The organism is Cyanobacterium sp. HL-69 (assembly GCA_002813895.1).
Classification (GTDB): domain Bacteria; phylum Cyanobacteriota; class Cyanobacteriia; order Cyanobacteriales; family Cyanobacteriaceae; genus Cyanobacterium.
Genome location: CP024912.1, coordinates 288,358 through 403,700 on the forward strand (window position 1 = coordinate 288,358; position 115,343 = coordinate 403,700).

General features: G+C 38.1%; 98 protein-coding genes, 5 tRNA genes, 1 other RNA gene and 1 other annotated feature (1 of these 105 running past the window's edge). Of the genes, 48 read left to right on the forward strand and 56 right to left on the reverse strand.

The window, feature by feature from the left end; translation table 11 throughout:
• A protein-coding gene (locus tag AA637_RS01350; protein ID WP_446683564.1) for a DUF2062 domain-containing protein crosses the window boundary here: on the reverse strand, positions 1–410 show its 5' portion. 157 nt of this gene lie to the left of the window's left edge; only the first 410 of its 567 coding nucleotides appear in the window; its start codon is at positions 408–410; its stop codon lies beyond the left edge, outside the window.
• 187 nt (positions 411–597) lie between these two features.
• On the opposite strand from AA637_RS01350, the gene dndC reads away from it, so the two are divergent.
• Positions 598–2,151 (forward strand): DNA phosphorothioation system sulfurtransferase DndC, encoded by a 1,554-nt coding sequence (gene dndC / locus AA637_RS01355; protein WP_446683565.1) that lies wholly within the window; start codon positions 598–600, stop codon positions 2,149–2,151.
• Between the two features lie 4 nt (positions 2,152–2,155).
• On the opposite strand, the gene AA637_RS01360 is transcribed toward dndC, so the two are convergent.
• The 4 genes from AA637_RS01360 to crtB all read right to left on the reverse strand — a co-directional run bounded on the left by AA637_RS01360 (position 2,156) and on the right by crtB (position 7,604).
• On the reverse strand, positions 2,156–4,411 hold the full coding sequence (locus AA637_RS01360; protein WP_446683566.1) for a GumC family protein: 2,256 nt from the start codon (positions 4,409–4,411) through the stop codon (positions 2,156–2,158).
• 29 nt (positions 4,412–4,440) lie between these two features.
• Positions 4,441–5,601, reverse strand: a complete 1,161-nt coding sequence (locus AA637_RS01365; RefSeq protein ID WP_446683567.1) for a polysaccharide biosynthesis/export family protein — start codon at positions 5,599–5,601, stop codon at positions 4,441–4,443.
• A gap of 108 nt (positions 5,602–5,709) precedes the next feature.
• Positions 5,710–6,609, reverse strand: coding sequence for a cyanoexosortase B system-associated protein (locus tag AA637_RS01370; RefSeq protein ID WP_446683568.1), 900 nt, complete (start codon positions 6,607–6,609; stop codon positions 5,710–5,712).
• A gap of 68 nt (positions 6,610–6,677) precedes the next feature.
• Positions 6,678–7,604, reverse strand: coding sequence for a cyanoexosortase B (gene crtB / locus AA637_RS01375; RefSeq protein ID WP_446683569.1), 927 nt, complete (start codon positions 7,602–7,604; stop codon positions 6,678–6,680).
• 360 nt (positions 7,605–7,964) lie between these two features.
• Here crtB and AA637_RS01380 point away from each other — a divergent pair, with 360 nt between their 5' ends.
• The 3 genes from AA637_RS01380 (at position 7,965) to AA637_RS01390 (ending at position 11,751) form a co-directional block, all read left to right on the forward strand.
• On the forward strand, positions 7,965–8,987 hold the full coding sequence (locus AA637_RS01380; protein WP_446683570.1) for an ABC transporter permease: 1,023 nt from the start codon (positions 7,965–7,967) through the stop codon (positions 8,985–8,987).
• Positions 8,988–9,031: 44 nt separating this feature from the next.
• Positions 9,032–9,547 (forward strand): hypothetical protein, encoded by a 516-nt coding sequence (locus AA637_RS01385; RefSeq protein ID WP_446683571.1) that lies wholly within the window; start codon positions 9,032–9,034, stop codon positions 9,545–9,547.
• A 62-nt stretch (positions 9,548–9,609) separates the two neighbouring features.
• Positions 9,610–11,751: a Tex family protein gene (locus tag AA637_RS01390; RefSeq protein WP_446683572.1), complete on the forward strand. Its 2,142-nt coding sequence runs from the start codon at positions 9,610–9,612 to the stop codon at positions 11,749–11,751.
• A 95-nt stretch (positions 11,752–11,846) separates the two neighbouring features.
• Here AA637_RS01390 and rsmA read toward each other — a convergent pair whose 3' ends face one another.
• Positions 11,847–12,665: a 16S rRNA (adenine(1518)-N(6)/adenine(1519)-N(6))-dimethyltransferase RsmA gene (gene rsmA, locus AA637_RS01395; RefSeq protein ID WP_446683573.1), complete on the reverse strand. Its 819-nt coding sequence runs from the start codon at positions 12,663–12,665 to the stop codon at positions 11,847–11,849.
• A 164-nt stretch (positions 12,666–12,829) separates the two neighbouring features.
• Complete coding sequence (locus tag AA637_RS01400) at positions 12,830–14,737, reverse strand: cation:proton antiporter (protein WP_446683574.1); 1,908 nt, start codon at positions 14,735–14,737, stop codon at positions 12,830–12,832.
• A gap of 233 nt (positions 14,738–14,970) precedes the next feature.
• On the opposite strand from AA637_RS01400, the gene AA637_RS01405 reads away from it, so the two are divergent.
• Positions 14,971–15,660, forward strand: a complete 690-nt coding sequence (locus AA637_RS01405) for an N-acetylmannosamine-6-phosphate 2-epimerase (RefSeq protein ID WP_446683575.1) — start codon at positions 14,971–14,973, stop codon at positions 15,658–15,660.
• Between the two features lie 27 nt (positions 15,661–15,687).
• On the opposite strand, the gene AA637_RS01410 is transcribed toward AA637_RS01405, so the two are convergent.
• Positions 15,688–16,074, reverse strand: coding sequence for a c-type cytochrome (locus AA637_RS01410; protein ID WP_069789238.1), 387 nt, complete (start codon positions 16,072–16,074; stop codon positions 15,688–15,690).
• 222 nt (positions 16,075–16,296) lie between these two features.
• Between AA637_RS01410 and AA637_RS01415 the strand changes: the two genes are divergently transcribed.
• Positions 16,297–17,364 (forward strand): glycosyltransferase family 4 protein, encoded by a 1,068-nt coding sequence (locus tag AA637_RS01415; protein WP_446683576.1) that lies wholly within the window; start codon positions 16,297–16,299, stop codon positions 17,362–17,364.
• A 58-nt stretch (positions 17,365–17,422) separates the two neighbouring features.
• Positions 17,423–17,920 (forward strand): hypothetical protein, encoded by a 498-nt coding sequence (locus AA637_RS01420; RefSeq protein ID WP_446683577.1) that lies wholly within the window; start codon positions 17,423–17,425, stop codon positions 17,918–17,920.
• A gap of 53 nt (positions 17,921–17,973) precedes the next feature.
• Here AA637_RS01420 and miaB read toward each other — a convergent pair whose 3' ends face one another.
• The gene (gene miaB / locus AA637_RS01425) at positions 17,974–19,329 is read right to left on the reverse strand and encodes a tRNA (N6-isopentenyl adenosine(37)-C2)-methylthiotransferase MiaB (protein WP_446683578.1); all 1,356 of its coding nucleotides are present in this window, start codon (positions 19,327–19,329) and stop codon (positions 17,974–17,976) included.
• Positions 19,330–19,837: 508 nt separating this feature from the next.
• Here miaB and AA637_RS01430 point away from each other — a divergent pair.
• The 5 genes from AA637_RS01430 to AA637_RS01450 all read left to right on the forward strand — a co-directional run bounded on the left by AA637_RS01430 (position 19,838) and on the right by AA637_RS01450 (position 24,212).
• A complete protein-coding gene (locus AA637_RS01430; RefSeq protein ID WP_446683579.1) occupies positions 19,838–20,632 on the forward strand; it encodes a transporter substrate-binding domain-containing protein in 795 nt (264 codons plus the stop codon).
• Between the two features lie 57 nt (positions 20,633–20,689).
• Positions 20,690–22,402: a sensor domain-containing protein gene (locus AA637_RS01435; protein ID WP_446684511.1), complete on the forward strand. Its 1,713-nt coding sequence runs from the start codon at positions 20,690–20,692 to the stop codon at positions 22,400–22,402.
• A 117-nt stretch (positions 22,403–22,519) separates the two neighbouring features.
• Positions 22,520–23,284 (forward strand): uroporphyrinogen-III C-methyltransferase, encoded by a 765-nt coding sequence (cobA, locus tag AA637_RS01440; protein WP_446683580.1) that lies wholly within the window; start codon positions 22,520–22,522, stop codon positions 23,282–23,284.
• Positions 23,275–23,511 (forward strand): hypothetical protein, encoded by a 237-nt coding sequence (locus AA637_RS01445; protein ID WP_446683581.1) that lies wholly within the window; start codon positions 23,275–23,277, stop codon positions 23,509–23,511. Before cobA ends, AA637_RS01445 begins: the two co-directional genes overlap by 10 nt.
• A gap of 200 nt (positions 23,512–23,711) precedes the next feature.
• Positions 23,712–24,212: a DUF427 domain-containing protein gene (locus AA637_RS01450; protein WP_446683582.1), complete on the forward strand. Its 501-nt coding sequence runs from the start codon at positions 23,712–23,714 to the stop codon at positions 24,210–24,212.
• Positions 24,213–24,336: 124 nt separating this feature from the next.
• Here the strand turns inward: AA637_RS01450 and crtH are convergent, their stop codons facing one another.
• Positions 24,337–25,827: a carotenoid isomerase gene (gene crtH, locus AA637_RS01455; RefSeq protein ID WP_446683583.1), complete on the reverse strand. Its 1,491-nt coding sequence runs from the start codon at positions 25,825–25,827 to the stop codon at positions 24,337–24,339.
• Positions 25,828–26,221: 394 nt separating this feature from the next.
• Here crtH and AA637_RS01460 point away from each other — a divergent pair, with 394 nt between their 5' ends.
• Positions 26,222–27,175, forward strand: a complete 954-nt coding sequence (locus tag AA637_RS01460) for a PhoH family protein (protein WP_446683584.1) — start codon at positions 26,222–26,224, stop codon at positions 27,173–27,175.
• A 33-nt stretch (positions 27,176–27,208) separates the two neighbouring features.
• On the opposite strand, the gene AA637_RS01465 is transcribed toward AA637_RS01460, so the two are convergent.
• From AA637_RS01465 to AA637_RS01475, 3 genes are all read right to left on the reverse strand, one after another.
• A complete protein-coding gene (locus tag AA637_RS01465; protein ID WP_446683585.1) occupies positions 27,209–27,832 on the reverse strand; it encodes a WcaF family extracellular polysaccharide biosynthesis acetyltransferase in 624 nt (207 codons plus the stop codon).
• A gap of 67 nt (positions 27,833–27,899) precedes the next feature.
• Entirely contained in the window at positions 27,900–29,120 is a 1,221-nt protein-coding gene (locus AA637_RS01470) for a DUF790 family protein (protein ID WP_446683586.1), read from the reverse strand.
• A gap of 348 nt (positions 29,121–29,468) precedes the next feature.
• Positions 29,469–29,542 (reverse strand) — tRNA-Val (locus tag AA637_RS01475).
• 145 nt (positions 29,543–29,687) lie between these two features.
• Here AA637_RS01475 and AA637_RS01480 point away from each other — a divergent pair.
• The 4 genes from AA637_RS01480 (at position 29,688) to AA637_RS01495 (ending at position 33,441) form a co-directional block, all read left to right on the forward strand.
• The gene (locus tag AA637_RS01480; protein WP_069789247.1) at positions 29,688–30,191 is read left to right on the forward strand and encodes a DNA recombination-mediator protein A; all 504 of its coding nucleotides are present in this window, start codon (positions 29,688–29,690) and stop codon (positions 30,189–30,191) included.
• 145 nt (positions 30,192–30,336) lie between these two features.
• Positions 30,337–30,912: an RdgB/HAM1 family non-canonical purine NTP pyrophosphatase gene (gene rdgB / locus AA637_RS01485; protein WP_446683587.1), complete on the forward strand. Its 576-nt coding sequence runs from the start codon at positions 30,337–30,339 to the stop codon at positions 30,910–30,912.
• Between the two features lie 313 nt (positions 30,913–31,225).
• Complete coding sequence (locus AA637_RS01490) at positions 31,226–32,326, forward strand: hybrid sensor histidine kinase/response regulator (protein WP_069789249.1); 1,101 nt, start codon at positions 31,226–31,228, stop codon at positions 32,324–32,326.
• A complete protein-coding gene (locus AA637_RS01495; RefSeq protein WP_446683588.1) occupies positions 32,323–33,441 on the forward strand; it encodes an FAD-dependent oxidoreductase in 1,119 nt (372 codons plus the stop codon). The genes AA637_RS01490 and AA637_RS01495 overlap by 4 nt, the downstream gene beginning before the upstream one ends.
• Before the next feature lie 104 nt (positions 33,442–33,545).
• Here the strand turns inward: AA637_RS01495 and murG are convergent, their stop codons facing one another.
• Complete coding sequence (gene murG, locus AA637_RS01500; protein WP_446683589.1) at positions 33,546–34,616, reverse strand: undecaprenyldiphospho-muramoylpentapeptide beta-N-acetylglucosaminyltransferase; 1,071 nt, start codon at positions 34,614–34,616, stop codon at positions 33,546–33,548.
• Between the two features lie 209 nt (positions 34,617–34,825).
• Here murG and AA637_RS01505 point away from each other — a divergent pair, with 209 nt between their 5' ends.
• Complete coding sequence (locus AA637_RS01505) at positions 34,826–35,659, forward strand: inositol monophosphatase family protein (RefSeq protein ID WP_446683590.1); 834 nt, start codon at positions 34,826–34,828, stop codon at positions 35,657–35,659.
• Positions 35,660–35,679: 20 nt separating this feature from the next.
• Here AA637_RS01505 and AA637_RS01510 read toward each other — a convergent pair whose 3' ends face one another.
• The 3 genes from AA637_RS01510 to AA637_RS01520 all read right to left on the reverse strand — a co-directional run bounded on the left by AA637_RS01510 (position 35,680) and on the right by AA637_RS01520 (position 38,031).
• On the reverse strand, positions 35,680–35,979 hold the full coding sequence (locus tag AA637_RS01510) for a DUF3493 domain-containing protein (RefSeq protein WP_446683591.1): 300 nt from the start codon (positions 35,977–35,979) through the stop codon (positions 35,680–35,682).
• Positions 35,980–36,001: 22 nt separating this feature from the next.
• Positions 36,002–36,379 (reverse strand): DUF2358 domain-containing protein, encoded by a 378-nt coding sequence (locus tag AA637_RS01515; RefSeq protein WP_446683592.1) that lies wholly within the window; start codon positions 36,377–36,379, stop codon positions 36,002–36,004.
• Between the two features lie 119 nt (positions 36,380–36,498).
• Positions 36,499–38,031, reverse strand: coding sequence for a serine/threonine protein kinase (locus AA637_RS01520; protein ID WP_446683593.1), 1,533 nt, complete (start codon positions 38,029–38,031; stop codon positions 36,499–36,501).
• 199 nt (positions 38,032–38,230) lie between these two features.
• Here AA637_RS01520 and AA637_RS01525 point away from each other — a divergent pair, with 199 nt between their 5' ends.
• Positions 38,231–38,401 carry a hypothetical protein gene (locus AA637_RS01525; protein WP_201150014.1) on the forward strand — a complete coding sequence of 57 codons (171 nt, stop codon included), beginning with the start codon at positions 38,231–38,233 and terminating at the stop codon, positions 38,399–38,401.
• Between the two features lie 42 nt (positions 38,402–38,443).
• Here the strand turns inward: AA637_RS01525 and nth are convergent, their stop codons facing one another.
• A complete protein-coding gene (gene nth / locus AA637_RS01530; RefSeq protein WP_446683594.1) occupies positions 38,444–39,100 on the reverse strand; it encodes an endonuclease III in 657 nt (218 codons plus the stop codon).
• 315 nt (positions 39,101–39,415) lie between these two features.
• Complete coding sequence (gene ftsH3, locus AA637_RS01535) at positions 39,416–41,263, reverse strand: ATP-dependent zinc metalloprotease FtsH3 (RefSeq protein WP_069789257.1); 1,848 nt, start codon at positions 41,261–41,263, stop codon at positions 39,416–39,418.
• 298 nt (positions 41,264–41,561) lie between these two features.
• On the opposite strand from ftsH3, the gene ssrA reads away from it, so the two are divergent.
• Both ssrA and AA637_RS01545 read left to right on the forward strand, forming a co-directional pair.
• Positions 41,562–41,953, forward strand: a transfer-messenger RNA (tmRNA) gene (ssrA, locus tag AA637_RS01540).
• Positions 41,954–42,497: 544 nt separating this feature from the next.
• Positions 42,498–44,753, forward strand: coding sequence for a glycoside hydrolase (locus tag AA637_RS01545; protein ID WP_446683595.1), 2,256 nt, complete (start codon positions 42,498–42,500; stop codon positions 44,751–44,753).
• Positions 44,754–45,053: 300 nt separating this feature from the next.
• Here AA637_RS01545 and AA637_RS01550 read toward each other — a convergent pair whose 3' ends face one another.
• From AA637_RS01550 to AA637_RS01560, 3 genes are all read right to left on the reverse strand, one after another.
• Positions 45,054–45,776 (reverse strand): biliverdin-producing heme oxygenase, encoded by a 723-nt coding sequence (locus AA637_RS01550; protein ID WP_446683596.1) that lies wholly within the window; start codon positions 45,774–45,776, stop codon positions 45,054–45,056.
• A 250-nt stretch (positions 45,777–46,026) separates the two neighbouring features.
• Positions 46,027–46,992, reverse strand: a complete 966-nt coding sequence (locus AA637_RS01555; protein ID WP_446683597.1) for an aldo/keto reductase — start codon at positions 46,990–46,992, stop codon at positions 46,027–46,029.
• A gap of 59 nt (positions 46,993–47,051) precedes the next feature.
• A complete protein-coding gene (locus AA637_RS01560) occupies positions 47,052–47,690 on the reverse strand; it encodes a GNAT family N-acetyltransferase (protein WP_446683598.1) in 639 nt (212 codons plus the stop codon).
• A gap of 131 nt (positions 47,691–47,821) precedes the next feature.
• Between AA637_RS01560 and AA637_RS01565 the strand changes: the two genes are divergently transcribed.
• From AA637_RS01565 to ndhM, 7 genes are all read left to right on the forward strand, one after another.
• Positions 47,822–49,270 carry a class I SAM-dependent methyltransferase gene (locus tag AA637_RS01565; RefSeq protein WP_446683599.1) on the forward strand — a complete coding sequence of 483 codons (1,449 nt, stop codon included), beginning with the start codon at positions 47,822–47,824 and terminating at the stop codon, positions 49,268–49,270.
• A gap of 275 nt (positions 49,271–49,545) precedes the next feature.
• Entirely contained in the window at positions 49,546–50,010 is a 465-nt protein-coding gene (gene rimP, locus AA637_RS01570; protein WP_446683600.1) for a ribosome maturation factor RimP, read from the forward strand.
• Between the two features lie 48 nt (positions 50,011–50,058).
• On the forward strand, positions 50,059–51,279 hold the full coding sequence (nusA, locus tag AA637_RS01575) for a transcription termination factor NusA (RefSeq protein WP_446683601.1): 1,221 nt from the start codon (positions 50,059–50,061) through the stop codon (positions 51,277–51,279).
• A 113-nt stretch (positions 51,280–51,392) separates the two neighbouring features.
• Positions 51,393–51,638 (forward strand): YlxR family protein, encoded by a 246-nt coding sequence (locus AA637_RS01580; protein ID WP_446683602.1) that lies wholly within the window; start codon positions 51,393–51,395, stop codon positions 51,636–51,638.
• Positions 51,639–51,811: 173 nt separating this feature from the next.
• On the forward strand, positions 51,812–54,862 hold the full coding sequence (gene infB, locus AA637_RS01585; RefSeq protein ID WP_446683603.1) for a translation initiation factor IF-2: 3,051 nt from the start codon (positions 51,812–51,814) through the stop codon (positions 54,860–54,862).
• Positions 54,863–54,933: 71 nt separating this feature from the next.
• Positions 54,934–55,116 carry a hypothetical protein gene (locus tag AA637_RS01590; RefSeq protein ID WP_446683604.1) on the forward strand — a complete coding sequence of 61 codons (183 nt, stop codon included), beginning with the start codon at positions 54,934–54,936 and terminating at the stop codon, positions 55,114–55,116.
• Between the two features lie 92 nt (positions 55,117–55,208).
• The gene (gene ndhM / locus AA637_RS01595) at positions 55,209–55,571 is read left to right on the forward strand and encodes an NAD(P)H-quinone oxidoreductase subunit M (protein ID WP_069789265.1); all 363 of its coding nucleotides are present in this window, start codon (positions 55,209–55,211) and stop codon (positions 55,569–55,571) included.
• Positions 55,572–55,756: 185 nt separating this feature from the next.
• On the opposite strand, the gene rplL is transcribed toward ndhM, so the two are convergent.
• From rplL to AA637_RS01610, 3 genes are all read right to left on the reverse strand, one after another.
• On the reverse strand, positions 55,757–56,137 hold the full coding sequence (rplL, locus tag AA637_RS01600; protein WP_069789266.1) for a 50S ribosomal protein L7/L12: 381 nt from the start codon (positions 56,135–56,137) through the stop codon (positions 55,757–55,759).
• Between the two features lie 60 nt (positions 56,138–56,197).
• Entirely contained in the window at positions 56,198–56,734 is a 537-nt protein-coding gene (rplJ, locus tag AA637_RS01605) for a 50S ribosomal protein L10 (RefSeq protein ID WP_446684512.1), read from the reverse strand.
• A 77-nt stretch (positions 56,735–56,811) separates the two neighbouring features.
• Positions 56,812–56,998: a sequence feature (ribosomal protein L10 leader region), on the reverse strand.
• A gap of 106 nt (positions 56,999–57,104) precedes the next feature.
• Positions 57,105–61,139, reverse strand: a complete 4,035-nt coding sequence (locus tag AA637_RS01610; protein ID WP_446683605.1) for a PAS domain-containing protein — start codon at positions 61,137–61,139, stop codon at positions 57,105–57,107.
• A gap of 225 nt (positions 61,140–61,364) precedes the next feature.
• Between AA637_RS01610 and AA637_RS01615 the strand changes: the two genes are divergently transcribed.
• Complete coding sequence (locus AA637_RS01615) at positions 61,365–61,790, forward strand: GtrA family protein (protein WP_069789268.1); 426 nt, start codon at positions 61,365–61,367, stop codon at positions 61,788–61,790.
• Between the two features lie 3 nt (positions 61,791–61,793).
• Here the strand turns inward: AA637_RS01615 and AA637_RS01620 are convergent, their stop codons facing one another.
• The 5 genes from AA637_RS01620 to AA637_RS01640 all read right to left on the reverse strand — a co-directional run bounded on the left by AA637_RS01620 (position 61,794) and on the right by AA637_RS01640 (position 68,282).
• The gene (locus AA637_RS01620) at positions 61,794–62,561 is read right to left on the reverse strand and encodes an SDR family oxidoreductase (RefSeq protein ID WP_446683606.1); all 768 of its coding nucleotides are present in this window, start codon (positions 62,559–62,561) and stop codon (positions 61,794–61,796) included.
• 202 nt (positions 62,562–62,763) lie between these two features.
• Positions 62,764–63,759, reverse strand: coding sequence for a nitrate ABC transporter ATP-binding protein (locus tag AA637_RS01625; protein WP_446683607.1), 996 nt, complete (start codon positions 63,757–63,759; stop codon positions 62,764–62,766).
• A 120-nt stretch (positions 63,760–63,879) separates the two neighbouring features.
• Entirely contained in the window at positions 63,880–65,880 is a 2,001-nt protein-coding gene (locus AA637_RS01630; RefSeq protein ID WP_446683608.1) for a nitrate ABC transporter ATP-binding protein, read from the reverse strand.
• A gap of 153 nt (positions 65,881–66,033) precedes the next feature.
• Positions 66,034–66,873 (reverse strand): nitrate ABC transporter permease, encoded by an 840-nt coding sequence (gene ntrB / locus AA637_RS01635; RefSeq protein WP_069789272.1) that lies wholly within the window; start codon positions 66,871–66,873, stop codon positions 66,034–66,036.
• A 104-nt stretch (positions 66,874–66,977) separates the two neighbouring features.
• Positions 66,978–68,282, reverse strand: coding sequence for a CmpA/NrtA family ABC transporter substrate-binding protein (locus tag AA637_RS01640; RefSeq protein ID WP_446683609.1), 1,305 nt, complete (start codon positions 68,280–68,282; stop codon positions 66,978–66,980).
• 455 nt (positions 68,283–68,737) lie between these two features.
• Here AA637_RS01640 and sppA point away from each other — a divergent pair, with 455 nt between their 5' ends.
• The 3 genes from sppA to AA637_RS01655 all read left to right on the forward strand — a co-directional run bounded on the left by sppA (position 68,738) and on the right by AA637_RS01655 (position 70,698).
• Positions 68,738–69,559: a signal peptide peptidase SppA gene (gene sppA / locus AA637_RS01645; protein ID WP_446683610.1), complete on the forward strand. Its 822-nt coding sequence runs from the start codon at positions 68,738–68,740 to the stop codon at positions 69,557–69,559.
• Between the two features lie 35 nt (positions 69,560–69,594).
• The gene (aroH, locus tag AA637_RS01650) at positions 69,595–69,990 is read left to right on the forward strand and encodes a chorismate mutase (RefSeq protein ID WP_069789275.1); all 396 of its coding nucleotides are present in this window, start codon (positions 69,595–69,597) and stop codon (positions 69,988–69,990) included.
• Between the two features lie 99 nt (positions 69,991–70,089).
• Positions 70,090–70,698, forward strand: coding sequence for a LysE family translocator (locus tag AA637_RS01655; protein ID WP_446683611.1), 609 nt, complete (start codon positions 70,090–70,092; stop codon positions 70,696–70,698).
• A gap of 230 nt (positions 70,699–70,928) precedes the next feature.
• Here AA637_RS01655 and AA637_RS01660 read toward each other — a convergent pair whose 3' ends face one another.
• The 4 genes from AA637_RS01660 to AA637_RS01675 all read right to left on the reverse strand — a co-directional run bounded on the left by AA637_RS01660 (position 70,929) and on the right by AA637_RS01675 (position 75,939).
• Positions 70,929–72,851 (reverse strand): ribonuclease J, encoded by a 1,923-nt coding sequence (locus tag AA637_RS01660; RefSeq protein WP_446683612.1) that lies wholly within the window; start codon positions 72,849–72,851, stop codon positions 70,929–70,931.
• A 365-nt stretch (positions 72,852–73,216) separates the two neighbouring features.
• Positions 73,217–74,116, reverse strand: coding sequence for a 4-hydroxy-tetrahydrodipicolinate synthase (dapA, locus tag AA637_RS01665; RefSeq protein WP_446683613.1), 900 nt, complete (start codon positions 74,114–74,116; stop codon positions 73,217–73,219).
• 176 nt (positions 74,117–74,292) lie between these two features.
• Entirely contained in the window at positions 74,293–74,979 is a 687-nt protein-coding gene (locus tag AA637_RS01670; protein WP_446683614.1) for a type 1 glutamine amidotransferase domain-containing protein, read from the reverse strand.
• A gap of 84 nt (positions 74,980–75,063) precedes the next feature.
• A complete protein-coding gene (locus tag AA637_RS01675) occupies positions 75,064–75,939 on the reverse strand; it encodes a dienelactone hydrolase family protein (protein ID WP_446683615.1) in 876 nt (291 codons plus the stop codon).
• 176 nt (positions 75,940–76,115) lie between these two features.
• On the opposite strand from AA637_RS01675, the gene AA637_RS01680 reads away from it, so the two are divergent.
• Positions 76,116–77,411, forward strand: a complete 1,296-nt coding sequence (locus AA637_RS01680) for a hypothetical protein (protein WP_446683616.1) — start codon at positions 76,116–76,118, stop codon at positions 77,409–77,411.
• A 129-nt stretch (positions 77,412–77,540) separates the two neighbouring features.
• Here the strand turns inward: AA637_RS01680 and glmU are convergent, their stop codons facing one another.
• The 4 genes from glmU to AA637_RS01700 all read right to left on the reverse strand — a co-directional run bounded on the left by glmU (position 77,541) and on the right by AA637_RS01700 (position 80,228).
• Positions 77,541–78,893, reverse strand: a complete 1,353-nt coding sequence (gene glmU, locus AA637_RS01685) for a bifunctional UDP-N-acetylglucosamine diphosphorylase/glucosamine-1-phosphate N-acetyltransferase GlmU (RefSeq protein ID WP_446683617.1) — start codon at positions 78,891–78,893, stop codon at positions 77,541–77,543.
• Between the two features lie 137 nt (positions 78,894–79,030).
• Complete coding sequence (gene tilS / locus AA637_RS01690) at positions 79,031–80,035, reverse strand: tRNA lysidine(34) synthetase TilS (protein WP_446683618.1); 1,005 nt, start codon at positions 80,033–80,035, stop codon at positions 79,031–79,033.
• A gap of 36 nt (positions 80,036–80,071) precedes the next feature.
• Positions 80,072–80,143 (reverse strand) — tRNA-Thr (locus AA637_RS01695).
• Between the two features lie 3 nt (positions 80,144–80,146).
• Positions 80,147–80,228: transfer RNA gene (locus AA637_RS01700), tRNA-Tyr, on the reverse strand.
• Positions 80,229–80,610: 382 nt separating this feature from the next.
• Here AA637_RS01700 and AA637_RS01705 point away from each other — a divergent pair.
• Positions 80,611–81,687, forward strand: coding sequence for a glycosyltransferase family 4 protein (locus AA637_RS01705; RefSeq protein ID WP_069789283.1), 1,077 nt, complete (start codon positions 80,611–80,613; stop codon positions 81,685–81,687).
• Positions 81,688–81,776: 89 nt separating this feature from the next.
• On the opposite strand, the gene AA637_RS01710 is transcribed toward AA637_RS01705, so the two are convergent.
• Positions 81,777–82,826, reverse strand: coding sequence for a 30S ribosomal protein S1 (locus tag AA637_RS01710; RefSeq protein ID WP_446683619.1), 1,050 nt, complete (start codon positions 82,824–82,826; stop codon positions 81,777–81,779).
• Positions 82,827–83,452: 626 nt separating this feature from the next.
• Here AA637_RS01710 and AA637_RS01715 point away from each other — a divergent pair.
• A complete protein-coding gene (locus tag AA637_RS01715) occupies positions 83,453–84,853 on the forward strand; it encodes a protein adenylyltransferase SelO (protein WP_446683620.1) in 1,401 nt (466 codons plus the stop codon).
• A gap of 108 nt (positions 84,854–84,961) precedes the next feature.
• Here the strand turns inward: AA637_RS01715 and AA637_RS01720 are convergent, their stop codons facing one another.
• From AA637_RS01720 to AA637_RS01730, 3 genes are all read right to left on the reverse strand, one after another.
• On the reverse strand, positions 84,962–86,413 hold the full coding sequence (locus AA637_RS01720) for a DEAD/DEAH box helicase (RefSeq protein ID WP_446683621.1): 1,452 nt from the start codon (positions 86,411–86,413) through the stop codon (positions 84,962–84,964).
• A gap of 238 nt (positions 86,414–86,651) precedes the next feature.
• Complete coding sequence (rimO, locus tag AA637_RS01725) at positions 86,652–87,974, reverse strand: 30S ribosomal protein S12 methylthiotransferase RimO (RefSeq protein ID WP_446683622.1); 1,323 nt, start codon at positions 87,972–87,974, stop codon at positions 86,652–86,654.
• A 192-nt stretch (positions 87,975–88,166) separates the two neighbouring features.
• Positions 88,167–89,762 (reverse strand): peptide chain release factor 3, encoded by a 1,596-nt coding sequence (locus AA637_RS01730; protein WP_069791498.1) that lies wholly within the window; start codon positions 89,760–89,762, stop codon positions 88,167–88,169.
• A gap of 497 nt (positions 89,763–90,259) precedes the next feature.
• Between AA637_RS01730 and AA637_RS01735 the strand changes: the two genes are divergently transcribed.
• The 3 genes from AA637_RS01735 (at position 90,260) to AA637_RS01745 (ending at position 91,664) form a co-directional block, all read left to right on the forward strand.
• Entirely contained in the window at positions 90,260–90,829 is a 570-nt protein-coding gene (locus AA637_RS01735; protein ID WP_446683623.1) for a DUF2854 domain-containing protein, read from the forward strand.
• 15 nt (positions 90,830–90,844) lie between these two features.
• Entirely contained in the window at positions 90,845–91,489 is a 645-nt protein-coding gene (locus AA637_RS01740; protein WP_446683624.1) for a response regulator transcription factor, read from the forward strand.
• Positions 91,490–91,591: 102 nt separating this feature from the next.
• Positions 91,592–91,664, forward strand: a tRNA-Thr gene (locus tag AA637_RS01745).
• 19 nt (positions 91,665–91,683) lie between these two features.
• Here the strand turns inward: AA637_RS01745 and AA637_RS01750 are convergent.
• The 3 genes from AA637_RS01750 to AA637_RS01760 all read right to left on the reverse strand — a co-directional run bounded on the left by AA637_RS01750 (position 91,684) and on the right by AA637_RS01760 (position 94,016).
• Positions 91,684–93,072 carry a TldD/PmbA family protein gene (locus AA637_RS01750; protein ID WP_446683625.1) on the reverse strand — a complete coding sequence of 463 codons (1,389 nt, stop codon included), beginning with the start codon at positions 93,070–93,072 and terminating at the stop codon, positions 91,684–91,686.
• A 71-nt stretch (positions 93,073–93,143) separates the two neighbouring features.
• Positions 93,144–93,629, reverse strand: coding sequence for a thermonuclease family protein (locus AA637_RS01755; protein ID WP_446683626.1), 486 nt, complete (start codon positions 93,627–93,629; stop codon positions 93,144–93,146).
• Positions 93,630–93,650: 21 nt separating this feature from the next.
• On the reverse strand, positions 93,651–94,016 hold the full coding sequence (locus tag AA637_RS01760; protein ID WP_446683627.1) for a 2Fe-2S iron-sulfur cluster-binding protein: 366 nt from the start codon (positions 94,014–94,016) through the stop codon (positions 93,651–93,653).
• Between the two features lie 94 nt (positions 94,017–94,110).
• On the opposite strand from AA637_RS01760, the gene AA637_RS01765 reads away from it, so the two are divergent.
• A complete protein-coding gene (locus tag AA637_RS01765; RefSeq protein ID WP_446683628.1) occupies positions 94,111–95,028 on the forward strand; it encodes a cation diffusion facilitator family transporter in 918 nt (305 codons plus the stop codon).
• A gap of 123 nt (positions 95,029–95,151) precedes the next feature.
• Positions 95,152–99,300 carry a PAS domain S-box protein gene (locus AA637_RS01770; protein ID WP_446683629.1) on the forward strand — a complete coding sequence of 1,383 codons (4,149 nt, stop codon included), beginning with the start codon at positions 95,152–95,154 and terminating at the stop codon, positions 99,298–99,300.
• A 59-nt stretch (positions 99,301–99,359) separates the two neighbouring features.
• Here the strand turns inward: AA637_RS01770 and dcm are convergent, their stop codons facing one another.
• Both dcm and AA637_RS01780 read right to left on the reverse strand, forming a co-directional pair.
• Positions 99,360–100,376 (reverse strand): DNA (cytosine-5-)-methyltransferase, encoded by a 1,017-nt coding sequence (gene dcm / locus AA637_RS01775; RefSeq protein WP_446683630.1) that lies wholly within the window; start codon positions 100,374–100,376, stop codon positions 99,360–99,362.
• A 153-nt stretch (positions 100,377–100,529) separates the two neighbouring features.
• On the reverse strand, positions 100,530–100,955 hold the full coding sequence (locus tag AA637_RS01780) for a YraN family protein (protein ID WP_446683631.1): 426 nt from the start codon (positions 100,953–100,955) through the stop codon (positions 100,530–100,532).
• An 88-nt stretch (positions 100,956–101,043) separates the two neighbouring features.
• Between AA637_RS01780 and petN the strand changes: the two genes are divergently transcribed.
• From petN to AA637_RS01800, 4 genes are all read left to right on the forward strand, one after another.
• Entirely contained in the window at positions 101,044–101,133 is a 90-nt protein-coding gene (gene petN, locus AA637_RS01785) for a cytochrome b6-f complex subunit PetN (protein ID WP_015222656.1), read from the forward strand.
• 3 nt (positions 101,134–101,136) lie between these two features.
• Positions 101,137–101,274: a hypothetical protein gene (locus AA637_RS01790; RefSeq protein ID WP_201150088.1), complete on the forward strand. Its 138-nt coding sequence runs from the start codon at positions 101,137–101,139 to the stop codon at positions 101,272–101,274.
• Between the two features lie 136 nt (positions 101,275–101,410).
• Positions 101,411–102,814 carry an efflux RND transporter periplasmic adaptor subunit gene (locus AA637_RS01795; protein ID WP_446683632.1) on the forward strand — a complete coding sequence of 468 codons (1,404 nt, stop codon included), beginning with the start codon at positions 101,411–101,413 and terminating at the stop codon, positions 102,812–102,814.
• Between the two features lie 43 nt (positions 102,815–102,857).
• On the forward strand, positions 102,858–103,406 hold the full coding sequence (locus AA637_RS01800; protein WP_446683633.1) for a hypothetical protein: 549 nt from the start codon (positions 102,858–102,860) through the stop codon (positions 103,404–103,406).
• Positions 103,407–103,669: 263 nt separating this feature from the next.
• Here the strand turns inward: AA637_RS01800 and AA637_RS01805 are convergent.
• Positions 103,670–103,743: transfer RNA gene (locus AA637_RS01805), tRNA-Arg, on the reverse strand.
• A 42-nt stretch (positions 103,744–103,785) separates the two neighbouring features.
• Between AA637_RS01805 and moaC the strand changes: the two genes are divergently transcribed.
• Entirely contained in the window at positions 103,786–104,259 is a 474-nt protein-coding gene (gene moaC, locus AA637_RS01810; RefSeq protein ID WP_446683634.1) for a cyclic pyranopterin monophosphate synthase MoaC, read from the forward strand.
• Here the strand turns inward: moaC and AA637_RS01815 are convergent.
• The 3 genes from AA637_RS01815 to AA637_RS01825 form a co-directional block, all read right to left on the reverse strand.
• Positions 104,256–104,399, reverse strand: a complete 144-nt coding sequence (locus AA637_RS01815) for a hypothetical protein (RefSeq protein WP_446683635.1) — start codon at positions 104,397–104,399, stop codon at positions 104,256–104,258. The two genes, moaC and AA637_RS01815, sit on opposite strands and share 4 nt — an antisense overlap.
• A gap of 146 nt (positions 104,400–104,545) precedes the next feature.
• Positions 104,546–104,845, reverse strand: a complete 300-nt coding sequence (locus tag AA637_RS01820; protein WP_446683636.1) for a Mo-dependent nitrogenase C-terminal domain-containing protein — start codon at positions 104,843–104,845, stop codon at positions 104,546–104,548.
• 189 nt (positions 104,846–105,034) lie between these two features.
• On the reverse strand, positions 105,035–105,586 hold the full coding sequence (locus AA637_RS01825) for a photosystem I assembly protein Ycf4 (protein WP_069792027.1): 552 nt from the start codon (positions 105,584–105,586) through the stop codon (positions 105,035–105,037).
• A gap of 236 nt (positions 105,587–105,822) precedes the next feature.
• Here AA637_RS01825 and AA637_RS01830 point away from each other — a divergent pair, with 236 nt between their 5' ends.
• A complete protein-coding gene (locus tag AA637_RS01830; protein ID WP_446683637.1) occupies positions 105,823–106,431 on the forward strand; it encodes a TerD family protein in 609 nt (202 codons plus the stop codon).
• A gap of 10 nt (positions 106,432–106,441) precedes the next feature.
• On the opposite strand, the gene AA637_RS01835 is transcribed toward AA637_RS01830, so the two are convergent.
• The 3 genes from AA637_RS01835 to AA637_RS01845 all read right to left on the reverse strand — a co-directional run bounded on the left by AA637_RS01835 (position 106,442) and on the right by AA637_RS01845 (position 109,078).
• A complete protein-coding gene (locus AA637_RS01835) occupies positions 106,442–107,128 on the reverse strand; it encodes a DUF4230 domain-containing protein (RefSeq protein WP_446683638.1) in 687 nt (228 codons plus the stop codon).
• Positions 107,129–107,198: 70 nt separating this feature from the next.
• Positions 107,199–108,302: a tetratricopeptide repeat protein gene (locus tag AA637_RS01840; RefSeq protein ID WP_446683639.1), complete on the reverse strand. Its 1,104-nt coding sequence runs from the start codon at positions 108,300–108,302 to the stop codon at positions 107,199–107,201.
• Positions 108,303–108,367: 65 nt separating this feature from the next.
• Positions 108,368–109,078, reverse strand: a complete 711-nt coding sequence (locus AA637_RS01845) for a 16S rRNA (uracil(1498)-N(3))-methyltransferase (RefSeq protein ID WP_446683640.1) — start codon at positions 109,076–109,078, stop codon at positions 108,368–108,370.
• A gap of 112 nt (positions 109,079–109,190) precedes the next feature.
• On the opposite strand from AA637_RS01845, the gene AA637_RS01850 reads away from it, so the two are divergent.
• Positions 109,191–110,744 carry an NAD(P)H-hydrate dehydratase gene (locus tag AA637_RS01850; protein ID WP_446683641.1) on the forward strand — a complete coding sequence of 518 codons (1,554 nt, stop codon included), beginning with the start codon at positions 109,191–109,193 and terminating at the stop codon, positions 110,742–110,744.
• A gap of 190 nt (positions 110,745–110,934) precedes the next feature.
• Positions 110,935–112,044: an o-succinylbenzoate synthase gene (gene menC / locus AA637_RS01855; RefSeq protein WP_446683642.1), complete on the forward strand. Its 1,110-nt coding sequence runs from the start codon at positions 110,935–110,937 to the stop codon at positions 112,042–112,044.
• A gap of 235 nt (positions 112,045–112,279) precedes the next feature.
• Here menC and AA637_RS01860 read toward each other — a convergent pair whose 3' ends face one another.
• Both AA637_RS01860 and AA637_RS01865 read right to left on the reverse strand, forming a co-directional pair.
• A complete protein-coding gene (locus AA637_RS01860) occupies positions 112,280–113,914 on the reverse strand; it encodes an ABC transporter permease (RefSeq protein ID WP_069792016.1) in 1,635 nt (544 codons plus the stop codon).
• Positions 113,915–114,084: 170 nt separating this feature from the next.
• Positions 114,085–115,158: an iron ABC transporter substrate-binding protein gene (locus tag AA637_RS01865; RefSeq protein ID WP_446683643.1), complete on the reverse strand. Its 1,074-nt coding sequence runs from the start codon at positions 115,156–115,158 to the stop codon at positions 114,085–114,087.
• Positions 115,159–115,343 lie beyond the last annotated feature (185 nt).

The window sequence follows — 115,343 nt, forward strand, 5'->3', positions numbered from 1 at the left end:
GCTAAATTTTGCCACGACTCAGAATTGAATTCATCTAAATAATTTCCTTGAATTTTAAAGATTTTTTCGAGAATAAACGAACCAATTTGATAGTTAAAGAAAAAGATAGGAACATAGGTGAAAGGGTTACTAATCCAAGTTCCCATCATGGCAGTAACTTTGTTTGCCCTTAAAATAATAGCTAGTAACAAAGCCCCGATCATTTGTAAACCAAAAAAAGGAAAACTACCTGTAAAAACACCAATGGCAAAACCACGGGCGATCGCCTCTGGTCTTTCTTTTAAACTAAGAATACGCCAAATAAAGTATTTATAATAACGTTTGATGGGCGATATTTTTTTTCTTTTTTTCAAAGGAACAGGTTGTTTTTCAGTAACATTATTTATAGATTTTGATTTATTTTTTAGCATTGAGCTATAATATGGATGGATATTTTCATTACATATATCTAATAGACAAAATATAGATATAAAAAGTTTATTTCCAAGATTATAATAACAAATTATTTTTCATCTCAAAATTGTAGAGTCCCTTAGCTCCTCACTTTCCTCCATTGTGTACCATCCATAATATTGTTGATTTTCTGTTTTTATCGAAATGACTACTAACAACCAAATCCCCCTTTTTCCACCCCGCACCATCGATGAATTAGTAGCTGATATTGACCTACTAACCTCAGAAATTCAAGAATTATATTGTCAAGATCAAGTCCCTTGGATAATTGGATACAGTGGCGGTAAAGATAGTTCCTGTATTCTACAACTAATTTGGAGGGCGATCGCCCTTTTACCCCCCGAAAAAAGAAGAAAAACAGTTCATGTCATCACCAACGATACCTTTGTGGAAAATCCCATCGTTTCCCACTGGGTGAGGGGTTGTATCGATAAAATAAATAAATCTGCCCAAGAGCAAACCATGCCCTTCACGGCTCATCTTACCCATCCTGCCACCAAAGACACCTTTTGGGTATGTTTGATAGGGAAAGGCTACCCCGCCCCCCGTCAGGGCTTTCGCTGGTGTACTGAACGGATGAAAATTCAACCAGCTAATCAATTTATCCGTGAAACTATTCGAGCCAATGGGGAAGTAATCTTGGTGCTAGGTACTCGTAAAGCCGAAAGTACCACCAGAAAAAGAACCATGGAAAAACACGAGAAAGGTAGATTTAGAGCCAGATTAAGCATTAACTCCCGTTTACCCAACTCCTACATATATACCCCCATAGAAGATTGGCGCACCGATGAAGTGTGGATGTATTTACTACAATGGCAAAATCCTTGGGGCGGAGATAATCAAGACTTATTTACCATGTATCGGGGGGCTACCGCTGATAATGAATGTCCTTTGGTGGTGGATACGTCAACCCCTAGTTGTGGGGATTCTCGGTTTGGTTGTTGGGTATGTACCATGGTAAGCAAAGATAAATCCATGGAAGCGATGATTCAAAATGATGAAGAGAAAGAATGGTTACAACCCTTGCTAGAGTTGAGAAACGAGTTAGATATTCGGGATGATCGAGATAAAAGAGATTTTCGGCGTATTTACGGTAAGGTAGAACTTTTTGAGCGTAATGTGGATGGCGAAACCACCGTGCATAATATTCCAGGCCCATATCTCAAGCAGTGGCGAGAATATTGGTTAACAAAGGTATTAGAAGCCCAAATGAGTATTAGGGAAAACGCCCCCCCAGAGTTTCGGGATTTAGATTTAATTTCCATTGCCGAGTTGAGCGAGATTAGAAGAATTTGGCTGGAGGAAAAACATGAATTTGATGATAGTTTACCCCGCATCTATGAAGAGGTGACAGGGGAAGAATTTAATGATCCTCGCATTGGGGCAGGTAATTCCTTATTAGGTTCGGAGGAATGGCAAACCCTAGAGGAGTTGTGTGAGGGAGACACCATGCACCTAGAGTTGATGACTCGTTTATTGGATACCGAAAGACAGTATTTGACAAAGGTTCGTCGGGTGGGTATTTATCAAGCCCTTGAAAAGTGTTTTCATACTAGCTCTCGTTCTCCCGAAGAGGCGATCGCCAATGCGGAATATATCAGAGATATTAAAAAAACAGCCCAACAAGGGGACGTGAAAGCATTACAACAAAAACTAACATGGGGCAAAATGAAGTTTAGTAAGAGTGGCAATGCCTAAATTTTTAATCTTTAGCATCATTCTCAACATTGTCGCCAAAAGATAAATTTTCATCATCATCATTTCTAATTAAAAAATTAGATTCATCATCATCCTGTGGCTCAATAATTTGATTATCATAGCCCACATTATTAATGACAGCCCCGATTAGTGGTAACTCTTCCTCGATAAAATCATCAATGGTAGTGCCAAGAAGATTTCTAAGACTCTTACCCGGGTGGGTTACTAAAATAATACCATCTACAAAAGGCTCTAATAATAAAGCATCATTACAACTAGAAACAGATGGAGTATCTATCACCACAAAGTCATATTGCGATCGCGCATATCGTAAAAAAGCCTTAATTTCTGCCGACTCCAAAATGGCAGGGGCTTGTTTTTGAAAACCGGGGCTAGGAACAATGGAAAAGTTAGGAATTTCAGGTACTCTCTGAATCAATAAATTTAAATCCCCACTATTTACCCCTTGAAAATCATAGTAACTAATGGGATTACTACTGAGGGCAGGATCTGCTTGTAACTGAAAATATTTGCGAGAACCGGGGTTTTTATCCCGTAAATCTAGTTCAATTAATAAAGTACGTTTTCCAGCATTAGCAGAGGCGATCGCCAAATTATAACCTGTCACCGTACGCCCTTCATCGGCAATAACACTAGAAACAAGAATTACCTTAGTATTGTCACCCCCCAAACGGCGAATATTACTACGAAGACGTTCATAAAATCGTGAATAAGGAGAATCAGACTCAAATATAATGGGCATTGCCTTACGAAAAGGTTCAGGATTTTCCACCATGGGCAACTCTGCCAACAAAGGAACATCCCGTTCCGCAAAAAAGTCTTGTAATTCCCTCGGAGTATGCAATCTCTCATCAAGGGTAGCAAAGAGGAAAATCACCCCCATAGCCGATGCGAAGCCAATCACCATCCCCACACCCACAATTAGAATAGGACTTGTGGCAGGAGGTACAGGGGGGCTAGGTTCACGAATTAAAAAAGCAGGTTGTATGATAGTAAAGCTACTATCCGCCTCTGCCTCCGCTGACTGGGCATCCGTCAAAGCTGCAAAAATAGTTTCATAGAGAACCCTTTGAGACTGAACCTCTTGAATTAAAGAAGTTTGTTGAGTCTGTCTTTCCGGGAACTGCTCATACTCTTGGCGTAAAGTATTTTGAACCTGTTCTACTGCTGCTAATTGCCCTGCCACGGCATTTCTTTGTCCTTCTAAATTTATTAATCTAGCAGCCAACTGCGCCCTAGTTTGATCCAAGTTACTAGCGTCTCGCACATTACCTGTTATCGGTTGAAAAACCCTATCCGTACCAATAACTTCCCTTCCCCTTTCCTCTATTAACCTTTCATTAAGTGCTTTTTGTTCCCTCAACTCTACCATGGTGGGATGATCTTCCCTTAAATCAGTTTGTAATCGCTGTAACTCCAAGTCATTTTGTAAAATTAAAGCCCTTAAATTAGCAATGATAGGATCTGCACTTAGAGCCGAGGATACATAAGCCTCCTCCGGAGTTAATTGCAATTGTTGTTGTAAAGTTTCTATTTCTGCATCAATGCCAGACAATACCACATCTAATTGTCTTTTTTGTTGTTCAGAACTGGTAATTCCACCGAATAAACTACCATCTTGAACCGATAAGAGTAAAGCACCTTCATTGGAAATATAAGTATAGTAATTTTGTTCGGCTTGTTCTACATCTTCTTGAACTTCCGCAAGTCTTCTTTGTAAATCGGTAATTTTATTTTGTAATCTTACAGTGTTAACACGATAGCTTTCATTAACAATTTCCTCCAAAAATACTTGTAAAACGGTTCTCGATTCTTCAGGGGTTCTACCCCCGTCATACCGGAAAGTAATTAAACGAGCGCTCGTATCACTGTTTTCCCTTGTTTGATTTTCTGGTTCCTCTGGTAAACCCAAAACTAGATCCGCTACGGCTCTTTCTGTTTGTCTTAAATTAAAATCAATACGGTTAGCAATATTTTGTATTACCTGTTGAGAGATAATATCCTGAATGTTTGTTAATCTGCCCTGGTTGCGTAATTCTTCTCCCGCTGATGTAAAAGTGGGTAAAGGACTATTTACCGATAAACGCCCAAAAGCAAGAATCTTATCTTCCTGTCTTTCTGGTTCGGGAACAAGGGTAAAAAGAAAAGATCCCCCCGTAATTACGGCAAAAACCACAATACCTAGCCATTTATGTTCATTGAGGGAAATAAAAAAACGAGTAACAATAGGAGGTGCCATAAAAAATTGTAGCTATCTATAAAATTATTTTAGAAACGGATATTATTATTATTCCGATTATTATCAAATATTCTGCCATCAATGGCATCTTGGATGAAATTAGTAAAACCAAAAATATCTCTAATGGGTTGAGTGATAATTCTGATACCTCCCAAGATACGCCCTAAGAGAGTACGACTCACCACAATAACATCATCCTCCCGTAGAGGAAGATTTTGAGCCATATCTCCTGTCTCTATGGTTTGACGAACGTTAAGAGATTGAGTGACTACTTTACCCAACTCTGGATCAAAACGCATTAGGGTTACTTCATTGTTGGTAATTAGAGGAATAAACTCAGGTAGAAGTGCCACTGCATCGAGGAAGGAACTACCGTTAGGAATATTAATATTTCTGAGGGTTACTCCTGCCGCACCCGTGGGTGCTACCACTCTAACTCTGATAAGAGGTTGGGGAATATTAGTACGGGCTATGAGTGCTCGATCATAATCTTGATCTTGTCCAACTTCGAGGGCAGAAACAACGATAGTATCTCCGGGTTGAAGCCGAATACGAGGCTCTCCTGTTCCTTCGATTAGAGGACGGTAGAGATCTAGTTTTTCTTCGATTAAACTGTCATCAGCGAGGCGACGACGGACTATGATAGATCGCATATCTGCTTTATTGGTAGTACCTCCAGCTAAGTTGAGGAGGGAGCTCATGGGTATGCCATCACTGACGGTATAATAGCCTGGTCTAACGACTTCTCCTATTACTGTAAGGTTAAACGGGCGTTGTCCTGTTAATACAGCTAAAACTTGGGGGGGTTCACGCAAAAAACGATTTCCCAGTTCAAAGCTAATTTTATTTTCTACTTCTTCGGTGGTTAAACCTCGAAGGGATATGCGCCCTAAAATTGGCACGACTACGTTTCCTTGAGCGTCTAGTGTCCCCGAAAAGCTAAATTCTGGAAATCTTGCCACTGAAACATTAATGGAGTCGCCAAAGTCAAGACGGTAATCATTTAAATGTTGTGCGTTTCCTTCGTTGAATGGTTCTGGTTCATAACCTCTGGGTACTGAAGGAAAGTTTGATGGGTCGTTGGTTTGAAGGTTTAAATTGTTTTGTGACCACGCTATTTGTTGGGGTATAAGAATCACGAGGAAAGAATGAAATAAGAGTATCTTTAGGGGGTGAAACTTATTAGTCATTGTGATCTTAATTAATTTTTATGCTTCAGATTATAACGATTTTAATAATTGTAATAGAGTTGGTTATCAATTTTTTTACTTAATATTAATTTTTGTGTTTGTTTAACTTTACCTAATTTTGTTTGTAATTGCTGTTTGCACTTGTTTTGCTATGGTTGTTATTTCTTCTTGTCTTGGTTTTATTTCTTCTAAAGGATCTATATATAGTCTTAAACTTATGGCTACCCACCCAGTGCGATCGCCCTTAATTTGACTTTTTAGATCACTCATAAACCAACGATAAGGTTTATAATGTCCTCCATCTTTCCATGTGTACCAATTCATCATCGCTACAGTATTATTCTGATTCCAACCCCTTTGAAATAGGGCTGTAATAGTAAGATTATCTTCAGTATTAAAGGTGATGCTTTGTTGAGAGTCTGTTGACCAATCTTGAGGATCTATTAAAGGAATTATTGTATTCTGATTATCTAAATTTCTAATGGTAAAGGCACGAGAACATATGGATGGTAGAGAGCCTAAAATAATATTTAAGGTATTTTTATCCACATCTTTTTGCTCAATTAATGTGCCTATATTTTTAGCAGATGATTCAATATTTAATTCCTGTGGTGTCAAAGATAATTTTTCGGAGATTTCTTGCAGACAGAAAGACGCATTTACATTTAAACTTTGTAAATCAGTCCATTCAACGCTAGGTTTATCTTTAAAATAAGGCTGAGGTTGTATTAATAAACTAGCAGTAAGATTGTCTTTTTCCATGACTTCCCAGTGCCAATTTTTGCCACTTAGTCTTACTCTATGTCTTTCTACTGTTTTCCAACCTTCCAATGATATAGAGTCGTTTTTTAAGCTATTAATTAACCTCATATTACTAGGTTCATTTTCACTACTCCAACTCCAGTTTCCTCCTCTTAAATAGCCAGGCAAAACTCCTATAACAATCAATAATATTAGGATAATTATTAAACCTAAATAAGAAGATTTTTTTTCTTTTTTATCAGGCATTTTATTTATTAATCTATTTTACATTTATTTATTCTGAAAATACATGATTAATTTATATTCACTGATGGCTAAAATTTAAAATTAAATTCATCATCATCAGATTTTAACTGTTCTGATTGATTATCAAATTTGGGAGCAAAATCTATTTTTTCAATCCATAGAAGTAAAGCAAAAATAAACCCTAACATGACGGTAGAATAAAGACTTCCGCCCCAATCATCATGAAACCAAACAAACAAGGAATCCTGTCTTGCACCATGGAAAAACGCTAAAATTGCATTACGAAATACATTACCCATGACACTAATAAATACTGCACCTACCAACAAACATAGGGAGCGAGTGCGATCGCCCAAAACATCCCGCCAATATAGTAAAATCAAAGAAACATATAAACTGGTAAAAAGCATCTTTAACCCTGCACAATAGGGGGCTACCTCCACCAATCGACCATTTACCGAGAGATATATACCATTCACCGCCACATCAAAACCCAGGTGAAATAGTAAAAATCCCGAAAGAGAAGCAATAAATCTTTGTAACCAAAGGGTGTAAGGAGTTATTAAATAAGGGATAGAGTTGGGAGTTGCCAAAATTATCAACACAAAGGGAAACCAAAATAACTTTAATCCCGCTTTACCCTTCAAAAAATAACCAACTCCCAATAAAATCAGGGGAAATGAAAGATTAACAAATTCTGGCACTCCTGAGAGGTAAAAAATACCACCGACACTAAGGGGGAAAAAACCTTCTGGGCGAAATAGATTCGGTAATTTTTGCCACTTTTTTTTATCAAGCCAACAAAGATAAAATGCAAAAGGAATACCAATCACCCCATGGCTAAAGTATTCATGTTCGATACCGATGGTTTTATTTAGCCAACCATCATACCAGTGCCATATTAAAGGAAAATACATCAAACATAAAAATCCCAGTATTAGATAGGAGATTGTTTGTTCGTTTAGATAATTCTGTTTATTCTTAATTAGTGCCATTTTTATACATTGTCAATAAACCATTGTTAACACCTTACATTTTAAGAGATTATTCTAATAATGTTTCTTGTTTCTATCATTTTAACTAAAGCATACGTAAGTATATGCTATTTTTCAATAAAGATTCTATTAAGTTTTTTTCTATGTTTATTTGCAAATTTTGTGTTAATTAGTTATTTTGCCTTTATTAATTATGATTTTATGGTTATATTAAGTAAATTTATTTTAAGCAATTGTTGTAAGGTTTATTTTAAGTTTAAATATGCTAAAAATATAATAAATTAAAGTGTTATATAACTCAGGAAGTTGCTTACTATAGTAGAAAAATGTTAATCTAAATGGGATTAATTGACATTATGAATGACGCAAAATATACCTGTGAAAAGTTTTTTCTTCAATGAAAACCTAATCTATGTTGTTAAAAGACTATCCCAAGGATTACTAACTCTTTTATTAGCTTCCATGCTTAGTTTTATTATTATTCAACTGGCACCGGGGGATTATCTTGATAACCTACGACAAAATCCCACAATCTCCCCTGAAACCATTGACGAGTTACAAATTCGTTTTGGACTAGATAAACCACCCCTACAACAGTATCTATTATGGTTAAGGCAAGTAGTTACTAGATTTGATTTTGGAGAAAGTTTTGTTTATTCTCGCTCGGTTTCTTCCCTTATTATTGAGCGAATTCCCGCCACTTTACTATTAGCCATTTCATCAATTATTGTAACATGGGCGATCGCCCTTCCCCTCGGCATAATCAGCGCTGTTAATCAAAATAAACCCATCGACAAAACTCTAAGGGTAATGAGCTATTTTGGGCAAGGATTTCCTAGCTTTATCACCGCCCTAATTTTATTGGTGGTAGCTCAAAATTTATCCCCCTTATTTCCCGTGGGAGGCATGACAAGTGTAAACCATAACCAACTATCCTTTTTCGGTAAAATTCTGGATATTGGTTGGCATATGATATTACCCACCATCGCCCTAAGTATTACCAGTTTTGCAGGATTACAACGATTAACCCGAGGGCAACTTTTAGATGTACTGCGCCAAGATTATATTCAAACCGCAAGGGCAAAAGGACTTCCTGAGAATCGAGTATTGTATGTTCATGCTTTGCGTAACGCCATTAACCCTCTCATCACTCTATTAGGATTTGAATTTGCTAGTTTGTTAGGTGGTGCATTCATCGCCGAGTTTTTCTTTAATTGGCCTGGATTGGGTAGGCTAATTTTACAAGCGGTACAGGCTCAGGATTTATATTTAGTTATGGCAAGTTTAATCATGGGGGCAACTATGTTAATTATCGGTAATTTAATGGCTGATTTATTGTTAAAATTTGTTGATCCTCGCATTAAGTTAGAAAACTTAGAGTAAATTTATAATTGATATTTTCATTTATTGAGTACAGGAAATTCACCATGGCGAAAAAAATATCTAAAGCATTTCGAGATTTACAAAGTTTACCAGCAACTAAAGTAAAAGGAAAACTAAAAATCAATCGTAAAAATAGTAACGATGAGCATTTAGATGCTTATGCACAAGAATTAAAGGCCATATATCCTGACAGGAAAATTATCAGAAGGAAAGATGGACAATTCAAAATTTCGGCAGTATTTTGGGATTTCTTAGAATCAGAAAAAGATTTAATTTATGAAGATATAGAAAAAGGACGTGCCATAGTAAGTATTGCCATAGCAGGGTGGAATCTAGCTCTATTACCAGAGGAAGAAAGGGAAAAAGAAATTCAAAGTTTAACGGTTACCAACGGTATTGAAAAAGATAATTCTGGCGATATTTTTTTTAGAGATTTAGTAAGAGACTTTGTAGAAAGAAAGTTAAAGTATTTTAATGATTTAGATGTGTTTATTTCTGATTTTCAACTACGAGAAGTAAATGGTGAGATGCGTCTTTCCATTGTTTCTATGGTGGGATGATTATATTTTAAAAATAATATAACAAAACACCATTTCATTAGCTCTAAATTTATAAAAATTAAATGATCAATATTCTTCAAGTTATTGCCCAAGAATTAGGGCTAAATATAAATCAAGTAAATAGTGCTTTAAACCTATTTTCAGAAGGGGCGACAATTCCCTTTATTGCCCGTTATCGTAAAGAAGTAACAGGCTCTCTCAATGAAATAGAATTAAGAAATATTGAAGAGCGTTTTAACTATTTACAAGAATTAGAAAATCGTAAACAAGTAATCCTAGAGGCGATCGCCCTTAAAAATCAACTCAGTGACTCATTAAAAGCCCAAATCACCGCCTGTTTACAAAAAAATGAACTTGAAGACCTTTATTTACCTTTCAAGACTAAACGGCGTACCCGTGCCACCATGGCAAAGGAAAAAGGATTAACCCCCCTTGCCGAATTAATCAAAGCTAAGAATCAACCCCAAACAAATAATTTTTCCCTAGAAAAAGAAGCCCAAAAATATCTAAATGACGAAGTAAAAACCATCGAAGAAGCTATCGCTGGGGCTGGGGATATACTAGCCGAAGAAATAGGAGAAAAAGCTAATTTAAGAGCTTACTTGAGGGAGTTTATTTTAAAGAATGGTTGGTTTACATCTAGCGTAAAAAAAGATTATGAAGAAGGTACAACTAAATATGAAATGTACCGTAACTTTCAAGGAAAACTAACTAAAATAGCCCCCCATAATATTCTTGCCTTATTTAGGGGGGAAAACGAAAAAATATTAAATGTAGATATTACTTTTGATGAAGAAAAAAGTCTTCATTATTTAGAATCAAAAATCATCAAAACTAAAGACAAAAGCCTAAAAAACTTTTATCAAGATACCATCAAAGATAGTTTTAACCGCCTCATGAAACCAGCTTTATTAAGGGAAGTAAGGGCAGAAAAAAAAGCATGGGCTGACGCTGAATCCATCAAAACCTTTGAAGCGAATTTACGGGAATTACTATTATCTGCCCCCGCAGGTATGAAACCCACCATGGCCATTGATCCCGGATTTCGTACGGGTTGTAAAGTAGCTATTCTCTCGGAAACAGGACAATTTTTGGACTATCAAGCCATATTTCCCCACACAGGGGAGCAAAAAAGACAGATTTCCACTAATACAATTCAAAATCTTATAAAAAAATATAGCATAGAATTGATTGCCATTGGAAATGGCACAGCAGGGAGAGAAACCGAGCAATTTATCGCCGAGGCGATCGCCCCTTTAAACCCTAAACCCATTAAGGTAATGGTCAACGAATCTGGGGCTTCCATCTATTCTGCCAGTGACATTGCCATCACCGAATTTCCTCATCTTGACATTACCGTACGGGGAGCTATTAGCATCGGTAGGAGATTACAAGACCCTTTAGCCGAATTAGTAAAAATTGACCCCAAATCCATCGGAGTAGGACAATATCAACATGACGTTGACCAAAAACTGCTCAAGAAAAAACTAGAAGAAACCGTAGAAAGTTGCGTTAACTATGTGGGAGTAGATTTAAACACCGCTTCCCAAGAATTACTCACCTTCGTTTCCGGCATTAACCCCACCATTGCCAACAATATCGTTAATTATCGCAACGAGCATGGGGCATTTAAAAGCCGTAAAGAATTGCTCAAGGTGAAAAAACTAGGGGCAAAAACCTTTGAATTGGCGGCAGGTTTCCTCAAAATTCAGGGGGGCAAAAATCCTTTAGATAATACAGCGGTACATCCCGAAAGTTATACCATCGTGGAAGCCATTGCCCAAGATATTAACATCTCCCTAGACCAAATTAATAAATTCAGTAACCATATTCACCAGTTAGACTTACGAAAATATGTCACCGATACCGTTGGTTTACCTACCCTAGAGGATATTCGCCAAGAATTAGAAAAACCAGGTAGAGATCCCCGTGCCGAATTTAAGTATGCTACTTTTAGGGAAGGTATCAACGAAATTAGTGACCTACAAGAGGGAATGGAGTTGGAAGGGGTTGTGACTAATGTGGTTAATTTTGGGGCTTTTGTGGATGTGGGGGTACATCAGGATGGGTTAATTCATATTTCTCAATTGGCAGATAGGTTTATTGAGGATACCAATGAGGTGATAAAAGTGGGAGAGGTTGTCAGGGTAAGGGTATTGAAAGTTAATCAAAAACTTAAACGTATTGGGCTTAAAAAACTTTAATAAATATAATTCTTACATACAGCTTACATTTTACTATTGTTTAACAAGGGGTTTAAACCCCTTGCCCTATGGCTTTATTTTTCAGCTCACCCTACTTAAATTTTTTCTAATTCATCACTTAATAAAATCCAATCAGTAAGGCTTAAATTTTCTGCCCTTGCAAGGGTATTTAAGTTCAAATTTGTTAAAATTTCTTCTAATTTATCGTTATCAACAATAGATTTTAAGTTATTTTTTAACATCTTTCTTCTACTAGAAAAACCTAGTTTTATAATAGTTTCCAAAAACTTAGGATTATTAACTTCTTTTTCTAACTTTCTGGGGGTAATTTTGACTACTACTGAATCAACTTTGGGGCGAGGACGAAAATCTTTTGCAGGTACTTCACAGACAATTTCACACTCTGCTAAATATTGAACTCTGACAGATAATGCTCCATAAATTTTGTTGTTGGGTTCGGCTACGAGGCGATCGCCCACTTCCTTTTGAATGAGTAAAACGATTGACTCTAAAGGATTAAGGTTAGGACTAGAAATAGTACCGAGGAGCTTTTCAATAATAGGGCCAGTGATATTATAAGGGATATTAGCAACTACTTTATTATAATTACTAAAATGAGGAAAATTGCCTAAAATATCAGGAATATCTAACTCTAAAAAATCTCCTTCCAACAATAAAAAATTATCTTTTTCTCCATACTCTTTGACTAATAATTTACACAAATCTCGGTCAATTTCAATGGCTAATAATTTATCCACATAGGGTAACATTCTTTTAGTTAAAACCCCCGTGCCTGGTCCTATTTCTAAAATGCGATCGCCCTTACTTAATTGAGCAGTACGAATAATATTATTTAAAGCGATGTCGCTAGTTAACCAATGCTGTCCAAACTGTTTTTTTGCTCTAATTGCCATAAAAAAAATTTAAAATTAGTAGAAATACACAAACCCTGAAACCTTCCTTTAACAAGGGGCTTAAGCCCCTTGCCCATTACTCCTTGTCCATTACTCCTTGTCCATTACTCCTTGCTCATTACTACTTGCCCATTATCAACTATCAATTATCAATTCTTATCTAACTATGCTTGTTTAATATTCACCGGCAAAGGAATCTCCTCAACCTTCGGTAATTTTTCCAAATTGAGACGGGAAGAAGCGCTTACCCCCGATAAACGTTTTAATAATTGCGGACGAGGATCATGAAGAAGATAAATAATTTCATCCCCTAACTTCCATTCTTCATTAGCTTGGATAATATCTAACTTACCATTTCGACGTACCAACAAAGGCAACATTTCCCCCGAAGCAATCAACGCTTGGATATGTACCTGCTGAAAATCGATAGCATCACCCTTACCCCTAATCACCGTTTTACCAAGCCTAAATAAACCATCTTGGAGATATTGATTCCAAACTTTTACAGGTAACTCATTAATAAAAGGTTGATTAATTTTTTGCTTATTAGCCTTCACATTATTATCATTTTGCTTCGGAAAAACTGCCAACACCTTCGGCGGTGCAAACTCCTCGATCGCCCTTTGTGCAATCATTAAATTAACATCCCCATTATTTGTAAGGGCAACTAAAGTGCCTACGGAGGTAATATCAGCCTTTTCCATCACTTGAGGATCTAATCCGCTACTCTCAAATACAGGTAAATTATCCTGTTTAGCCTTCTCACAGGCATCCTTATCCGTATCAATCAAAACCACCGATTCCCCTTCATTTTGATAAATACGCCCAATTAAACGCCCCAATTGATTACAACCAACAATCACCGCACCCCCTGCACAATTAGATTTTATTTTTAGTAAACTTGCTACTCCCCCAGCGCTCAAACCTTGGGCAAAAACCGTCATCATAATGGTAAGGAAAACTAATCCCTTAATAGAGTCTCCCCCGTTAATGCCATTTTGGGTTAACAAAATCGAGAATAAAGAAGCCACGGAAGCCGATACAATACCACGGGGGGCAATCCATGCTAAAAAAGTCTTTTGTCGCCAATTAAGGCCACTATTCCACGTACAAATCAGAATACTGAGGGGACGAACCAAGAACATCAGTACCAAAACTGTAAAGACACTACCCCATCCCAAAGCAAAAATACTGTCAATGGACAAGTCCGCCGCCAAGAGGATAAATAACACCGACACACATAATACGGTTAATTGTCCTTTAAAGCGTAATAATAACCTTTCTTCGGGAATGTCAGAAGCCCTCACCACAATCCCTGCCGTCACCGTTGCCATTAACCCTGACTCACTAATAATCATCTGGGATAGTCCAAATATCCCCCATACTCCTGCTAAAACCACCAAATTTTTTAATTCTTCGGGGACAAAGTTGGCGTTTTTCTGAAATGAGCCCAGTAACCAACCACCCATACCACCGATAATCGCCCCAATGCCCAGACGAAATAATAATCCTGTGACAATTTCAAAGGAATAAGCAGAGCTATTAAGAATGGTATCTAATACTACCACAGCCAGAATAGCACCCACAGGATCAATTAATACCCCTTCCCCTTCTAGTAAGGTAGCCACACGCTTATCTACGGCCACTTGTTTTAATAATGGACCGACTACCGTGGGGCCAGTAACAACCACCAAGGATGCGTATAAAAAGGCGATTTCCCAAGGAAATTCGGCTAACCAGTGGGCCGCCATACCACCCAAAATAAAAGTAATGAGGGTGCCTATGGTGACAAGGTTGCGTAAACTGCCTGATACTTTGTCTAGCTGTTTTAGTTCTAGGTTTAAGCCCCCTTCAAACAAAATAATGGCCACAGCAAGGGCGACTAATACTTCTAATCCTACTCCTAAAAGTTCTGGCTGTAATATGCCTAAACCGTCTCTACCTAATAACACCCCAAATATGAGCAGGAAAACGATACTGGGTATTTTAAAAAATTCTCCCAATACTTGAGAACTAATCCCTGCAAATACGGTTATGATGATCAGTAAAGTCAGAGTGAAAGAGTCTTCCATGGTATCAGAGGTTTAGATAATACGCCTTGTATTTTGTTGATAATTTCTTTTGAAATTATGATAATGTCCTATCCATGGTAGCTTAATTTGATAATTGATAACTTAAGCAATTGACAATGGACGATGAACCATGGACAATTAGAGGTTAATTAACCTAATCTTGTGCATTTTTGATTGTTTGAGTAATTAACTCATTGGTAACCCATAATCGATAACTCATAATTTCAAAATTGATGGATGTTCTTAAATCGAGTTTAATTGTTTCTTGTCAGGCGCCTAGTGATTCTCCTTTGCATCAACCCCAGATGATAGGTGCGATCGCCCTTGCATCCATTATGAATGGGGCAAAAGGAGTCAGAATCGATAGCCCAAGCCACATCCAAGCAGTACGTTCATTAGCTCCTGATATTCCCATTATCGGTTTATGGAAGCAAATGGGACTAAATTCTTCCGTATATATTACCCCCCGATATGAAGATGCCGTGGCAGTAAGCGAAGCAGGGGCGGATATTATTGCGGTGGATGGCACCCTCAGAAGTCGTCCTAACGGAGAAACCATGGCGGATATTATTGCTAAAATTAAATCTGATTTAGGTCGTTTGGTGATGGCTGATATTGATACCCTTCAAAGTGCGATCGCCTCTAGCCAAGCAGGAGCAGACTTTATCGGTACCACCCTCTACGGTTATACAGAAGATACCGCCCATAAAACTCCCCCTAACTTTGACTTTCTCAAACAATTAGTAACCACTATCGATAAACCAATTATTTGTGAAGGAGGTATCAAAACCCCCCAAGAAGCAAAAAAAGCCCTCGAAATAGGAGCTTTTGCGGTGGTTGTGGGTACTGCCATCACAGGTATTGATTTACAAACAAGGGAATATGTGGCGACCATGGAGGCAGAAAATAGGCAAGGTACTTAAGCCCGTTGTTAAAGAATAATATTCCGATTAATTCAACTCTCGTAAATAAGCCAATAAATCCGCCATCTCCTCGGCAGAAGGTTGAAACTTAGGCATAGGGGGAGTTTTACCGCTAATTACCTGATTAATAATACTCTGTTCCGATTTGCGTTTAGAAACATTGGTTAAAGTCGGCCCTACATTTCCTACCCCCTGTATTCCATGGCACCCAGCACAGTTAACATTAAAAATTGCCTCTCCCCTTTCCCCATTACCTTGATAAGACAATACTTCGATGATGTAGGGATTTTTAGAAGGTAACAACCAAAATGAGAGAATTATTACCGTTGTTAACAAAATAACACTGGAAATGGTTATGATCACGTTCCTGACTTCTGGTCTATTAATTTTTGTTTCTAATATTTGGTTGTTCACGGAATCATTGTTAACTTTTGGTTTACCTATTTAACATTCTGCAATATTTTGTCTCATTAATGCCACTTTTCCAAATTTAATTAACTTTCACCACTCTTTCTTCTACAAATACTTAGCCCCATGAGGAAGTTTCCATGGCAATTGATTAAAAATTCCCTCAATGTAACAATTAACCATAGGCAAACAAAAAACTAGCTATTATTTTTCATTAAAATTGTTAAAATGCACAAACTGTTATTTATGTCAACCTCCGTGGGTGCTTTAAGCTCAGGCATTGGGGGCGGTGTAGAATTAACCCTATACAACCTTATCCAAGAAATGCAAAAAAGAGGGTATGACATCACCACCGTAGCCCCCCAAGACTCTTACTTTGCTAATGCCAAAATTATCGAAATAGAAGGGAATGTGCATATACCAGCCCAGACTCAATCAAGGGATATTCCTACCATCATGCCTGAAAACTCCGTTTTGGCGAATATGTGGGAATATGCGAGAAAAGTACAGTCAGATTATGACTTGATTGTTAACTTTGCCTTTGATTGGCTTCCTTTTTACTTAACACCTTTTTTCTCTACCCCCATCGCCCAATTTATCAGCATGGGTTCTTTATCCGATAGTTTGGATGAGATTATGGATAAAATTGCCCAACAATATCCCCACAATTTTGGAGTATATACCAAGTCTCAGGCAAATACTTTTCCTTTTAGTCAGGTGTGCGAAATATTGGGCAGTGGGTTGGATTTGTCGTCATATCAATATAGTGAAAAATTTGATAAAAAACTGGCATGGTTAGGAAGAATTGCCCCAGAAAAAGCCCTGGAAGATGCGGTAAAAGCCTGTGATATTACCCAAATTCCTTTATTAATTTTTGGTAAAATTCAAGATGAGCAATATTGGCAAAAAATTCTCGCTCAATATCCTGATGCCCCCATCGACTATCGGGGTTTTTTATCTACCCAAGATTTACAACAGGAATTAAGGGAATGTCAAGGATTATTAATGACTCCTCGCTGGATAGAGGCTTTTGGGAATGTGGCCATAGAGGCTTTGGCTTGTGGTGTTCCTGTAATCGCCTATGCTAGGGGTGGCCCATCGGAAATTGTGGAGGATGGTAAGACGGGATTTTTGGTAACTCCTGATAGTGTGGATGGTTTGGTGGAGGCTATTAATAAGTTATCTACTATTAACCGTTATGATTGTCGTTTGGTGGTGGAAAGGGAGTATTCTTTGGATGTGTGGGGAGATAGGTTTGAGAGTTGGTTTAAAAAAATAGTTCCTCAGGCTGGTTAGTTTGGTAGCAGTGACACAGGATGATTAAAACAAGTAAGATCAATTTAAGATTATTATTATGAGTGAATCAGAGCAAGATAGAAAAAGAGATTTGGAATTGCGTCGGGATGCTTTGCGGGGCAGACAATTTTCTTTAGCAGATTTAATTGGGCAAGAAGGAGGGGGGTTTCTCAAGGGAGAGTCTCCTGTGCCTTTTATTATTAGGTTAAAAACAGAAATTAAGCTATTTATTAGTAACAATTTACAGGATAGCTCTGGGGCGTTACAGGCTGTATTACAAGATATGGTGAATGGGGCGGACAGTAAAATTAGTAGTCATGAAACGGATCCTTTGTCGGCTCTGAGGGCTATTATTGAGGAGATTATGGAAAATGATAATCTATACTATGACTTTGTGAAACAGGTTGACCTTAAATCTGGACAAATAAGTGGCGATCGCCCTTACTTCCAAAAACCAGGACAACCTGCCCATCCTGAAGACGAATATTCTCACGAATCAGTTAAGGAAAAACTCATCGAACTTTTGAATATCATCGATGCTATTCAACCACAGTAGGGAAATAGGGAATAGAAAATAATTTAACTATCACCTAACACCTACCACCGAAATTAGGCTTCCACCAAAGTTAGAGCTTCCCCAGTGAGGCTAAAAGCCCTTACCTGAGTAATTTTCACGGGGACAATTTTCCCTTTTAACTCATTTATATCCCCTGCAAAGAAAGTAAGACGATTACCATCTGTCCTACCCACCACTTGAGTCGCATCCTTGGGATTAACATCCTCCACCAATACCTGCTCAATTTTACCAAGATACCGTTGAGAACGTTGCGCCGCCTTAACTGATACTAAATGATTTAGGCGCGCCAGGCGATCGCCCTTTACCTCCTCACTAAGCTGATTTTCCCATTCCGCCGCAGGGGTTTGAGGACGAGGAGAATAAGCCGCCGTATTCAAAAGGTCAAAACCAATATCCTCCACTAACCTTAAAGTATTCTCAAACTGCTCCTCTGTTTCCCCCGGAAAACCCACAATGGCATCCGCACTAATGGCAGCATCAGGCATATAACCACGAATTTTATTGATAATATCTCGATAACGTTCATGGGTATAACCGCGCTTCATGGCTTTTAATACATCATTATCCCCCGACTGAAAAGGAATGTGGAAATGTTCACACACCTTGGGCAACTCATGACAAGCCTTGATTAAACGCTCGGTAAAATAGCGGGGATGGGAAGTGGCAAAGCGGATGCGCTCGATCCCTTCCACATCATGGATAAAATAGAGTAAATCCGTCAAAGTATGCTTATTTCTCCCTGTTTCCGTTGTACCAGGTAAGTCACGCCCATAGGCATCGATATTTTGACCCAATAAAGTTATCTCCGTATAACCCTGACGGGCAAGTTCTTCAATTTCCGCCTTAATGGCTTCGGGGGTGCGAGATTGCTCCACGCCTCTAGTATTTGGCACTACACAATAACTACATCTTTCATTGCAACCATAAATAATATTTACCCAAGCCGAAACACTGCTTTCTCGGCGGGGTTTAGTAATATCCTCAAAAATATGCACGGGCTCAGTAGCTACAATCTGATTCCCTGCAAATACTTGATCCAATAAACTATCAAGGCGATTGGCGTGTTGAGGCCCCATAATCAGGTCAATTTCAGGCACACGCCTTAAAAGTTGCTCTCCTTCCTGTTGTGCGACACAACCGGCTACCACAAGGGTTAAGTCACCCTCTTTATGTTTTCTTTTTGCCTGTCTGCCCAAATAAGAATAAACTTTTTGCTCAGCATTATCCCTGATACTACAGGTATTATATACAATCACATTGGCTTCGTTAGGATCCTCAGTAAAATCATAACCCATGGTTTCCAATATTCCTGCCATGCGCTCGGAGTCTGCCTTATTCATTTGACAACCGAAGGTAATGATATTATATCGGCGATTATTGTTGGTCATATTTTCAATAAAAATTAAACATATAATAAATTTTTGCGTATCTCTAATATACAAGAATTCAGTCCTTGCCTTGTTTGCTCTTTTTTGAGTAACCGCTTTCATATTTGAAGGACTATAATAATTAAGAAAAGAAGAAGAGAATAATAATCAAATTTAATCAGTTTGTAAAGATATATTATCTTTATGGCACTGTCCAACAGGTTAGAATATTCCCAATTATTGAATAACTTTCTACCTAATAACACTGCTTTTTTGTATCTATAAAAGCATTATTTCTTTGGATTTATTGCTTAAATTATTCAAAGTATATTCATTTTTAAACTAGAAATATCCTATGAGGAAATAAATAAAAATAGTTACTATTTATATCTAAAATATAGCCAAAATACATATCTATGGATCACTACATTAAAGAGAGTAATATACATACTATAAAATGAAAAAAAATCCTTGGAAATATTTAAAAAGTTTAAGGTATAGTATCGTTTTAGTAACTTGTTGTTGTCTTATGCTAGTAGGACAAGCAACTTTATCACAACAAATTTCCCATAATTTAGAAAGAGATATAAAAGTGGGAATTTATCAAAATAGTCCAAAAGTATTTGTGGATGATAGCGGTAATCCTGCTGGTTTTTGGGTTGATATAGTTGATAATATTGCGAGAATAAATAATTGGTCAATAGTTTATGTACCCTGTATTTGGAGTGAATGTTTAAATCTGGTAGAAGAAGATGGTTTAGATTTGATGGTTGATGTGGCTTATTCTCCTGAGCGCGATCGCACCTTTAGCTTTAATAGTAACGTAGTATTAGCCAGTTGGTCACAAATTTACGCCAGACAAGGATTAGAATTAAACTCAATATTAGAATTAGATAACACAAGAATTGGAATATTAAGATCAAGCATTCAACAAGATGTTTTAGAAAAAGAAATACAGGCTTTTGGAATCTATCCAACCCTTGTAGAAGTCGATAGTTTTGATGAAGTTTTTGCTCTTTTAGAAAAGGGAGAGATAGATGCAGGAATAGTTAATAATTTTTTTGCAACGAAGGAAGCTAATAAATATAGTATTGTTAAAACTAATATTTTAATTAATCCAGCCCGTTTACACTTTATTACTCAGAATGATGATCCAAAAAATATATTACCAGAATTAGATCTGGTTATGGAACAATTAATAGATGATCCCAATTCTAGCTACTATCAAGCGATGAATAGATGGCTTGAGCCTCAAAAAGTGTTTGGTTGGCAAGACATAAGAAAAATTATCATGGATTTTATTATTTACACACCTTTTTTTTGATTAGTTTTTGTAGTTTTATGGAATTATTTTCTCAAAAAAGAGGTAAATCGCCGAAAAATTGTAGAACAGAATTTAAGAGAAAGTGAAGAAAGTTATATTCATCTGACCAATCATATCCCCGTGGGAGTATTTAAAACAGATAAAGATTTTAATTGTTTATACGTCAACAAATACTGTTGTGAATTGATGGGTTTATCAGAGCAACAAATCAAAACAGAAGGATGGTTAATGGGTATTCATCCTGAAGACAAGGAAAAAACAATCCATTGGACAAATTCCATTAAAAAAGGTGTAATTTTTGATTTAGAATATCGTTTTCAACGCCCTGATAAATCGATTATATGGGTGTTTGGGCAATGTTTACCAGAATATGATGACCATCAGAAAGTGAGGGGTTACATTGGTACTGTAACAAATATAAGCGATCGCATCTTAGCCGAGCAACAATTAAAACACAATGCCTTCCATGACAAATTAACAGGCTTAGCCAATAGAGATTTATTGACCCAAAGACTAGAATTAGCGATACAAAAACAAAAACGTGATCACAACGTAAGATTTGCCGTCTTATTTTTAGACTTAGATAATTTCAAGATAATTAACGATAGTTTAGGGCATTCTACAGGAGATAAATTGTTAGTTGCCATGGCAAAATTACTACAAGGATTTATCAGGGAAATAGATATTGCCGTTAGATTGGGAGGAGATGAATTTGTAGTTTTGTTAGAAGATATTGATGGTATTCAAGAAGCTATCGTGGTTGCCCAAAGAATTATTCAAGCCTTAAAATCCCCTTTGGTGCTAGATAATAAAGAAGTTTTCATTCAAACCAGTATTGGTATTACCACAAGTAGTGAGAGAAGGGAAAATGCCGAAAGTATCCTAAGAGACGCTGATATAGCCATGTATAAGGCAAAGCAAAGTGGCAAAGGAAAATATGCTATTTTTGATCCCATTATGCACTCCCAAGCCGTTGAAAGGCTACAGATGGAAAATGATTTGCGTAATGCCCTCGAAAATAATCAGTTTATTTTAAATTACCAACCAGTGGTTAACCTAAAATCTGGCTCTATTGAAGGTTTGGAGGCCTTAATTCGTTGGCAACATCCACAAAAGGGGTTAATTTCTCCTCTAAAATTTATCTCCATTGCCGAAGAAATGGGGTTAATTATTCCCCTTGGAGAATGGATTTTAGACACAGCCTGTCAACAACTATCCATATGGCAAAAGCAATTTAACTCTCCTTTAAAGTTAAGTGTTAATTTATCGGTAAAACAGTTAAATTATTGTTTAATTGAGACTTTAGATAATATTCTTTTTCGTCATCAAATATTGCCAAATACTTTGACTTTAGAAATTACTGAAAGTATGTTAATTGAAAATTTTGAGTCAACTTCTAATTTACTATACAAAATAAAAGAAAGAAATATTTCTATTAGTATTGATGATTTTGGTACGGGGTATTCCTGTTTTAGTTATTTACATCGTTTACCCGTGGATATTCTCAAAATTGACCGTAGTTTTGTCCATAATTTAGAGTTAAATGGTCATAATCAATTAATTACAGAATCTATTATTGTTTTGTCAAAATCCATTGGTATGTCGGTAATCGCAGAAGGAGTTGAGGCTGTGGAGCAAAAAATATGGTTACAACGCCACGGATGTTCATTTGGGCAGGGTTATTTCTTTTCTCCTCCTTTACTTCCCCTTCTCGCAACGATGGTTTTGCAAAAAGGTTCATATCAAGAGTATATAAAAACCAGACCTTAATCCAAGGGGGTGGAGAATGTATTAAAATTAACGGATAATAATTGTTGCTTTAGTTATTGTTTTAATAGTTAGAGTGCTTTTTTGTGTATTAACTCCCTTGGCGATCGCCCTTAATTTATGAGTCAAAATTCTTTTGTTGGAACAGTTTATTTAGTGGGTGCAGGTCCTGGAGACCCCGGATTGCTTACGGTTAAGGGAAAATCCCTGTTAGAATTGGCAGATGTGGTAGTGTATGATGCTTTGGTTAGCGAAGAAATTTTAAATATAATTAGTCCCTACGCCGAAAAAATTAACGCAGGAAAACGCCGTGGTCGCCATTCTTTACCCCAAAACCAAACCAATGAAATTTTGATCGAAAAAGCTCGTGAACACGTCATAGTGGTACGCCTAAAGGGTGGAGATCCCTTTGTTTTTGGTCGGGGAGGGGAAGAAATGGCAGATTTAATCAAAGCGGGGATTCCTGTGGAGGTGGTGCCAGGTATTACTTCGGGCATTGCCGCCCCTGCTTATGCTGGTATTCCTGTTACCCATCGGGGTTATAGTTCATCGGTTACTTTTGTTACTGGTCATGAATCGGTGGGAAAATATCGCCCTAATGTGGATTGGAGTGCGATCGCCCGTGGCTCAGAAACTATAGTTATTTATATGGGTATCCATAACCTCCATCAAATCATCCCCCAATTAATCGAAGCAGGGTTGACACCCCAAACCCAAATCGCCCTCATCCGTTGGGGTACACGCCCCGATCAACAGGAGTTATATGGTGATCTCGAAAATATTATTGATAAAGTAGAATCATCAGGATTTGAAGCCCCTGCGATCGCAGTTATCGGTAAAGTAGTGGGATTTAGGCAAGAAATAAACGAAATACTATGCAACTAACCATCAAATTTCCAGAAAATACTAGCCCCGAACAAATTACAAAATTAATTCACAATATCAAACAAATTTCCATTCAAGAGGGAATAGATTTAAAAATGGAATCACAACCTATCTCAAAAAATGACCCTTGCAAAGAACTTGATTTTGAGCAAATAGCTGTGGAGACAGGCGTTGAAGACTTTGCCGAAAATCATGATCATTATTTGTATGGTGTACCTAAAAAATAATGAAATCAATTTTTGTTGGTCCTTCTGCATTAATAGCATAAGGTTTCAACCTTTTCTGTAATAGAAGCGATAAAGAATGGGGAATTGTTGACTGTATCAGTATCATCGTCGCTCAACAAATGAGTATTATAGATATATTCAGTACCGATTATCACTTTCAACAAGCAGGATTACAAATTATTCTCAACAAATAAATAATCATGTTTAACAAAATAAAAAAAATAACCCCTCAGCCTGGGCAAGAATCTGTCTGGGATTACCCTCGCCCCCCAAGACTAGAAGCTGTAGAAGCCCCCATCCACATCATTTGCAATGGTGTAAAAATTGCCGATACCAAAAGCGCTTACCGTGTCTTGGAAACCAGTCATCCCCCCGTTTATTACCTTCCCCCCGCTGACATTAAAATGGAATATTTAACCCCCGCCCCTGGACAGTCTTTTTGTGAATGGAAAGGCATGGCACAATATTATACCGTCCAAGTAGAAGATAAAATGTTACCAAAAGTGGCATGGTATTATTCCCAGCCCACGGAAGCATTTAAGGAAATAACAAATTATGTGGCTTTCTATGCCTTTCCCATGGATGGATGCTATGTTGACGGAGAAAAAGTTACTCCCCAACCAGGTAATTTCTATGGTGGTTGGATTACTTCTAATATTGTAGGTCCTTTTAAAGGAGAGCCGGGTAGTTGGGGATGGTAGTTATTAATTGAGAATGGATAATTGATAATGATTTAGGTGGACATTGCCCACCTTTTTCCCCCAACAAAATAAATAGTATATTTCTCCAAAATTATGGGATTTGGGGGCAAAGCCACAGTCTTTTTTAATAACCTAAATCAACGGCGATGCGGTGAGCGCAACTAAAACCAGAAAAAGCTACTGCATTTAAACCCTGCCCGGGGAATGTACTATCTCCCACACAATAAAGATTTTTAATAGCGGTGCGGTTGAAGGGCATGGATAATAAACCTTTTAATTTACGACGGGGAATAGGCCCATAGGTGCCATTATCTCGATTTAAGAAGCGTCGATGGGTGCGAGGAGTACCTATTTCCATATAGTCTAAACCTACGTCTAAACCGGGAAATATTTTTTCTAAACGCTCAATTAATCTTCCTGCTGCTTCTTCTTTTTTGTACTCATATTGTTCCCCTGATAAGCCTTTCCAGTAGTCGATGTAACTGGGGGTAAAGGTATGAATAATATGATAACCTTCTGGAGCTAAACTGGGATCGAGAAGGGTGGGAATGGATACAAATATGGTACCTTGTTCGGCTTCTAAGTTTGACCAATTTTCAAGGATGATATGATGGCATTCTGTACCATGGGGTAACACTTTCGCATTAACCCCTAAATGAAGACTGAGGAAACTGGGGGATTGTTTATAGTTGTTTTCCCATCTTTTTTCTTTGGCTGGTTTTTCTTTTTCTATTAATTTCTCGAAGGTATCCCAACGGGTGGCATTGGAAACTATCCTTTCGGCTTGATATTCTGTACCGTCGGCTAGTCTAACGGCGATCGCACAGTTGCCCTCAGTAACAATCTCTGTAACCCTTGCCCCATAGTGAATTTCGCCCCCATGATTCTCTAAACCTTCCACTAACTTGAGGGCAATTTGTCCCACTCCCCCTTTAGGATAATTAATACCTCCATAATGACGGTCAGAAAATACCATCCCAGCATTAATCATGGGAGTCTTATCTGCGGGTACTACAGACCAACAATAACACTCCATATCGATAAACTTCAACAACTCAGGATTTCTGATATGCTTACGGGCAATATCTCCCACATTGAGGGGTAAATATTTGACCAAACCCAAACAGGCAAGAGGATGCTGGAAAAATACCCTCGTTAAATAACCAACTTCTTCTAAAGAAAGTAATTCCATGGTGTTGAGACAATTAAACACCTTCCAACATTCATCATAAAACTTTTTGATGCCCTCCTCCTCATCGGGAAAACGGGCGTATAATTCCTGTAAAAACTTGTCATAGTCTCGGTGAACTTTTAGGTCTAAATTATCAGGTAAATGATAGTGTATTTGTACTGGATCTGCATAGGTTTCCATGTTCATATCCACGGCATCCAAGGCACGGGTTAACAGATTGGTAGTACCTTCAGTACCAAAACCAAAAATCATCGAAGCGCCCACATCAAAGCGATAACCTTCCCTTTCAAAATACCCTGCACTGCCTCCCGGGATAAGGTAACGTTCTAAAACTAATACTTTTATACCTTTGGCGGCCAATTGAGTAGCGGTTACTAAGCCACCAATACCTGAGCCGATTACTATGACATCGTATTTACTCATATTCCGATTTTAGCTGACAGTTGACAGTTAATTTTTACATTTTTGTTACATTATCAATTCTAAACTGTCCATACTAATTTTTTCACCTCATTATTACTGCCTGATGGGAAAGGTGTTACAAATTATCAGCAAATTTTCTTTTTTCTTGACTTCTACTCTCTTATGGGGAAGGATCAAAAGGGGCTTGAAATAATAAAATTGCTTTTGTTTGTACTGAAAATGTATAAGTTTCTATCACACTAGAAAATGATCTCATAAAATAAAAAAAGAGGCAAAGTCTAAGATTTTTTATATTTTAAAGTTTCTTTGGGTTATGAGACAGTTGAGAAGAAAAAATAAGAGTAAAATGAGATGTTAAAGTGTAATAAATTCTTAACTAATTATTCATTACTAAATGTCAGAAGATTCTCAAACTATTTCCCTTCCTAGTATCGAAAGTGCGATCGCCCTTGCGGGTAAACAAGAAGAAAACCTAAAATACATAGCTAGAATGACGGGAGCAAATCTCTCTTTGCAGGGGCAAGATTTAGCCATTTATGGTAAAGCCAAACCCGTCGCCAGAAGTATTGAAATAGTCAAAGCCCTAGAAACCTTGTGGCTAGAAACAAAACCCATTACTCAGTCCGATATATTGGTGGTATTTCATGCTCTTGATACCAACAAAATGGAAGAGTATGAGGGAATCCAAAAAGAAGTACTAGCCCGTACCCGTAGCGGTGAGTCAATCCGTGCTAAAACTTTTAAACAAAGACAATACGTCCAGACTATTCAAAAATATGATATTACCTTTGGCATTGGTCCGGCTGGTACAGGAAAAACATTTTTAGCTGCGGTTTTAGCAGTCCAGACCTTGCTAAATGATGAGTGTGAAAGATTAATTTTAACTCGCCCTGCGGTGGAAGCGGGAGAGAAATTGGGTTTTTTACCAGGGGATTTACAACAAAAAGTTGACCCTTTTTTACGTCCTCTGTATGATGCTTTATATCAATTCATTGAACCGATCAAAATTCCTGAATTAATCGAAAAGGGAAAAATAGAAGTAGCCCCCATTGCTTATATGAGGGGTAGAACTTTAAGTAATGCTTTCGTTATTGTTGATGAAGCACAAAATACCACTCCAGCCCAGTTAAAAATGGTTTTAACTCGCCTTGGTTTTGGTTCTAAAATGGTAGTAACGGGGGATATAACTCAAACGGATTTACCTAATCAACAGCAGTCAGGGTTAATTGTTGCGTCCAAAATTTTGCAAGATGTGGAAGGAATTGGTTTTTGTAACCTTACCCAAGCCGATGTAATTCGTCATCCTTTGGTGCAAAAAATTGTGGCAGCCTACGAAAGACACTTTTAAATAATTGATAATGGATCGTTGTAGTGAAAAAATTTACCCATTGACATTATGGGGAGGTTTTCGATCGCACTTTACCTTGCAAGGGCTACCCCAAGCGATTTTAGTACTGGGAATGTTATGTAAAACAGTACTACGGGTCCCGATAATCGTATTAGCGCCAATTTTGACTCCGGGAGCGATAAAGCAATCACTGGCAACCCAAACCCCGTTACCGATCATAATAGGAGATGTTATTAAGTCGAAGGTAGTTTGGTTATAATCATGGCTTCCTGTGCAAAGGTAGCTATGTTGAGAAATGACAGTGTGAGAGCCAATGATAATTTTATCTAAACTATAAAAGTAAGTGCGATCGCCTATCCAACTATAATCACCGATTTCCACCTTCCAAGGATATAAAAATCTAGCACTAGAGCGAATAACTACCTGTTTACCAACTTTTGCCCCAAAAAGTTTTAATAATGTCCGTCTCACTCCATTAAAATTGTGAGGAGTCAGGGGAAAGATAATCCCTTCTACTATCCACCATAACAAGATAAACCATAGAGGTTTTCCCCTATCAAAATGGTTTTGGTTATATTTACTCAGATTAAACCAAGGCTCAGTATCGAGGACAGGATTTTGGTTTTTGCTGGGGGTAATAGGTTCGTGATTAGTCATGGATAAAAGTTCGTTCTCTGAACCTATATATTACTAGAATTCGCCATAATATATATAGTCTAGGTTATTATGGGCGATCAATGATACTTAGTACATCCTTTGGTGACAATTTATTTTTAAACCAGACAATTTGATTTGGTAAATCTTTAAAATTAACTCCTGCTTTTGCCAAATTCAAACGCTCGGAAATAGCTAAAATCAAGTTATCTCGTTCTACCTTTTGAGTTTGATAAAATTTCTTTTGTAGATATTGAGGACTCCAATAACCAACTATTTCCAATAAAAAATCTCTCCCGTCAGGATGGACAATGCGAAAATCTGGAATCATCACACTCCCCGGCACAGGCAACAAGTCCACTTCTCTTTCTAAGCGCCATGGGGTATCCATTTTTTCCCACCGTTTGGCAAAGGATTCTTCTAACAAACTGTCGTAGGTGGTATTAATCCCATAATGACTTACTAAATCGCAACTATCATCAAGATGAAAGCGTTTTTCTTTGATGCGGTTGGTGTAGTTATCTTTCATTCTCAAAGTGGCTTCTAAACTCCATTTACGCACATGAAGCAGGGCGGGAATCATCTTGGCTAGAGCCAAACCGTAACGGGTATTGGCTTTAAAAAGACTGGTAGGCCCATCAATGGAAATGGTAAAACCAGTGTCGGCATCTCCTTCCACATATACCATCAACTCAAATAGTTTGAGGTAGCGAAATAGTTGTTTATATTCCCCTGGTTGGTTACGGTGGGCGTGGATGATTATTTCACTGGCACGGTAAAAAATGCCTTGTACTTGGGAGAGGTTATAACGATGGATGAGGGTTTCTGGTTGGGGAGTTTCAAATGTAATGAGGATGCGATTTTCTTGTAAGTCGGCGTATAGTCCTTGTTCAATTTCTTGGGGTAATACTTCCCTTTGTACTTCTTTGGTTAGGTTAAGGGCGATCGCACTTAGCACAGATTTTTTATTATCAGGTATAGGCAAAGAATTAGCACTATAGGAAAAAACCTTCTCTCGCAACTTAGAAGGCATCAAAGGACTGACAATTTCAAAGGTGCTAAAGTGATTTTTTAAAAGATGAGCCAAACCCCTTTTTAGACGATAATCAGGGCTATCCCCTTCCAATTCTTTGAGTTTATTATCCAGATAAGCTTGAGTTTTTCCCACACAGGTTTGAAAACAATCTATCTGCTCACAAGCTAGAAAAAGATTATTTTTATTAAGAGGTAATTTTTTGGGAATAATCGTTTCCCCATCAAAACGATACATTAACAAGTCTGTTTTAAGCATTTTTGATATTCAAAAAATAAAAAAAATAAACTATTATCTATTATGGGGGAGGATAGTTAGTAGTCAATATTTAAATAATTCATAATTTACCTTGTTATTGCTCATTATTAAAAATTGGGATAAAGGCAGTATTTCTCAATTTAAAAAACTACTAAGTTTATTTTTTTATAAAATCTTTATGATTTCTTATAAGTGATTTATTGTAAACTATCTTTATAGTTAAGTCGTTTTTTTGTCATAACTATAAATTAAAAAAGAATCCGTAACACATTCTTCACGGCACAAAAAATTACCGCTGGTGACAATTAATTAATTTAACACTGTACACCAATTTTATAAACTTTTATATGGACGTAACTGGATTCGAACCAGTGACCCCATCGATGTCAACGATGTACTCTAACCAACTGAGCTATACGTCCTTGTTACAACAGCTTTATATTATATCATTAGCCACCATAAAAGGCAAGTTTTCAAAAAAAAACAGAAAAATTAAAGATTACTGGATCGGAATGATGAATCATTTGCTAGAATAGCATGGGAAATTTAAGGATAAATTAATAGTCTTTGAGTCAAGCATTAGAAATTCCAAATTTAGACACCCTAGCACAAGAACTAGCAGCTATTCAGCAAACTAGCTCCAAAAAAATCGCTTTGCTAGGTTCACGCCATGTTCCAATAACTCATTTACACCTAATTGAGATGATGAGTTACGCCCTTGTATTGGGTGGTAACCGTTTGATAACCTCTGGGGCGGCAGGAACCAATTCTGCCGCTATTAGAGGAGCCATGAGGGCTGACCCTAATCTTTTGACGGTAATTTTACCTCAGAGCCTAGATCGTCAGCCCAAGGAGTCTCAAGAACAACTACAGAAGGTAATTCACTTGGTAGAAAATCCAGATCATAATCATCTCTCTTTGGGGGAAGCGAGTGCGGATTGTAACAGAGAAATTATTTCTCGTTGTCAACAGCTAATCTGTTTTGCTTTTCATGACAGTCATACTCTTATGAAAACTTGCGAAGAAGCGGAGGAGCAAAGAAAGGTTGTTACGTTGTTTTACTTTGATTAGTGGAAATTTTTATCAATGCCATTAGCTAGGAATGATCGGCTCTCAGTGTTTATTTAGGACTGATGGCTGATTCCTAATAGCTATTTTTCCATTTTATTTTAAACATAAATAATTATTTATAGATCCCAAAAGTATTCTGCTATTTATGAGAAAGTTAGTATTGGCGACAAGTAATCAGGGAAAACTAAAGGAAATAGAAAGTTATTTGCAGGGGTTAGATATTGAATTGGTTTTAAAGCCAAAAGATTTAGAAGTAGAAGAAACTGGCTCAACTTTTATGGAAAATGCTATCTTAAAAGCGAGTCAAGTGGCTTTAGCTATGGGAGAATGGGCGATCGCCGATGACTCTGGTTTAATGATTGATGTTTTAGACGGAGCACCCGGGCTTTTTTCGGCACGGTATGCCCCCACACCAGAAGAATGTATCGACCGAGTTTTAAAGGAATTGGAAGGGGAAAATAATCGTCAAGGTCAATTTGTGTGCGCCGTGGCGATCGCCTCTGGGGATGGTAAAATTATCTTGCAAAGTGAAGGAATCTGTCGAGGGGAAATTTTAACCCAAAGAAAAGGACAAGGAGGTTTTGGTTATGACCCTATTTTTTATGTGCCAAAAATTGGGCAAACTTTTGCCGAAATTTCCTCCGAAACAAAAGATAAAATTAGTCATCGGGGACTTGCCTTAGAAAGTCTATTACCTCAATTAAAAGAACTTCTTTCTTAGTATAATTAAGTTAATTGATAGTTTCACTCGAACTTTTATCCCATCGTTTTAAAATCCCGTAAAAAATTGCAGCAAATAAGGCAAAAAAAGTAACTATTAATATAGATTTAAAACTAAATTTTTGATAGATAGTAAGATATTCTGGTGTCATTGTTACACACAACTTTATATCCAAAAGTAAACTTTGTTGAAATTTAACAGAATTTCTAAAATTAAATTAACCTAAAGGAATATAATTTAAACTAAGGAGTCATAGATTAAATAAGCTCTTCAAAGAGCGAAAATTTCAAACTATTTACCATCTCAAAGGGTCATGTATAGAATTCTGATAGTTGAAGATGAGCTAATTGCGGCCGAAAGTCTTTCTCTCGATCTCAAAAAACTCGGATACGAAGTAATTGGTATCGTTAGCACTGGACCAAAAGCCATTCAAAAAGCGCAAGATTCTTCACCTGACTTAGTTTTGATGGATATAATGCTTAAAGGCTCTATGGACGGTATTACGGCGGCTCATGAAATTTATCGCCTCCTCAAAATTCCCATCATTTATTTAAGCGCCTATGCCGATGCTCAAACCTTAAAAAGGGCGCAAAAAATTCCAGCCTATGGATACCTAGTCAAGCCTTACAAGATTGCTGACATTACTACTACTATTACCATCGCCTTATCTAAATTTGAAGAAGATTCCCGCACAGAGTCTAATTTACTAAAGCAACAAAAATTAAATCAAATCAAAACCCAAGCCCTGGCAACTGCTTCCCATGATTTACGAGCGCCCCTTACCAGTATTTTGGGATATACCGAATTAATAAAAGACTATGGGGATAAATTATCCGCTGATAAAAAAGAAAGGTACTTTAATTTTATCAAAAGTGCGATCGTCGAAATGAATGATTCTCTCGAAGATTTATTACTAATTAGTAAAGCAGAAGAAGGAAAAATAACCCTATATCCAGACCAATTTGATTTAGTACAATTCCTACAAAGTTTGATAGATGAACAGAATAATTTAACCGATAAACATACTATTAATTTTCACTGTCAAGAGTCTGCTTACGAGGCTTACCTAGATAGGAAAATGTTACATCATATCCTCAATAACTTAATTTCTAATGCTATTAAATATTCTCCTGATGGAGGAGATATTGACCTAACCTTATGTTGTGAACCAGATAATATTTTACTTACTATAGAAGACTATGGCATTGGTATTCCTGATAATTATAAACATAAATTATTTCAGTTATTTGAAAGGGCTGATAATGTGGCAGGAATTAAAGGTAATGGTTTAGGTTTATCTATTGTTAAAAAAGCTGTAGAAATTCATGGGGGAGAAATTACTGTGGAAAGTGAAGAAAATAAAGGTACTAAATTTAGTATCAATATTCCCAAAATTTATTACAGTGAATTATGAAACAATTAGTTTTAGTTGGCGGTGGACATAGCCATGCGATCGCCCTTAAAATGTATTATGATAACCCTATTAAAAATGTTAAAATAACCTTAATTAATGAAGTAAAAAAGACTCCCTATTCAGGAATGCTTCCTGCTCACATAGCAGGGTATTATAACTTTCATCAAACCCATATCAACCTAGAAAAATTAGCCCAAAAAACTAACAGTAACTTAATGGTTGATCAAGTAATAGACATTAATCCGACACAACAAAAAGTTTATTGCTTATCAGGAAACACCATTAAATATGACCTTTTATCCATCGACATTGGTAGTACCCCCGATGATAGTCAAATAAAAGGAGCAAAAGAATATGCCATTAGGGCAAAACCTGTGCCAACTTTACTAGAAAAATGGGAAGCAATTATTAATGATTTAAATAACAATCCTAATCAAAATATTACCTTAAATATTATTGGAGGGGGTGCAGGAGGGGTCGAACTTGCTCTTAATATGCACAAAAGATTAACTGATATTGTAACAGCAAAACAAGTAAATATTAATATTATCAATAGAGGTCAAGTATTATTAAATAGTCATAATATACGTGCTAGTAAACTTTTTAATAACCTTTTAGAAAAAAAAGATATTAATATCATCTTAGAGACAGAAATAGTAGAAATTTGCTCAGATAAAGTTATTACAAAAAAAGGAAACATTATTAAAGGAGATTATACCTTTTTGGTTACTAATGCTTCCCCCGCATCATGGCTAAAAAATACAGGTTTAAGCATTGATAAAAAAGGATTTATTTTAGTCAAAAATACCCTACAAACCCTATCCCATGACAATATTTTTGCTACAGGAGACATCGCCACCATCAAAGATAATCCTAGCCCCAAGGCGGGAGTTTTTGCAGTTAGACAAGGTAAACCGTTATATAACAACTGGCGATTACTATTAGAAGGAAAAAGCCTTAATTCTTATTATCCCCAATCTTTTTATTTAAGTTTGATTGGTACTGGGGACAAAAAAGCAGTAGCTATTTGGGGGAATTGTGCTTATTTATCTAAGGTTTTTTGGTATCTAAAGGATTACATTGATAAAAAATTTATGGAGCAATTTTCCAGCTGAATAAATCATACTAAATCCGAGTTATAAACTGTACTTTTATTTATCATTGATTGGCAATAGGCTTAAGCCCATTGTTCGTTTTATTAGTCTACTTTTCTTTTTTTTTAATGCCGAGAAACATCCATTGATTTGATGATTTTCGCTAAAATTTTCGCACTATCAAACAAGGCTAATTTTTTACAATTATTACTCATCTGCTTTAACTTAACCTTATCCTTAATTAAGTTCGTAACGGTTTTTTCCAAGACATCGGGAGTTAAATCATTTTGACGAAATAATACCGCTGCGTTTTCTTGGGCAAAGACTTGAGCATTAAAAAATTGATGGTCTTCAGCAGCAAAGGGAAAAGGAATCAACACCGAAGGAGTTTTCGTGATTGCCAATTCCGTCAAAGCACTAGCCCCAGAGCGACTAATGGCAAAATCTGCCCGATTTAACAACCCTGCCATATTGTCATAAAAGGTCATTTCGATATAGTTGGGATGTTCAAATGTACCAAAATCATCATCTCTATTCCCCGTTAAATGGACTATATACCAACCATTTTTCAACCAATAAGGGGCGCACTGTCTCACTAATTTATTAAGGGCTACGGCTCCCTGAGAGCCTCCCATGGCCACAATTACAGGCACACTGTCAGGGATTTTAAAATCTAGGGTTTCAGGGGATAAAAATTCTTGGCGCACAGGGGTGCTTACCCATTGGGTTTTTGTTTTTGGTAAATATTTTTTTGTGCCTTCAAAACCGATGCCCACTAGGTTGCATTGTTTTCCTAACAGTTTGGTTACTTTACCTGGTATGTAGTTTGATTCGTGCAAAATTACAGGAACTTTGGCTAGTTTTGCCCCCAAAATAGCAGGTGCGGAGATGTAACCCCCTGTGGTGAATACTAAGTCTATTTTTTCCCTTTTTATTAGTTTATAAGTAAAGGCGATCGCCCTTAGCATTTTGGCAAAGAGAAAAACAGTTTTAACCCCAAACTTAGTTTGAAAACCATCAATATCAACAGTGCGTAAAGGATAAAAATCAGGCACTATGGAAGTCTCAAGGCGATTTGGCACCCCTAACCATTGAATCTCGTAGCTAGACAATTCTTGGGCAACAGCAAGGGCAGGAAATAAATGTCCCCCAGTGCCACTGGCAGCGATTAACAGTTTCGACTTATGATCAGACACAATCAAGATAATTAATAATCAACAGTAAAAGTTTTTGCAGGTATAAAAATCTTAACTGCTATATACCGAGGTAAACCAAAGAACTAACAGTTAAGGGTTATTACTAGGTTACAAAAACCCGATTATACTTTACCATTAAAAAATCAATAGTTAATAATCAAAAATTAAAGGGTATTCAACCCACACCAAAAATAACCCAGCAAAAAATCATGATCTACTTTTGGCAACAAGTATATAATTTTTGTCAGCATATTACCACCCGTATCGGAGACAAGTTATTAGAAGACTTTGCCAAATTAGAACCCACTCGCAAAGCCGATGGTAGCCTCGTTACCGCCGCTGATAAGTGGGCAGATAAAGAAATTAGAGACGCCATCAAGCAATGTTTCCCTACCCATGGCATTCTTACCGAAGAAACCGAGCATCTACTACCCATGAATGATTGGTGTTGGGTAATTGATCCCATTGATGGTACTACCAACTTTACCAGAGGAATTCCCATCTGGGGTATTTCCATCGGACTACTCTTCAAAGGTACCCCCGTATTTGGTTTTGTTCATTTTCCCCAAATCCAACAAACCTACCACGGTTATTATTATGACGACACAGGCTTAACAGGGCCAAAAGGTGCATATCTAAATGGAGATCGCATCTACACCAGCACCGCCGACGCTAGTATGAACCACATCTTCACCCTCTGTGCCAGAAGCACCGAAGTTCTTACCCGTTACTTCCCCTGCAAAATCAGACTCACAGGAGTCGCCAGTTATAATATGCTACTCGTTGCCTGTGGTGCCGCCCTAGGAGCCGTAGAAGCCACCCCCAAAATTTGGGACATAGCAGGAGCCTACCCCATCCTCAGAGCCGCAGGAGGACAATTAGTACACCTAGAACCTGACCCCGTCTTTCCCCTTCCCCAAGGAGTTGATTACAGCCATAGAGGATTTCCCTCCCTCTGTGTTGCCCATCCCAAACTCATCAACGAATTTAAACCCCTCGTTGAATTTATCGGCGAAAAAGCTCTTCAACACTCCCCATCCTAGGGCTATTCGATTACAAAATGTCAAGCATCTTTCTTCTTATCCAACTTGAATAAAAAAACCATCAAAGCAATTACCCCTATCTGTACCAACAAATTACCAACATTATCCTCCACACTTCTACCCGCCAAAATCTGAGTAAAAAAAATAAAAGCCCCAATAGCCCCCGAAGCCCCAAAACCAATATAAACAAATCGACGTAAGCCCCGATAAGGAGCTTCTGCTTCTGCCTTTAAATAAGCATACTTTTCGGGATTACTTTGTTTTAAACTAGCACCAGTATTCTTCTCATTAAAATCCCGTTGATTCGCTTTATCACTCATAAAAAAATTGTATTAAAAATAATTATTGAAAAGGAAAATGTTGCTTAATCATATGCCAAAAAGGCTTATCCCAATAGTCATAATGACCAACAACCAAATCATCCTTTAACTTTAGCTCACTACGACCAGAAACAGAAATAAAAGGCTTCCAAGGTAAAGGACTATTCCATGACATCGTCCAGCGGGTATTAATTTGCCCTCCATCCTGCTCAATCTCATGAAGTTCTAAATGTAAATTTTGAAACCATTTTTTCAAAAAAGCAATCATTTCCTGATACTTTTTTAAGCCCTGAAAATCATAAACAGGATCCTTAAAACGAACATCCTCAGCATAAATGCTGTAAGTCTGATTTTCTGGAAATCTCTTATAATCCTCTTCAATAATTTTTACTAAGTTCATCAATTTATAAATTAATTAACGCAATTATCTTAGTATAACAATCCTCCACAGTTTCCCGAAAAATTATCTCACATACAAAAAGTAAACGTTGTTAATTTTCTTATTATTTTATTAGTATTTTAAGCATTGATTTCATCATCATTATTAACCTCCAAATCCTTTAAAATATCTACTTTCATCGCTTCTAAATCTGACTGTAATTTTTTCTTACTAACTAGAGCTTGACGTTTATCTTCAATATTAAGCATATTACTCACAGAAACCCATTGCTTAATATTAGTACGTTGTTTAAGCATTACCTTAAAAGGTAAAAAATTAATACACTTATTTGATTTATTAAGAGGAAAAAACAGAAGATAATATTTCTTAGAATCACTCAATAAATTAGCAATTTGCTGACCCATATTAGTTTTTAAATCTAAATAACAAGGAAGCCAACGAGCTCCCAAATCATGACTATACAAAACAGTCAACCACAAAATCATCGGATAAGGATAACTTTGGAAAATAAAACGACTGTAGCGAACATTGGTCATTCTATGGTCAATATCATCATCATCTAACATAGTACAAAGGGTAAGGACTTGTTCATTTTCGTATTTTGTGACACGAGGAAAGACAATTTTCTGTTGAGGTTTATTCGCTGGCCATTTACTTTTTAATAAAAAAGAATTTAAGTCTTCTTTCTTTTCCTCAATTGTATTAGTTAATAAGTAAGTAGTTTGACTGCTACCACTAGAAGTTGAATCAGGAAAAGGACTAAAATTAAAAATTTTACGACCCATTAAATCTAACTTTTGTCTTATTTCTCCCACATTTTGCGGCCTATATCGGGGAATTTTTTTTAAACATTGCATAATTAACTCCCTTAACTCTGAGGGAATATCCAACTCAGGGGGTAAATCATTGGGAGGAATTTCTACATGAGCCTTATACCATTCTCCCACAGAGTTATGTTCTAGCTGCCAAGGTAATTTTTTGGTTAACATCTCATACATGATGATACCCAAACTATAAATATCGGCTCGGTTATCCACATCATACCCTTGCAACTGTTCAGGGGAAGCATAGCGAGGAGTGCCAACAAATTCTTCTTGGTTATTATGTTCCTCCTCTTGAGCCAACTTGGCAATACCAAAGTCAAGAATTTTTACTTTTTCTTTACCGTCATCACCATCAATGACAAAAATATTAGTAGGTTTTAAGTCTCTATGGATAACGGGGCATACTTTACCATGGAAAATAATGCCATTATGGGCAGTTTCTAGGGCAAGGCAAATTTGACGAGTCAAATGAAAAAAAGTTTCGAGAGAGATAGTATGGAATTCAATAAAATCAGCAAGGTTTTCCCCTTCTAATAATTCCATCACATAAAAGGGAATTTTATTTTGGTCAATGCCATAGTCACTTACTCTAACGATATTGGGACAGATTTCTGATAATAAGGCGCTAATGGTAGCCTCTTGCTGGAATCTATCTATCATCTTCATATCATCGAGAGCTTTCGCCAATATTTTTACAGCCACAGTGCTTTGTCGGGAGGCTTTATCTTTGGCACGATAGACCTTGCCCATAGCTCCTGAGCCTACTATTTCCAGTAGTTGATAGCGCTGCACTAACAAATTTTCGGCGGATGACTCCCTACTGTTCATTGTTGCTTATTATTCTCTTTGGTTATCTCATTATTATATATTTTTAAGCAAAAGTTATTATTAATTAGGCTTTGCAGAGAAAGTTTTATGCTTATCAGTTTTATAAATTGTTTTAGTGGCAGTTATAAAAGATATGATGTTAAGATGTTTACGAAACTTAATAATTAAACTCAATAAATATAAAAGGAGACTCTAAATTATGGCAAAGACTCAACCTACCACCACCCCTAATGTACAAGAGCCTAAGTTCGGTTTTAATGGCTACGCAGAAAAGTTGAACGGTAGAGCCGCAATGATTGGTTTTATTATTACCCTAGGTATTGAATACGCCACAGGACAAGGCTTACTCGCTTGGCTTGGTCTAGTATAGGTCAATGAATGGAAAAAACAAGCAAGGGGTTTGCCCCTTGTTTTAAGATGCTTTCTTATGGTTTTTTTTATAAAAAGAACATAGTTCGGCTAGTTGACACACATCACATTGGGGCTTTCTAGCGTTACATACAGCCCTACCGTGATAGATAATACTGATAGAAAAGTTTTCCCATTCTGGTTGGGGTAATAATTTCATCAAATCTTTTTCGATTTGTACGGGTTGGCTATTTTTGGTTAACCCTAAGCGGTTACTAAGTCTCTTTACATGGGTATCCACGGTAACACCTTCAATAATACCAAAGGCATGGGCAAGAACTACATTAGCTGTTTTTCGAGCTACCCCAGGAAGGGTGAGTAATTCTTTCATGGTTTGAGGTACTTCTCCGTTAAATTCATCGACAATTTTGAGACAGGCACCTTGGATATTTTTGGCTTTGTTACGAAAAAAACCTGTAGAGTGGATCAGTGTTTCTATTTCTTCCCTATGGCCATGGGCAAGGCTGGGGGCATCGGGAAATTGAGCAAACAGGTTAGGGGTAACTTTATTTACTCGTTCATCGGTACACTGGGCAGAGAGGATGGTGGCAACGAGGAGTTGAACGGGGGTTTCATAGTCCAAGCTACAGGTGGCATCGGGATAAAGGGTTTTTAGGATAGAAAGAATTTCTTGAGCTTTTCTTTTTTTTATCAGTCTCATGGGGAGGTGTTAAGTTTTGCTAGGCATTAAGTTACAACAGTGTTAAATAATAGTATGGAATATTATTGGATTACAATAAGCACATAGCAACTGAAATATTATAGTTATACCAAATCCTGCATTAAAAGTAGACTAATAACTATCATCAATCTCAATGATTTCAAGTAAATAAATATACTATATAAATAGGATTTGGTATTATTGCCAATTTAATCTCATGTTAATTTTTACTCTAACCATTTTTTTTCAAAAAAAGGGACTCAACTATGTGTTAAGCCCCTTCTTTATTTAGTTAGATTCAAAGATGTTTCGTGATTAGACGATCGCAGCCATTTTTATATCGCTACTATTGAGGATTTCCTGTAATTCGTCAGCCTCAACGGTTTCTTTTTCTACTAACATTTCTGCTATTTTGTCGAGGATAAGACGGTTTTGAACTAAAACCTCTTTGGCTCTTTGATAAGCTCTTTCTACTAATTGAGTTACTTCTTCATCAATGGTAGATGCGGTAGTATCAGAGAAGTCACGATCAGAGGCGATGTCTCTTCCCATAAATACGTTACCACTCTGACGACCTAGAGCTACAGGCCCGAGGCGATCGCTCATACCAAAACGAGTAATCATCTGACGGGCAACCCTTGCCACCTGTTGTAAGTCATTAGAAGCACCAGTGGTTACTTCTTCTTCACCGAAAATGATCTCCTCGGCAATACGTCCACCAAGGGCAACAGCCATTTGGTTTTGAAGATAAGAGCGAGAATATAACCCAGACTCCATGCGATCTTCACTAGGGGTGAACCAAGTTAGTCCCCCAGCACGTCCACGAGGAATAATGCTGATTTTTTGTACAGGATCATAATCTGGCATTAATGCACCCACTAGGGCGTGTCCAGCTTCATGGTATGCCACGAGGGTTTTACGTTTTTCACTCATGACACGATTTTTCTTCTCCGGACCTGCTAATACACGATCAATGGCATCATTGATTTCGTCCATAGAAATTTCGGTGAGGTTACGACGAGCGGCTAAAATAGCGGCTTCGTTGAGTAGGTTAGAAAGGTCAGCCCCAGTGAATCCAGGGGTCCGACGAGCGATTTTGTCAAGGTCAACGTCTTTGGCTAGGGTTTTTCCTTGGGCGTGAACTCCCAAAATCTCAGATCTACCAGCGAAATCAGGGCGATCTACTACCACTTGACGATCAAAACGTCCCGGACGTAACAAAGCTGAGTCAAGAACATCAGGGCGGTTAGTAGCAGCAACAATGATTATACCAGTATTGCCTTCAAAACCATCCATTTCTGTTAGAAGTTGGTTGAGGGTTTGTTCTCTTTCATCATTACCACCACCTAAACCTGCTCCTCTTTGGCGACCTACTGCGTCAATCTCATCGATGAAGACGATACAAGGGGCGCTCTGTTTTGCTTGTTCAAATAAGTCACGGACTCTGGACGCACCAACCCCTACAAACATTTCTACAAACTCAGAACCTGAGATGCTGAAAAAAGGTACTCCAGCTTCACCCGCTACTGCTTTGGCCAGAAGGGTTTTACCTGTTCCTGGGGGTCCTACTAAAAGAACACCTTTAGGAATTTTTGCACCGATGGCGGTGAATCTTTCACCGTTTTTGAGGAAGTCCACCACTTCGGTAAGTTCTAATTTCGCTTGTTCAATACCCGCTACATCGGCGAAGGTAACTTGGGTTTGAGGCTCCATTTGCACTCTGGCTTTTGATTTACCAAAGTTCATGGCTTGGGAGCCAGGACCACTGGATGCACGGCGGAGGAGGAAGAATAGACCGACCAAGAGCAGTACAGGGAAGAAAAGACTACTGATGGCTCTAAACCAGAAACTTTCATCACTTTGGGGGACAACGGAAATATCTACTCTGTTTTCGGAAAGAATATCTACTAATTGAGGATCGTTGGGTAGATTTACTAAGAATCTTTGTCCATCCCTTGCTGTGGCCATGGCCTGGGAGCGATCGGCACTTAGCTGTACCCTTTCTACTCGGTTGGTTTCTACTTCGTTGATGAACTGGCTATATTTCCAGCTTGACTGTTGCTCCTGTGGGCGATCTAAAAACGCTGTGGCTAACGCAACGACTACGACTGCAAGTATCGCGTATAGTCCTACGTTACGCCATTTTTTATTTTCTTTGCTCACTTATGGATAGCCTCCTTTAAATTTATATTCTTATTTTATCAATGGGTCTTGATAATTAATGAGAGCTTTTGCTACTGTTTTTTTATTTGTTATTTCTATGTTAACTTATGTTACGGATTTTTAACGTTTTTCTAAGAAACCTTTTTAAATAGTTAATACACATACATTCCAATATAACACCACAAAGATTAAGTGCGATTGCCCCTGGATCCTAGGGCAAAACCCATAGAGGATAACAAAAAAGATTCTTCACCCCTTGCCAATGGGGCAAATAAAAGTTAAGATAAATGTATATCAAGGGACTGTAACGGTTTCGACAGGTTAGTGAAAGCTGACCCGTGATACAGGTCGAGAGCGAATCTCCTCTCGTAAATAAAAGATTCAAAAAAAATAGTAAATGCGAACAACATCGTTCCTTTTGCTCGTAAAGCCGCTCCTGTAGCTGCCTAAGACCAAAAAATTTGGTTCGAGCGCTTATAGTGTGACTCCGTTAAACATTATAGGCAACCCCCAACGGATGCTCTCTGGTACTGTTTTCAGTCAGTTAAGGAGAAAAGATAATACTGGAAAATCCTGCCATCAGGGATAATTGGTGGTTCCCGCTCTGCGGATAAAAAGAGCTAAACCTGTGAATGAGCGATAGGTAAATAACTGATTTGGACAGCAGTTCGACTCTGCTCAGTTCCATTAATAAAAAGAAAAAGAACGCTAGATGTGTTCTTTTTTTTGTGGACTTTTTTAAGCTGTTCTTTATGGGGGATTTCATCATTATCAATCAAAATGCAATGGAATAAGTTTCAGATGAATTTCAGTAACATAAACCTCTAATACCAAATCCGATTAGTAGAGTTTACTATTATTCACCGTGTAACAATTGACAATAAACAATTACTATCCGTTCCCCGTTCCCTGTTCCCCGCCCTAATTAGTATATTATTGAAACGGGATTTAGTATAATATCATTAAATTTGTGTGGATTGTGATAGCATACGGATAATCACACAGGAATGAAGAATGGCAATAATCAAGCCAAATACATGGATAAAATTTTATGGCTCTGCTTATTTGAACTTACGAAACGTTAGTAAAAGCTTATAGCCAGATAGTTAAGACTCATTACTTCTTGGAATAAAAACCATCTCCTTGGGTAGGAAGCCAACACTTTAATTTTGACTCAGTGTCGGTCGTTCACTGTTACCATTGCGGAAAGAAAAAATTAATTAATTTAAAGTTTATGGCTCATCCTCTTTATGTTGCCTTTATTTGGCATCAACACCAACCTCTCTACAAATCCCGTCTTTCAAAGGATAATTTTGGTGCTGATTATCGTCTTCCTTGGGTAAGGCTTCATGGTATTAAGGATTATCTGGACTTAATTTTGATGTTAAAGAAGTATCCTGCTATTCATCAAACGGTAAACTTAGTTCCTTCTTTGATAATGCAGTTAGAAGATTACGCCCAAGGGAATGCTCTGGATCCTTATTTGGCTTTGACTTTAACTCCTGTCAGTATGCTAATTCGAGAGCAAAAGGGCTATATTGTTGACAATTTTTTTGACGCAAATCATCACCACATGATTCGTCCCCATGTCCGTTATGAAGAGCTTTTTCAACATAAACATATTAAGGGTAAAGAGTGGTGTTTGGATAATTGGACAGATCAAGATTTTAGTGATCTTTTAGCGTGGCATAACTTAGCATGGTTTGATCCTTTATTTTGGGATGATACGGATATTGCTGGTTGGTTGGAAAAAGGTCGTAATTTTACCCTGAGCGATCGCCAAAGAATGTATACTAAACAAAAGGAAATTATTGCAAGGATTATTCCTGAACACAAAAAAATGCAGGATGAGGGACAGTTGGAGGTCACCACAACCCCTTATACCCACCCCATTTTGCCCTTACTTCACGATACCAATGCGGGTAAGGTTGCCCTACCTCATATGGACTTACCCACGAGCCGTTTTCAGTGGGAAGAGGATGTACCCCGTCACCTCGGCAAGGCATGGAATATGTATCAAGAGCGTTTTGGGCGATCGCCCCGAGGACTTTGGCCCAGTGAACAGTCCATCAGCCCACAAATATTACCCTATATTGCCAAACAGGGTTTTAAATGGATTTGTTCTGATGAAGCGGTGTTAGGTTGGAGTTTTAACCACTTTTTCCACCGTGACGAAACAGGTAATATTTGTGAACCAGAAGTATTATATCGTCCCTACCGTTTAGACACTGAACACGGAGATTTAAGTATCATATTTCGAGATCACCGTTTATCCGACTTAATTGGCTTTACCTATGGAGCCATGAAACCCCAAGAAGCCGCCCGAGACTTGATTTTTCACCTACAGGCGATCGCCCGTACCCTTGCGCAAAGACAGCCGAGTGATAACACCACCTTAGATGAACCTTGGCTTGTGACCATTGCCCTCGACGGAGAAAACTGTTGGGAATTTTATGAGCAGGATGGTAGACCCTTCTTTGATGAACTTTACAGCAACCTTTCTCAAGCCCAAGATATTCAGTTAGTAACAGTTTCCGAATTTACCAATCAATTCCCCCCCACCAAAACTATTTCTAACACTCAGTTACATAGTGGATCTTGGATTGACGGTAACTTTTCCACGTGGATAGGCGATCGCACCAAAAACAGAGCATGGGACTATCTTACTGCAGCCAGACAAACCCTCGCCAAACATCCCGAAGCCACCGAAGAAAATAACTCAGCTGCTTGGGAAGCCCTTTACGCCGCCCAAGGTTCAGATTGGTTTTGGTGGTTTGGAGAACCCCATCACTCCTCCCATAATGATATGTTTGATCAGCTATTTAGAGAACATCTCATAGCTCTTTATCAAGCCCTCAATGAACCTGTACCCAAATATCTTTATCGTCCCGTAACCAACCCTCATCAAAGCCCCACAGGGGAACAACTAAACCCTTGCAGTTATATCAGCCCTCTGGTGGACGGCAGAGGAGACGAACAAGATTGGGAAAAAGCAGGAAAAATCAAAATAGGAGGCTCACGGGGAACTATGCACCGAGCTAGTATTATCCCGATGATTCATTATGGTTGGGATCATCTTAACTTTTATTTCCGTTTTGACCTCAAATCAGGAGCCGTAGCGGGGCAAGACCTCCCCCCCGAACTTCATCTTTTGTGGTACTATCCCAATCGCTTTGGGGATAATAGCCCCATACCCTTAGCCCATGTACCAAATCAAGATCCCCTCAATTACAACTATCGTCATCATTTAGGAGTTAACCTCGTTACCAAAACTTATTGGTTACAAGAAGCGGTTGCCAATTTTTCGTGGCAATCCCGTTATACAGGTACAAAGATAGCTCTTGATCGCTGTATTGAAATCGCTGTCCCTTGGCAAGATTTACATTTAGACCCCGATATGGAAATTAATTTGATTGCCATTCTTGCCGATCAAGGTAAGTTTAAAGAGGCTTTACCTGAAAATCATTTAATTAGACTTCAAGTACCTTAAGGATTTTCTCTGGGGTGGCGTTAGATCAAATCTTCTGCCATTCCAAGATGATAAAAAAGGATTTGGGGCTGATTTTTCTGCTCCAAATATGTTATTATTAGATAATGGAAAGCTAAACTTTTTTTATCTTAAACAGTAAGACCTCCATTATTAACAACCTACTTCTTAGTATCGGCGATTTAAGTTCAAAAAGCAATAAAAAAACGATTTTTGTAAAGATTCTTAACCAAAAAAAATCCCCAAAAAAGGGGAATATAGCAGAAAAATATTATATTGTTTTATCCAAGGAAAATAGATTGATTACTCAGCAGTAACAAACTCTCCTTCGTTGTTTTGGTTGCGACGACGACGGGTAGTTAGGGTATTAAATAGCATCTTACCAATGGCCATTATTAAATTACCTTCCAACTCTTGGAACATTTTCATATTCATTCCAAAAGCATCATTTGCTTCTTGTACAATGCGATCGGCAGTTTCTTGATCCACAGGTAAATCATTCAAAGACTGACGATATTCAGTTTTAAAAGCCTTTTCATCATCAATGGTTTCAAACTCATAAAAAGCAGTACCCTCACCATCAAGATTCATAGCTTTTTGAGCAATATTTTTGAGAATTTGACCCCCAGAAAGATCTCCCAAATAACGGGTGTAAGAATGAGCCGCAAATAATTCGGGGGAATTTTGGGCAATTTCACGAATACGATCTACATAGGCTTGTCCGTGGGGAGTGATCTCGATTTCGTTCTTCCAGTTAGAACCATAAAAGAATTGAAGGTCTTTTGCCAAACTAGGTTGACGATTCAATTCAGGGAAGTAAATGGGTTTGATAAGGGGATGATCTTTGAGACGCTCCATTTCTTCTTCCATGGCACCATATACAAAGTACAGGTTAGCTGCCAGTTTACGGTAGGAATTTTTTTCAACGACTCCTTTTAAAAAGCACTTGATAAATCCCATGTTTTCCGCCATGGAGTGGGATTTTTTGGTACCTTCTTTTAACATTGTGGCTAAATTTACAGTCATGTTTTATCTATTCCTAATTATGAAGTTAATATTTTGTTTATAAAAATTTACAAAAAGTCTTTAATTCCTAATTTTCTACCTTAAACTGAATTAATGTCATTTTGTATTAAGAATTTTTACAACTTGTCGTAATTATTGTTTACAAAAATCCACGGTTGAGGAAGAAAGTCGTTTTTTCAGGGTGGGCAATAGTGACCAAATATTATATGTTGAGCAGTTTTCTTGATACAGCAAGTCCAGCGAGCGCAGCTTAATTGTCAAAATTCCATAAAACGGGGTTATCGTCAAAGTGTTTGCTAACTTCTTTACCAATATCACTAATTTTTTGTAAATCTTCGTCACTAATTTTTATATCCCCCGCTTTTACGTTTTGTTCCACTTGCTCGACATTTCTAGCTCCTACAATGGCATGGGTTTGGGGTTGAGAGATTAACCATGCGATCGCCAATTGTCCCAAGGTGCAATCATACCCTTTCGCCATAGGTTTTAGTAAATCCAACGCCTTTTGTACCCTGTTCCAGTGAGTTTGTTGAAACAAACGATTATTTACCCGATGATCACCTTCCTCAAATTGAGGACTAGAACCAAATTTTCCTGTTAAAATACCTTGAGCAAGGGCAGAATAAGAAAGAATAGAAAGATTATTTTTCACACAGTAGGGCTGAATTTCCTTCTCCACCCCACGCCAAAACAGAGAATAGGGGGGTTGAATACTGACAATGTCTCCATACTCTCTCGCCTCTGCTAACTGTGCCACAGAAAAGTTAGATACCCCAATGGCTCTAATTTTGCCGTCATCCTTGAGTTTGTTAAGGGCTTTCATGGTTTCTTGGATGGGTACAATGTCACTATTCCATGTACCAGAAGGCCAATGGATTTGATACAAGTCAATATAGTCGGTACTCAAATTTTGGAGCGAAGTTTCACAGGCGCTGATAACTTGGTCATATTTGAGATGATTAGCAAATACTTTGGTGGCGTAAACTACTTTGTCCCTAATATCTTTAAGGGCTTGTGCCACTATTCTTTCTGAATGTCCTTCTCCATATACTTCGGCGGTATCAATGGTGGTAATGCCCCCTTCTACGGCAGCGCGAATGGCGTTAATACTCTCATTGTCATCGATTCCTGACCACATTCTTTTACCTGCTTGCCATGTACCCATTAAAATAGGGGTAATTTCAATATTTGTACTGCCTAATTTTCTAGTTTTCATGGTTGGTAATTTCTTTTTTTTTCATGGTAACATAAGGTTTTTCAATAGAAAATAGTTAGTTAATAACCAATTAATTTGATTTTTTCAGGAAGTTTATTTATTAAAATATTTACGTTTTTATGGTTAGGGCGATCGTAAAAATATTGGTAGATTAATTTAATAAGTTCTTTTATTAATAAAGAATTTAATTTATCTTCTGGATAGTCAGGATAAATCATTAAAATCATTTCTGGGGAGTTTTTTTCAGATAAATCAGGCAATAAGTAGGCAACATCTTTAAGAATTTTTGCTCCTAATCTTAAGTAAAAATTAACTCTTCTTTTTTTTAATTCTTGTTCTGGTTGATAGTGAGGATTTTCGACTTCTAATAATAACCATTGCTCTTCTTTTTGTAGTTTATTTTTAATAAATGTCATAAATTGTTTTCCTAGTCCTTGCCCTCGATATTCTGGAGCAGTAGCTAAATATCCTAGTAGGGTAAAGTTGCTGTTAGGTAAGGGGCATAAAATTGCCATTAAGATAATTTTTTCTTGATCTTTTTGAATCCACAATTGGAAAATATCTGCTTCAATTTTATTTTTTATTACTGAAATTGGTAGTTTTTCGCTGACAGGAAAAGATTGGTTATAAAGGGCGATCGCATTTTGAAAATCAACATTAGTAGTATTTATAATTGAAAAATAATGATAAGAAAGCATAAGGTAAGTAATGAATTTTAAAAATAAAAACTATATTAATGAAAGAAAAAATAAATATTAACTATCTTCTAAAAAGAAATATAAAATAATGATAAGATAAGATTTGAAAAAGTATAAAAATAGGTAATTTGATGTCAATTTTTAATGATGATAGATATTGGAATAAAACTTATCAGTTTATAAAAAAAAACTATCAAAGGGGGGATATAATAATCGCTCCGCATCCCTTTGAAAAAGAATTTAAGAATACTATTATTTATTCAGAAACTGATACTTTTGATATTCATGATGCTCAATGGGTTGTACTCCACAAAGGTATGACCAATGAGCTAGAGATAACTTTGGTACATAAGGCCCTGAAACAACTATCCGCTGTATTTGCCAACGAAGTTTTCGTGGTATTGACCAGCCATAACAATATACGTACTTTGAAAGTAGGTGACATACACTTAGAACCTCTATTAGTAGAATTCCTTGACAAAACTTCAGACAAAATTTATCGAGTGGACTCTCAAAAAAAATCTTTAATTCAAAAAATTAGACAAAATCAAGACTTAAAAGAATTTTTATCAAGTTTATTACATCCTGTCATTAAAGGTAAACCAAACGTAGACGAACTATACATAACATTACGTGAAGCAAAAGCAATTCAATTAAATGTAAAAAATCTAGGCTATCTTTTGGCTACTGAAATGTACGAGCGTCAACAAAGTAATAGTATCCCCGCCAATAAAAGAAAAGTAGATTTAAAATCAAAACTTACTACTCAAGAAGATATAGAGAGCGATTGGGTGAAATATTGGTGTCAATGTTTACATATGCGGCCCATATACCATCGTAAAGTTTGGGAATTATGTTACGTGACTCAAGCCATTTATGAAAATATGGGGGATGATTTTCCCAAAAAAGGATTAGGATTTGGCTGTGGGGAAGAACCTTTAGCCTCGTTTTTTGCCTCATGGGGACATACTGTCACAGTTACCGACTTACATCCAGAGAAAGTAAAGGGACTAGGTTGGGATGAAACAGCACAACACACAGATAGTTTAGATAAAGCTTATCGTCCAGATTTAGTTGACAGAGAAACTTTTGAAAAAAATGTCAGTTTACAATATGTCGATATGAATGAAATTCCTCGTTCTTTTGATAATCAATATGATTATTGCTGGTCTGTGTGTGCCTTTGAACATCTAGGTTCAATTCAAAAAGGATTAGACTTTGTGAAAAATGCGATGAATGTTCTTAAACCGGGGGGAGTTGCCGTCCACACGACCGAATTTAATTACACTAATGAACCAGAAACTATAGATGATTGGGTAACGGTTATTTTTCAGCAGAGACATATAGAGCAATTAACTAGAGAATTAACCGAAAATGGTTATGATGTTGCTCCATTGGATTTTAGTGTGGGTAATGGAGTTTTAGATAGATTCATTGATATTCCTCCCTACGTTACGGGAGAAGGATGGTTAAATCAAGAATCTTGGAAAGATATTAACCAAAGTGTCCATCTGAAATTATCTGTTGACGGTATCCCTTGTACTTGTATTGGTTTAATTATCCGTAAGCCTTTGCATTAAAATTGAATTATAAAAAGAAATAGACTATAATCAATTCTGTAAGGTTCTAAAACTTCCTTTGAGAACAAAAAATACAAATGTTTTGTATTTAGTAGCCAATTGATTGAGTCCATAAAAATTTTGGAATCATCGTTAAAGTAAGGACTACATTGGCTAAAAAGTAATTAGAGCCTAAAGCGCCAATGACGAGAAATAATCTCTTAAAAGTGGGTGATACCCGCTTTTTTTGTTGCTTTCCACCCATTATCAACTAGATTTTAACGCTGATTTTCTTTATGACCCATCCTTTGATACCACAAATCACAGAGTTAGCCAATCCCATTGCCGAAAAGCTCAATGTTGAGATAGCTGATATTGCTTTTCAAACGAACAAAAACCCTTCTTTGTTGAGGATAGATATTCGTAGTAAAGACGGAGACACCAGCCTCGATGACTGTGAAAAAATGAGCCGTTTGTTAGAAGAAGTATTAGAAGCAAAAGATATTATTGCCGAAGCCTATGCTCTGGAAGTCTCTAGCCCCGGTATTGCAGATGTGTTAACCACTGATCGGGAGTTTATTAGTTTTCAAGGTTTTCCTGTGATGGTAGAAACTCATACTTCCCACAAGAAAAAAACTCAATTTCAGGGAACTCTTCATAGTAGGGATGAGGATTTTATTTCTCTTAATTGTAAGGGACGCATTGTGAAAATTCCTCGAGAATTGGTTCAACAGGTGACATTGGAGAGTGCTACCGAATAGATTTAAAATTCCCTATAAAAATTTCAGATCAATTATTAATTAATATTTATGAGTATTGTTCAATTACCCGGCCTAAGTTTTTTAATCGAAGAAATCAGTGAAAATCATAACCTCTCTCAAGGGGCTGTACAAGAAGCGCTAAGAGAAGCCTTATTTAAGGGTTATGAACGTTTTCGTCGTGCCAAGAATACCAATCCTGAACACAGTTTTGGGGAAGATTATTTTGCTAATTTCCGAGTGGAGTTAGATATTGATGATGAGGGATTTAGAGTTTTGGCTCTTAAAACCGTGGTAGAAAATGTGGAAAATCCAGATCATCAAATTCCCCTCGCTGAGGTGATGGAGGTTAATCAGGAGGCGAGAGTGGGGGATGAAATGGTGGTGGATGTTACTCCCGAACAGAAGGATTTTGGACGCATGGCGGCTATTCAAACGAAGCAAGTTTTACAACAAAAATTGCGAGATCAACAAAGGTTGATGATTCAATCGGAGTTTAATGACTTGGAGGGTACAGTACTTCAGGCGAAGGTGCAAAGGTTTGAGCGTCAGTCAGTTATTATGACCATTCAAAGCGCCCATGGCAGACCAGAGGTGGAGGCGGAGTTGCCTCGCTCTCAGCAGGTGAATAGTGATAATTATCGGGCTAATGCTACTTTTAAGGTTTATCTTAAGCAGGTGCGTGAGGGTTCCCAAAGAGGGCCTCAACTGATGGTATCCCGTGCGGATGCTGGATTGGTAGTATATTTATTTGCCAATGAAGTGCCTGAAATTGAAGAGGAAATTGTCAGAATAGTGGCGATCGCCCGTGAAGCCAATCCCATGAGCCGATATGTGACCGCCAGAACAAAAATAGCTGTTGACAGCCTTGATAAAGACGTAGATCCCGTGGGTTCCTGTATCGGAGCAAGGGGTTCTCGTATTCAAGCCGTAGTCAACGAACTAAAAGGAGAAAAAATCGACGTAATCCGCTGGTCCCCTGACCCTGCTATCTACATTGCCAATGCCCTTAGCCCATCCCAAATTGACCTAGTGGAATTGCTAGATCCAGAAGAACGTCAAGCCATGGTAGTGGTGCCAGACAACCAACTTAGTCTCGCCATCGGTAAAGATGGGCAAAACGTCCGCCTTGCTGCCCGACTAACAGGATGGCGCATCGACATCAAATCAAAGAGTGACTACAAAAAAATGCAACAAGAACAAATAGATCCAGAATCAGAAATTGAACCTGAATCTGAGCCAGAAATAGTAAAATCCTCTGAAGAAGAATAACACTTAAAAATACTGACACCATAGCAGTTTTATAATCTATAAAAAAGCCCATGTAACTGCCCTGATGGGGAAAATATTAGTTTTCCCCTAGGATTGTAATTTTAAGAGGAAAAATGCCCCCAAAAAACTATCGTCGTTGTGTAAGCTGTGGATTACTAGCCCCAAAAAATTATTTCTCTCAAGTGGTGAGAAATTTTCCCCACCATCAAATAACCATTAATGAGGGCATGGGTAGATCCGCTTATGTTTGTCCCACCCTAGAGTGTATTACCATTGCCCAGAAAAAAAAACGTCTAGGGAGAACCTTACGTACTTCCGTGGATCCAGAAATATATGACCAATTAAAAAGTAGATGTTAGGGTAAAAAAACAAACAAATACACTCACTCAGTAGATAAATATTAAGAAAATGTAACATATATTTTTGTCACCTAAAAACCATGGAAACAACGAAGAAAACAAATCTCAATTAAAATAAAGAATAAACCAACATAAAATAAATTATAATATATTAGACTTAGGGCAATTTTTGGATGAAAAACGGAAAAATAAGAATATACGACTTATCAAAAGAACTAGCATTAGAAAATAAAGACGTATTAGAAATATGTTCTCAATTATCGATAGATGTAAAAACTCATAGTAGTACCATATCTGAATCTCAAGCACAGAGTATCAAAGAAGCAGCAAAAAATTATCGTATGACATCGTCAAACCATAAGAAAGGGAAAAACCACGACCATCAAAAAAATAAAAATCAAGTGCCTGAATCCAAATCCCATAAACCGAAATTAGAAATTGTTGCCTTGTACAAAAAAAATCGTAGCGAAGAGCAAAACCCTGGACAACCTCAAGAAAGCCAAAATGATACTCAGGATGCTCCTACTCTTTTAACTCCTCCTCGTCCTCAGCGCCCTTCAGCAGATCAAGGAAAATCAGAATCAGGGGAAAAACAAGAGAAATCAACATCCCTCAGAAATCCTCCCCCAAGACCATCTTCCCCCAACGGCAATAGAAATAATGGGGAAGAAAAAAATGCCCCCAGACCAGAACTAAAAAGCCCCCCAGCACCCCCTAAATCTAGCTCGGATCAAGAGGAAAAATCCTCATCGGGTAAACCTCGCTCCGTGGCAAAATTAATGGATTCCATCGAAGGGGATAGAAAACCAAAACCAAAAATTAAGGGTAAACCTTCACGGGGAGGAAAAACAAAACAAGATCAATCTCCTGATTTAGATACTCAAGAGAAAAAAGTAACTCCCCCCGTTGCAACCAAAGATGATGGTGAGAGGAAAACTCTGGGTCTGAAATCCCCCCCTAAACCCAAATTACAAAAACCCCCCGAACGTCCTGCGGCGGTAGAGCAAGAACCTGATTTGGACGAGGATATTGATAACACCTCCAATAATGAGGATGATTTTGATAATGAACCAGTATTACTAGAAAAACCAAAACGCACCAAACAAAAAGTCAAAAAACCTTTGGTTAAAGACTCTCCTGCGGTGTGGGAAGATGAAGATGATAGTGGAAAAGAAAATAAAAAAGCGGCTAAGAAACGTCGTTCTTTTGTCCTTGAAGATGAAGATGAAGATTTAATCGACTACCTTGATGATGATAATGAAGGGGAAAATCCTCTCAATTTGGCATTGGCTCGTCCGGATAAACCTGCCAGTAAATCTCCTAAACCAGCCGATCGCATCAAGTCCCCCCGTCGTCAGAAACCCAAGCTAGATCGCTCGGACAACAGTTCTTCGAGCAAGTCTAACGACAATAATAATAAAAAAGTAAAACAAGAAAAACAAGTTCCCGAAGAAATCGTCCTCAAAGAAAGTCTAACCCTGCGACAGTTAGCTGATAATCTTAATACCCCAGATACTGAAATTATTAAAATGCTCTTCTTTAAGGGTATTGCGGTTAATATCACCGAAACCCTTGACCTCGAAATTGCCAAAATGGTGGCTGAGGAGTTGGGCGTAACGGTAATTACGGAAGAAGAAAAAGCCAGTGCTACCAAGACTGAAATGTTGGCCGAGACTGATTTAGATAAATTGATTACTCGTCCCCCTGTGGTGACAATCATGGGTCACGTTGACCATGGTAAAACTACTCTCCTTGATTCAATCCGTAATACCAAGGTAGTACAAGGGGAAGCTGGAGGTATTACCCAGCACATTGGTGCTTACCATGTAGATGTGGAACATGAAGGAACTACCCAGCAAATTGTATTTTTAGATACTCCTGGTCACGAAGCCTTCACCGCCATGAGGGCAAGGGGAGCAAAAGTTACTGACATTGCTATCCTTGTGGTAGCGGCTGATGATGGGGTTCGTCCTCAAACCAGAGAAGCTATTAGTCACGCTAAAGCGGCGAAGGTTCCCATTGTAGTGGCTATTAATAAGATTGATAAGCCAGAGGCTAATGCTGACCGAGTCAAGCAGGAATTGAGCGAATTAGAGTTAGTTCCTGAGGATTGGGGCGGTGATACGGTAATGGTGCCTGTGAGTGCTTTAAATGGTCAAAATCTCGATACTTTACTAGAGATGATTGTCTTGGTATCAGAAGTGGAAGATTTATCCGCTAACCCCGATCGCCCCGCCAAAGGTACAGTGATTGAAGCCCATTTAGACAGAGCCAGAGGCCCTGTAGCTACCCTATTGGTTCAAAATGGTACCCTAAGGGTTGGAGATGTGTTTGTAGCTGGTTCTGTGGCTGGTAAAATCCGTGCCATGATCGATGACCGTGGAGATAAAGTAGAAGCGGCCAGTCCTTCTTTTGCGGTGGAGGTACTCGGTTTAAATGAAGTTCCTCAAGCAGGGGATGAGTTTGATGTTTATCCTAGTGAAAAAGAAGCAAGGGCGATCGCAGAAGGTCGTGCCGAAGAAGATAGAACCAGCCGTTTACAACAGGCTTTATCCTCTCGTCGGGTAACCCTCAGCACCCTTTCTGCTCAAGCACAACAAGGGGAACTCAAAGAATTGAACATTATCCTCAAAGCCGACGTACAAGGCTCCATCGAGGCAATTCTCGGTTCACTGAAACAACTACCTCAAAAAGAAGTTCAAATCCGTGTACTCCTTTCTAGCGCTGGGGAAATTACTGAAACAGATGTCGATTTAGCCGCGGCCAGTGGTGCCGTAGTTGTTGGTTTTAATACCACCCTCGCTCCTAACGCCCGTCAAGCCGCTGAACAAGAAGGGGTGGACATTCGAGAATACAACGTAATCTATAAATTATTAGATGAAATTGAGGGTGCCATGGAAGGTTTACTAGATCCTGAAGAGGTAGAAGAAGCCCTAGGAAAAGCGGAAGTCCGTGCTGTCTTCCCTGTGGGTAAAGGCGCTGTGGCAGGTTGTTATGTTCTATCTGGTAAGGTAGTTCGTAATCGCTTTATCAGAGTATTACGTAATGGAGAGATTGTTTATAACGGTAATCTCGACTCCTTACGCCGTGTGAAAGATGATGTTAAAGAAGTGGCATCGGGATTTGAATGCGGTATTAGTATCAATAAATTTGGTAACTGGAAAGAAAAAGACATCATTGAGGCTTATGAAATGGTTTTCAAACGTCGTACTCTTTCTCAATAATTAAATTGACATAATTTTAAGGGGCAGATTGTCTGCCCTTTTTTTGTTTTTAAATTTTCTTAATTTTATCCATGTCTTTAAAAGGAAAGCCGTGTCAGAAATGTAATCACATCGTAGAAATTCGTTATCGTATTCAATGGGATAGCAGTGGTAAGTGGTATCAAGTTTGTCTAAACTGTTGGCAAAAAGTATCACAAAATAATCCCCAGTATCGTTATGGGGGTACTTGGAAGGCGAAAAAAAAGCGATCTTGATTGAATTGACAATTAACGATGGACAATTGACAATGGATAATGAAAAGAATCCATTAAAATTAAGACTAAATAACTGTTAATAATTTAACCCTATGATAATTAAAGCAACCACCAGACACATTAGAATTTACTCAGCAGAGGTAAAAAATAATGAGCTAGTACCTTCAGAGAAGGTTTTAACCTTAGATGTTGATCCAGATAATGAATTTAACTGGGATGAAGTGACTTTACAAAAAGTATATCGCAAGTTTGATGACTTAGTAGAAAGTTATAGCGGAGAAGATTTGACGGACTATAACCTTCGTCGTATTGGCTCTGATTTAGAACATTTAATCCGTGACTTGTTGACCAAAGGGGAGATTAGTTATAACCTCGATGCAAGGGTTCTTAATTATAGTATGGGTTTACCCCGTGTGGATGCTCCCGAAGCCGATGGAAAGTATCAATTATCTTAGTTAGGTATTAGCTATGGGGTAATGAGTAAGAAAATATTATGGTATCTAGTTCTAATAACTCTTCCACTAAAGAACTTATTCATAAATTTTTTGCATAAAAAAAGAAGGCAGACTGTTTGCCTCCTTCTGAGATAAAACAAGGGGCTTGTTACCCCTTGCCTAACGCCCAAGGGCGTTAACATAAATTATTTGATAGATGCTTTAGCACCAGCTTCTTCCAACTGTTTCTTGATAGCTTCAGCATCTTCTTTGCTAGTAGCTTCTTTGATAGCTTTAGGAGCAGATTCTACTAACTCTTTGCTTTCTTTTAAGCCTAAACCAGTGATACCACGAACGACTTTAAGAACAGCCATTTTAGCATCACCGAAACTTTCGAGAACCACATCAAATTCGGTTTTTTCTTCAGCTTCTTCAGCGGCGGCAGCGGGAGCAGCCATCATCATTCCACCGACAGGAGCAGCGGCACTTACACCAAATACTTCTTCGATTTGTTTAACTAACTCAGAAGCCTCTAAAAGACTTAGGGTTTTTAATTCTTCAACAATATTTGCTACTTTATCAGACATGATTAAATTCAATCTCCTATTTTTGTTTAATTAGAAAAAATACAGTCACAAGGGTAAAACCTAGGCCGCTTCTTCTTGTTGTGATTTAACAGCATCCACCGCACGAGCCAAGGAACTAGGTACTTCGTTAATGCTACGAGCGATTTTCGCAGTAATAGCATTGATAGAACCAGCAATTTGACCGATGAGTTCTTCTTTGGTGGGTAAGTCAGCGAGGGCTTTTACTTGCTCTTTGGTAAGGGCTTTGCCTTCCATCACTCCGCCACGACATTCGCTTTTTTTGCGATCTTTGAGGAATGCTTGGTAGGCTTTTACAGTACCGCCGAGGTTTTCTGCGTCAGCTAGAATAAAAGCGGAAGAACCACTGAGAAATTCGTTCATGGGTTCCCAAGTTGCGTCTCCTTCGATGGCTTTGCTCATTAAAGTGTTTTTGGTCACTTTACAGCTTCCGCCTTGTTCTCTTAGGCGATTACGCAAATCGCTAATGTCAGCTACACTAAGCCCTTGATAATCGATGACTAATGCTAGTTGGGATTCAGCGAGCAAGCCTTTAATATCGGCTACCTCTTTCTTTTTGCTTTCAAGGGATTTAGATATTGTTCTCACCTCCTGAGGTGTCTAATTTTTGTGGCTTTGACAATGGTTGAGTTTTAACCCTAGAATTGTCACACACCAACTTAAAATAAAAAACCCTTACTATTTCTAGCCGGGTTTTTGGTTGATGATTTTTGAGATAATTTTTAATATAGTTGGTTTAATTCTTGGTATTGAATTTCACCTTTTATAAGTATCTGCATCAACCTAGGCAGGGATTTTAAGCATTTTTGCTCCTGCTGTCTTCGGCTTTGGCCAAATTAATATAATATTTTGACTTTCCAACATACTATGTTAACGAAGATTATATTTTAAGTCAATAGCTTGTGAAAAGATTTTGATTTACCGTAATAATATTTTTTGGCTGTTTTCATTAAACCCTATTTATCAATATTGTGACGATCGCTCTTTGAAGTTGCTCTAGTTGAAGGGGTTTGGTAAGAAAATCGTTCATCCCAACGGATAAACACTGGTTTTGGTCTTCGGGGAGAGCATTGGCAGTAAGGGCAATAATATAGGGCTGGGGGCGATCGCCCTTTCTAATTTCTTCGGTGGCTTCAATACCGCCCATATGAGGCATTTGTAAATCCATCAAAATAACGTCATAATCCTTTTGAGCAACCTTTTGTAAAACCTCTAACCCATTGAGAGCCACATCTGCTTGATAACCCAATTTTTTGAGCATGAGTAGGGCGACTTTTTGATTAACTCGATCATCTTCAGCGAGGAGAATTTTAAGCTCGGATTTATCTTTTGTAAGGTTTATAGGCAATAGACTAGAGCTAGGTGGAGACGATGAATCAGGTTGCTGATAAATAGGAAGATTAATGGTGAAATAAAAGATTGAGCCGTGGTTAATATCTGGGGATGGACTCCAATTTTCTGGGGGATTTCCGCCGATGTTGCCCTGACTTTGTACCCATATTGTGCCTCCCATGAGGTTAATGAGACTTTTAGAAATGGCTAATCCTAGCCCTGTACCGCCATATCTACGGCTGATGGATGTGTCGGCTTGGGTAAAGGGGGTAAATAATTGTAAAATGCGATCGCCCTTAATACCAATACCAGTATCTTGGATAGAGACAATTAACCCTTGTTGAGAATTATCCCCCAAAAAATCACTATCAAGCTGAATATTAATTTTAATAAAACCTTCAGAAGTAAACTTAAAAGCATTACTGATTAAATTAAGAAAAACCTGACGAATACGAGAACTATCCCCCACAAAATCTGAGGCAATAGCATCATCAATGTGATACTGAAAATCAATGTTTTTCTCGGTAATCTGTTTAGAAAAAAGAAGCGTGATAGATTTCACCAACTCCCTGAAAGACAAAGGTTCTTGTTCTAAATCTAACTTACCAGATTCAATTTTAGAAAAATCAAGAATGTCATTAATAATAGTCAATAGTACCTTGCCACTTTCTTCGATGGTATCTACCAAGTCTTTTTGTTCAGGGGAAAGGGAAGAAAGAGCGAGAAGTTGAGCCACCCCAATGACACCATTCATGGGGGTTCTAATTTCATGGCTCATATTAGCTAAAAAACTACTTTTGGCAAGGGCGGCAGCTTCCGCATCCTCCTTGGCTTGAGCAAGGGCAAAAGCGATTTGTTGAGCTTCGGTAATATCCCTTGATACCCCGACTATCATCATAACGTTACCTTGGTCATCGAAAATGGGAGATTTAATAGTAGAAAAAGATCGCTCTACCCCATCATGACGTATGGATTTTTCTTCAATGATCAAAGATTTTTTTGTGTTGATGACAGTCTGATTATCTTTTATATATTGTGCAGTATATGCAGGATTATTGTGAGGGGCATCGATAATGCCTTTTAACTCCTTCAAATCCATATTATAAAAATCTCGGAAAGCTTTATTTCCCCAGATCAATTCCCCAAGGGGGTTTTTAACTAAAATTATATCGGAGGTGGAGTCGAGGATTTGATGATATTGTTGTTCACTTTCTCGGAGGGCTTCTTCGGCTTCTTTGCGATCGCTTATATCGTGTATATATCCATACCATGTGGTGCTACCATCCAACTCTTTTTGGGGAGTCGCATTACCCAATACCCAAATGACCTTATCATCTTGAGGACAAAGTCTATACTCACAAATCCAAGGATTCATGGTGGCAGCAGATTCTAAAATAGAATCAAATAATTTATTAGTATCATCGGGATGGATTCGTTCAAAAAGTGCATCGGCGCTGTCGTACACATCAAGGGGTTGTAAACCAGATAAATCAGTAATACCCGAACTCATATAAGGGCAATGGGAAGTGCCATCAGGTTTGAGGGTATATTGATAAATCATACCGGGGATATTGTCGGCTATTTTTTCAAGGCGATGTTGAGAGTCAACTTGCTTGGTAATATCTATCATTACTCCTGTCCAAGCTATATCACCATTTTTCCTTTTTTCGGGGCGATCGTGGGCTTGTAACCATTTCAATTTACCACTAGGGGTAATAAATCTAAACTCAAACACCATGGCTTTCATGGTTCTCATGGACTCCAATGTAATTGCTTCAAATCCTTGAATATCATCAGGATGAATTACTCTAGCAAAGTTTTCCACATCCTTCAAAAGGTCATCAGGGGATAATTCCAAAATATCTTGTACTGCCTGACTAGCATATTCAAAGTATGGATTACCATTGACAGGTTGTACATAGACATAAATAATACCAGGACAAGAGAGGGCTAATTGATAAAATTTTTCTTCGCTCTGTCGCAGGGCTATTTCTATTTCTTTGAGTTGGGTAATATTTCTGCCAGAGGAGTGAATTTCGATCAATTCTCCTGACTCATCAAAAAATCCTTGGTTAAGCCATTGTGTCCAAATAATATCGCCGCTACTAATCACATTTCTATTTTCAACATAAAATTCTGGATTTTCGGGAGACATTTTCAGTACCAATGCCATAATTTTATCCATGTCTTCGGGGAAGACTACCTCTGACCATTTTTTACCAACGGTTTCTTGGGGCGAGAGGTTGAGGGTTTCGGAAAATGAGTTATTACCAAAGATAATGGTACAGTCCGGGTTGGTATTTTTATTGATAAGGTGCGATCTAATTACAAAATCCGTTTGTTGCTCTACTAATTGCCGATAACGACTTTCATTTTGATTCATGGTTTGCTGAATCTGACTCGCCATGGAGAAAAAAGACCTAGATAATTTTTCTATTTCAGCAATGTTGGTATAGTTTTTTTGAGGGTATTTAACAATATTTCCTCGGGCAAAATTTTCATTAGCTTTTAATAGTCGTGATAGGGGTTGACTAATTTTTTTTGTGGTAAAAATACTAATAAAAGCAGCACTGATAAAGGTTAAAAAAGAGATGACGAAGGTATTCTCAAGGTTGCGTTGAAGTTCAGCGGTAAAGTCTTGGGTAGGAACAATGGTAAGAATTGCAAAATTTAAACCATAGTTATCTTGATAAGGAGTTATTTTAACAAAAACCTCTGAATCATAAAGAAAAAGATCCTCTGTTAATTCAGTGAGGTTATATCCTGCTCCTTGGGATTGATCTATTAATTTTAGGGCAGAATCAACCGTGGTATCTCCTATGTCTGAGGGGGTAATTCTTTGGGCCACTCCTTGTTCATTAAGGCGAAATGGTGGTTGTCCATGGGAACTAGCTACCAAAGAACCTGATTCATTGAGAATAACTATTTTACCTGCGTTACCGACTCTAATTTGTTGAAGTATGTCACTGATTTTTGATAGGCTAATGTCTACAGATACTACTCCCACAACTTGATTATCTTCCAATATGGGGGTACTGGCACTGATGTATAAATCAGAGGGCATTTCTGTCCAATGATAAGGATGAGTCCACACTGCTCTTTTTTGCACTTCGGCTTCTGTAAACCATGGTTCGGAGTTGATATTTGGGATATATTCTTCTAAATATTCGTCGGTGAGGTTGCCTTGATTGTCGGCTTGGTATCGATAAATGGTATTGATTTCTGGTGAACGAATGATACTAATTTCGTTGTCTATTTTGCCATGCCCTGCCCCTACAAATTCTCCGTTGCCATTACCGTAACTAAAGTAGTTAAAGTCGTAGGTTTGTTGTTGTTGCCAAAAGTATGTACCTAGTTGTTCAAGGTTGTTCGGCTCAAGAAAGCCTGATGTTATTAATCTTTGGTTTAGCTGATTTATTTCTTGGGCTTGTTGAAAGTATTCGTCTAGGGTATTGGTTACTTTGTCAGAGGTTTTGGTCATCAATTGATTACTTAGGTTATTGATGCTTCTTTGTCCGCTACGGTGTGAAACGTATCCAATGATGCTTACTACTCCAAAAATTTGACATACAAAGGGGATAATAATAATCCACTGTAGGCGGATTAGTTTACCTTTTTTTTTCCTTTGTGAAGGGTTACGGGGCGATCGCATTTTAGGGCTTACGTTGCAAAGTATTTTTTTCCCATTGTATAGTTAGAAAATGGGAAATATAAATTATTAATTAAAAAATCAATAAATATTAATACAGTTGTTTTATCAATCATCCCTAAGTATTCTGAAAACAAAGATTAGTCGGTATCCGAGATTACAAATTAGGTTAGAGATAAAATAAGAAAAGAAAAGATGGCAGTGGCCCCTATCTAAAACTCATTTGCAATGATACAAAAAATAAAAAAAAGTTTAAATCAAACAAAAATCACTAACTTTTTAGCTATTGGGGGACTATGTGGTTTATTACATCTAGGAATACTATACAGTTTAACTTCTATATTAAAAATAAACTACTTAATTTCAACTATGATTGCAATTTTTTTAGTAAATTTTGTTAGTTTTTATTTAAATAAAAAGTTAACTTTTAGAACTAGAAAAAAATTATTTTGGCGAGAGTTATGGAAATTTTACAGCGTAATGGCTTCCAGTCACTTTATTAATATACTAGGGGTATTTTTTTTGGTAGATATAGCAAAAGTCGGCTATTTATTGGCCAATATTTTTTGTACAGCGATATTAACCCCTTTTAACTACTTCTTTCACCACAGTTGGAGTTTTAATAAGAAAAAGAAAAAAAAATCTCGGTCATAGACTCTAAAGCGAGGAAGTTGTTTGATAAAATAATTTATCCCAATCTTTGGTTATTTCACTATGGGGAAAATCTTCTGGCTTCGAAATCAAATCAAAGGCTTTATTACGGGCATTAGGTGCAGTGAGCGCCGCGATAACAGTGTTTGCCACATCACCCCGAGGAATAGAAGTGGGTACACCATCGGGAGGGGAGTTTAAGAAATTATCGTCTTTCCCAACTAATAATTCTCTGCGTCCGTCGGGTTTGTCTAATAAGCCTCCTGCTCGAATAATGGTGTAGTCGATGCCTGAGTCAATCAAATATTCTTCTGCTTTACGTTTCCATAATAAGATGTTGCCGTTTCCTAGGCTATTGAGGGGATGGTTCGGATTTGTTCCACCCATTGAACCGACTAAAATTATATGTTTGATGCCTACTTCTTTGGCAATGTCGATTTGATTTTTTTGTCCTTGCCAGTCAACTATTTCGGGTGTCCCATGGTCAGGAAATTCAAATTCTGGTCGTTTTCCTTCTTGGGGAATGTCTTTCATTTGGGGGGTAGCACTGGTAAGAATAATTAAGGTTTGACATCCTTCCATGGCTTTTTCTAGGTCGTTTTCGCTCAATATATCTCCGATTAAAAAATCTTTTGTGGTGCCAAAAATTTGTTGTGCTTTTTCTTGCGATCGCCCGAAACCTATTACTTGAAAATCATTACTTTGGGTTTGCAATTTTTTGACTACTAATGAGCCTGTTCTACCCGTTGCCCCAGTTACTAAAATTTTAAGCATTAAATAGATGTTTAACTAAAATTAATTTTTACTTCCAAATTTTTATTGTACTTCAGAAGATTAGTTAGTAGATTTTAAGTGAGATCGTCATGGCTCAAACTTTCTATGGAAAAACCGTGGACATCCTCCATGGGGATAGTTTTCAGCCCAATAGTTGGTAATGGGTTCTGAAAAATTTGCCCCATCACCTATTCATCAAAACCTAATTAATGGACTCTACACTGTTTGGAGTGGCAGCTGGACGATTAGAAAAGGATTGCCACATGGTTACTCCCACAATACTAGCTAAAATAACCCCTGCGATCGCCCCAAATATTTTACCTTTATTACTCGACTCTTCTTCCATCTCAATCTCTTCCGCATCGCTGGGATCTTCAGAATGAGCATAACGATTATACAAAAAGTCGATGGCTTCGTTGCGTAATTCATAATAACGAGGATCTTCGGTGACACGATCCCGAATGCGAGGGCGATCAAAAGGAAGTTCCATAATTTCTCCAACTTTAGCACTAGGACCATTGGTCATCATGACGATGCGATCGGCTAAAAATAAGGCTTCATCAATATCATGGGTAATCATTAACACCGTCAAACCATTATCAGCCCAAATTTTTAATAATTCTTCCTGTAACTCCTCCTTGGTGATAGCATCTAACGCTCCAAAAGGTTCATCTAAAATTAATACTTCTGGTTTGATGGCTAAGGCACGGGCGATCGCCACTCTTTGTTTCATCCCCCCCGAAATTTGTCCTGGTTTTTTGTGGGCAGCCTCCGTTAAACCCACCATTTCTAGGTGATGATTAACAATTTCTTTTTTCTCTAAATCTGACTTATGCCCATATACCGTATTCACGGCCAGATAAACATTTTCATAAGCAGTCTTCCAGGGTAGCAAAGAATAGTTTTGAAACACCATCATGCGGTCTGGTCCTGGTTCGGTGATGGCTTTATCATGGAGAGTTACAGTGCCGCTAGAAGGGCCATGGAAACCCGCCACCATATTTAAAAGGGTTGATTTGCCACAGCCAGAATGACCGATTAAACAGATAAATTCACCTTTTTTAACCTGAAGATCTACTCCATCTAAAACTACATATTCACCTTTTTCGGTGGGATATACCTTAGAAACGCCACTGATATTTAAAAAAGCCTGATCTTCTTTTGATAATTTAACTTGAGAATTTGCCACGGTTTGCATTGTCCTTATGCCTAATTTGTTTGTGATAGAAATTTTTATTTATTCAAAATAAGGAAAGAAAAAAATTAATTGTCCATTGTTAGTTCTTTTGCCTTATTAAGAAAGATCATCATTGAAAAACTATCCTACTGGTTGATCCAAAAGTACCTCCGAGACTCGAAAATCTCGTTTAATACTGAGTCTTTCAAGATAGCCGAGGGGATCATCAGGATTGAATACCATACCATCAAAGAAGGTTATATTCTGACGACTGGGGGCAGAATCAGGTAAATTTAACTGACGTAAAGCCTCCCCTAAAAGATCGGGACGGCGCACCCTTTCTAGTACCTCAATCCAGTTGCGAGGGAAGGATATATAACCCCATCTTGCCAACTGGGTTAGTACCCATAATCCCTCTGAGCGGGAGGGGTAATTGGCTTGATCGACAAAAAATTGATTGTAACGGAAGAGATTTTCTGGTTCGTCTTCTAGGTTACGGCGATAGGGCTCTGTAAAACCTGGTTTGAGGTATTCTGGGGATACTCCTAAGTATTCGGGTTTTGCCAGAATTTCTAAAATTTCTTGACGGTTCCGGCGATCATCACAATATTCACAGGCTCTGATGAGGGCTTTGATCAGGGCGATGTGGGTGAGGGGATATTTATTTGCCCATTCTTCTTTTACCCCTAATACTTTTTCGGGGTGTCCTGCCCAGATGTCTAAATCGGTAGCGATGACGTAGCCTTGATCATCTAAGACAGAATGGGTGTTCCATGGTTCTCCTACACAATAACCATCAATATTTCCTGCCTTCAGGTTTGAGACCATCTGAGCGGGGGGGATAACGGAAAGGGCTACATCTTGGTCGGGATCAATACCTCCAGAGGCTAACCAGTAACGCAACATGAGGTTGTGCATGGAGGAGGGGTGAACCATGCCGAAGGTATGAACTGCGTCGGGGGTAGAGGCGATCGCCCTTTGTAAGTCTTCGAGGGTTTTAACTCCTTGTTGAGCGAATTTTTTACTCAGGGTGATGGAGTTACCATTACGACTTAGTACCATGGCTGTCACCACGGAAACAGGAGTTTTATTCCTTGCCCCAAGGGTCATACTTAGGGGCATTCCTGCCAACATAGAAGCGGCATCCAAACGGTTTTCGGCTACCCCAGAGCAAACAGTTTTCCAACTTTTCTCACGGCTGAGGGTAACTTGGCTTAATCCTTCCTCCTCAAAGAAACCTTTTTCCTTGGCAATGATGAGGGGTGCGGAATCGGTGAGGGGCATAAAGCCCAAATTGAGGTTGATTTTTTCTAAGCCATTGGCAGCAATGGTAAGAGGACCCACCACAGTTTTGGTTTTGTTGGATCGTTTTTGTTGGTTGAGGAAGTAGACCATGTCGTTACGCAGGGCGTAGTAACTGGGGTGATTTACCACTTCTAAGCGGTGCCGTGGTCGGGGGATCGGTACTTCTAAAATCTGCCCGATATGGGCCTCTGGACCTGTGGTGAGCATCACTACCCGATCTGATAATAATAGGGCTTCATCCACATCGTGAGTCACCATGATGGTAGTAACGTGGTTCTGCTCGACGATTTCCATTAACCTTTCTTGTAAGTTTCCTCTGGTGAGGGCATCTAATGCTCCAAAAGGTTCGTCTAGTAGTAATACTTTGGGTTTGATGGCTAAGGCACGGGCGATCGCAACGCGCTGTTTCATACCCCCCGATAGTTGACCAGGTTTTTTGTTGGCGGCATGGCGTAAACCCACCATGGTAATAGCTTGATTGACTACGGCTTTTTTCTCCGCGGGGGATAAATCTTTCATCACTTCATTAACTGCCAAGGCGATATTTTGCCTTACGCTCAACCATGGCAGGAGGGAATAGTTTTGAAAGACTACCATGCGATCGGGTCCTGGTCCTTGAATCTGTCTTCCCTCAAGGATTACTCCGCCATTACTAGGCAAGTCTAACCCTGATACCATATTTAAAAGGGTGGATTTACCGCACCCAGAGTGTCCGATGAGAGAGATAAATTCCCCTTTTTTGATTTTTAAATCAATATTCTTGAGGGCGATATATTGACCGCCATCGGGGAGGGGGAATACTTTGTCTAGTTGATCAATTTCTATAAATGAAGACATGGTGATAATGGATAATGGATAATGGATAATTGAGAATTGATAATAAAAACTTTTATATGCAGTGGAGAAATTTAAAACAGAGAGCCGTTGATTGATTGATTGATTAATTATCATTTAACTATTCCCCGTTCCCTGTTCCCCATTCCCTAAATTCTATTTTTGTTCTTCGGCAACCACTAAGGAAGCAATAAAGCTCACGAGGCGATCGAGAAGTAAACCAATGATTCCCACATAGATGAGGGCGATAATGATTTCTGACATAAAACCGCTATTGTACGCATCCCAGATAAAGAAACCGATACCCACACCACCTACCAACATTTCTGCGGCAATAATTGCTAACCAAGATAAGCCGATGCCGATTTTTAAACCAGTAAAAATATAGGGCAGGGTAGAAGGAATAAGAATATTGAAAAAGAATGTGATTTTAGAAAGATGCAACACCCTAGAAACATTACGATAATCTTGGGGGATTTGTTGCACTCCTACGGTGGTATTGATAATGATGGGCCAAATTGCAGTGATAAAAATTACAAAAATAGCACTAGGATCAGCCTGACGCATGGCGGCGAGGGAAATGGGTAACCATGCAAGGGGGGGGATGGTTCTTAGTACCTGAAATATGGGGTCAAGGGCGGAGTAAAATAATTTGTTACTACCAATTAAAATTCCCAAGGCAATACCCACAACGGTGGCGAGGGAAAAACCAATGGCTACTCTCCTTAAACTAGCAAGAATTTGCCAAAATAATCCTTTGTCAACCCCGCCATTATCAAAGAAGGGATCAATGATATAGGGATCCCAAGTGTCTTGGATTACTTCGATGGGAGTGGGTAACGCCATATCTTCGGGGGATGCTAGGATTTGCCAGATAACTAACAGAATAAATAAAGCGACAATAGGGGCAATAATTTTTTGAGGAGATTTGAAAACAGCTTTTAAGACAGAATTGATCGGATTATTTTTTTTGAGTGAACCTGTTTGAGCAACCATGATATTTAATTAATAATTGATAATTGATAATTAATAACAGGGGAGTTTGACTTTCATAAATGTCTTATTACTCCCATAAATACCTAACACCTAAAACCTTTTTTTTAAATTGCTTTGAATTCGAGACTATCTAAGTAGGCTTGAGGATTTTCGGGATCAAAGGTAGTACCATCAAAGAAGGTTTCTACTCCCCTTGATGTTTCGGTGGGAATTTGCTCGGTGGGAGTGCCGATCGCCTCGGCGGCCTCTCTCCATAAATCTTCTCTATTAACTTCATCTACGAGGGCTTGGGTGTCAGTATCAGCAGGAATATAACCCCAACGGATATTTTCGGTCAAGAACCATAAATCATGGCTTTTGAAAGGATAGGAAGCGTCGTCGCGCCAGAATTTCATGGCATACTCAAAGTTTTCTTCAACTCTTCCTGTACCAAAGTCAATATTACCTTTAGATCTTTCGACGATGTCTTCATAAGGTACTCTAAACCATTTGTTTTGGGATACTATTTGACACATTTCTTCGACGTTTTCGGGGCGATCGCACCATTGTTGAGCTTCTAAGACCGCCATTAACAAAGCACGAGCCGCTTTGGGATTTTGGTCAACCCAATCTTTACGCATGGCAAAAGCTTTTTCGGGATGATTGTTCCATAACTCCCCAGTCACAAGAGCAGAATATCCTTCCCCTTGTCCTACCAACTGAGCATTCCAAGGCTCTCCTACACAGAAGGTATCCATGGTATTGGTTCTCATATTTGCCACCATTTGTGGAGGGGGTACAGGTACCACGGAAGCATCACCGTCAGGATTAACACCGTTAGCTGCTAACCAATAACGCATCCATAAATCGTGGGTCCCCCCAGGAAAAGTCATCGCTGCGGTGAAGTCCCTACCTTCCGCAGTAGCTTGAGCCACCGCCTCCTGCAATCTTTCGGCAGAATCCAAGGTTATATCAGGGAAAGCGTTACTAACGGAAATTGCTTGACCATTGGTATTGAGACGAGCCAAAATATACATCGGCACAGGTTGATTAGTGGTGGTTCCCAATGTCATCTGGTAAGGCATGGGAGTTAAAATATGCGCCCCGTCAATACCACCACCCGCCGAACCTAACTCAATATTATCCCGAGTAACGGGCCAAGAGGCTTGTTTTAATACTTCCACATCGGTCATACCATATTTGGCAAAAATCCCTTTTTCTAGGGCTATAATCAAGGGAGAAGCATCGGTGAGGGCGATAAAACCAAACTTGGCAGAAGTAGTTTCGGGAGCGTTTTCTCCCATGTCAATGGTTTCTACTTGTTCGACGGTTGTTGTGCCATTGTCTGCACCGCAACCATGTAATATGGCCGCTCCTACGGCGGTTAAACCACTGGTGACAAGGAATTTTCTACGGGATAATCTGCTCATTTTTCTTCGCTACGTTAAGACATATTAATTAAATCGTTGTTAAATTTATATTTTCTTTACAATTATTTCTCGGTATCAATTGTTACCATCCGCAGTTTTATATGAATTAAATGCTAAAATGACATGATAAAAACGCATACTTCTCTCTATGATTGATATTGAAATTTACTGTTGTGAATAAGGGTAGGGGATTGTGGGAAAGAAGAATAGGGTAAAAAAAAGAATGAAATATTCAGAATGCGATTTTGTGGATCAATAAAAATCGGAAAATAAAATAAAATCTGTGATGATTGTAGAAGAGGATCTATTTTGTAACGATGAAAAGTAGTGGGATTTATTAATAAGTAACTGAAAATAAGGGACTTTTTAACCAAAGATAAGTTGATCCCATCCTTAACCTTGCTATAATCAGGGGAGTTTTCATACTACCATCAAAGAATCCGTAAAAAATAAGAATGATCTGGCCCTTTAAACCCAACACAAAAAAGAAAATTGCCAAAATTGAAATTAATGGAGCCATCGGCTCAAGTACCCGTGTGCAGGTTTTAGAAGCATTAAAAACCGTTGAAGAGAAAAAATATCCAGCCCTACTATTGCGCATCGACTCCCCCGGAGGTACTGTTGCTGATTCTCAGGAAATATATTCAGCCTTGAGAAAGTTGGGAGAGAAAATCAAGATAGTTGCTAGTTTTGGTAATATCTCTGCATCAGGAGGAGTTTATATTGGGGTAGGGGTGAATCACATTGTTTCCAACCCTGGCACCATTACAGGCAGTATCGGGGTTATCATTCGGGGTAATAACCTAGAAAAATTGTTGGAAAAAGTAGGGGTATCGTTTCAGGTGATAAAATCTGGCCCTTATAAAGATATATTGTCCTTTGATCGCAATTTAAGCCCAGAAGAAAGGGAAATTTTACAACAACTGATTGACAGCAGTTATGAACAGTTTGTGCAAACCGTTGCCGAAGGACGTAATCTGTCTGTAGAAACAGTGAAGAGTTTTGCTGATGGTCGTATTTTTAGCGGAGAACAGGCTTTAAAATTAGGATTGGTAGATAGACTCGGTGGAGAAGAAGATGCCCGTCGTTGGGCTTGTGAGTTGGTTAAACTAGATCCTGAAAAAACCGAATGCGACACTATCGAGGAACCAAAACCATTAATTAATCGTTTGCTTAATGGTCGTAGTCAGGTAAAATCAGGTGTAGGTTCAGCTATTAATTGGTTAGAATTTGAAGTTGCAACCAATGGACAACCTTTATGGTTATATCGTCCTTAGTTTATGATCATTCGCATTCAGTCGGGAAAGGAGTAATGTCACCCATGTGGAAAGTACGGGCAATTAGAGGGGCAACTACAGCCCAGAGTAATACTATTGATGCCATGAGAGATGCTATCAGTGAGTTGATGATGGAAATTGAGACTCGCAATCAACTTGATTATGATGATGTCATTAGTGTTATTTTTACTGCTACCCCTGATTTAGATATAGCCTTCCCCGCTGCGATCGCAAGGGAGCGCCCCCACTGGGCTAATGTACCCCTCCTCGACTTACAACAAATGAAAGTAGAAGGTAGCCTAGAGCGTTGTATTAGAGTTTTAATTTACTTCAATACCACCAAACCTCCTAGCGAAATTTATCACCCTTATTTACGCAAAGCCCAAAATTTGCGCCCTGATTGGAGTTTGGCTCAATTTTCCAGATATTAAGAATAATGAGGTTTTAATATCTCAGTGTTGTATTTATAATTTTTTCGTTTTAACTGTGTTGTTGTCAAAAAAACGTTATTTTTAAATATTAATTTTAATATGACTTGGGCTAACATTCTGGGTTTATTTGGGGCTATGACAATACTAGCATCAATCCCTAGTCTCAGTGTGTTAACTGTGTCTGCCAAGAGTGCTAGGGGTGGTTTTATCCATGGTTTTTTTACTACCCTTGGTATTGTTGCAGGAGATATTATTTTTATCGTGATTACCCTCTGGGGATTGTCTTTTTTGGAAGACACCATGGGAAATTTTTTTGTGTTGATAAAGTATATCGGCGGAGTATATTTAATATTTATGGGGATTACTATTTTTAAAGCAAAAACTAATAATCAAGTCCTCGAAAAAGCAGATATAAAATCTCTTTCTTCCAGTTTTTTGACAGGATTATTTATTACCCTTGGAGATCAAAAAGCAACCCTTTTTTACCTAGGTTTTCTACCTGCTTTTGTAGATGTCAGTAATATTTCTTTTTTTGACACGCTAATTATCATTTTAATAACAATTTTGAGCGTAGGAGGCGTGAAATTAATTTATGCTTTTATTGCGGGTAAGTCAAAGTTTTTAATCAATCAAAAAATGAGTAAAATAATAAATATTTCCGCAGGTTGTATCATAACTTGTGTGGGTATATTTATGATTATTCAGTAAAAATAATTATACTAAATCCCGTTTCAATAGTATACTAATTAGGGCGGGGAACAGGGAACGGGGAACGGATAGTAATTGTTTATTGTCAATTGTTACACGGTGAATAATAGTAAACTCTACTAATCGGATTTGGTATTATTTATTTTTTGTTTGTTTACATAAAATGAGGACGCAATAGTTTATGTACTACGTCCCCATTTAATATCGTGGAATTATCTACCTAATTATTATTAGTAGGTGGTAACTACAGAGCGACGACGACGGGTAAATTTACCATCACCGTTATTTTCCCCATCGCTGTTATCATTATCATCATCGCTGTTGTTGTCGTTGATGTCTGGTTGTACTTGTAACATGAAGACAACCAAAGGATTACTTCTTAGTTCTCTTTGAATTAATCTGTCTAAACTAGCTTCTACATCAAGACGAATACTCGACCAGTTGATTTCTTCATTACCATTCAATAATAAAGCACTCTTGATGCGATCGCCTATAGTCTTATCAACATTACGGCTAATCAACCGTTTCAACATGGACATCTCAATTTTACTAACAACCCCACGAAGATTAATTTGAGGCTCTTCTAATAGTCTGCCCTGATAGTTGACAGCTGCAACTACGGTAATGACACCATCTTGAGCAATTTGAGTTCTTTCTTCCATAACATGGGTACTGTGAACAATACCAGAGTTATCGACTAATTCAATACCAGAAGGCACCTTAGGCCCTTTGCGAATGGTATCGGGGGTTAATTCTATGGTGTCACCATTGTTAATGATAACGATGTTTTCCGGGGGAATACCCACACTTTGGGCAGTTTGTCCGTGTTTAACCAGCATACGATGTTCCCCGTGGACAGGGACAACAAACTTAGGTTTGGTGAGGGCTAACATCAGTTTTTGATCTTCTTGGCAACCATGGCCAGATACGTGAATCCCTAAATTTTTGCCATAAAGTACATTTGCCCCTTGCATCATTAACCTATCAATGGTGTTCACTACGGGAATAGTATTACCTGGAATAGGATTGGCGGAGAAAATGACAGTATCTCCCTGACGGATTTTCACTTGGCGATGTTCACCCCTAGAAATCCTTGTCATGGCGGCAAATTTTTCACCCTGAGAGCCTGTACAGAGGATTAATACTTGTTCATCGGGAAGCCGATTCATAGCCCCCAAGGGGATAAAGAGGTCTTCTGGACATTTGATATATCCTAGGTTACGGGCATGGGCAATGACATTCAACATAGAGCGCCCGACGATGGCAACCTTACGGTTATATTTTTGAGCCAATTCTAGTACCATATTCACCCGATGGACGGAGGTGGCAAAGGTGGTAAGTAATAAGCGCCCGTGGGATTGTAAAAAGATTTTCTCTAGGTTAGGATAAACGGATCTCTCTGAAGGGGTAAAGCCAGGTACTTCAGAGTTGGTGGAGTCTCCGAATATACATAGTATTCCTTCTTCTCCTAATTGGGCGAGGCGGTGGAGGTCAAAATATTCGCCATCTACGGGGGTGTGATCTACTTTATAATCCCCTGTATGGATTAGAACGCCTACGGGGGTATGGATAGCAAGGGTGAAGCTATCGGCGATGGAGTGGGTATTGCGGATAAATTCTACTTGGAAGTGTTTACCGATTTTAACAACTTCTCTAGGTCCTACAGTCTTAATTATAGTGCGATCGCTCAGTCCTGCTTCTTCTAATTTATCTCTGAGTAAAGACATGGCAAGACGAGGCCCATAGATAATGGGAGTGTCAATTTGTCTTAAATGATAAGGAATACCGCCGATATGGTCTTCATGACCATGGGTAGCCACGAAAGCCTTAATTTTATGGTTATTTTCCCGTAAATAGGTCATGTCAGGTAATACCACGTTAATACCGTGCATTCCATCGGTGGGGAAACCAATTCCCGCATCTACTAAAATTATTTCATCTTCGTATTCATAAATGCAGGTATTTTTTCCAATCTCATGGAGTCCACCAAGGGGAATTACTCTGAGGGCGTTTTTATTGCTTTGGACTTCTTGGTTATTTTTTTCGCTATTTTTAGCTTTAATTTTTGGGGTATCTTTCAATGTTTTTGTGGGTTTAGGGGTAGTATCGCTTGTTTTTCTCTTTCTGCCTTGAATTTTGTAAACTTTATTCATAAATTGTCTGTTTGCTAGAAATGTGTTTTTTTAGGAATTAATTTTGTTTAATAATCCTTTTTTCTCATCATAGATGAGGATTTTTTTACCAGATATTTAAAGCTCTTCATAAGTTAATTTTACCTAGAAAAATTTTATTTTTGATTTATTTAACATAATCATATCTTTTGAGCTTGATTTTTTTTACAGACACTTAAGTTCGTATTTTTTGACTAAAACGTATAAAAGTGTACTGTTATTTATTGATAATGTTGTGCGGGATATGTTTATTTTTAGTATGACCTCCTTTTTTTATGAACCGAAAACTTTTTTTCTAGTTGGAAAAACTTTAATTTTTTAAAATACTTAGTCTATTAATTGTTAAATTATTTTGACAATAAATCTAATTCTTGAAGAACCTTTTTTACTTCCAGTTTATGCTCTTCAGAGATAGGAGATAAGGGTAATCTAACACCACCGACATTCCATCCTAGTAGTTGTAGGGCTGATTTTAAGGGGATAGGATTGGTGTCACAAAATAATACTTTAAATATGAAGTGTAATTTTTGTTGAATTTCTTGGGCTAGTTTATTTTTTCCTAATTCGTAGGCGCTAATCATGGCTTGAATATCATTACCCACTAGATGACTAGCAACGCTAACTACTCCGACACCTCCCACGGTCATCATCGGTAGGGTTAAAAAGTCCTCTCCTGAATAGATTAACATATCATCACCACAAAGGGCGTTGATTTGGGCTGCTTGTTCCAAATTTCCACTAGCTTCCTTCACTGCCACTATGTTATCAAATTTTTCTCCTAGTTGCGCGATGGTTGTAGATTCGAGATTTTTTCCTGTTCTACCAGGGATGTTGTATAACATGATGGGTACATCTGGACAGGCAGAGGCGATCGCACCGAAATGACGATATAAGCCTTCTTGGGGGGGTTTGTTGTAATAGGGTACTACTTGTAAAGAACCGTCAATGCCTATTTTTTCAGCTTCACGGGTAAGGGCGATCGCACTGGTGGTAGAATTAGAACCCGTACCCATGATAATTTTACCCCGATTACCAACAGCGGACTTAATGACCTTTAAAAGTTCATTTTTTTCCTCATGCTCAAGGGCTGGAGATTCTCCCGTGGTACCACATACAACGATGCCATCGCTACCATTATCCACTAAATAACTAGCCAATTTTTCTGCCACACCATAATTAACAGAGCCATCCCCATTAAAAGGTGTCACCATTGCCGTCAAAACTCGACCAAAAATATAATCACTCATCGCTATTAATTTAATATCTCTTGGGGATTAGTCCAACCCTGAGCCAACAATTTTACATTTACATTACGTAGTTTACCAATTCAATGGGCAATGTACAACTTAAGGAAGTGATAATGGATAGTTGATGATGGATAATGGATGGTTAAACTTACTTAACACCTACCCTCATCAAAATTTTACTTTGAAAGATTGTCCAATAATAAATCAGCTACCTTCGCACTAGAGGCGGGATTTTGACCAGTAATAACTCTATTATCTTCTACCACAAAAACAGCCCAAGGCTCAGCGGCTTTCTCATAAATCCCCCCCTTCTCTACTAGGGCATCTTCTGTTAAAAATGGCACTGCTTTATCTAATTCCACTTGTTTTTCTTCTTCATTGGAAAAACCTGTTACTTTTTTACCCTTAACTAAATAATTTCCATCGGATAACTTAGTATTTAATAAGCCCACTGAACCGTGGCACACTGCGGAAACATAACCGCCATTTTCATAAATTTTTTGGCTAATAGTCTGTAATTCCTTGTTGTTAGGAAAATCCCACATAACCCCATGCCCACCAGCATAATAGATGGCAACATAATCATCAGAGTTAATTTCACTAGGTTTAAGGGTATTGCCCAAACGATTCATAAAATCTTTGTTTTGATACCATTGCCAATCGGTATCATCAGCCATGGCTAAGCTGTGAGGGTCAATGGGAGTATAACCTCCTTGGGGGCTGACGTAGTCAACTTCGTAACCTGCTTCCTCCACTTTTTTGACGAAATGGACGGCTTCCCCTAACCATAATCCTGTGGCACGGTTGAGACTGGGATATTTTTCGATGCTGGTTAAGACGACTAATATTTTTTGCTTGGACATAAGAAAGTATAAATAATTACAGTGACATTATAGTTGACTATTTTTTTTGTGATGGTGGGCAATGCCCACCCTAGGATTTAAAATTTATTGTTGAAGATGGGTTGTTAAAAATTCGGTGGTTTTTTCCCAAGCATCTTGGGCTGCTTCGGGGTTGTATCTGTTGCCTGATGAGTTGGCAAAAGCATGATCTGCATTTTCGTAGATGTGGATTTCCACTTCTTTGTTAAGACTTTGTAAAACTTGTTCAAATTCCCTAACTAATTCCACGGAGGGATTTTGATCTAGTTCGCCGAAAATACCGAGGATAGGCATTTCTAGGGTAGCTAATTTTTCGGGATCGGTGGTAATATTACCGCCATAATAAATTACGGTGGCATCTAATTGGGTGGGTAACAGGAGGGCTGTATTTAATGACCACAATCCGCCAAAACACCAACCCATGGAAGCTACTTTGGGGGCATTGGTTTCGTTTTTGAGGTAGTCATAGGCTTGGGTGATGTTGTCTTCTAGTTCGGGGCTAGAGGCGATCGCATTTTGTACTAATTTCATAGCTTCGTCAGGAGTTTCTGCTACATCCCCTTTGTACAAGTCAACAGCTAGGGCAACATAACCTTCCGCTGCCATTTTGTCTGTCATGGCTTTAATGTTGTCGTTTAATCCCCACCACTCATGGATCAAAATAACCGCTGGTAATGGCTCCTCAACCCCCGCAGGACGAGAAATATAACCTGATACCATCTCCCCATCGATTTGGGCATATTCTACCATTTCCCCCACTACCTCTGTTTTGGGCGCGTCGGCGATGATGCCTGTGGGTACGGGGCGATCGCCCTTATGAGCTTCTGCCATATAATTAACATAGTCGGAAGTAGTGGCAAGGGTAGGTTTATTGATGTTGAAAATTGCTAAGGATATTACAAGGAAAAAGGATGCTAGGGCAAAATAAATAAATTTACGCATATTGAATTGTTAAAGATGATATTTTGAATTGCTACTTCAAATCATTCTATGAGATATTTTCAAATCTTTAAAAGCATCAAGAAACAGACATTTATCCCTCTCGACTCTCAGCCAACGACTTTGTATTAAAACTTCTATACTAAAAAAAGGATGCAAAAGTTATTAGGAGACAAAATATGAACCCCAATCCCGCCATTATGAAATCTGTAGAACAATTAGATTATCGTGTCACGGTGGGTGATGTCGCTTCGGAGAGTGGCTTAGATGTTGCCCTTGCCCAACGGGAGTTGTTAGCCCTTGCCTCGGAGGCCGGAGGGCATTTACAGGTAGCGGAAACGGGGGATATGGTTTACGCTTTCCCCAACGATTTTCGGACTATATTACGGAATCGTTACTGGAAGTTGAGGGCGAAACAATGGCTTTCTAAGGCATGGGAGGTTATTTTTTATCTGATTCGTATTTCTTTTGGTATTCTGTTGATAGCATCTATTGTAATTTTAGCCATTGCGATCGCCCTTATCGTGATTGGTCTTTCTGCATCTAGGGGAGATAACGATAATCGCAGTAGTAACTCTCGGGGAGGCGGTGGAATGATGTTTATGCCAAATTTTTGGCTGATGCCTAATCCTTTCTCTATTTTTAGCCCTAGATACCATCGCAATAATTACTATTATCAACAGTCCTATCAGGGCAATGTACCCCCCCAACAAAGACAAGAAAGTGAGTTAAATTTCCTTGAAAGTATTTATTCATTCTTATTTGGTGACGGTAATCCTAACCCAAATCTGGAGGAAAGAAGATGGCAAGAAATTGGGGCGGTAATTCAAAATAATCAAGGTGCGGTAATAGCCGAACAAATTGCCCCTTATCTCGATAATATCAACATCTATAACGAAAGGGATGAAGATTATATGTTACCTGTCCTCACTCGTTTTAATGGTTATCCTGAAGTGTCGGAAACAGGAGATATTATTTACTACTTCCCTGAGTTACAGGTTAAGGCAAGTGTCAAGGGAAAAAGCTCTATTGCCCCTTATCTCGAAGAAAATAAATGGCAGTTTAGTATTGCTACCAGTTCTCAAAAAATTATGGCATTTGGACTAGGTGCTGTTTACTTTATTTTGGTGCTAGTATTTTATTCCCTCACACAACAAGATATATCAGCCTTATCTCCCGATTTAGTTTCCTTTGTGGATTTTGTGCGTTTTATTTATCCTATTCTTGTAAGTTATTCCGTGGCTTATTTAACAGTACCTTTAATTCGTTATTTTTGGCTTCAAACTCGCAATAATAAAATTGAAAAGCGTAATGAAAATAGACAAGAGAGGGCTGGTTTATTGATAGAAAATAAACAAGAATTACAGCCTAAAATTAATTATGCCCGTCAATTTGCCACCCAAAAAATTCTCAGTGAAGATGAGATGATTTACTCTACTGATCGAGATATGTTAGACAATTTACTAGAAGACTAGGAACTCAAAGTAGCTTGGAGGGGATTAGTTATGCTCACAATGCAATACAGAATAATCCCCCTAAATCCCCCGTGAATTCGGGGGACTTAAAAATAAAAGACAGACCCCATAACTATCTTGAAATGTCATTTATTTACTTCTCGATTTCCAGTGGTCTATATTTTTTTGTTTTTGACGGGCGATCGCCAATGCCCCATCAGGCACATCATGGGTAATGACTGAACCTGCACCGATGGTGACATCTTCACCGATGGTAACGGGAGCCACAAAGACACTATTAGAACCAGTTTTGGTGCGATCGCCTATAACCGTAGGATGTTTATTAACCCCGTCATAGTTAGCGGTAATAGTACCAGCGCCCACATTAACCTGATCTCCGAGGGTTGCATCGCCAATGTAAGATAAATGAGCCACGTTCGTTTTATTACCAATGGTGGATTTTTTCACCTCCACAAAATTACCGACACGACAATTTTCGCCAATATTTGCCTGTCCCCGCAAATGAGCATAAGGACCTATTTTGCTACCCGAAGCCACCTGACTATCGGTAATGGTGGAATAAAACACCTTAACACTTTCGCCAATGTGACTATTTTCGATAAAACTACCTGGTCCAATGTGACACCCTGAACCAATAACGGTATTACCCCTTAAATGGGTTTGGGGTTCGATAATCACATCACTACCAAGGGTGACAGTATCTTCAATGGTAATGCTATCAGGGTCAATCATAGTTACTCCTGCCATCATCCATGCTTCTTTTACCCTTGCTTGTAAAATATCATAGGCCACAGCCAATTGACGGCGATCATTAATACCATTAATTTCTAAAGAATCATCAACATCCAAAGCCATGACGGGGTTTAAATAGTCCACTACCTCAGTGAGATAATATTCTTTTTGGTCATTATTGGTGCTGAGTTTAGGTAATACTTCTTTGAGGGCATCCCAATTAAAACAATATACTCCTGCATTGACTCGGGGATTTTGTTTTTGGGCAGAGCTACAGTCTCGATGTTCTACAATTTGTTTAACAATATTGGTACTGTCGCAAAATACCCTTCCATAACCCGTGGGGTTGGATAAATTGGCAGTGAGGAGGGTTGCTTGGTTTTTATTTTCCTTATGGGTAGCGATCAATTTTTGGACAGTTTCGGGGCGTAATAGGGGTACATCACCGTTTAAAACCAATAAATCCCCTGAAAAGTCTTTGAGGGGTTCGAGTAACTGTTGAATGGCGTGTCCTGTGCCTAGTTGCTCTTTTTGTTCGACAAATTCTACTCCTTGAAGGTGATGGAGGGCTTCTTTTATTTTGTCTCCTTCATAGCCGATAATGATGGCGGTGCGATCGGGTTTTATCAGTTCACAAGAGGCGATCGCCCTTTCGACCAAAGTTTTATTTCCTAAAGGATGTAACACCTTCGGAAGTTTGGATTTCATTCTAGTTCCTTTGCCTGCGGCAAGTATTGCTACTGCTAACATGAGATATTTTTACTACCGTTTGCCCTAGAGTATATCATTAAAGGATTACCTCCGTTGAGGGTAAAATTTTTGGGGTCGCGCGGGGAATTAAGAAACAATTGACCATTATCAATTAACACCATAACCCCACTTTGTCATCAACACCTAATTACAACAATGTGATTTTGTCTAACGGCGATCGCCCTTCCGCCCCCAAAACTAGAGGTTTGAGAACCATTAGGAGCATCAATTAAATTAACAACCGCTTCTATTTGCTCGAAAGTGGGCATCTTAGCTAAATTTTGCCCTAAAAATAGTTTTATCACCCTTCTTTGTAAACTTAGGTGCTGATCCTGTAACTTTTTACAGTCAATAGTATCTTGATTCGTAGCTACTTCTTTTAAAATTAATTGAGCTTGGGAATCTAAAAATTCTCGGTCAGCCCTCAAAATTTCGGCAGTTTGGGCGATATGGTTTTCCACTTGGGGATTAAATTCTTTTTGTAGATAGGGAATCAAATCAAGACGAATGCGATTACGAGCAAATTTTTTATTTTGGTTATAGCTATCTTCCCAGATAGGTAAGTTATATTTTTGGCAAAAGTTTCCTGTATCTTGACGGCTAAAACCCAATAAAGGACGCACCAACTCCACCTCATCAGTTAATTTTCTTTTCCAATATAGAGAGGTTAAACCATCACTTCCTGAGCCTCTAATTAAATTATATAAAAAGGTTTCGGTGCGATCGCTCTTAGTGTGTGCCGTCACCACATAATCAAAACCATGATTCATCGCCACATCTGTTAATACCTGATAACGCCATGTTCTAGCTGCTGCCTCTTTTTCAGGAATTTCATCCTGTGCCGTTTCTAAATATAAATCTACTCCCCAATTACTTGCAATGGCTTCTATATGTTCCGCTAAACCCTGATCCAAAGTCCAATTATGGTCACAATGGGCGATCGCCACTTTCCACTCCCATTTATCCTCTAAATCTAGCATAAGACGAGTCAAACAAAGAGAATCTTGTCCCCCTGATAACCCGACCAAAATTTTGCTAAACTTCGGTAAAATTTGTCTATTTTTTAAAAGTTGATGTAACCTTGCATGGTAATCACTCCATACCATTACAGCATTCCCCTTAATAAAAATTATGGTGGACATCGTTGTCCACCACTACCTATATTATTACTTTTCCAAAGCCTTTGACGAGGATTGAACTCGTGACCTCACCCTTACCAAGGGTGTGCTCTACCACTGAGCTACAAAGGCATATGGGCCGAGTTGGATTTGAACCAACGTAGGCATAGCCAGCGGATTTACAGTCCGCCCCCATTAACCACTCGGGCATCGACCCCTTTGTTTCACAGTTATATATTGTAACTAATATCTAATAAAAATGTCAACATAAATTTTGGAGAAGTTAAAAACCCACAATATAGACAAATATAAATTAACCATGCCACAGATAAAGTAGATTAGATAGAAGCACAAAAACCACCATTCAAAACCTCATACTTTTATGACATTATTAAGCAACTCCATATTTTGTGAATAATCAACATTACAACGTACCCTCCAACATTTTTTACCTTAACTACTTTTTTTAAACACAGAGGATATAGAACAAAATAACTATCTCTAAAATAATGATCGCAAATGACTTAAAATTAGTGGAAGTAACACAACCTCAAAAAAAACGAAGATTGTCATCCTTCTATAACCGTTAACCGTCAATCATGAATTATGAATTTGCCCCTACCCAAGAAACCTATCATCTCGTTGCCTTTTTGGTGTCCATGAACCTTGTCTTATGGTCAACCCCCATTGTCAAAACCATTGGCTTTAAAAGTGGTTATGTCGATAAACCAGACCCCAGAAAAGTACATCGTAAACCTATTGTCAGAATAGGAGGAGTTGCGATTTTTGCCGCCGTAACCTGTTCCCTCCTTATTGTGTGGTGGATGGGCGGATTTGGTATTTTACCCCCCGATCAAGACGCCGAAATTTGGGGCGTAACCATTGGGGCTTGTTTATTCTTCTTGATTGGTTTTGCCGATGATTTATTCAGTCTTTCCGCTGGTTTTAGGTTAATAGTACAATCCGTCGTCTCCAGTTTTGCTTGGTGGCAGGGAGTCAGGATTGATTTTCTTACTATTCCCTTTTTTGGATTAGTACAGATAGATCAATGGTGGCTTAGTCTGCCTATAACCATAATTTGGTTAGTGGGCATGGTCAACGCCATTAATTGGATTGATGGTTTAGATGGTTTAGCCGCAGGAGTATGTGGTATTGCCGCCGTGGTGATGTTAATTGTCAGTCTCTTTATGAATCAACCCGCCGCTGCCCTCATTGCCGCTGCCCTCGCAGGAGGTGCTTTAGGATTTTTAAGATATAACTTTAATCCTGCTCAAATTTTTATGGGAGATGGGGGAGCATATTTTATGGGGTTTCTTTTAGCAGGGGTTGGAGTTATTGGACTAGCCAAAACCGCCGCCGTGACTGCTGTAGTTTTACCCTATATCATCTTGGCTGTGCCCATTGTGGATATGTCCATTGTCATTCTTTCTCGTGTTATTCAAGGTAAATCACCTTTTCTAGCCGATAAACGACACTTACATCATCGTCTTCTTGACGCAGGAATATCTCAAAGACTCACTGTTTTATTTATCTATTCCCTAACCTTATGGGTAGGTAGTTTTGCCCTGATTTTTTCTGGTTTTCCCAGCGGAGGAGTTTATGTTATCGGTGCTACCATATTATTAATCTACATTTCTTGGCAGGTATGGCGTAATCGGCGAGTTAAAAGTGAGTAATAAAAAAAGGAGGGATGACCCCTCCTATAATACTTAAGTTAGTTTGCAATAAAGATTAATAAAATAACTTTGCAAATAATAAAACTAAATTATTCGGTGACAGTGGAAGTTAATTCCTCATCGGTAGTAGTAGTTTCTTCCACTACTTCATTGGTTTCTTCTGTAGCAACATTTTCTACTACTTCAACTTCTACCGTTTCTTCTTCAACGGCAGCCGCTGCCTCTTCACGAGCTTCACTAGCCGCTGATAATTTTTCACGATATGAAGCAGCCATTTCTTCAGCTTTTTCAAACACTAAATCCCGATTTTTTAACATATCACCAGGTTCAGGCTCTAATTGCTTAGTAGATAAGGAAATGCGTCCTCTTTCAGCGTCAAGATCGATGATCATAACTTTTAACTCATCGTTAACATTAAATACACTGTGAGGAGTATCAATGTGATCATGAGAGATTTCGGAGATGTGTAATAAACCACTAACACCGCCAATGTCGATAAAGGCACCGTATGGCTTGATACCACGAACAGAACCAACTACTACTTGAGCCACTTCCAAACCATTCATCTTACGCTCTACTAACGCACGACGATGACTTAGTACAAGACGATTACGCTCTTCGTCAACTTCTAAGAATTTTAAAGGTAAATCTTGTCCGAGTAAGTCCTCTTTAGCATCTTTTGCACTAATGTGAGAACCGGGGATAAAGCCTCTCAAACCTTCAACTCTGACTAAAGCACCACCTCTGTTCGTAGCGAATACGTTGGAATAAACGGTGGCATCTTCTTGTTGTAATTGGCGGACTCTTTCCCATGCGCGCATATACTCGATACGGCGGATAGAGAGGGTTAGCTGTCCATCTTCATTTTCATCGGTAAGGATGAAAAATTCTCTGGTTTCGTTGGGTTGTAAAACCTCGTCGGGGTTATCAACTCTGTTGATAGAAAGTTCTTGTACAGGGATATAAGCGGCAGTCTTTGCTCCGATGTCGATTAAGGCGCCTCTTTGCTCCATACTAAATACAGTACCGGGTACTACATCCCCAGGGCTGAAGTGATAGTCATATTGATCTAAAAGAGCGGCAAAATCTTCATGGGTAAAACCAATATCGGTTTTTGCGGTTTCTGTTTGACTGACCATAGGCATATTTTCAAAGGTGTTCAATTTACTTAGTTTTTTGATAATTACAAATATTTCCCATATACTTACAAAGGAGATTTATAAGTGATTTGGAAAAAATAAACATAGAGATTAATTTAAAAATTTAATACTTCTATTATTGAATTTGACACAGTTTTTGGTGAAATGATTTCCCTCAGTGTTAAACTGTTGGTTTTTCACTTTCTACTGTGTGGGATTTGGGTTAATCCCCTAAACGACAAGCCCAATCATCTAGCTTAGCATCAAACATGAGCTATTTTTTGGTTTAAGGTATATTATACAGAATTTTGAGCCGAGGATGTTGAGCAATTGGAGCAGAATGGTTATTTCTTAAGGGAATTTTTGAATAGGTGGGTGGAGGATGAAAAACTTTTTTTTAGAATCATACTAGGGTAACTAAAAAGTTGATAATGAAAGGGTTAAATAATGATTTTTCACGAAGTGAGTAGGCATAATTAAATCGATTTAGGCAAGGGGTTTAAACCCCTTGTTCATAAGAGTCTTAATAAAATAAGAGCTATAATTAATTTCGCCAACCTACTTAAACAGTATTTGCACCGCCATTGATTCGTATAATTGTGATTGTAATCACTATGAATTGATCAATGACCAATCCTTTTTTTAATCTTGAATATGAACCAGCAATGGAAAACTTGGGGGAGGATTATTATGATATTGTTACTCCTGCAGAGTTTCCCGAACACATACTGAGATTTGCCAATGAATCCCTCCTTCACGAAATAAGAATTGATGCTGATTCGGTGCAAGAAAAGGACTGGATTGAAGCATTTGGGCAGTTTAAGGGTTTATGTCCGCCCCTCGCTCTCAAATACCATGGTTATCAATTTGGACAATATAATCCTTCTCTAGGAGATGGTAGAGGATTTCTATATGGACAGGTAAGGGGGAAAGATGGTAGGCTCTATGATTTTGGTACCAAGGGTTCTGGACGTACTCCTTATTCTCGCACGGCTGATGGACGATTGACTTTGAAGGGGGGAATAAGAGAAGTTATTGCGGGAGAAACTCTCTATCGTCTGGGGGTAAATACATCTCGTTGTTTTTGTCTGATTGAAACGGGGGAATCTTTATGGCGAGGAGATGAGCCATCCCCTACTCGTTCGTCGGTGATGGTAAGATTTAGCCATTCTCATATTCGTTTTGGTAGCTTTGAACGGTTACATTATTTTCAAAGACCTGATTTAATCAAAAATTTATTAGATCATGTGATTTTTTATTATTATCCTCATCTTTGTGAGCAGGAAAACCCCTATCGAAAATTTTATGCTGAATTGGTGGAAAGGGTAGCAAAATTAGCAGCTCAATGGATGAGTGCTGGTTTTTGTCATGGGGTTTTGAATACGGATAATATGTCTATTACGGGGGAAAGTTTTGACTATGGCCCCTATGCTTTTATTGATAGTTATGATCCTAAGTTTATCGCTGCTTATTTTGATTATGGTGGACGATATAGTTATGGGAATCAGCCGATTATTTGTCGTCTAAATGTGGAGAAGTTACAAATACCTTTGTCGTTGGTAATGGCTTCTTCTGAGTTGGAGGAAGGGTTACAAAATTTTGATGGTTATTATGAGCAATACTATCAACAGTTTATGTTGAGAAGGTTGGGTTTTACGAATTTACCTGAAGATTTGGGCAAAAATTTAGTCACGGAAACTGTAAGTTTACTAAAGGATTCTCAGTATAGTTATCATGATTTTTTTGCTAGTTTAAGCAATGATTTTAATGATGGTTGGTATGATAATGCTGATTTAATTTTGGAAAATCAAAGTATTAGCTCTCATAATTTTCAAGGGTGGAAAGTTTTATATCATAAGGCTTTATCTTATTTTAAGAGAGAAGATTTAACACAAATAATTTCAATGTTGGAACGGTTTAATCCCAACAATATTCCTGTGCGTCCTCTTATTGAACAAATTTGGCAACCAATTAATGATGAGGATAATTGGCAGTTATTCTATGATTTTTTGGCGAAAATTAAATAATGAAATAGATATTTAAAAGTGGTATGCTGATCAAACTTTTCAGCTTTGTGTAAAACAAAAAACCCCCCTTTTTTTAAGGGGGGAAAGAACAATTTTAAGTATTTAAAATTATCTTACTTGGGGGCGATCGTATTTACGACTAGGTTTTCCACCGCCATAACTGGATTTGCCACGGTTATATTTACCACCGCCACGGCCGTATTTTTTACCGCCGACGTTGGGTTTAGGAGTAGCTGGGGGTGGTACTTCCCAATCTTGTTGTAACCATGCGGGGCAGTTTTGATCGTAAAGAATCTGTAAGACTGCTGCCGCGATCGCACTGGAGTCGTATTCTCCATTTAGTTCCTTAACCATAGGAAGGAAGGAAGCCAAACGCTCTCCACTGAGGGATTCTTTGATTTGCTCCTTGAGCTTAACCATCCTTTTTGCTTCTACGGTGGAGCGGTTAGGCACAACTTCCACAGTGATAGTTTGTTTTAAACGACGCTCAATTTGACGTAATAAGCGGCGATCGCTAGGTTCCACCAAAGCAATAGCTTTACCTTCCTTACCAGCCCTTCCCGTACGCCCGATACGGTGAATATAAGTCTCGGTGTTATCAGGTAAATCAAAGTTGAAAACGTGGGTTAAATCCGACACATCCAAACCACGGGCAGCAATATCCGTTGCTACCACTACCTTAATTTTTCCATCGCGCCAACGCTGAATCAAACGTTCCCTTTGTTGTTGGCTCAAATCACCATGGTATTCATCCACACTTTGCCCCGCTTCTTGTAACTTAGAAGTTAACTCGGAGGCAGTACGTTTGGTGCGCACAAAGATGATCGCCGATTGGGGATCTTCAATTTCCAAAATAGGTTGAATGGTCTTGATTTTTGACCAACCACGAGGCACCATATAAACTACTTGTTCGATGCGAGAAGGAGTATCCTGAGGTTTTTCCCCAGTTACATTAACCGCATCTGTCATAAACTCTTTTACTAACAGTTGAATCTCTTTGGGCATAGTAGCCGAGAAACAAGTGGTTTGACGAGAATCAGGGGTACGGGAGAGAATGGTTTTAACATCATCAATAAAGCCCATACTCAACATCTCATCGGCTTCGTCTAATACGACATAGCGTAAATTATCGAGCTTAAGGTGTTTACGATTGAGTAAATCAATAATACGTCCGGGAGTACCCACCACAATGTGAGATCCCTTTTCTAAAAAGCGAATTTGACGCTCCATAGATTGACCACCATAGACAGTGGTAACAAAGATTTTCTCTCTGCCAATTAAATCCTTAAAGGCTTCTGCTACCTGCTGAGCTAATTCCCTAGTAGGTGCGAGAATTAGTGCCTGTACACTTTTATCGCTTTTATCAATTCTGTCCAAAATAGGGAGAGAATAAGCGGCGGTTTTACCCGTACCAGTTTGCGATTGTCCCACAACATCACGACCTGCAATTAATTCAGGGATTGCGAGAGTTTGAATTTTAGTAGGAGTATCAAAACCAATATTTTCTAATTGGTTAACGAGAGTTTCTGAAAGTCCTAAACTTGCGAAAGAAGTTGTCATCTGTATTTTATTTTAATTGTGAACTGTAAAGATGTCTCCACAGATGAATTGGGGGAAAACCTGAAATGAAGCAAAACTGGTTAAGGGTACGGGATCAAAGGATTTACGGAATCTATAATTTCATAATATTATGGAATTATTCCCTACTTTTTGGTTCTTACTTCATAGTAAACTCTTCCTTGATATACAAGCCGTAAACGGTTGGTCAACCCAGTGAATAAAACTGGACTATAAATATTTACTGACTTATTTCAATTTCACCATAGAGATCATAGACATCGGCATCAGTAATTCTGACTGATGTTATTGAACCTAGGTTGGCTTCGCCACGGACATAGACTATGCCATCTACTTCGGGGGCAAAACGAGGAGAACGACCGATTAATTCTCCAGTGGCAGGGTTTTCTTGCTCGACCAAAACGGGAACTACTTTGCCGATTTCGGCTTCATTTTTAGCCGCCGCAATGGGTTGTTGTATTTCCATTAATTCATTTCTACGAGCGATTTTTACCTCTTCGGGAACTTGTTCACCTAAGTGGTAGGCTTTGGTTCCTTCTTCGGGGGAAAATGTAAACACTCCCACATGATCAAATTGATGCCTTTTTACAAATTGTAACAAATGTTTGAAGTTTTGTTGCGTTTCTCCCGGAAATCCGACAATAAATGTCGTCCGCATTACTGCGTCGGGGAGGGCGATCTTGATTCGTTCTATGATGCGATCGTTTACCTGACCCTGCCAAGGGCGGTTCATTGCTTTTAAAATATCTGGATCAGAATGTTGTAGGGGTAAATCCAAATAAGGTAGTACATTGGGAGTTTCTCGGATAGCCTCAATAACTTTGTCCGTCAAACCTGTAGGATAAGCATAATGGATTCTAATCCAAGGAATATCCACTTTCCCCAAAGCCCTTAATAATTCTGCTAATCTGGGTTCACCATAAATGTCAACGCCATAGTTAGTAGTAATCTGGGAGATCAAAATTAATTCTTGGACTCCTTGATCTGCCAATTGCTTGGCTTCATTTACAATAGATTCAATGGTTCTGGATCTTTGTTTGCCCCTTAAATGAGGAATAATACAAAAAGCACAACTATAATCACACCCTTCGGCTACCCGTAAATAGGCAACTCCTTCGGAGGTGGTGCGATAACGAGGTATATTTTCATCGGCAATATAAGTAGGTTGAGCGGAAACAGCTTTTACTCTTTCTCCTTTTTCAACCCTTTCAACGACATCAACAATATTTTGATAATCTCCTGTACCTACCAATGCTACCGCTTCGGGTAGTTCGGCTAGTAACTCTTCTTGGAAGTGTTGAGCCATGCAACCAGAGATAATAATTTTTTTATTATTTTCGGCTAATTCTATTAAGGTTCTGACAGACTCTTGTCTAGCAGATTCAATAAAACTACAAGTGTTGACGATCACATAATCGGCTAATTCCTCGGTATTATCAATTTGATAGCCTGATTGTGCTAGTAAACCGAGCATATGCTCAGAATCGATACGATTTTTTTCACATCCTAAATGAGAGACGGCGATGGTTGGCTTATTGCCCATATTCGATTGCGCTTTTTTTCCCTACGACTTTTGTTTTTAATATTTTTAGTATAGCTCTTCTATCATATCAGACTTTGGGATTTATCGCAGAAAAGATAAAAAGTAATTAATTATTTACAGCTAGATGTTTGTGGCAAACATTCAGAACCCCAGTAAATTGCTGGGGGATTTTTATTCATCATAAAAGGGTTATCAGGCGATCGCACTTAACCGTAAATCAGGATGATCCCCTTGAACTTGGTTAATGTTCCATTCATTCTTAAATAATAGTACAGGACGATCTAAAGAATCCTTAACCACCATGGTATTAAATAAACGACCCACCTTTTCAAGGGCTTCCCAACCATCAATTACCCACCGTGCCGCCCCGTAGCTCATAGGTTCTAGCCTTGAGTCCACATTATACTCATTCAACAAACGATGTTGCACCACTTCAAATTGTAACTGCCCCACTGCCGCCAAAATAGGATCACGGATAAATTCATCCTTGGAGTACATAATTTGTACAGCCCCTTCCTCCTGTAACTCCTGTACCCCTTTTTGAAATTGCTTGAACTTAGAAGGATTAGGGTTTTTGAGAAAAGCGAATAACTCAGGAGAAAAACTAGGTATCTTATCATACTCAATTTTTTTACCTAGATAGATGGTATCCCCAATGGCAAACATCCCCGGATTATTCAAACCAATCACATCCCCAGGATAGGCCTCATCAATAGACTCTCTCCCTTGGGCGAATAACTTTTGAGGGCGAGAAAGACGAATACTTTTGCCCGTGCGCGCATGGTTTACAGACATATCCTTCTCAAACTTCCCTGTACATACCCTCACAAAAGCCACCCTGTCACGGTGTCTGGCATCCATATTGGCCTGTAACTTAAAGACAAAACCACTAAAATCAGGATAAGTAGGCTCTAATTCTCCTAGAGTAGAGTTTCTGGGGGTAGGGGGCAACGCATATTCCAAAAAAGCATCGAGGAATAAACGCACCCCGAAGTTAGTCATGGCACTACCGAAAAATACAGGGGTCATTTTTCCTGCGTGAATAGCTTCTAAGTCAAAATCCGAACCAGCCTCACTGACTAACTCCAATTCCTCCAGGGTTTGCTCATATAAATCAGCTTCCAGATAATCCTTGATACTTTTATCCCCGTCGGGAATAATCATTTCTGGGGCTTCATCCTTACCATGGACGACTCTATCAAACAGATGATAAGCCTTTTGGCGACGACTATATACCCCTTTAAAGTAGTTACCCATACCCACGGGATAGTTAACCGCAAAAGTCTTTAGACCCAACTCTTGTTCGATCTCATCCAATAATTCTAGGGGTTCACGACCAGGGCGATCCATTTTATTAACAAATGTAAAGATAGGGAGCGATCGCAACTTACACACCTCAAATAACTTGCGGGTTTGAGGCTCTAAACCCTTAGCCGCATCAATCAACATCACCGCATTATCCGCCGCCGCTAGGGTGCGATAGGTATCCTCACTAAAATCTTGGTGTCCGGGGGTATCCAAAAGATTGATTTGATAATCACGGTAAGCAAACTGTAATACCGTAGAGGTAATAGAAATTCCCCTCTGCTTCTCCATTTCCATCCAGTCAGAAGTAACCTTTCTTTGTTCTCTTTTTGCCTTCACTGCCCCTGCTTCGTGGATAGCACCCCCATAAAGTAAAAGTTTTTCCGTCAACGTAGTTTTACCAGCGTCAGGGTGAGAAATAATCGCAAAATTGCGACGCTTACCCACCGCCTTTAATAATTCTTGTTCAATCGTTAAAGCCATATATTTATTAATTCATATTTACAACAAAAAATCAATCTTTCTTCCCAGTATCCATAGAGTCAGGAAGTTAGATGAAGCAAACTTTATCATTCAAATATCTAACTATTTCTCAATTATATTTCTTGGTCTAAAATCAAAATATTATTATTCCAAGTATTCGTAACTATATTACTCGACCCCAAGTCAGATAGCATATCCCATAACAACTATGGGGGAGAAACAAAATTTTACCCATAAAACAAATTACCAACCGAAGCCTTTTGTTATCCCTAATTATACACAAAAGTGGACTCCTATCATTAACCTTAAACTTTAACACAGCTAAAATCAAAGGATACATAGACCCAAGAAAAATGAATAGATAAAGTTAGAATAGATGTGAACACTAAAATTTAACCATTATTAAACCAATACGCAGGATTTTATGGTTCTTATTTTGATATTATGAACATAATAAATATTCCATCAAATATTATTTTAATAGTAATTATAGATCTATGTTTCGTAAAATTCCTTTAGCATTAGTTGGTTTAATTATTGGCTCAATCTTGACAGCTGTAGGCTTTGTAGCCTATGCAAAAGGAAACTCTACCCTGAACTTAGCGGGATTTTTCTACGGAATTCCCCTTTTGTTGGGAGGACTTGCCCTCAAAGCCGCCGAATTGAAACCCGTACCGTTTTCCAAAGAAACCCCCAAAGAAGTCCTTAGTCTAAGGGAAGCCCAAGCCACCGATACTCAAAACCAGCTAAGAAAAGATGTCACTCGTTATCGCTACGGGCAAGAAGCCCATCTGGACGAAGCCTTGGAGCGCATAGGATTAAGCCCCACAGATGAAGAAAGACCTATTCTAACTACTCTCAAAGAAATAGAAATTGACGGTAAATATACCCTAGTCTTACAGTTTCAAACCCCTTTAATTTCCAGAGAAATATGGGAAGAAAAGTTAGACAAAATTACCAAATTCTTTGGTCCAGGTATCACTGCTAAAATTCTCAGTTTTGATGATAATGTGATTGACTTAGCCCTTATTGCCTTATCTGAATCTAGTACCGTTGAAGTTGCCTAAAAACATCCCACAATAATGAAAGACACACAAAACTCTAGTCCTAATAAATTACTTCTCATTGATGATGATCCTAACCTAATTTTGTTGGTTAAAGATTATCTCGAATTTAATGGTTATCAAGTGTTGATAGCGAGTCAGGGCAGAGAAGCCCTCAGTATTTTGGAAAGGGAAACACCGGATTTAATTATTTGTGATGTGATGATGCCCGAAATGGATGGCTATACCTTTGTGGAAGAAATACGTCAAAATACCCAATGGAATCAATTACCTATCATCTTTTTATCAGCCAAAACCCAAACTCAAGATAGGATTAAAGGTTTAAATCAGGGGGCTGATGTATATTTAGTAAAACCTTTTGAGCCTGAAGAATTAGTTGCTCAAGTAAAATCTACTCTTAATTATAGTCAACGTCTGATCAATAGTAATGCTGTAGGGGCTGATACCAAAAGGATTCAAGTACCTAAGTCGGTGGAGTTAACTCCCACAGAAACAAGAGTAGTGAGTTTGGTTTCTCAAGGTTTATCAAATCGGGAAATATCTATTGAGTTGGGGGTAAGTCAGCGCACCATAGAGAGTCATGTGTCGAATATGCTCAACAAAACGGGTTTACATAATCGTACAGAGTTATCTCGTTGGGCGATTCAATCTCAGTTAGTCTAAATCTTTTCTTGACAATCTCCCCACTCTATTGGTTATAATGTATTGTGCAAATGAAAAAAGTAGTTTTTATTCTACTAAAGAGTATTTCACGATACTAAACCTGCCATCTTAGCTCAATTGGTAGAGCACATCACTTGTAATGATAAGGTTGTCGGTTCAAGTCCGATAGATGGCTTACAACGACTAGAGATAGATTACTCCAAACTTTCTCCCCCAATAACTATCTCCTCAATGCGTAAACTAGGGCCGGCGCACCCTACCGCCAAGCCAGATTGCCCTCCTTTCCCACAACCCCCTGACTCATCCCAATAAAAGTCATCCCCGATCGCACTTATTTGTGCTAAGGTTTTAAATACATTTCCTGAAAGGGTGACATTTTTTACAGGCTCGGCAATTTGTCCATCTCGAATCATCCACGCCTCCCCCGCGCTAAAAGTAAACATCTCTCCGTTTGTCATGCCTCCTAACCAATTAGAAGCATATACCCCCTCGGAAATATTGCTAAATAAATCCTGTACAGGAGTTTCACCCCTACCAATCCAAGTGTTAGTCATGCGGACGATGGGAGGATAATGGTAGTTGAGACAACGGGCATTGCCTGTGGGTTTTTCTCCCAATTTTCCAGCGGTTTCCCGAGAGTGTAAACGCCCCACCAAAACACCATCTTTGATTAACTGGGTGGTGGTTGCTTTGGTGCCTTCATCGTCATAATAATAACTGCCCCGATGTCCTTCGGGCATTGCCCCGTCAAAAATTTGCAAAAATTCCTCGCCAAATTTGCGCCCCATGGTCATTACTTCTAATAAATCGGGGTTTTCATAGGCCATATCAGCTTCGGAAAGATGCCCAAAAGCCTCATGGACAAATAACCCTGTCAAAATAGGGTCAATTACTACGGGATATTTGCCACCCTTGACGGAGGGTAAACTGAGGGCATTTACGGCACGAATGGAGGCACTTTCTACCTGTTTATCAAGGTTGGTTAAATCTTCATAACCTTTCCTTGTACCTGTGGTTTCTCGCCCCGTTTGTATTTGATGGGCTTTTTTGGCGATCGCACTAAAGCGCATTTCACTATCAATCCAAGACTGCTGTATCATGCTTCCTTCGGAGGTAGCGAGGATAATTTCTTGTTGGGCATCGTAATAGGTGACGGATGCGGAATTGATGTGAGGATGATAATTTTTGAGAATGTGATAGTAATGGTCACATAGTGCTTTTTTATCCCCCAATGGAATTAAACGGGGATTGGTGCCAATGAGGGGCAACCGACAACTTACCTCCACCGTTTCCACAGGGGCAAGAAGAGTCTCATCATCTCCTATGATACGGGCAAAGGCGATCGCCTCTTCGACCCTTTCTTTAAGCTGTGATAAATCATTAAAGGTAGCAAAACCCCAACCCCCTTTATAACAAGCCCTTACCTGCCCCCCTACGGATACCCCTTCGCTGAGGGTTTCTACCGCCCCATTTCTCAGGGCAATATTGGTACCTTCAGAGTTTTCTAGGCGAATACTTAGGAAATCTACTCGTTTTCGATACTGCTTGATTAAATCTGATAATAAATTGCGATAATCTTTCATTTATGGGGAGTTGCTAAATTGGGCTGTGATTTTTGGTTTAGGTGGAAAATGATAATAATAATTATCAATCATCAATTATCTCTTGTCTCCCAAATTCCTTTATTCATAATTCGGGCATAGTTTTGGGCATTGATTAAAATATCATCATATTTCCCGTCTGTGTAGGTTAAATTGGCGATCGCACTTCCATCCTCAATAATTTTTTGATTAATAAAATCATTATTTAGCCATACATAGGCAGAAAGTCGATCAAATGAATCTTTTGCGGTTAAATCAGTTTTAATGGTGATAGTAACAGAATTAAGAGGATTTTGAAGATTATTTGTAAGTAGATTGAGAATAGTTTTTTCTGCTGTTTCCTGCTGATTTTCAGGCACATCTAAACCAGTTAAACGCACTCGATAGGCTTGATTGTTGATAGCTACCTCAAGGGTTTGCCCACTGACAACCCGCACCAATTGCCCAGAAACAAAGTTATCGGATAAAACATTTTGTCCACAGGAGGATAATAGACAACAAAGAATAATTGAAAGCACAAACCCTTTAAAATTAGCCATTTTTAACCATCGAGTCCAAAATTAATCATCCTCAATGGGGAAACCAAAACGAACTTTTCCACGACCAAAATAACGTCCAAATTGTAATTCGTAAACCTCATCTTCGTCTTGGGTTTCTACCACTAAATCTGAGCGAGGATAACTTACACACAACAAAGCGTAACCCTCTTTTTGTAAATCAGGAGATAATCCCATGGCTTCAGGTTGATATACATCTCCTTCAATTACTCTTACCGCGCAGGTGGTACAGGCGCCATTTCGACAGGAAAAAGGGGCATCGGCATCTTGATTTTCGGCGGTTCTTAAAATATATTGATCTTCAGGTACTATGACAGTTTCCGTGGTGTTGGTTTGGCGGTTATGAATTGTTACCTTATAGTTTCGCATCGTGAATTATATAATTAAGTAAGTATATAGGCTTTCCCATAACAATTATAACTAAACTGGTCATTGAACAATGGGTCATTGACAATGGATAACTATGGCACAAGACATCAGAAAAGAAGTTAAAAAGGTATTGTTAATTACCCTCGTTTTAAATATGACGGTGGTGATAATTAAGGGGGTAATTGGTGTTTTAACTGGCTCTCTCAGTTTACAAGCAGATGCTCTTCATAGTGTCACCGATGGGGTAAATAATATTTTGGGTTTGGTGACAAATCAGCTTTCTTCTCCTATGCCAGATCGAGATCATCCCTATGGACACCAGAAGTTTGAAGCCCTTGGAGCATTGGGGGTTGCGGTGTTTTTGGGGATTGCTTGTTTTGAAATTTTTAAAAGTGCAATCGCCCGTATTTTTGCTCCCAGTGAAATTGTAACCATTGAGGTGGCAGAGTTGTGGTTATTGTTCTTAGTTTTGGGTATTAATATCTTTGTGGCTTTTTATGAGCGTAGAGTAGGCAAAAGATTAGGTAGTCAAATCCTTGTTGCCGATGCTAGTCATACCATGGGTGATGTGTGGGTGACAATCATCGTTTTAGCTGGACTTATGGGCATCTGGGCATCTAATCAGGGGTTTTTTATTCCTTTTCAAGCCCTTGATGTATGGTTGGCTTTTCCTGTGGCTTTTCTAGTTTTTAAGAGTGGTTGGGATGTCTTACAAAACAATATACCATGGCTGGTGGATCAAATGGCGATCGCCCCTGAAGCTATTTATCAAACCGTTATGGAAGTAGATGGAGTTATCAACTGCCACGATATCGCCTCTAGGGGTTTACTCGGCAGACAAGTATTTATCGAAATGCACCTTATCGTTAAACCCAAGGATGTAGAAACCGCCCATTTAGTTACTGAAGAAGTAGAGAAAAAACTACAACAAAAATTCCATCCTGTCCGCACTATTATTCATGTTGAGCCTTCATCCTATCAATCTAATCAAATTACTTTTGAAGAAAATTAAGAATCAAGAATTAATCACTGAATTATTTATCGAATAAAACCTCTACATCTCAAAACCTTAACGATGTCATACAAGCAATGAAAATTAGACTACCATGAAGATAGGTAATAAAGCTCCAAACTAATGAATTATCCCACGGTAGAAAATGTCCCTCACATAGAAAATTGGGCAATCATTAATCATCAACCTGTCACAGTTTCCCCCGAAGCTACATTTTTAGAAGTATTAAGAAAGTTTGATCAAGGATGCGATTGTTTAATTGTTGTTGATTGTCATATTCCTTTAGGGGTTATTACCATCGAAAGAGTAATAAAAATAATTACTACTGGGGTTAATATTTATTCTCTACGGGCAAGAAACTTTTGTCAGAGTTTTCCTTGTCAAAAAGAAACAGAATTAATAGACGTTTTTACCATTGCCCAAGGAATTTTTCAAGGAAAATATGATGTTTATGGTTGTTTAAATGAAAGGGATAATTTTAATGGTTATATTAATGCTAAAAGTTTAATTCGTTATCTTGTCACGGATTCTTTATATCAAAGAGTTACCTTAAACAGCATTTTTAAGCCTAATTTAATTGTAGTGGATCAGGGAGATAGTATTTTAAAAATAGCTGAAAAATATGTTGATAGCCTTGGGCAACATGGATTTGTTATTAATCATGATCAACAATTAAAAATAGTTTCTCCTCACGATATTGTCAAGGCTTTTATTGATACAAGCTGGGAGAATCCGCACCTACAAAGTTTAAGTTTAGGAGAAATTCCTTGTTTTTCTTCTAAAGAAAAAATCCCTACTATTGTAAATGTTTTACAACATAAATGGGCTGTTTTGGCACACCATCAAAATGGTACTTTAGAGCAGGAATTATCGAAGTCTTTTTGTGAGTTGGGTATAGGAAATATTTCCCACCATAGTTTTGTTGAAAAATTGAGCTTAATCACCCCTTCCCATTTAATAGAGGTACTGAATCCTCTTTGGCAACAAAATTATTTACGACAACAACAGCAAGAATTAGACTCTCTTAAAACGGCGGTAAGGTTAGAGCAAAAACAAGTTGAACAGGAAAAGTTATTATCTAGTCTTAGCTCTCGTATTCGCAAATCTTTGAAGTTAGATGATATTTTGGGGAGTACTGTCAATGAGGTACGTTCTTTTTTAGATTGCGATCGCGTGATAATCTACCAATTATACCCTGACGGAGACGGAGTGATTATCGCTGAATCGGCAGGACAAAACGTCATGTCCATTTTAGGTAGAGTAGTGCAAGACCATTGTTTTGCCAAAGACTTTATTAAACCTTATCTAAATGGTAGAATCCAAGCGACAGACAATGTTTTTACTGCCAATTTATCCCCTTGTCACCTCGATTTATTGTTAGGGATTCAGGTACAGGCAAATTTAGTTGTGCCTATTATTTTTCATGATCATCTTTGGGGTTTGTTGGCTGCCCAAAACTCCTTTACTCCCCGTCATTGGCAAAAAGATGAGTTAGATTTATTACAAAAATTAGCGGCTCAAGTGGCGATCGCCATTCAACAGTCACAGTCAGCCCAGAAAGCCTTTCAAGTGGCGAAATATCAAACAGCCATCGCCCACCTAGGTAATACAGCCCTTATCACCAACAACTTAGAAATATTACAAAAAACCACCGTCAAAATTATCGCCGAAACCCTCAATGTCAAATATTGTAACCTCCTCGAACTACAAGCCAATCAAGCCGCCTTTGTCCTTAAGGCAGGGGTAGGATGGCAGGATATGTGGCTAGGGGTCGCCAGAGTCGGTTCTTCTCCCCGTTGGATGCCGGGGTACACCATGACCGTCAAAGAGCCTGTCATTACCGAGGATTTGCTCGTAGAAACAAGATTTAGCCCTCCACCATTTTTGCACAACACCAACATTATTAGTGGGGCGATGGTGAATATTGGTAGTAATGATAACTACTTTGGTATCATCGGCGTATATAGCCAAAATCAACGGAAATTTAGCCCCGAAGAAATTAACTTTTTACAAACCGTCGCCAACGTTTTAGCTACCGCCACCCTGCGCACCAAATCCCAAAGACAGTTAGACTACTTTTTCAATTTATCCCTTGATATGTTTTGTATTGCGGGGGTTGACGGCTCATTTATACGGGTGAATTCCAGCTTTTCTACCACCCTCGGTTATGGGGAGGAGGAGATGATTAATAAAAATATGCTCTCCTTTATCCATCCCGATGATGTGGAAATCACCGCCGAAGAGTTAGAGAGATTGAGTCGAGGTTTTCCTAGTCAAAACTTTGAAAATCGTTGGCGCACCAAGGATGGATTATATCGTTGGTTGGCATGGAAGAGTTTACCCTACGAGGAGGGAACCTTTTACGCTGTAGCACGGGATATTACTTTGGCAAAACAAGCCGAGGAACAGTTACGCAGTTTAAATGAAGAGTTAGAAACTAGGGTAAAAGACCGTACGGAGGAATTAGAGCAAACCACTACCCAGTTACGCACCTTTGTACAAACCGCAGGGACAGTGTTGGTGGTACTAAATCAAGATTATCGTATCATGGAATGGAATGAGGAGGCGGAAAAAATATTTGGTTGGACGAGGGAGTCGGTATTAGGAGAAGATTACTTTTTATTGTTTGTTGCCCCCAGTGATAGGGATATTTTGAGGGAAAAACTAGATATTACCTTGGTAGAAGGTAAGGTACAACGGAATTTAGAAAGTAAGGTAATGGTGGCTGATGGCACTGAAAGGACTTTGTTATGGAATGTTAATCGCTTTACTGATGGTAAGGGAGAAGGTATTGGTATTATTGCCTGTGGGCAGGATATTGAGGAGGTAAGACTGGCACAACTAAGGCTAAAGTTGAGTGAAGAAAGATTCCGCAGTATCTTTAACCAAGCGGCGGTGGGCATTGTGCAGGTAAGTCTTCCAGGGAAGTTGGTTTTGGTGAATGATAAGTTTACTCAGTTGGTGGGCTACAATCGCCATGAGTTGTCGGAGATGGATTTCCATGCTCTCATTCATCCTGATGATGTTTCTGATACCCTCACGGATTTGTCGGAGTTGTTGGCTAGTAATCGGGCTACCTTTGAGCGAGAAATTAGGATAAAACGCCCCCACGGGGATTATCTTTGGATATATCTTACTATGTCGGTGGTGTGGGTATCTGTAGAGCCATCTTACTTTATCGCTGTAATTAATGATATAAGTGATCGCAAACAGGCGGAAGAATCTTTACAAAAAAGTGAATCCCGTTTGAATAGTGTTCTTAGTTCGTTACAGGATGTAGTATGGTCAATGTCTTTACCAGATATGAATTTGCGCTACATTAACCCTGCCTGTGAAATATTATATGGTCATTCTCCTGCGTCTATTTTGGCAAATCGGGGATTGTTATTGGATATGGTAGCGCCAGAATATCGTCAAGATGTGGAGAATACATGGCAGGAGATTTTGGAGGGTTATAAACTAGGAATTTTGCAAAATGAAACCAATAAAAGTTGGGAATTAGAATATAAAATTATTTTGTCCACAGGTAAAGAAAGATGGGTTAGAGAGCGATCGCACATAGTCTATGATAGATATGGTAGGGCTGTAAGTATTGACGGAATTTCTACCGATGTTACCCAACGTCACGAAGCCGAAGAAAAACTATTCAAATCTCTCCAAGAAAAAGAAGTCCTACTTAAGGAAATCCATCATAGAGTCAAAAATAACCTCTATGTCATCTCAGGATTACTCAACCTGCAATCAAGCTATGTAGAAGATGAGCAAGTGCGTAACCTTTTCCACGATAGCCAAAACCGTATCCAAACCATGGCAGTCATCCATGAACAACTATATCAGTCCGATGACCTTTCCGAAATAAATCTTGCCGACTACATAAACCGCCTCGTATCTAACCTTTTCCTCTCTTATAACAATAGCCGAGAAGGTATCAAACCCGTAACCAATCTCGCCGAATGTTATCTCAACATTGAAACCGCTATCCCCGCAGGTTTACTCATCAATGAATTAGTTACCAATGCTTTTAAACACGCTTTCCCCCACGGCAAAGGGGAAGTAACCATTAATTTATTCCTTAAAAATGAACAACATATTATCCTTGAAGTAAAAGATAACGGTAAAGGTTTTCCTGATGATTTAAACTGGGAAGAAAGTCCTTCTTTAGGCTTAAGATTAGTAAGGTTATTAACTCAACAATTAGACGCAGAAATTGAGGTTACTTCTTTTAAAAATGAAGGTACTTGTTTTTGTTTAGATTTTGCCCCTATTAGTTAAGAAAAGTAGCGTAATAAAGGTGGGGAATAGGCAATATTTTTTTATTTAGATATGTCAGTCTATCTAATATTTATATCTTCTAATTGTTTCTGTGTTGACTTACTTAAATTATATTGATCTACTGTCAATTTAATTTGTGTGATAATATCATTAATTAATGGCACAATGACAGAATTTCCAAACTGTTTATATGCCTGATTATCAGATACTGGAATTATAAAATCATCAGGAAAACCTTGTAATTTTGCACACTCACGGGGGGTTAAACGTCGGGGATTTTTATTACTTTGCTCAACTAAGATTTCTGAGCCATCCTTATAGTATCTAGCACTTAAAGTTCTAGTGTATTCAGATTTGTGATCAATAATTCCGTAGCCAAAACCATTTCCTTTCGCTTTGCTATTCTCTTTATGTTGTTGTAAATAACTCCATAATTTATCTGATAAAGTATATTTATTATCTACATTTTCTTCAAAAAGATCTTGTAATTCATACAATCTTTTTTGTGGTGGATTGGGAAAAATAAAATTGAGATCAGGAAAATGGTTTTGGTTAAAACAGATAATAAAAATCCTTTCTCTATGTTGAGGAAGATAGTATTTACCATCAATTACTTGAGAAAAAATATTATAACCTCTTTGGGATAATTTACTTTTAATCACCTTCCATGTATTTCCTTTATCGTGACTTTTTAAATTTTTGACATTCTCTAAAAAAATTACTTTTGGTTGATGATAGTCAATGATTCTTAAAATCTCAAAAAATAAATTACCTTGTTTTTCGTCATCGAAGCCATGCTTTCTGCCTAAAGATTGTTTTTTGCTCACCCCTGCAATGGAAAAGGGTTGACAAGGAAAACCTCCGCATAATAAATCGAAACTAGGTATTGTTTCTGCGGGAATCTCATTTAAATCGGCACAATGGATGTCTCCAAAGTTTGCTGAATAAGTTTGACAACTATATTTATTATGATCATTGGAGTAAACGCATTGTATTCCGTTTTTTTCGAGGGCTAGTCTAAATCCCCCAATCCCTGCAAATAAATCTATGGCTGTTTTGATTTGTTGTTGATTCAACTTTAATCTTTATTAATTAACTTATACATCTAATATTTTTTTATAATATCATATAAAAGGTTTAATAAATACCCAAACAAGATTTTAAAAGGCACTGTTATTATTTTCTGTTATCTCTTTATACTTTTCTCTTTGCAAGAGAATAAATAGATTTTATAAAACATTTTTTAGATGATCTTTGATAGTAAAAATATGGTTTTTATACATAATTTGATTGCTGTTCAATATTTTTATTGAGCCTTGATTAGAGTTATTTTTTCTTATAATATAAGTAGATAAAATTAAATCAAAACGACAATTATAATTTTGCCAAAGAGGGTTTTTAGAAAGAAATATTTGAGCAGTAGTATAAATTTTTTTCTGTTTATTTATATTGAGGGCTTCTAGTCCATTTTGATCCCAATTTTGTGGTTTACGGGTTTTAACTTCAATAAAAACTAGCTCAGAGTTATTGCTATCTAGGGCAATCAAATCAATTTCGCCCCATCGGCAATGCCATCGGTGGTGCAATATTTGGTAGTTTTGCGGTTCTAGCCATGTACTGACTATCTTTTCTCCTAACTCCCCTAGGGTGATCATGATTGGCTTAATAACTGTTTTCGAGGGATAATAAATGATAAAATATACTATGCTGTTTATTTAAAATAATCTTTAATATTAAGAAAATATGGATATTCTTACTTTAGGTTGGGTTGGTGTACTTTCTTTATTTACATGGTCTATTGCAATGGTAGTATGGGGGCGCAAAGGTTTTTAAGTTGTGGAATCGATCTCTATTCTCAATGTTTTATTTTTAGTGGCGATCGCCCTTTTGGTCCTTGTCAGTGGTGGTATATTATACTTAACAACCTTAGAATGGCGGGATCGTCGTAGGCGCGATCGAGATCAAAAATCTTGAATACAATGATAAAGGGGGGAACAAAGTGTCCCCTTTTTTGTCAAAAAAACAGATGGGGGGATAAACTTTACAATCTTGAGTAAGGTTTTATAATAATGTGTAAAAATTGAACTACATACAAAAAAGCATCTAATTTATGACAGTCAGTAATGTTGAGAAAGAAAAAAATCCTCTCCCTTGGATTATCGGAGCGATGATTGGGGGGATACTATTACTAGGCGGTGCAACCTATGGTATTTTGAATCGTCCTAATGCCACCAGTCGATTAGATGAAAACACAGTATCAGTTACCCAGCGCCCCTTAAACCTCGAAATCAGAGCCAGTGGGGTGGTTCAACCCGTGCAGAGTGTTAATATTAGCCCTAAAAATCCAGGTATTTTAACCCGTTTATTAGTAGAGCAGGGTAGCGTAGTAGAAGAAGGGCAACCCATCGCCGTAATGCAAAATGAAGAACTTTTTGCCCAAGGGGCTAACGCCCAAGCAAGGTTAGCAGAAGCCCAAGCAGGGGCGCAGGAGACGGATATTAGAACTCGTGCCGACTTACAAGTATTAGAGACAAGACTAGCTCAAGCCGCCGCCACCTTAGAGGAGTCAAGAAGACGCATCCCCCTACGCTCTGAGCAAGCGCGATCGCAACTTAGGGAAGCAGAATCAAGACTTAGACTGGCTGAGATTCAAGCCCAGAGAAATCAAGCCCTCCTCGAAGAAGGAGTAATTTCCCAAGATGAATTTGATAGAGTCGCCAATGAATTTTTAGTCGCCCAAGCCCGTATCCAAGAAATAGTCCAACGGATTCAGGAAATAGAAAATACTGCCGAGCCAGAAATTAGACGATTAGAAGCAAATATTGCCGAAATCCAAGCCTCTATGCAAGAAAGACAAGCACGGGGAGAAGCAGAAATCGAGCGATTAAGAGCCAACATTCAAGCGGCGGAAGCTAACCTGAAAATAGCAGAAATTCAATTTCAAGATACTTTTATCACTGCCCCTTTTGATGGCATCGTTACCCAAAAATTTGCCTCAGAGGGTGCTTTTGTCACTCCTACCACTTCCGCTTCGGCAACCACCTCCGCCACCTCAAGCTCTATTATTGCCCTCGCCAGAGGCTTGGAAGTCATTGCCAAAATTCCCGAAATTGATTTGCGTCAAATAGAAATGGGGCAACCTGTACAAATTATTGCCGATGCTTATCCTGATGAGGTGTTTGAAGGTATTGTACAAAAAATTGCACCTGAGGCGATCGTGGAACAAAATGTCACCTCTTTTGAAGTCACCATTGCCATCCCCCAACAACAAGAAAAACTTCTGTCAAGAATGAATGTGGAAGTCACATTTTTAGGGGAGCAACTGAATAGTAGTTTAACAGTGCCTACCGTTGCGATCGTAACCGAAGAAGGGGAAACTGGGGTAATGGTACCCGATGAAAATAATGAGCCTGAATTTCGCCCCGTAACCATTGGTGTATCGGTTAATGATCAAACTCAAATTTTAAGCGGATTGAGTTCAGGAGAAAGGGTTTTTGTGGATTTATCCAACTAATTTTTATAATGACAAAAAATAATACTTTTAAATAATAGAAATAATGAATATAGATTGGGAACAATTAGCACAAATTGAAGAGTTAAAATCTTATTTTGAAAAAGATGAAAAACACTTTAAGCAACAAGTGACAGACTATGTGGAGGAATGGGAAAAAATTAGTGCAGAAGACCTTGACAAATTAGCTTTTTTAAGGGCTTTAGAAATTACCAATGGATGTACCCAATGGGCTTATAGAAGACAGGATAAAGAGTGTCTTTCCCTCGAAAAAACTAGGGAATGTATGCAACTATCTATGTCATCTATTAAAAACAAAAAAATCCCCCTTGCCAACGGAGAGTTTATTACTTTTTGTCCAGAAATAGAGAAATTGATCGACACAGGTAGAGATTTATATATCGAGGCCTTCAAAAGAAATATAGCTAAAAAAACTCAAGAATTTTATGCTCTTTCCACGGCTCAGTTTTTAATTTATGGTAAACCAAGAATGGATGAAGCATTTACCAAAATCAAAGATAATTACCTTCAATATTTTGGGGAATTTTATATAAACAGGGGTATAAATTACGTTAGACCTTATCTTGTACAGTAATATTTGTTTTGATGCCCTTGTAACTTATTTAAGATTCTAATTGTGGCGTATAGTTATTAATAATAGACTCGATTAAATCTTGATAAGAGATACTTTTTGTTTAGGTATTAGTTCAGAAGGTAAAGGCAAAAAATCCTCTATAACTTCACCAAACTCTAAATTATGGTCTGTGTACTTAATTTTGTTGCTCATAAATGACAAGTCACTTGTTGATCTACAAATGTACTAACTATGTTAATCTTTATTTATGATCATTTTTTAAACGGGCGTGGAGGGACTCGAACCCCCGACCTGCTGATCCGTAGTCAGCCGCTCTAATCCACTAAGCTACACACCCTTAATTTAAGCACTTATCTATAATAACGAATAGTTTTTTAAAATGCAAGATTTTCCTCAAAAAAGTTTATCCCATTTAGATGAATATGGCTCGGCCCAAATGGTTGATATATCCCCAAAGAAAGTGACTGTGCGCGAGGCGATCGCCCTTGGACAGGTAATTATGACCAAATTTACTTTTGAGCAAATACAAGCAGGAAACGCCCCCAAAGGGGATGTATTAGGCACTGCCAAAATTGCAGGTATCATGGCCGCCAAACAAACTTCCTCCCTTATTCCCCTATGTCATCCTCTCCCCCTGAGTAAAATTGAGGTGGAAATAACCCCTGATGAGCATTTATGCGGTTATCATATTCAAGCAAAAGTAAAAACCGAGGCAAAAACGGGGGTAGAAATGGAAGCCTTAACAGCTGTATCGGTTACGGCACTGACTCTATATGATATGGCAAAGGCACTGGAAAAAACTATCACAATTCAATCAATAAAATTGCTTAGTAAAACGGGAGGAAAAAGTTAGTTATTAATAACTCCTTTTCCCTGACAGTGAAGACATATCTTGTAATAATATTCATCAACCCCCACATAGGCCGATTCTTCTGCCTTTACTAAAATTTTTCCTTTACCTTGACACACTCGACATACTTTTATACTAGACATTTTGAACATCTTAATTACTCCTTTACAATGCAATTTGAAAGAAAAAAATGTTTTATTTGTTAATCCCAGAAGTTCCTCAAAATTATTATTTTTGACAATTTTGTGAGCAAAAATTAACTAGGATATTATTAATCTGTGTGCCAATTTTATTGACAATAAGGGGTTATATCTTCCCCTATTTCACTGAGAAAAGATAAAGCACGAAAACGCAACATCATCAAATCTTCATACAAAGGATTGAATTTACATAGGGGAGGAATGGTAAATAATTTTTTGTTAAATAAATAAATATCTTTAGCAAAAGGGCATTGATTAGGAATCAAACTAACAATTTTTTTTGCCATGTTTTTTTCCCTAATATCCCAATTACCCAATTTTTCTTTGATGATATTTAAGGGTGCAGAGGGAATTTGCGTGAACAACTGACTATAAGTAAAATTTATCATGACAAATTTTATTGATTGCTTTTGCTTAACTATTTTTAGTGTAGCGATGGATAAGCGAAATAACAATATAAGTTCAATATATATTTTTTGTATCTTTGATAAGAAAAACTAAAGGGTGAGCAATGCCCACCCAAAACGCTAAAGTCTAATTATTGTCCATTCCCTAATGAGCAATGGTGCCTAAACAATTTATAAACCTTCTAAAGGTACAGTGAGAAAACGAGCTAACTGGGCGCCTTGATTTTCTAGGGTAGAAAGGGCGATAGGCTCACCTACAGGAGTTAGGGGAATATCTCTTTTAGGTTTTACTCGTAAATAAAGTGTTCTTTTGGGGTTTAATCCTTCTTTTATTTCTGCCCTAATAGCTTGAATATCATCAATATCATAGACGATTTTTAGTTGACGATTTTTACCTAAAAAACCTTGTCTATAAATGGTTACTTTTCCTTCTTTTTTATCAAATTCATTGTAGCCACTACCCACATTTAAAAAGATGTTTAACCATAAATAAGAAGCAAGTAATGTACCTGCCACACCATAAAAACTTAGGGCTATTCCTTGGGGTACAAATTGTAGTCCAGAAACATCGGTAACTTTTAAGAAATCGGTGTGGAAATAACTAGATAATCCTGCGAGTAAAAAGCCGACTCCGCCAATGGTAGATGCGATCGCCACTAAATAATTACCAATACGGCGAGAGCCTGAAATCTCTTGTTTAAAGATAAAGTCGTTAACTTGCATTCCTAAAAAAACTAAAATAAAATTGTTTATTAACATGAACGAAAGATTGTTACCTGAACAGTTATACAAGCAACAATCTTTTTTATCACATATCCATTATAACCTTTGTTGGACTAGGTTTTTGTTTGAACAATAAATCGAATAATTATAGATAAACAGGGTTAAAGAAAATTAACAATTACCTCAAAAATAAGTAAGCTACAATTGAGACTAAAAAGAGATTAAAAATAAAAACCATGGCAATTAATTTACAAAAAGGACAAAGAATTTCCTTAACAAAAGAAGCTCCCCAATTGCAACAATTAATGTGTGGTTTAGGGTGGGATGTTGTGCAAAAAAAAGGTGGTTTTTTGTCTAACTTATTTAGTGAAAGCAATAGTAATTTTGATTTAGATGCTTCGGTAATCTGTATCAGCGAAAATCAAAAAGTGAGACACGAAAAAGATGTTATTTATTTTGGTAATTTAAGACATTCTTCCTCTGCTATTATGCACCAAGGAGATAATTTGACAGGGGAAGGGCATGGTGATGATGAGCAAATTATGATTAATTTAGCCCTATTACCAAAAGATATATATAAAATCGTAATTATTGTTAATATTTATGACCCTTTTAATCGTCAACAGGATTTTGGGCAAGTAAAAAATGCTTTTATCCGTTTGGTTAATTTAACCAATCAAAAAGAAATTGTCCGTTATACCCTCTCTGGGGATGAATACGCAGGGCAAACGGCTATGGTTATGGCAGAATTAACCCGTAAAGGAAACGACTGGGATATGGATGCAAAAGGAGAGGGTTTAAGAGTAAAAGATTTAGCCGCTGTGGTTAATCTCTATAACAAATAAATCTTCATTGTTACCCCTTACATTGTTTCGATGGAGTTGTTTTTACATCTACGGAATCATAGCCAGTATTTTCCATTAACTGAGTAACCGTTAATACCGCCTTTTCATTGGCTTGGTTGAGAATATCCGCCTGACAGGCAGACTGTATCACTTTTTTGAGGGTTTCCCGTTGGGCTTGGGTTTGTAAATCAGGGGCAACATCAGGCCCCAAGCTCAAAAATCCTCTATCATAATCATATACTTGGGATTCAGTTACATCTATTTTAGAGTCCAAAATTTCGGGGGCAGGTAAAGTAATGGTAAGGTTGTTATCTTCTGTGATAATGCTATCCTCATCAATTTTACTCAAATCCAATCCAGCCCTTACTTCCCCTCTGGCAAGATATAGTAAGTTGGTTTCACCTACTACCCAATCTCCTATTTTCCGACTAGAGGAAGTTGGCACCACTGCATCCATTACAAATACGGTGGTAGTTAATTCGCTCACTCCCTGAATTTTTTGTATGATTAGCCTAGATGTATCAATTTCACTGGTAACGGTGGGTAATAAACTTTTCCACCCTTCTAAAATCTTGTTACTGGTATGGAAAAGGGAAAATAAACCAATGGTAAAAACAATACTGACTCCGCTTTTGGTTAGGAAAGGCAGAAGTTTAAAGGAATCGGAAGAGTAGTTAGGAATTTTTGAACTATTCATAGATTTGATAATGGGGAATGGGTAATTGACAATAAATGCAAAAGACAAAAAGTAAAAAAATAATTATGAATTATTTACTGTCGAGCAAAATAAGGGCACTATAGAGTTGAAATGCTTCATCCCATAATGTTTCTTCTTTCCTAAAAATATTAATATTTGATTTTACTTGTTTTAGCATTTCAGGAAATTGGATAGCACCTTCGGCAAAGGGAGTAAAATTATCATGGGATTTTACTTCACTAATTTTATCATTTAAAAATCTAATTAGGGTTAACCATTTCTCTCGGCTAGTTTTATCTTGGTTAAATATGCTGATACCTTGGTCAAATTGATAGATATAATCACTAAATCTGAGTATTGTTTTATTTTTCGACAAGTGTAAGTCACAAAAATTGATGTAGTCGAGGGTTTCTTTTTTTCTGGTCAATTTTCTTTTAACATTGGTATGTAATGTCATCTCAAATATGGGTACAGTACCATTAACTTGATTAATTATGTCTTGATAGTTAAAAGTGAATTCTATTTCTTGGGATAGTTTATTGTTACAAATTGCCGTTATTTTTTCTTGATTTTGGGCTATGTATTTTACTTGGTAAACGATGGTCTGATTTACTTCTTTTATGGAATAACAAATAGAGTTAATATTAATAGTTTTAAATTCTTGTTGATAGTAGCTTAATTCTCCGTAATTCCCTGTTTGATATAGCCTTAAGTTTCTAGTGGGAATTTGTAGTTTAGCGGTGTAGGGATCAACTTTTATTATTTCGGCAAATTGTTTTCCTACTATATTTTTTTCTTCTGGGCTGAGAGGTTTTAAGACTAATATGGCTAATTCTTTACTATTTTCAGTTTCTTGAAATTCGGCTAAGGTTTGTTGTTTTCTTTCTTCTCTTTTTTTGTTTTCGGCATCTTTTTGAGCGAGTTTTATTTGTTTAATTCTTTCTAGTCCATCACGGATATTTTTAGTAATTTGAGGATGGGGAAAAACACTATCTTTTATAACTTGACGATATTTATTTTCGGCTTCAGTTAATTGATTTGCTTTTTCGGCAATGAGTCCATAATAATAGTTTTTCCAGAGTAATGCTTCCCCTTCTGATGATAATTTATCTATTAATTCTTTAGCTTTTTCATATTCTTGGTTATCAATCTGGGTAATAATTTCTGGAAACATTATTTAATCCTCTTTCATTGTTTATTTGATGGCGAATAATGGTTTTTATCTTGTACTTAAAAAATTTATTTTTCGGCAAGGGAGGCTATTAACGACATAATGGCAATGGGGGCGGTAACTGCCCTTAGTATTCTTTTTCCTAGGGTGATGGGTTGAAAATTATGCTCGATCGCACTTTGTACTTCATTTGTAGTCCATCCTCCTTCACATCCTGTGGCAATGGTAATCTGGGAAGGTAAATCGAGGGGATTAAGATGATTGATAAGGTGCTTTTCGGTGTTACGGGCAACAGCAATAAAACGGGGAGAATTATCTTCTATTTGCTTGATTGCTTCTAAAAAAGGTAAGGGAGGGGCAATATAAGGTACTATCAATCTCTCACATTGTTCCGATGCTTCCGAGGCAATTTTACGCCATCTTACTAATTTATTTTCATTGGGTTTGAGTAAAGTGCGATCGCTCATTATGGGGTACAATCTACTTACTCCTAACTCTGTGGTACAACGGACAATATCATCAAAACCACTCCCTTTGGGTAAGGCAACCATGAGAGAAACTTGAATAGGTAATTCTCGATTATCCTCAAGTTTAGTAATAATTTTACCCCCAGTAGCAGTTAATTCGACTTGCCAACCATCTCCTTTGCCATTGATAACAATAAAAGATTGTCCGTCATTTAGTCTCACCACACGACGTAAATAATGTTCTTGGTCAGGGTGTAATATAATTTGGTTATCCTGTCGTTGACTCTCTGTAATCACTAGGCGATATAACATTACGATGATTTTTAGTCAAAAAAATTGATAGTATTTCCCCCTAGGGAAATCAAAAAGAAAAAGAATTATTTTATTCAAGTTTTGATCCACAATATTCCCATTATCCATCAATATGTATTCAAACCAAACTACAATTTTAGTTACCGCCCAAGAAATGAGGCTAATTGAGGAAGAAATTTTCTCCGCAGGAATGCCCGTAGCTAGTTTAATGGAAAAAGTAGCCCTGAAAACGGCTCAAAAAATTAAAGAATTATACCCTTTAAAAGAAAAAAAACTTTCAGTGGGATTTATCATTGGTAGTGGTCATAATGGAGGAGATGCTTTAGTAGTTGCTAGAGAATTATATTGCCATGGTTATGATGTCATAATCTATGCCCCTCTCATAGAAAAGTTTAAGGATTTAACAGCCCATCATTTTAAGTATGCTTCTAGTTTAGGGATTACCATTGTTAGTAATCTTGAAGCCTTAAATACTTGTCATATAATAATTGATGGTTTATTTGGTTTTGGTTTAACTAGAAAAATAATTGATAATTTAGCAGAAGATATAAAAACTCTTAATGGATGGCATAAACCTGTTATTAGTATTGATATTCCTTCAGGAATTAATAGCGATACTGGGGCAGTTTTAGGAGTCGCAATAAAGGCAAAATATACCCTTTGTTTGGGATTGTATAAAAAAGGAATTTGGCAAGATAAAGCCTTAGAATATTTGGGGCAGGTGGAAAGAATAGATTTTGATATTCCCTCCTCCTATGTTCATAAAATTACATCTGAATCTCCCTCTCCAGAATTATTAACCGCACAAAAAGTAAAAGACATCTTGCCGTTACCCCGTCAGGTGACAACTTATAAGTACAAACAGGGGCATTTATTGTTAATTTGTGGCTCAAAAGAATACGCTGGGGCAGCTTTATTGTCTGCCTATGGGGCAAGGAGTAGCGGAGTAGGAATGGTGACGATGGTAGTGCCTGAAAGTTTAACATCCTTTATCAATGCCCAGTTACCAGAAATGTTGGTGATTGGTTGTCGAGAAACTCCCCTCGGTAGTATCGAAACTTTGCCTTTGTTGGATTGGGATAAATATCAATGGGTATCTTGTGGCATGGGTTTAACAAAGGAAGCTGTTTCGGTGGTGGAAAAAGTAATTAGCAGTAACTGTAATATTCTTTTGGATGCCGATGCTTTAAATATTGTGGCAAATTATTATCTTCTTGAGGTTTTACAAACTAGGCAGGGTGAAACAGTTTTGACTCCCCATGATGGAGAATTTGAGCGTTTATTTCCTGATTTTTCTTTCGTGGGTATGGCTGATAGAATCGAGGAAACAAGACAAGGGGCGATCGCCCTTAATGCTACAATTTTAAGGAAAGGTGCTAAAACCATTATTAGCGATAATAGCCATACTTGGATTATCCCCCATGGCACTCCCGCCCTTGCGAGGGGAGGAAGTGGTGATGTATTGAGCGGATTTATCGGTGGCTTACTTGCCCAAAATAGTTTTACGGATACTCCTGTAATTGATACCGTTGCAGCGGCTGGTTGGTTACATCAACAGGGCGCAATTTTAGCCAGTGAAGATTTATCTGTGTTAGGGGTAGATGGGGTTACTTTATCTCGATATATTCTTAAAGCGGTTAATGAATTAAAAGGGAATGGGGAATAGGCAATGGGCAATAGTTTTTTTATTCTTATTGTTGAGGATGGTATTGGTAATTTCACTTGGATTTTTTGCCTTTAATCGTTGATATTAAGTTCAGATAAATTATTGCAATGAAAAGTCCCCAGAATTGGGGGATTTAGGGGGCTAAAAAGCGATCCTTTTTACCACTGATTACTCGAACTCAAGTTTAAATATGAAAATTGAAAGAATTGATTTATACTACGTTGAAATACCATTTATTTATCCTTTCAAAACTAACGGCATTAATGTAAATAGTCATAGTTGTTTGATAGTTAAAATTCATAGTGAAGGCTTTATAGGTTATGGAGAATGTCCTACTTTTAACCAACCTTTTTACAATTACGAAACCATTACCACTGCCCATCATATTTTAAAAGATTTTTTGATTCCTTTGTTGCTCCATAAAAAAATAAATTCTCCCCAAGAAGTAATTAAAATATTATCCCCCGTCAGAGGGAATCCAATGGCAAAATCAGCCCTTGATTGTGCCGTATGGGATTTGTTTGCCAAGAAAAAAAACTTACCTTTATATAAATATATTGGTGGAGTGAGAGAAAAAGTTAGGGTAGGGGTAAGCGTTTCTTTGCAATCTAGTATAGAGGCTTTAATGGACAGGGTAAATAGTTATTTAGAGGAAGGTTATCAAAGAATAAAGTTAAAAATCGCTCCTGAGAATGCTTTATCTTGTTTGACGGCTATTCGTGAAAGTTATCCCAATTTGATGTTGATGGGGGATGCCAATTCGGTTTTCACTTTAGATGATATGGATTTATTCAAACAATTGGATGATTTGAATTTGTTGATGATTGAGCAACCTTTGGCTTATGATGATCTGTTAGAACATAGTCGGTTACAGTCACAGATAAAAACCCCCCTATGTCTCGATGAAAGCATCAATTCTGTTAATGATACCCTAAACGCGATCGCCCTTAAATCATGTCAAATAATAAATTTAAAACAATCCCGTGTGGGCGGTATTACTAACACCATTGAAATCCATAATCTTTGTGAAAAAGCAGGTATAAAACTATGGTGCGGAGGGATGTTAGAATCTGGTATTGGTAGGGCAACAAACTTACATATTGCCAGTCTTCCCCAATTTAAATTACCTGCTGATATTTCCGCCACCAATCGTTATTTTGAAGAAGATATTATCACTCAAAATATTAAGTTAAACCCCGAAGACTCTACCATCAATATCCCTCAAAAAGCAGGAATAGGGGTAGATATTGATGAGGAAAAGTTAGAAAAATTTACCCTCTCTCAAGAATCTTTTACTTAAATCAAGCAAATTTTCGGCGTTGGTGAATGAGGGTATGGTAGAAAAAGGACAAAAGTGAGGTAAAAAACAGAAAATGTCCAGAAGGTGGCTTCAAGAGTATCAATTCCTTGGGTTAACCACTCTTTAAGTTCTAATAATTCTTCCATTAGTTCGCTATACTAATCCGATTCTAGCCTGTTCAATAACGTCGAAGCAAAATCTAATTTGAATAATTTTATAGCCTTAACATCGCACTCTATTTATTACTCAGCTTCCTTTCTTGGGACAAAATAATAAACGTTAAACCCGTGCAAATAACTAACATTCCAAAAGAAGCTGCCGCCGCCGAGGCAAAACGAGCATCATTGGTGGACTCCCAAATTTCCACAGCGAGGGTTTTGAAACCGATGGGGGATAATAGTATGGTGGCGGGTAATTCCTTGATAGCGGTCACAAATACTAATACAGCACCGCTAGTGATACCAGGACGCACGAGGGGAATGGTGACTTCTTTGAGGGTTTGCCATGGGCTACGCCCCAAGCTACGGGCAGATTCTTCGAGGGATGGATTCACCTGTAGTAATGAACTGCGGTTGGTACCAACGGATTGGGGTAAAAATAAAATTATGTAGGCAAAAACTAACATGGGCATGGTTTGATAAATCCATGGTAAATAGTTCGCCCCGAAGAAAACAAGGGATAAAGCAACCACAATGCCGGGTAAACCGTAGCCGAGGTAAGTTCCCCTTTCAATGAGGGTGGTAAGGGTATTGGGAAAGCGAACGGAGAGAATAGCCACAGGTAGAGCCAACAGGGTGGCAAATATGGCGGCCAGACTGGATGCCCAAGCTGAATTTCGGGCAAATACGAGCATATTTTGTAAAGTGGCGATCGCATCTGAACTCCTGGTCAACCAAAGAACAATTACTCCAATGGGTAACACTAAGGAGAAAAAAGACACTATACAACAAAAGGCGATCGCAGGTAATTTCCACCTACCAAGGGGAATTACAACCCCCTTATTAATCGCCCCAGAGCCACGGGAATAATAATTTGCATTGGTTCTTACTTTTTGTTCAATGATAAGAATTACTAATACTAAAACCACTAACACTATAGATAAAGCCGCAGCCAATCCACGATTAAAACTAGAGCGATATTGAGTAAAAATAGCATTAGTGAAAGAATTGAACCGCATGAGAGCAGGAGTTCCAAAATCCTGTAGGGCATAGAGAGACACCAACAAAGAACCTGCTACGATAGAAGGACGTAACAAAGGTAAAGTTACCCGAAAAAATATGCCCCATGCCCCATAACCCAAACTACGGGCCGATTCTTCTAAAGCCGGGTCAAGTCCTTGTAAACCAGCCCGAACACTTAATAATAAATATGGATAGGAAAAAAGAGTAATAGCCGCAATGGTACCAGTCCAACCATAGATAGAAGGGAGACTTTCCACTCCAAAAGGTTCTAGCCATGATTGTAAAAGACTGCCCCGAGGACCAAAGGTGGCGATAAGGGCAAAACTACCCACATAGGTAGGAATAGCAAGGGGTAAGGTACTCACCACAGACCAAAATTTACGCCATGGTAAATCGGTTCTAACGGTCAAAAAAGCGTAAGGAATGGCGATTAAAGCGGCGATCGCCGTTGAAGCTGCCGCCATACCAATGCTATTAAGTAAAATTCTCAGAATACGTACATTAAAAATAAAATTAATTAACTCTTGCAATTCCTCAACCGAAGAAACACTTCCTGCCCTGATAATTAGATAAATCAAAGGAATCACAATGGCAATAACCGTTATGATTGCCACTACCAACAGGAATAATGGGGGCTTAATGTTATTTTGTGGTAATGATTTTGTCTGAAAATCAGGACTATTGGTCATGAGAATTAATTAAAGTTTATTGTTACTGGTACTAATGGGCAAAAAAAATGGGCAAGGTTTTAGGAGATTGGAACTCCAGATCAAAAAGATCTTTTAACTGCCATTACCCATTATTATAAGTTCAAAAGAAATTTGTCTAGGAAAGATTATTTCTTTGAATTGGTCTTATGTTATTCGATCGCACCCATCTCTCTCAATAAATTAAGAGTACCTTCTAAATCCTCTAAACTGCTTAAATCGATAGAAGGAGGATTAATTTCCTCAATGGAAACTTGATCTTGGGGAGGTGCGGCCCCTTCAATTAAAGGATATTCATTGGTATTTTCTGCAAAATAGGCTTGAGATTCATCCGTTAACAAAAAGTCGATAAGGGCGATCGCCACAGCCTCACTGTCAGTACCATCAAGAATAGATACCCCAGCCACATTGATCATCGCACCCACATCATTATTAGTGTAATGGTGAGCCACAGGAAAATTAGGATCTTCAGTGGTGAAACGATTTAAATAATAATGATTAACCAAACCGATTTCAGCCTCACCTCGTCCCACAGCCTCCACCGTAGTTGTATTGTTAGGGTAAACTTGAGGATTATTATCGATAATGCCTTGTAACCACTCTCTAGTTCTCTCATCCCCCTCTGTTACTCGCATGGCCGTTACAAAAGATTGAAAAGAACCATTAGTAGGCGCCCAAGCAACCTTTCCACTCCACTGTTCCTCCGTTAATGCCCAGATAGAATCAGGAAGCTCAGACTCCTCCACCAAATCAACATTGTAAGCAAGGGTACGCGCCCGACCAGAAATACCAATCCACTGCCCTTCAGGAGAACGAAAACGAGAATCCACCTTATCCAAAAGCTCTTGAGGAATAGGCTTAGTTCTACCCTCTAGTTGCAATGCTCCTAATGCTCCCGCATCCTGACCAAAGTATATATCCGCAGGAGTATTTTCGCCTTCTTCTAAAATAGCCGCCGCTAACTCTGCCGTGTCGCCATAACGCACTTGCACTGTTACTCCAGTTTCTTCCTCAAATCTTTCTAACAAAGGTCCAATTAACTCTTCATTTCTACCAGAATAAATAGTCAGTTCCTGTCCTGCTAAATCAACCGCTTCTCCCGCGGTTTCTCCAGTGGTTGTTCCTCCTCCTCCGACATCGGTATTATTCGGAGCATTACAAGCAATGGTTAAAGCACTAGACGCAAATACAACCCCGATTAAACCTAATATTTTTCTTCTTTTCATTGTTTATCTTCTTTATTAATAAAAATTCTTATTTAGGTATCTTATAGGCTATCTCATATTGTTATTACTTGTCAATGTTAATGCTAATAAATAGCAACAAAAAGTATGTAAAGACTTCACCACAAAAGTTATGAAGTGATTCAAAGGGAATAAACAGCGTTCTAATGTTGAAATATTCTGTTAAC

What these genes read in the sequence shown, in the direction of transcription:
- dndC (WP_446683565.1), top strand. Translation starts at nt 598, where the DNA reads ATGACTACTAACAACCAAATCCCCCTTTTTCCACCCCGCACCATCGAT.
- AA637_RS01360 (WP_446683566.1), bottom strand. Translation starts at nt 4,411, where the DNA reads ATGGCACCTCCTATTGTTACTCGTTTTTTTATTTCCCTCAATGAACAT.
- AA637_RS01365 (WP_446683567.1), bottom strand. Translation starts at nt 5,601, where the DNA reads ATGACTAATAAGTTTCACCCCCTAAAGATACTCTTATTTCATTCTTTC.
- AA637_RS01370 (WP_446683568.1), bottom strand. Translation starts at nt 6,609, where the DNA reads ATGCCTGATAAAAAAGAAAAAAAATCTTCTTATTTAGGTTTAATAATT.
- crtB (WP_446683569.1), bottom strand. Translation starts at nt 7,604, where the DNA reads ATGGCACTAATTAAGAATAAACAGAATTATCTAAACGAACAAACAATC.
- AA637_RS01380 (WP_446683570.1), top strand. Translation starts at nt 7,965, where the DNA reads ATGACGCAAAATATACCTGTGAAAAGTTTTTTCTTCAATGAAAACCTA.
- AA637_RS01385 (WP_446683571.1), top strand. Translation starts at nt 9,032, where the DNA reads ATGGCGAAAAAAATATCTAAAGCATTTCGAGATTTACAAAGTTTACCA.
- AA637_RS01390 (WP_446683572.1), top strand. Translation starts at nt 9,610, where the DNA reads ATGATCAATATTCTTCAAGTTATTGCCCAAGAATTAGGGCTAAATATA.
- rsmA (WP_446683573.1), bottom strand. Translation starts at nt 12,665, where the DNA reads ATGGCAATTAGAGCAAAAAAACAGTTTGGACAGCATTGGTTAACTAGC.
- AA637_RS01400 (WP_446683574.1), bottom strand. Translation starts at nt 14,737, where the DNA reads ATGGAAGACTCTTTCACTCTGACTTTACTGATCATCATAACCGTATTT.
- AA637_RS01405 (WP_446683575.1), top strand. Translation starts at nt 14,971, where the DNA reads ATGGATGTTCTTAAATCGAGTTTAATTGTTTCTTGTCAGGCGCCTAGT.
- AA637_RS01415 (WP_446683576.1), top strand. Translation starts at nt 16,297, where the DNA reads ATGCACAAACTGTTATTTATGTCAACCTCCGTGGGTGCTTTAAGCTCA.
- AA637_RS01420 (WP_446683577.1), top strand. Translation starts at nt 17,423, where the DNA reads ATGAGTGAATCAGAGCAAGATAGAAAAAGAGATTTGGAATTGCGTCGG.
- miaB (WP_446683578.1), bottom strand. Translation starts at nt 19,329, where the DNA reads ATGACCAACAATAATCGCCGATATAATATCATTACCTTCGGTTGTCAA.
- AA637_RS01430 (WP_446683579.1), top strand. Translation starts at nt 19,838, where the DNA reads ATGCTAGTAGGACAAGCAACTTTATCACAACAAATTTCCCATAATTTA.
- cobA (WP_446683580.1), top strand. Translation starts at nt 22,520, where the DNA reads ATGAGTCAAAATTCTTTTGTTGGAACAGTTTATTTAGTGGGTGCAGGT.
- AA637_RS01445 (WP_446683581.1), top strand. Translation starts at nt 23,275, where the DNA reads ATGCAACTAACCATCAAATTTCCAGAAAATACTAGCCCCGAACAAATT.
- AA637_RS01450 (WP_446683582.1), top strand. Translation starts at nt 23,712, where the DNA reads ATGTTTAACAAAATAAAAAAAATAACCCCTCAGCCTGGGCAAGAATCT.
- crtH (WP_446683583.1), bottom strand. Translation starts at nt 25,827, where the DNA reads ATGAGTAAATACGATGTCATAGTAATCGGCTCAGGTATTGGTGGCTTA.
- AA637_RS01460 (WP_446683584.1), top strand. Translation starts at nt 26,222, where the DNA reads ATGTCAGAAGATTCTCAAACTATTTCCCTTCCTAGTATCGAAAGTGCG.
- AA637_RS01465 (WP_446683585.1), bottom strand. Translation starts at nt 27,832, where the DNA reads ATGACTAATCACGAACCTATTACCCCCAGCAAAAACCAAAATCCTGTC.
- AA637_RS01470 (WP_446683586.1), bottom strand. Translation starts at nt 29,120, where the DNA reads ATGCTTAAAACAGACTTGTTAATGTATCGTTTTGATGGGGAAACGATT.
- rdgB (WP_446683587.1), top strand. Translation starts at nt 30,337, where the DNA reads ATGAGAAAGTTAGTATTGGCGACAAGTAATCAGGGAAAACTAAAGGAA.
- AA637_RS01490 (WP_069789249.1), top strand. Translation starts at nt 31,226, where the DNA reads ATGTATAGAATTCTGATAGTTGAAGATGAGCTAATTGCGGCCGAAAGT.
- AA637_RS01495 (WP_446683588.1), top strand. Translation starts at nt 32,323, where the DNA reads ATGAAACAATTAGTTTTAGTTGGCGGTGGACATAGCCATGCGATCGCC.
- AA637_RS01505 (WP_446683590.1), top strand. Translation starts at nt 34,826, where the DNA reads ATGATCTACTTTTGGCAACAAGTATATAATTTTTGTCAGCATATTACC.
- AA637_RS01510 (WP_446683591.1), bottom strand. Translation starts at nt 35,979, where the DNA reads ATGAGTGATAAAGCGAATCAACGGGATTTTAATGAGAAGAATACTGGT.
- AA637_RS01515 (WP_446683592.1), bottom strand. Translation starts at nt 36,379, where the DNA reads ATGAACTTAGTAAAAATTATTGAAGAGGATTATAAGAGATTTCCAGAA.
- AA637_RS01520 (WP_446683593.1), bottom strand. Translation starts at nt 38,031, where the DNA reads ATGAACAGTAGGGAGTCATCCGCCGAAAATTTGTTAGTGCAGCGCTAT.
- AA637_RS01525 (WP_201150014.1), top strand. Translation starts at nt 38,231, where the DNA reads ATGGCAAAGACTCAACCTACCACCACCCCTAATGTACAAGAGCCTAAG.
- nth (WP_446683594.1), bottom strand. Translation starts at nt 39,100, where the DNA reads ATGAGACTGATAAAAAAAAGAAAAGCTCAAGAAATTCTTTCTATCCTA.
- AA637_RS01545 (WP_446683595.1), top strand. Translation starts at nt 42,498, where the DNA reads ATGGCTCATCCTCTTTATGTTGCCTTTATTTGGCATCAACACCAACCT.
- AA637_RS01550 (WP_446683596.1), bottom strand. Translation starts at nt 45,776, where the DNA reads ATGACTGTAAATTTAGCCACAATGTTAAAAGAAGGTACCAAAAAATCC.
- AA637_RS01555 (WP_446683597.1), bottom strand. Translation starts at nt 46,992, where the DNA reads ATGAAAACTAGAAAATTAGGCAGTACAAATATTGAAATTACCCCTATT.
- AA637_RS01560 (WP_446683598.1), bottom strand. Translation starts at nt 47,690, where the DNA reads ATGCTTTCTTATCATTATTTTTCAATTATAAATACTACTAATGTTGAT.
- AA637_RS01565 (WP_446683599.1), top strand. Translation starts at nt 47,822, where the DNA reads ATGTCAATTTTTAATGATGATAGATATTGGAATAAAACTTATCAGTTT.
- rimP (WP_446683600.1), top strand. Translation starts at nt 49,546, where the DNA reads ATGACCCATCCTTTGATACCACAAATCACAGAGTTAGCCAATCCCATT.
- nusA (WP_446683601.1), top strand. Translation starts at nt 50,059, where the DNA reads ATGAGTATTGTTCAATTACCCGGCCTAAGTTTTTTAATCGAAGAAATC.
- AA637_RS01580 (WP_446683602.1), top strand. Translation starts at nt 51,393, where the DNA reads ATGCCCCCAAAAAACTATCGTCGTTGTGTAAGCTGTGGATTACTAGCC.
- infB (WP_446683603.1), top strand. Translation starts at nt 51,812, where the DNA reads ATGAAAAACGGAAAAATAAGAATATACGACTTATCAAAAGAACTAGCA.
- AA637_RS01590 (WP_446683604.1), top strand. Translation starts at nt 54,934, where the DNA reads ATGTCTTTAAAAGGAAAGCCGTGTCAGAAATGTAATCACATCGTAGAA.
- ndhM (WP_069789265.1), top strand. Translation starts at nt 55,209, where the DNA reads ATGATAATTAAAGCAACCACCAGACACATTAGAATTTACTCAGCAGAG.
- rplL (WP_069789266.1), bottom strand. Translation starts at nt 56,137, where the DNA reads ATGTCTGATAAAGTAGCAAATATTGTTGAAGAATTAAAAACCCTAAGT.
- AA637_RS01610 (WP_446683605.1), bottom strand. Translation starts at nt 61,139, where the DNA reads ATGCGATCGCCCCGTAACCCTTCACAAAGGAAAAAAAAAGGTAAACTA.
- AA637_RS01615 (WP_069789268.1), top strand. Translation starts at nt 61,365, where the DNA reads ATGATACAAAAAATAAAAAAAAGTTTAAATCAAACAAAAATCACTAAC.
- AA637_RS01620 (WP_446683606.1), bottom strand. Translation starts at nt 62,561, where the DNA reads ATGCTTAAAATTTTAGTAACTGGGGCAACGGGTAGAACAGGCTCATTA.
- AA637_RS01625 (WP_446683607.1), bottom strand. Translation starts at nt 63,759, where the DNA reads ATGCAAACCGTGGCAAATTCTCAAGTTAAATTATCAAAAGAAGATCAG.
- AA637_RS01630 (WP_446683608.1), bottom strand. Translation starts at nt 65,880, where the DNA reads ATGTCTTCATTTATAGAAATTGATCAACTAGACAAAGTATTCCCCCTC.
- ntrB (WP_069789272.1), bottom strand. Translation starts at nt 66,873, where the DNA reads ATGGTTGCTCAAACAGGTTCACTCAAAAAAAATAATCCGATCAATTCT.
- AA637_RS01640 (WP_446683609.1), bottom strand. Translation starts at nt 68,282, where the DNA reads ATGAGCAGATTATCCCGTAGAAAATTCCTTGTCACCAGTGGTTTAACC.
- sppA (WP_446683610.1), top strand. Translation starts at nt 68,738, where the DNA reads ATGATCTGGCCCTTTAAACCCAACACAAAAAAGAAAATTGCCAAAATT.
- aroH (WP_069789275.1), top strand. Translation starts at nt 69,595, where the DNA reads ATGTCACCCATGTGGAAAGTACGGGCAATTAGAGGGGCAACTACAGCC.
- AA637_RS01655 (WP_446683611.1), top strand. Translation starts at nt 70,090, where the DNA reads ATGACTTGGGCTAACATTCTGGGTTTATTTGGGGCTATGACAATACTA.
- AA637_RS01660 (WP_446683612.1), bottom strand. Translation starts at nt 72,851, where the DNA reads ATGAATAAAGTTTACAAAATTCAAGGCAGAAAGAGAAAAACAAGCGAT.
- dapA (WP_446683613.1), bottom strand. Translation starts at nt 74,116, where the DNA reads ATGAGTGATTATATTTTTGGTCGAGTTTTGACGGCAATGGTGACACCT.
- AA637_RS01670 (WP_446683614.1), bottom strand. Translation starts at nt 74,979, where the DNA reads ATGTCCAAGCAAAAAATATTAGTCGTCTTAACCAGCATCGAAAAATAT.
- AA637_RS01675 (WP_446683615.1), bottom strand. Translation starts at nt 75,939, where the DNA reads ATGCGTAAATTTATTTATTTTGCCCTAGCATCCTTTTTCCTTGTAATA.
- AA637_RS01680 (WP_446683616.1), top strand. Translation starts at nt 76,116, where the DNA reads ATGAACCCCAATCCCGCCATTATGAAATCTGTAGAACAATTAGATTAT.
- glmU (WP_446683617.1), bottom strand. Translation starts at nt 78,893, where the DNA reads ATGTTAGCAGTAGCAATACTTGCCGCAGGCAAAGGAACTAGAATGAAA.
- tilS (WP_446683618.1), bottom strand. Translation starts at nt 80,035, where the DNA reads ATGTCCACCATAATTTTTATTAAGGGGAATGCTGTAATGGTATGGAGT.
- AA637_RS01705 (WP_069789283.1), top strand. Translation starts at nt 80,611, where the DNA reads ATGAATTATGAATTTGCCCCTACCCAAGAAACCTATCATCTCGTTGCC.
- AA637_RS01710 (WP_446683619.1), bottom strand. Translation starts at nt 82,826, where the DNA reads ATGGTCAGTCAAACAGAAACCGCAAAAACCGATATTGGTTTTACCCAT.
- AA637_RS01715 (WP_446683620.1), top strand. Translation starts at nt 83,453, where the DNA reads ATGACCAATCCTTTTTTTAATCTTGAATATGAACCAGCAATGGAAAAC.
- AA637_RS01720 (WP_446683621.1), bottom strand. Translation starts at nt 86,413, where the DNA reads ATGACAACTTCTTTCGCAAGTTTAGGACTTTCAGAAACTCTCGTTAAC.
- rimO (WP_446683622.1), bottom strand. Translation starts at nt 87,974, where the DNA reads ATGGGCAATAAGCCAACCATCGCCGTCTCTCATTTAGGATGTGAAAAA.
- AA637_RS01730 (WP_069791498.1), bottom strand. Translation starts at nt 89,762, where the DNA reads ATGGCTTTAACGATTGAACAAGAATTATTAAAGGCGGTGGGTAAGCGT.
- AA637_RS01735 (WP_446683623.1), top strand. Translation starts at nt 90,260, where the DNA reads ATGTTTCGTAAAATTCCTTTAGCATTAGTTGGTTTAATTATTGGCTCA.
- AA637_RS01740 (WP_446683624.1), top strand. Translation starts at nt 90,845, where the DNA reads ATGAAAGACACACAAAACTCTAGTCCTAATAAATTACTTCTCATTGAT.
- AA637_RS01750 (WP_446683625.1), bottom strand. Translation starts at nt 93,072, where the DNA reads ATGAAAGATTATCGCAATTTATTATCAGATTTAATCAAGCAGTATCGA.
- AA637_RS01755 (WP_446683626.1), bottom strand. Translation starts at nt 93,629, where the DNA reads ATGGCTAATTTTAAAGGGTTTGTGCTTTCAATTATTCTTTGTTGTCTA.
- AA637_RS01760 (WP_446683627.1), bottom strand. Translation starts at nt 94,016, where the DNA reads ATGCGAAACTATAAGGTAACAATTCATAACCGCCAAACCAACACCACG.
- AA637_RS01765 (WP_446683628.1), top strand. Translation starts at nt 94,111, where the DNA reads ATGGCACAAGACATCAGAAAAGAAGTTAAAAAGGTATTGTTAATTACC.
- AA637_RS01770 (WP_446683629.1), top strand. Translation starts at nt 95,152, where the DNA reads ATGAATTATCCCACGGTAGAAAATGTCCCTCACATAGAAAATTGGGCA.
- AA637_RS01780 (WP_446683631.1), bottom strand. Translation starts at nt 100,955, where the DNA reads ATGATCACCCTAGGGGAGTTAGGAGAAAAGATAGTCAGTACATGGCTA.
- petN (WP_015222656.1), top strand. Translation starts at nt 101,044, where the DNA reads ATGGATATTCTTACTTTAGGTTGGGTTGGTGTACTTTCTTTATTTACA.
- AA637_RS01795 (WP_446683632.1), top strand. Translation starts at nt 101,411, where the DNA reads ATGACAGTCAGTAATGTTGAGAAAGAAAAAAATCCTCTCCCTTGGATT.
- AA637_RS01800 (WP_446683633.1), top strand. Translation starts at nt 102,858, where the DNA reads ATGAATATAGATTGGGAACAATTAGCACAAATTGAAGAGTTAAAATCT.
- moaC (WP_446683634.1), top strand. Translation starts at nt 103,786, where the DNA reads ATGCAAGATTTTCCTCAAAAAAGTTTATCCCATTTAGATGAATATGGC.
- AA637_RS01815 (WP_446683635.1), bottom strand. Translation starts at nt 104,399, where the DNA reads ATGTCTAGTATAAAAGTATGTCGAGTGTGTCAAGGTAAAGGAAAAATT.
- AA637_RS01820 (WP_446683636.1), bottom strand. Translation starts at nt 104,845, where the DNA reads ATGATAAATTTTACTTATAGTCAGTTGTTCACGCAAATTCCCTCTGCA.
- AA637_RS01825 (WP_069792027.1), bottom strand. Translation starts at nt 105,586, where the DNA reads ATGCAAGTTAACGACTTTATCTTTAAACAAGAGATTTCAGGCTCTCGC.
- AA637_RS01830 (WP_446683637.1), top strand. Translation starts at nt 105,823, where the DNA reads ATGGCAATTAATTTACAAAAAGGACAAAGAATTTCCTTAACAAAAGAA.
- AA637_RS01835 (WP_446683638.1), bottom strand. Translation starts at nt 107,128, where the DNA reads ATGAATAGTTCAAAAATTCCTAACTACTCTTCCGATTCCTTTAAACTT.
- AA637_RS01840 (WP_446683639.1), bottom strand. Translation starts at nt 108,302, where the DNA reads ATGTTTCCAGAAATTATTACCCAGATTGATAACCAAGAATATGAAAAA.
- AA637_RS01845 (WP_446683640.1), bottom strand. Translation starts at nt 109,078, where the DNA reads ATGTTATATCGCCTAGTGATTACAGAGAGTCAACGACAGGATAACCAA.
- AA637_RS01850 (WP_446683641.1), top strand. Translation starts at nt 109,191, where the DNA reads ATGTATTCAAACCAAACTACAATTTTAGTTACCGCCCAAGAAATGAGG.
- menC (WP_446683642.1), top strand. Translation starts at nt 110,935, where the DNA reads ATGAAAATTGAAAGAATTGATTTATACTACGTTGAAATACCATTTATT.
- AA637_RS01860 (WP_069792016.1), bottom strand. Translation starts at nt 113,914, where the DNA reads ATGACCAATAGTCCTGATTTTCAGACAAAATCATTACCACAAAATAAC.
- AA637_RS01865 (WP_446683643.1), bottom strand. Translation starts at nt 115,158, where the DNA reads ATGAAAAGAAGAAAAATATTAGGTTTAATCGGGGTTGTATTTGCGTCT.